Annotated in this window: 105 protein-coding genes and 1 tRNA gene (2 of these 106 only partly in view); 52 read left to right on the forward strand and 54 right to left on the reverse strand. The window is 66.4% G+C overall.

All coding sequences use genetic code 11. The features are described from left to right. From ABE454_RS11210 to ABE454_RS11220, 3 genes are all read right to left on the reverse strand, one after another. Window positions 1-121: the 5' portion of a helix-turn-helix transcriptional regulator gene (locus tag ABE454_RS11210; protein WP_046652219.1), read on the reverse strand. Its footprint begins 89 nt before the window's first position; 121 of the gene's 210 nt are visible here — the first part of the coding sequence; it begins with the start codon at window positions 119-121; its stop codon lies beyond the left edge, outside the window. Continuing rightward, window positions 114-806 carry a hypothetical protein gene (locus tag ABE454_RS11215; protein WP_346531697.1) on the reverse strand — a complete coding sequence of 231 codons (693 nt, stop codon included), beginning with the start codon at window positions 804-806 and terminating at the stop codon, window positions 114-116. Before ABE454_RS11215 ends, ABE454_RS11210 begins: the two co-directional genes overlap by 8 nt. Window positions 807-867: 61 nt before the next feature. Then, the gene (locus ABE454_RS11220; RefSeq protein WP_346531699.1) at window positions 868-1,203 is read right to left on the reverse strand and encodes a GIY-YIG nuclease family protein; all 336 of its coding nucleotides are present in this window, start codon (window positions 1,201-1,203) and stop codon (window positions 868-870) included. Window positions 1,204-1,376: 173 nt separating this feature from the next. Here ABE454_RS11220 and ilvA point away from each other — a divergent pair, with 173 nt between their 5' ends. Beyond that, window positions 1,377-2,894 carry a threonine ammonia-lyase, biosynthetic gene (ilvA, locus tag ABE454_RS11225; protein WP_430826189.1) on the forward strand — a complete coding sequence of 506 codons (1,518 nt, stop codon included), beginning with the start codon at window positions 1,377-1,379 and terminating at the stop codon, window positions 2,892-2,894. Here the strand turns inward: ilvA and ABE454_RS11230 are convergent. The 5 genes from ABE454_RS11230 to ABE454_RS11250 all read right to left on the reverse strand — a co-directional run bounded on the left by ABE454_RS11230 (window position 2,891) and on the right by ABE454_RS11250 (window position 5,919). Continuing rightward, a complete protein-coding gene (locus tag ABE454_RS11230) occupies window positions 2,891-3,196 on the reverse strand; it encodes a hypothetical protein (RefSeq protein WP_346531700.1) in 306 nt (101 codons plus the stop codon). The two genes, ilvA and ABE454_RS11230, sit on opposite strands and share 4 nt — an antisense overlap. 229 nt (window positions 3,197-3,425) lie before the next feature. Further along, entirely contained in the window at window positions 3,426-3,674 is a 249-nt protein-coding gene (locus ABE454_RS11235) for a hypothetical protein (protein ID WP_346531702.1), read from the reverse strand. A gap of 99 nt (window positions 3,675-3,773) precedes the next feature. Then, window positions 3,774-4,010 carry a helix-turn-helix domain-containing protein gene (locus tag ABE454_RS11240; protein WP_346531704.1) on the reverse strand — a complete coding sequence of 79 codons (237 nt, stop codon included), beginning with the start codon at window positions 4,008-4,010 and terminating at the stop codon, window positions 3,774-3,776. Between the two features lie 258 nt (window positions 4,011-4,268). Further along, on the reverse strand, window positions 4,269-4,832 hold the full coding sequence (locus ABE454_RS11245; protein WP_346531706.1) for a methylated-DNA--[protein]-cysteine S-methyltransferase: 564 nt from the start codon (window positions 4,830-4,832) through the stop codon (window positions 4,269-4,271). Then, entirely contained in the window at window positions 4,813-5,919 is a 1,107-nt protein-coding gene (locus ABE454_RS11250; protein ID WP_346531708.1) for a bifunctional transcriptional activator/DNA repair enzyme AdaA, read from the reverse strand. Before ABE454_RS11250 ends, ABE454_RS11245 begins: the two co-directional genes overlap by 20 nt. 159 nt (window positions 5,920-6,078) lie before the next feature. Between ABE454_RS11250 and ABE454_RS11255 the strand changes: the two genes are divergently transcribed. The 3 genes from ABE454_RS11255 to ABE454_RS11265 all read left to right on the forward strand — a co-directional run bounded on the left by ABE454_RS11255 (window position 6,079) and on the right by ABE454_RS11265 (window position 9,774). Continuing rightward, window positions 6,079-8,718 carry a M14 metallopeptidase family protein gene (locus ABE454_RS11255; RefSeq protein WP_346531709.1) on the forward strand — a complete coding sequence of 880 codons (2,640 nt, stop codon included), beginning with the start codon at window positions 6,079-6,081 and terminating at the stop codon, window positions 8,716-8,718. Between the two features lie 187 nt (window positions 8,719-8,905). After that, window positions 8,906-9,115, forward strand: a complete 210-nt coding sequence (locus ABE454_RS11260) for a hypothetical protein (RefSeq protein ID WP_346531710.1) — start codon at window positions 8,906-8,908, stop codon at window positions 9,113-9,115. Next, window positions 9,112-9,774, forward strand: coding sequence for a hypothetical protein (locus ABE454_RS11265; RefSeq protein WP_346531712.1), 663 nt, complete (start codon window positions 9,112-9,114; stop codon window positions 9,772-9,774). The genes ABE454_RS11260 and ABE454_RS11265 overlap by 4 nt, the downstream gene beginning before the upstream one ends. Here ABE454_RS11265 and ABE454_RS11270 read toward each other — a convergent pair. The 5 genes from ABE454_RS11270 to ABE454_RS11290 all read right to left on the reverse strand — a co-directional run bounded on the left by ABE454_RS11270 (window position 9,714) and on the right by ABE454_RS11290 (window position 17,138). Further along, complete coding sequence (locus tag ABE454_RS11270) at window positions 9,714-11,009, reverse strand: dicarboxylate/amino acid:cation symporter (RefSeq protein ID WP_346531936.1); 1,296 nt, start codon at window positions 11,007-11,009, stop codon at window positions 9,714-9,716. The two genes, ABE454_RS11265 and ABE454_RS11270, sit on opposite strands and share 61 nt — an antisense overlap. A gap of 209 nt (window positions 11,010-11,218) precedes the next feature. Then, window positions 11,219-12,148: a DUF6999 family protein gene (locus ABE454_RS11275; protein WP_346531714.1), complete on the reverse strand. Its 930-nt coding sequence runs from the start codon at window positions 12,146-12,148 to the stop codon at window positions 11,219-11,221. Beyond that, entirely contained in the window at window positions 12,145-12,885 is a 741-nt protein-coding gene (locus ABE454_RS11280; protein ID WP_346531716.1) for an iron-containing redox enzyme family protein, read from the reverse strand. The genes ABE454_RS11275 and ABE454_RS11280 overlap by 4 nt, the downstream gene beginning before the upstream one ends. Further along, entirely contained in the window at window positions 12,825-13,961 is a 1,137-nt protein-coding gene (locus ABE454_RS11285; protein ID WP_346531718.1) for a beta-ketoacyl-ACP synthase III, read from the reverse strand. Before ABE454_RS11285 ends, ABE454_RS11280 begins: the two co-directional genes overlap by 61 nt. Before the next feature lie 120 nt (window positions 13,962-14,081). Next, entirely contained in the window at window positions 14,082-17,138 is a 3,057-nt protein-coding gene (locus tag ABE454_RS11290) for a TonB-dependent receptor domain-containing protein (protein WP_346531719.1), read from the reverse strand. A gap of 391 nt (window positions 17,139-17,529) precedes the next feature. Here ABE454_RS11290 and uvrB point away from each other — a divergent pair, with 391 nt between their 5' ends. Both uvrB and ABE454_RS11300 read left to right on the forward strand, forming a co-directional pair. Then, complete coding sequence (gene uvrB / locus ABE454_RS11295) at window positions 17,530-19,845, forward strand: excinuclease ABC subunit UvrB (RefSeq protein ID WP_346531721.1); 2,316 nt, start codon at window positions 17,530-17,532, stop codon at window positions 19,843-19,845. Between the two features lie 195 nt (window positions 19,846-20,040). Then, window positions 20,041-20,367 (forward strand): hypothetical protein, encoded by a 327-nt coding sequence (locus ABE454_RS11300; protein ID WP_346531723.1) that lies wholly within the window; start codon window positions 20,041-20,043, stop codon window positions 20,365-20,367. A gap of 202 nt (window positions 20,368-20,569) precedes the next feature. On the opposite strand, the gene ABE454_RS11305 is transcribed toward ABE454_RS11300, so the two are convergent. The 6 genes from ABE454_RS11305 to ABE454_RS11330 form a co-directional block, all read right to left on the reverse strand. Next, a complete protein-coding gene (locus ABE454_RS11305; protein WP_346531725.1) occupies window positions 20,570-20,860 on the reverse strand; it encodes a GNAT family N-acetyltransferase in 291 nt (96 codons plus the stop codon). Window positions 20,861-20,872: 12 nt separating this feature from the next. Continuing rightward, window positions 20,873-21,247, reverse strand: a complete 375-nt coding sequence (locus ABE454_RS11310) for a serine/threonine protein kinase (RefSeq protein WP_346531727.1) — start codon at window positions 21,245-21,247, stop codon at window positions 20,873-20,875. A 58-nt stretch (window positions 21,248-21,305) separates the two neighbouring features. Next, window positions 21,306-21,695: a dihydroneopterin aldolase gene (gene folB / locus ABE454_RS11315; protein WP_346531728.1), complete on the reverse strand. Its 390-nt coding sequence runs from the start codon at window positions 21,693-21,695 to the stop codon at window positions 21,306-21,308. Continuing rightward, window positions 21,692-22,228 (reverse strand): 6-pyruvoyl trahydropterin synthase family protein, encoded by a 537-nt coding sequence (locus ABE454_RS11320; RefSeq protein WP_346531730.1) that lies wholly within the window; start codon window positions 22,226-22,228, stop codon window positions 21,692-21,694. The genes folB and ABE454_RS11320 overlap by 4 nt, the downstream gene beginning before the upstream one ends. Window positions 22,229-22,340: 112 nt before the next feature. Continuing rightward, window positions 22,341-23,120: an SDR family oxidoreductase gene (locus ABE454_RS11325; RefSeq protein ID WP_346531732.1), complete on the reverse strand. Its 780-nt coding sequence runs from the start codon at window positions 23,118-23,120 to the stop codon at window positions 22,341-22,343. Continuing rightward, window positions 23,121-23,522, reverse strand: coding sequence for a dihydroneopterin aldolase (locus tag ABE454_RS11330; protein ID WP_346531734.1), 402 nt, complete (start codon window positions 23,520-23,522; stop codon window positions 23,121-23,123). A 153-nt stretch (window positions 23,523-23,675) separates the two neighbouring features. Here ABE454_RS11330 and ABE454_RS11335 point away from each other — a divergent pair, with 153 nt between their 5' ends. The 5 genes from ABE454_RS11335 to pgsA all read left to right on the forward strand — a co-directional run bounded on the left by ABE454_RS11335 (window position 23,676) and on the right by pgsA (window position 27,894). After that, window positions 23,676-24,149: an NUDIX domain-containing protein gene (locus ABE454_RS11335; RefSeq protein WP_346531736.1), complete on the forward strand. Its 474-nt coding sequence runs from the start codon at window positions 23,676-23,678 to the stop codon at window positions 24,147-24,149. Window positions 24,150-24,157: 8 nt separating this feature from the next. Beyond that, window positions 24,158-24,604, forward strand: a complete 447-nt coding sequence (locus tag ABE454_RS11340; protein WP_346531738.1) for a DMT family transporter — start codon at window positions 24,158-24,160, stop codon at window positions 24,602-24,604. Window positions 24,605-24,620: 16 nt separating this feature from the next. Beyond that, window positions 24,621-26,519, forward strand: coding sequence for an excinuclease ABC subunit UvrC (gene uvrC / locus ABE454_RS11345; protein WP_346531739.1), 1,899 nt, complete (start codon window positions 24,621-24,623; stop codon window positions 26,517-26,519). Window positions 26,520-26,573: 54 nt separating this feature from the next. Continuing rightward, window positions 26,574-27,188: a carbonic anhydrase gene (locus ABE454_RS11350; RefSeq protein WP_003166117.1), complete on the forward strand. Its 615-nt coding sequence runs from the start codon at window positions 26,574-26,576 to the stop codon at window positions 27,186-27,188. 79 nt (window positions 27,189-27,267) lie between these two features. Further along, on the forward strand, window positions 27,268-27,894 hold the full coding sequence (gene pgsA, locus ABE454_RS11355; RefSeq protein ID WP_346531742.1) for a CDP-diacylglycerol--glycerol-3-phosphate 3-phosphatidyltransferase: 627 nt from the start codon (window positions 27,268-27,270) through the stop codon (window positions 27,892-27,894). A 174-nt stretch (window positions 27,895-28,068) separates the two neighbouring features. Here the strand turns inward: pgsA and ABE454_RS11360 are convergent, their stop codons facing one another. From ABE454_RS11360 to ABE454_RS11370, 3 genes are all read right to left on the reverse strand, one after another. Continuing rightward, window positions 28,069-28,596 carry a GNAT family N-acetyltransferase gene (locus ABE454_RS11360; RefSeq protein ID WP_346531743.1) on the reverse strand — a complete coding sequence of 176 codons (528 nt, stop codon included), beginning with the start codon at window positions 28,594-28,596 and terminating at the stop codon, window positions 28,069-28,071. Beyond that, complete coding sequence (locus ABE454_RS11365; protein WP_346531745.1) at window positions 28,593-30,689, reverse strand: S46 family peptidase; 2,097 nt, start codon at window positions 30,687-30,689, stop codon at window positions 28,593-28,595. The genes ABE454_RS11360 and ABE454_RS11365 overlap by 4 nt, the downstream gene beginning before the upstream one ends. A 319-nt stretch (window positions 30,690-31,008) precedes the next feature. Next, window positions 31,009-33,138, reverse strand: a complete 2,130-nt coding sequence (locus ABE454_RS11370; RefSeq protein WP_346531746.1) for a S46 family peptidase — start codon at window positions 33,136-33,138, stop codon at window positions 31,009-31,011. Window positions 33,139-33,364: 226 nt separating this feature from the next. Here ABE454_RS11370 and ABE454_RS11375 point away from each other — a divergent pair, with 226 nt between their 5' ends. Genes ABE454_RS11375 through ABE454_RS11385 form a run of 3 tightly spaced genes read left to right on the forward strand, consistent with a single transcriptional unit; the run spans window position 33,365 to window position 36,341 of the window. After that, window positions 33,365-34,537 carry an ABC transporter permease gene (locus ABE454_RS11375; protein ID WP_346531748.1) on the forward strand — a complete coding sequence of 391 codons (1,173 nt, stop codon included), beginning with the start codon at window positions 33,365-33,367 and terminating at the stop codon, window positions 34,535-34,537. Continuing rightward, a complete protein-coding gene (locus tag ABE454_RS11380; protein WP_346531750.1) occupies window positions 34,534-35,301 on the forward strand; it encodes an ABC transporter ATP-binding protein in 768 nt (255 codons plus the stop codon). The genes ABE454_RS11375 and ABE454_RS11380 overlap by 4 nt, the downstream gene beginning before the upstream one ends. Before the next feature lie 23 nt (window positions 35,302-35,324). Further along, window positions 35,325-36,341 carry an HlyD family secretion protein gene (locus ABE454_RS11385; RefSeq protein WP_346531752.1) on the forward strand — a complete coding sequence of 339 codons (1,017 nt, stop codon included), beginning with the start codon at window positions 35,325-35,327 and terminating at the stop codon, window positions 36,339-36,341. Between the two features lie 82 nt (window positions 36,342-36,423). Here the strand turns inward: ABE454_RS11385 and ABE454_RS11390 are convergent, their stop codons facing one another. The 3 genes from ABE454_RS11390 to ABE454_RS11400 all read right to left on the reverse strand — a co-directional run bounded on the left by ABE454_RS11390 (window position 36,424) and on the right by ABE454_RS11400 (window position 38,204). Next, window positions 36,424-36,849: a PaaI family thioesterase gene (locus ABE454_RS11390; protein ID WP_346531753.1), complete on the reverse strand. Its 426-nt coding sequence runs from the start codon at window positions 36,847-36,849 to the stop codon at window positions 36,424-36,426. A 269-nt stretch (window positions 36,850-37,118) separates the two neighbouring features. Further along, a complete protein-coding gene (locus ABE454_RS11395) occupies window positions 37,119-37,916 on the reverse strand; it encodes a crotonase/enoyl-CoA hydratase family protein (protein ID WP_346531755.1) in 798 nt (265 codons plus the stop codon). A 126-nt stretch (window positions 37,917-38,042) separates the two neighbouring features. Beyond that, window positions 38,043-38,204 (reverse strand): hypothetical protein, encoded by a 162-nt coding sequence (locus ABE454_RS11400; protein WP_003167825.1) that lies wholly within the window; start codon window positions 38,202-38,204, stop codon window positions 38,043-38,045. Window positions 38,205-38,369: 165 nt separating this feature from the next. Here ABE454_RS11400 and ABE454_RS11405 point away from each other — a divergent pair, with 165 nt between their 5' ends. Together ABE454_RS11405 and ABE454_RS11410 are read left to right on the forward strand one after the other, a co-directional pair. Beyond that, complete coding sequence (locus ABE454_RS11405) at window positions 38,370-38,594, forward strand: DUF1289 domain-containing protein (protein ID WP_346531757.1); 225 nt, start codon at window positions 38,370-38,372, stop codon at window positions 38,592-38,594. Between the two features lie 107 nt (window positions 38,595-38,701). After that, entirely contained in the window at window positions 38,702-39,193 is a 492-nt protein-coding gene (locus ABE454_RS11410; RefSeq protein ID WP_346531759.1) for a retropepsin-like aspartic protease family protein, read from the forward strand. A 127-nt stretch (window positions 39,194-39,320) separates the two neighbouring features. Here ABE454_RS11410 and ABE454_RS11415 read toward each other — a convergent pair whose 3' ends face one another. Further along, on the reverse strand, window positions 39,321-40,160 hold the full coding sequence (locus tag ABE454_RS11415; protein WP_346531761.1) for an LD-carboxypeptidase: 840 nt from the start codon (window positions 40,158-40,160) through the stop codon (window positions 39,321-39,323). Between the two features lie 76 nt (window positions 40,161-40,236). Between ABE454_RS11415 and ABE454_RS11420 the strand changes: the two genes are divergently transcribed. From ABE454_RS11420 to ABE454_RS11440, 5 genes are all read left to right on the forward strand, one after another. Further along, on the forward strand, window positions 40,237-41,625 hold the full coding sequence (locus tag ABE454_RS11420; protein ID WP_346531762.1) for a UDP-N-acetylmuramate--L-alanine ligase: 1,389 nt from the start codon (window positions 40,237-40,239) through the stop codon (window positions 41,623-41,625). Window positions 41,626-41,742: 117 nt separating this feature from the next. After that, window positions 41,743-43,344, forward strand: coding sequence for an ATP-binding protein (locus ABE454_RS11425; RefSeq protein WP_346531764.1), 1,602 nt, complete (start codon window positions 41,743-41,745; stop codon window positions 43,342-43,344). Window positions 43,345-43,406: 62 nt separating this feature from the next. Continuing rightward, window positions 43,407-44,078, forward strand: coding sequence for a PepSY-associated TM helix domain-containing protein (locus ABE454_RS11430; protein WP_346531766.1), 672 nt, complete (start codon window positions 43,407-43,409; stop codon window positions 44,076-44,078). Window positions 44,079-44,089: 11 nt separating this feature from the next. Then, a complete protein-coding gene (locus ABE454_RS11435; protein WP_346531768.1) occupies window positions 44,090-44,605 on the forward strand; it encodes a DUF2271 domain-containing protein in 516 nt (171 codons plus the stop codon). Window positions 44,606-44,660: 55 nt separating this feature from the next. Further along, window positions 44,661-45,746, forward strand: coding sequence for an FAD:protein FMN transferase (locus tag ABE454_RS11440; protein ID WP_346531771.1), 1,086 nt, complete (start codon window positions 44,661-44,663; stop codon window positions 45,744-45,746). A 5-nt stretch (window positions 45,747-45,751) separates the two neighbouring features. Here ABE454_RS11440 and ABE454_RS11445 read toward each other — a convergent pair whose 3' ends face one another. After that, window positions 45,752-46,960: an NAD(P)/FAD-dependent oxidoreductase gene (locus tag ABE454_RS11445; RefSeq protein ID WP_346531774.1), complete on the reverse strand. Its 1,209-nt coding sequence runs from the start codon at window positions 46,958-46,960 to the stop codon at window positions 45,752-45,754. Between the two features lie 116 nt (window positions 46,961-47,076). Between ABE454_RS11445 and ABE454_RS11450 the strand changes: the two genes are divergently transcribed. The 13 genes from ABE454_RS11450 to ABE454_RS11510 all read left to right on the forward strand — a co-directional run bounded on the left by ABE454_RS11450 (window position 47,077) and on the right by ABE454_RS11510 (window position 59,912). Further along, window positions 47,077-47,361 carry a YerC/YecD family TrpR-related protein gene (locus tag ABE454_RS11450; protein ID WP_112999704.1) on the forward strand — a complete coding sequence of 95 codons (285 nt, stop codon included), beginning with the start codon at window positions 47,077-47,079 and terminating at the stop codon, window positions 47,359-47,361. Between the two features lie 9 nt (window positions 47,362-47,370). Next, window positions 47,371-48,252 carry an ATP phosphoribosyltransferase gene (gene hisG, locus ABE454_RS11455; RefSeq protein WP_346531776.1) on the forward strand — a complete coding sequence of 294 codons (882 nt, stop codon included), beginning with the start codon at window positions 47,371-47,373 and terminating at the stop codon, window positions 48,250-48,252. Next, complete coding sequence (gene hisD / locus ABE454_RS11460) at window positions 48,252-49,559, forward strand: histidinol dehydrogenase (RefSeq protein ID WP_346531778.1); 1,308 nt, start codon at window positions 48,252-48,254, stop codon at window positions 49,557-49,559. The genes hisG and hisD overlap by 1 nt, the downstream gene beginning before the upstream one ends. Window positions 49,560-49,740: 181 nt before the next feature. Continuing rightward, window positions 49,741-51,174 carry an imidazoleglycerol-phosphate dehydratase HisB gene (gene hisB / locus ABE454_RS11465; RefSeq protein ID WP_346531780.1) on the forward strand — a complete coding sequence of 478 codons (1,434 nt, stop codon included), beginning with the start codon at window positions 49,741-49,743 and terminating at the stop codon, window positions 51,172-51,174. Between the two features lie 184 nt (window positions 51,175-51,358). Further along, window positions 51,359-51,958: an imidazole glycerol phosphate synthase subunit HisH gene (hisH, locus tag ABE454_RS11470; protein WP_346531781.1), complete on the forward strand. Its 600-nt coding sequence runs from the start codon at window positions 51,359-51,361 to the stop codon at window positions 51,956-51,958. Next, window positions 51,955-52,689, forward strand: a complete 735-nt coding sequence (gene hisA, locus ABE454_RS11475) for a 1-(5-phosphoribosyl)-5-[(5-phosphoribosylamino)methylideneamino]imidazole-4-carboxamide isomerase (protein WP_346531783.1) — start codon at window positions 51,955-51,957, stop codon at window positions 52,687-52,689. The genes hisH and hisA overlap by 4 nt, the downstream gene beginning before the upstream one ends. Continuing rightward, a complete protein-coding gene (gene hisF / locus ABE454_RS11480) occupies window positions 52,686-53,453 on the forward strand; it encodes an imidazole glycerol phosphate synthase subunit HisF (RefSeq protein ID WP_346531784.1) in 768 nt (255 codons plus the stop codon). Before hisA ends, hisF begins: the two co-directional genes overlap by 4 nt. A gap of 160 nt (window positions 53,454-53,613) precedes the next feature. After that, window positions 53,614-54,252 carry a bifunctional phosphoribosyl-AMP cyclohydrolase/phosphoribosyl-ATP diphosphatase HisIE gene (gene hisIE, locus ABE454_RS11485; protein WP_346531786.1) on the forward strand — a complete coding sequence of 213 codons (639 nt, stop codon included), beginning with the start codon at window positions 53,614-53,616 and terminating at the stop codon, window positions 54,250-54,252. A gap of 41 nt (window positions 54,253-54,293) precedes the next feature. Then, on the forward strand, window positions 54,294-55,748 hold the full coding sequence (gene zwf / locus ABE454_RS11490; protein WP_346531788.1) for a glucose-6-phosphate dehydrogenase: 1,455 nt from the start codon (window positions 54,294-54,296) through the stop codon (window positions 55,746-55,748). A gap of 178 nt (window positions 55,749-55,926) precedes the next feature. Next, the gene (gene pgl / locus ABE454_RS11495) at window positions 55,927-56,649 is read left to right on the forward strand and encodes a 6-phosphogluconolactonase (RefSeq protein ID WP_346531789.1); all 723 of its coding nucleotides are present in this window, start codon (window positions 55,927-55,929) and stop codon (window positions 56,647-56,649) included. After that, the gene (gene edd, locus ABE454_RS11500) at window positions 56,649-58,538 is read left to right on the forward strand and encodes a phosphogluconate dehydratase (protein ID WP_346531792.1); all 1,890 of its coding nucleotides are present in this window, start codon (window positions 56,649-56,651) and stop codon (window positions 58,536-58,538) included. Before pgl ends, edd begins: the two co-directional genes overlap by 1 nt. Window positions 58,539-58,549: 11 nt before the next feature. Further along, a complete protein-coding gene (gene glk, locus ABE454_RS11505) occupies window positions 58,550-59,518 on the forward strand; it encodes a glucokinase (protein ID WP_346531794.1) in 969 nt (322 codons plus the stop codon). 79 nt (window positions 59,519-59,597) lie between these two features. After that, window positions 59,598-59,912: a hypothetical protein gene (locus tag ABE454_RS11510; protein ID WP_346531796.1), complete on the forward strand. Its 315-nt coding sequence runs from the start codon at window positions 59,598-59,600 to the stop codon at window positions 59,910-59,912. Between the two features lie 121 nt (window positions 59,913-60,033). Here ABE454_RS11510 and ABE454_RS11515 read toward each other — a convergent pair whose 3' ends face one another. The 5 genes from ABE454_RS11515 to ABE454_RS11535 form a co-directional block, all read right to left on the reverse strand. Continuing rightward, window positions 60,034-60,393 (reverse strand): hypothetical protein, encoded by a 360-nt coding sequence (locus tag ABE454_RS11515; protein WP_346531798.1) that lies wholly within the window; start codon window positions 60,391-60,393, stop codon window positions 60,034-60,036. Then, window positions 60,390-61,685 carry a homogentisate 1,2-dioxygenase gene (hmgA, locus tag ABE454_RS11520; RefSeq protein ID WP_346531800.1) on the reverse strand — a complete coding sequence of 432 codons (1,296 nt, stop codon included), beginning with the start codon at window positions 61,683-61,685 and terminating at the stop codon, window positions 60,390-60,392. The genes ABE454_RS11515 and hmgA overlap by 4 nt, the downstream gene beginning before the upstream one ends. Window positions 61,686-61,775: 90 nt before the next feature. Continuing rightward, window positions 61,776-62,909, reverse strand: a complete 1,134-nt coding sequence (locus tag ABE454_RS11525; RefSeq protein ID WP_346531937.1) for an acyl-CoA dehydrogenase family protein — start codon at window positions 62,907-62,909, stop codon at window positions 61,776-61,778. Window positions 62,910-63,050: 141 nt separating this feature from the next. After that, the gene (locus ABE454_RS11530; protein ID WP_346531801.1) at window positions 63,051-64,235 is read right to left on the reverse strand and encodes an acyl-CoA dehydrogenase family protein; all 1,185 of its coding nucleotides are present in this window, start codon (window positions 64,233-64,235) and stop codon (window positions 63,051-63,053) included. 280 nt (window positions 64,236-64,515) lie between these two features. Beyond that, a complete protein-coding gene (locus ABE454_RS11535; protein ID WP_200168822.1) occupies window positions 64,516-64,773 on the reverse strand; it encodes an Lrp/AsnC ligand binding domain-containing protein in 258 nt (85 codons plus the stop codon). Between the two features lie 50 nt (window positions 64,774-64,823). On the opposite strand from ABE454_RS11535, the gene ABE454_RS11540 reads away from it, so the two are divergent. Together ABE454_RS11540 and ABE454_RS11545 are read left to right on the forward strand one after the other, a co-directional pair. Then, on the forward strand, window positions 64,824-65,663 hold the full coding sequence (locus tag ABE454_RS11540; RefSeq protein WP_346531802.1) for an alpha/beta hydrolase: 840 nt from the start codon (window positions 64,824-64,826) through the stop codon (window positions 65,661-65,663). 30 nt (window positions 65,664-65,693) lie between these two features. Beyond that, the gene (locus tag ABE454_RS11545; protein WP_346531804.1) at window positions 65,694-66,368 is read left to right on the forward strand and encodes a bifunctional 4-hydroxy-2-oxoglutarate aldolase/2-dehydro-3-deoxy-phosphogluconate aldolase; all 675 of its coding nucleotides are present in this window, start codon (window positions 65,694-65,696) and stop codon (window positions 66,366-66,368) included. A 422-nt stretch (window positions 66,369-66,790) separates the two neighbouring features. On the opposite strand, the gene ppa is transcribed toward ABE454_RS11545, so the two are convergent. Beyond that, window positions 66,791-67,348 carry an inorganic diphosphatase gene (gene ppa / locus ABE454_RS11550; protein ID WP_125902163.1) on the reverse strand — a complete coding sequence of 186 codons (558 nt, stop codon included), beginning with the start codon at window positions 67,346-67,348 and terminating at the stop codon, window positions 66,791-66,793. A 127-nt stretch (window positions 67,349-67,475) separates the two neighbouring features. Here ppa and ABE454_RS11555 point away from each other — a divergent pair, with 127 nt between their 5' ends. Beyond that, window positions 67,476-68,162 (forward strand): DUF599 domain-containing protein, encoded by a 687-nt coding sequence (locus ABE454_RS11555; protein ID WP_346531806.1) that lies wholly within the window; start codon window positions 67,476-67,478, stop codon window positions 68,160-68,162. A gap of 254 nt (window positions 68,163-68,416) precedes the next feature. Here the strand turns inward: ABE454_RS11555 and ABE454_RS11560 are convergent, their stop codons facing one another. Beyond that, on the reverse strand, window positions 68,417-69,280 hold the full coding sequence (locus tag ABE454_RS11560) for an N-formylglutamate amidohydrolase (protein ID WP_346531808.1): 864 nt from the start codon (window positions 69,278-69,280) through the stop codon (window positions 68,417-68,419). 80 nt (window positions 69,281-69,360) lie between these two features. Here ABE454_RS11560 and cpdR point away from each other — a divergent pair, with 80 nt between their 5' ends. From cpdR to ABE454_RS11575, 3 genes are all read left to right on the forward strand, one after another. Then, window positions 69,361-69,717, forward strand: coding sequence for a cell cycle two-component system response regulator CpdR (gene cpdR, locus ABE454_RS11565; protein ID WP_346531810.1), 357 nt, complete (start codon window positions 69,361-69,363; stop codon window positions 69,715-69,717). A gap of 115 nt (window positions 69,718-69,832) precedes the next feature. Next, window positions 69,833-69,907: transfer RNA gene (locus tag ABE454_RS11570), tRNA-Val, on the forward strand. Window positions 69,908-70,288: 381 nt separating this feature from the next. Beyond that, window positions 70,289-70,732 carry a lysozyme inhibitor LprI family protein gene (locus ABE454_RS11575; RefSeq protein WP_346531812.1) on the forward strand — a complete coding sequence of 148 codons (444 nt, stop codon included), beginning with the start codon at window positions 70,289-70,291 and terminating at the stop codon, window positions 70,730-70,732. Window positions 70,733-71,243: 511 nt separating this feature from the next. Here the strand turns inward: ABE454_RS11575 and ABE454_RS11580 are convergent. From ABE454_RS11580 to ABE454_RS11610, 7 genes are all read right to left on the reverse strand, one after another. Continuing rightward, window positions 71,244-72,887: an N-acyl-D-amino-acid deacylase family protein gene (locus tag ABE454_RS11580; protein WP_346531814.1), complete on the reverse strand. Its 1,644-nt coding sequence runs from the start codon at window positions 72,885-72,887 to the stop codon at window positions 71,244-71,246. Between the two features lie 84 nt (window positions 72,888-72,971). After that, on the reverse strand, window positions 72,972-74,018 hold the full coding sequence (locus ABE454_RS11585) for a DUF1611 domain-containing protein (protein ID WP_346531816.1): 1,047 nt from the start codon (window positions 74,016-74,018) through the stop codon (window positions 72,972-72,974). Between the two features lie 121 nt (window positions 74,019-74,139). Continuing rightward, entirely contained in the window at window positions 74,140-76,113 is a 1,974-nt protein-coding gene (locus ABE454_RS11590; protein ID WP_346531818.1) for a serine hydrolase domain-containing protein, read from the reverse strand. A 68-nt stretch (window positions 76,114-76,181) separates the two neighbouring features. After that, on the reverse strand, window positions 76,182-77,300 hold the full coding sequence (locus ABE454_RS11595) for a YkvI family membrane protein (protein ID WP_346531820.1): 1,119 nt from the start codon (window positions 77,298-77,300) through the stop codon (window positions 76,182-76,184). A gap of 100 nt (window positions 77,301-77,400) precedes the next feature. Continuing rightward, window positions 77,401-78,555: a dipeptidase gene (locus ABE454_RS11600; protein ID WP_346531822.1), complete on the reverse strand. Its 1,155-nt coding sequence runs from the start codon at window positions 78,553-78,555 to the stop codon at window positions 77,401-77,403. Further along, window positions 78,545-79,555 (reverse strand): dipeptide epimerase, encoded by a 1,011-nt coding sequence (locus ABE454_RS11605; protein ID WP_346531823.1) that lies wholly within the window; start codon window positions 79,553-79,555, stop codon window positions 78,545-78,547. Before ABE454_RS11605 ends, ABE454_RS11600 begins: the two co-directional genes overlap by 11 nt. A gap of 22 nt (window positions 79,556-79,577) precedes the next feature. Next, window positions 79,578-81,551 carry a serine hydrolase domain-containing protein gene (locus tag ABE454_RS11610; protein WP_346531825.1) on the reverse strand — a complete coding sequence of 658 codons (1,974 nt, stop codon included), beginning with the start codon at window positions 81,549-81,551 and terminating at the stop codon, window positions 79,578-79,580. Window positions 81,552-81,665: 114 nt separating this feature from the next. Here ABE454_RS11610 and ABE454_RS11615 point away from each other — a divergent pair, with 114 nt between their 5' ends. Both ABE454_RS11615 and ABE454_RS11620 read left to right on the forward strand, forming a co-directional pair. Continuing rightward, a complete protein-coding gene (locus ABE454_RS11615; protein WP_346531826.1) occupies window positions 81,666-82,385 on the forward strand; it encodes a helix-turn-helix domain-containing protein in 720 nt (239 codons plus the stop codon). Window positions 82,386-82,575: 190 nt separating this feature from the next. Then, complete coding sequence (locus ABE454_RS11620) at window positions 82,576-85,299, forward strand: TonB-dependent receptor domain-containing protein (protein WP_346531828.1); 2,724 nt, start codon at window positions 82,576-82,578, stop codon at window positions 85,297-85,299. A gap of 316 nt (window positions 85,300-85,615) precedes the next feature. Here ABE454_RS11620 and rfbB read toward each other — a convergent pair whose 3' ends face one another. From rfbB to ABE454_RS11635, 3 genes are read right to left on the reverse strand one after another with little or no spacing between them, the layout of a single operon-like run. Further along, window positions 85,616-86,665, reverse strand: a complete 1,050-nt coding sequence (rfbB, locus tag ABE454_RS11625) for a dTDP-glucose 4,6-dehydratase (protein ID WP_346531830.1) — start codon at window positions 86,663-86,665, stop codon at window positions 85,616-85,618. A 51-nt stretch (window positions 86,666-86,716) separates the two neighbouring features. Next, entirely contained in the window at window positions 86,717-87,304 is a 588-nt protein-coding gene (rfbC, locus tag ABE454_RS11630; RefSeq protein WP_346531832.1) for a dTDP-4-dehydrorhamnose 3,5-epimerase, read from the reverse strand. Next, entirely contained in the window at window positions 87,301-88,290 is a 990-nt protein-coding gene (locus ABE454_RS11635) for a cell wall hydrolase (protein ID WP_346531834.1), read from the reverse strand. Before ABE454_RS11635 ends, rfbC begins: the two co-directional genes overlap by 4 nt. Window positions 88,291-88,332: 42 nt before the next feature. Here ABE454_RS11635 and ABE454_RS11640 point away from each other — a divergent pair, with 42 nt between their 5' ends. The 3 genes from ABE454_RS11640 to ABE454_RS11650 are packed head-to-tail and all read left to right on the forward strand — an operon-like array spanning window position 88,333 to window position 91,100. Then, a complete protein-coding gene (locus tag ABE454_RS11640) occupies window positions 88,333-89,019 on the forward strand; it encodes a type II secretion system protein (RefSeq protein WP_346531836.1) in 687 nt (228 codons plus the stop codon). Then, window positions 89,006-90,049, forward strand: coding sequence for a general secretion pathway protein GspK (locus ABE454_RS11645; protein WP_346531838.1), 1,044 nt, complete (start codon window positions 89,006-89,008; stop codon window positions 90,047-90,049). The genes ABE454_RS11640 and ABE454_RS11645 overlap by 14 nt, the downstream gene beginning before the upstream one ends. Further along, on the forward strand, window positions 90,018-91,100 hold the full coding sequence (locus ABE454_RS11650) for a hypothetical protein (RefSeq protein ID WP_346531840.1): 1,083 nt from the start codon (window positions 90,018-90,020) through the stop codon (window positions 91,098-91,100). Before ABE454_RS11645 ends, ABE454_RS11650 begins: the two co-directional genes overlap by 32 nt. A gap of 27 nt (window positions 91,101-91,127) precedes the next feature. On the opposite strand, the gene ABE454_RS11655 is transcribed toward ABE454_RS11650, so the two are convergent. After that, on the reverse strand, window positions 91,128-91,640 hold the full coding sequence (locus tag ABE454_RS11655; RefSeq protein WP_346531842.1) for a pilus assembly FimT family protein: 513 nt from the start codon (window positions 91,638-91,640) through the stop codon (window positions 91,128-91,130). Beyond that, the gene (gspG, locus tag ABE454_RS11660; RefSeq protein ID WP_346531844.1) at window positions 91,573-92,097 is read right to left on the reverse strand and encodes a type II secretion system major pseudopilin GspG; all 525 of its coding nucleotides are present in this window, start codon (window positions 92,095-92,097) and stop codon (window positions 91,573-91,575) included. Before gspG ends, ABE454_RS11655 begins: the two co-directional genes overlap by 68 nt. 122 nt (window positions 92,098-92,219) lie before the next feature. Between gspG and ABE454_RS11665 the strand changes: the two genes are divergently transcribed. From ABE454_RS11665 to ABE454_RS11675, 3 genes are read left to right on the forward strand one after another with little or no spacing between them, the layout of a single operon-like run. After that, window positions 92,220-92,876: a hypothetical protein gene (locus ABE454_RS11665; RefSeq protein ID WP_346531846.1), complete on the forward strand. Its 657-nt coding sequence runs from the start codon at window positions 92,220-92,222 to the stop codon at window positions 92,874-92,876. Continuing rightward, entirely contained in the window at window positions 92,873-93,340 is a 468-nt protein-coding gene (locus ABE454_RS11670) for a hypothetical protein (protein ID WP_346531848.1), read from the forward strand. Before ABE454_RS11665 ends, ABE454_RS11670 begins: the two co-directional genes overlap by 4 nt. A gap of 17 nt (window positions 93,341-93,357) precedes the next feature. Then, window positions 93,358-95,709 (forward strand): secretin N-terminal domain-containing protein, encoded by a 2,352-nt coding sequence (locus tag ABE454_RS11675; RefSeq protein WP_346531849.1) that lies wholly within the window; start codon window positions 93,358-93,360, stop codon window positions 95,707-95,709. A 4-nt stretch (window positions 95,710-95,713) separates the two neighbouring features. Here the strand turns inward: ABE454_RS11675 and ABE454_RS11680 are convergent, their stop codons facing one another. The 4 genes from ABE454_RS11680 to ABE454_RS11695 form a co-directional block, all read right to left on the reverse strand. Further along, the gene (locus ABE454_RS11680; RefSeq protein WP_346531850.1) at window positions 95,714-96,139 is read right to left on the reverse strand and encodes a PulJ/GspJ family protein; all 426 of its coding nucleotides are present in this window, start codon (window positions 96,137-96,139) and stop codon (window positions 95,714-95,716) included. Beyond that, window positions 96,139-97,347: a type II secretion system F family protein gene (locus tag ABE454_RS11685; protein ID WP_346531852.1), complete on the reverse strand. Its 1,209-nt coding sequence runs from the start codon at window positions 97,345-97,347 to the stop codon at window positions 96,139-96,141. Before ABE454_RS11685 ends, ABE454_RS11680 begins: the two co-directional genes overlap by 1 nt. A 10-nt stretch (window positions 97,348-97,357) precedes the next feature. Continuing rightward, a complete protein-coding gene (locus ABE454_RS11690) occupies window positions 97,358-99,100 on the reverse strand; it encodes a GspE/PulE family protein (protein WP_346531854.1) in 1,743 nt (580 codons plus the stop codon). A 208-nt stretch (window positions 99,101-99,308) separates the two neighbouring features. Beyond that, window positions 99,309-100,745, reverse strand: a complete 1,437-nt coding sequence (locus ABE454_RS11695; protein WP_346531856.1) for a hypothetical protein — start codon at window positions 100,743-100,745, stop codon at window positions 99,309-99,311. Between the two features lie 447 nt (window positions 100,746-101,192). On the opposite strand from ABE454_RS11695, the gene ABE454_RS11700 reads away from it, so the two are divergent. Beyond that, complete coding sequence (locus tag ABE454_RS11700; RefSeq protein WP_346531858.1) at window positions 101,193-101,990, forward strand: hypothetical protein; 798 nt, start codon at window positions 101,193-101,195, stop codon at window positions 101,988-101,990. On the opposite strand, the gene rfbA is transcribed toward ABE454_RS11700, so the two are convergent. Genes rfbA through ABE454_RS11715 form a run of 3 tightly spaced genes read right to left on the reverse strand, consistent with a single transcriptional unit; the run spans window position 101,987 to window position 106,286 of the window. Continuing rightward, a complete protein-coding gene (gene rfbA / locus ABE454_RS11705; protein WP_346531860.1) occupies window positions 101,987-102,865 on the reverse strand; it encodes a glucose-1-phosphate thymidylyltransferase RfbA in 879 nt (292 codons plus the stop codon). The genes ABE454_RS11700 and rfbA overlap by 4 nt on opposite strands. Then, entirely contained in the window at window positions 102,865-103,749 is an 885-nt protein-coding gene (gene rfbD, locus ABE454_RS11710) for a dTDP-4-dehydrorhamnose reductase (protein ID WP_346531861.1), read from the reverse strand. The genes rfbA and rfbD overlap by 1 nt, the downstream gene beginning before the upstream one ends. Next, complete coding sequence (locus ABE454_RS11715; protein WP_346531863.1) at window positions 103,749-106,286, reverse strand: glycosyltransferase family 2 protein; 2,538 nt, start codon at window positions 106,284-106,286, stop codon at window positions 103,749-103,751. Before ABE454_RS11715 ends, rfbD begins: the two co-directional genes overlap by 1 nt. A 226-nt stretch (window positions 106,287-106,512) precedes the next feature. Between ABE454_RS11715 and ABE454_RS11720 the strand changes: the two genes are divergently transcribed. Genes ABE454_RS11720 through ABE454_RS11730 form a run of 3 tightly spaced genes read left to right on the forward strand, consistent with a single transcriptional unit; the run spans window position 106,513 to window position 110,098 of the window. Beyond that, on the forward strand, window positions 106,513-108,315 hold the full coding sequence (locus ABE454_RS11720) for a glycosyltransferase (protein WP_346531864.1): 1,803 nt from the start codon (window positions 106,513-106,515) through the stop codon (window positions 108,313-108,315). Then, complete coding sequence (locus ABE454_RS11725) at window positions 108,312-109,433, forward strand: glycosyltransferase family 4 protein (protein WP_346531866.1); 1,122 nt, start codon at window positions 108,312-108,314, stop codon at window positions 109,431-109,433. Before ABE454_RS11720 ends, ABE454_RS11725 begins: the two co-directional genes overlap by 4 nt. Next, window positions 109,433-110,098, forward strand: a complete 666-nt coding sequence (locus ABE454_RS11730) for a hypothetical protein (protein WP_346531868.1) — start codon at window positions 109,433-109,435, stop codon at window positions 110,096-110,098. The genes ABE454_RS11725 and ABE454_RS11730 overlap by 1 nt, the downstream gene beginning before the upstream one ends. Window positions 110,099-110,182: 84 nt before the next feature. Here ABE454_RS11730 and ABE454_RS11735 read toward each other — a convergent pair whose 3' ends face one another. Continuing rightward, on the reverse strand, window positions 110,183-111,966 hold the 3' portion of the coding sequence (locus tag ABE454_RS11735) for an AGE family epimerase/isomerase (RefSeq protein WP_346531870.1). It continues 424 nt past the right edge of the window; the window shows 1,784 of its 2,208 coding nt (coding positions 425-2,208); the start codon falls outside the window, past its right edge; the stop codon is at window positions 110,183-110,185.

Here is a 111,966-nt window from a genome sequence, read left to right on the forward strand (position 1 = left end):
CATTCTCCACCGTGTTCACGGTCTTGCGCGACAGCCCGGCCCGGTCGGCCAGTTCCTGCTGCGTCAGACCCGCCGCCGTGCGCACGGCCTTCAGCTTCACGACCAGACGCGGATCAGCCACCGGCGGCCCGCCGATCCAGCTGCCAGTAACGCAGCCCCGCCGCCGAGGCCGTGACGAACATCAGCCCCGGCATGGCCGCCACCGCCGCCTGCGGCTTCCAAAGGCCGAGGGCGAAGACGACCAAGAGGCCGATCATGGCGACGCCGAGGGCCGCGTTCAGAGCGCTGCGCCGGAACGACAGCGTCAGTTCGTCCTCCAGCAACCGCTTCATCTTCTTGTCGCCGGGATTATCCAGACCGGCGACCATCAACAGCAGCACCGCCGAAACTATCGGCGACAGTCTTGCCATGAGCCAGTGCTCGGCGTTCGCCTGACCGCCAGCAATCGCCCACGCCGAGATCGTGCCCTGATAGACAAGAAAGAGCGACGCAAACGGCATGAACGCCATCGACACGGCGCGCTTCTTCTGAACGCTGTCGCGATAGCCGCCTCTGGCGTTCTCGACACGGATGGTGTCGCCGTCCGGCATAAAGCGACCTGCCAGAGAAAAGGAGGCGATAACGACGCCCAGCCCTGCCAGCGCCAGCACGATGCCGACGACCGTCATCCAGCCCTCGCCGCTCTTCCCCACCCCAACGCCGAGAACCCCCGCCGTGACGCCGACGCCGCCCAGCGCCGCAACCATCTGCAGTCGCCTTACCCGACGCCGCTCATTCGCCTTCGCCCGTTTCAGGTCGTCGTCCATCGGCGCCTCCCGTGATACCTACAGGTTACATATCACCTACAGGTTACATCGCAAGCCCGATCTACAGCGCCTCGGCGCCCAGCCGCGCCGTCCACAGCGCCGCGCGTTTCTTCAGCTCGTCCTTGCGGGCCATGTCCGACAGTTCAGGCGACAGACGGTCCAACTGCTCAAAGCGGAAGCTGTCGGGGCCGTGCGCCTTCCATTCCGCCTGTAGGGAGGCGAACGGACTGCCGCCGGTCTTCAGCGAGAACCACAGGCTGTTCTGCTGGGTGTCGATGTGGCGGCTCTGGCCCACCCAGCTGCGGCCCGTGGCGGAACAGATGACGGCGAACACCCCGGCGATGACGGGGCGCTCCTTATAGGCGGCGACCAGCGCCTTGCGTTCGGTCAGGTGCATCAGAAGACTCCATATTTATCCGGGTGATATAGACGCTTATTTTACCCGGGTAAATACTTCAGACGCACGGGCGCATGATGCGCCGCAACAGGCAATCTGTTGCCCTTCATGCGCGATCTGACCTAGACGGGAGGTCATTCAATCCCGCACCTCCGTCGCTTATCGAGATAATCGTGCAAGACACCGTCCGCCGCATCCTGACCGCCCGCGTCTATGACGTGGCCGAGCAGACCCCGCTCGACCCGCTGAAGCGGCTGTCGGCGCGGATCGGGCGGCCCGCCCTGCTGAAGCGCGAGGATCTACAGCCGGTCTTCTCGTTCAAGATCCGCGGCGCCTACAACCGGATCGCGGCCATGACGCAGGCCGAACTGGCGCGCGGGGTCATCTGCGCCTCGGCCGGCAATCATGCGCAGGGAGTGGCGCTGGCGGCGGCCAGACGCGGGGCGGCGGCGACCATCGTCATGCCGACCACCACGCCGGGCATCAAGGTGGCGGCGGTTCAAGGGCTGGGCGGTCAGGTCGTGCTGCACGGCGAAAGCTTCGATGACGCCTACGCCCACGCCCGCACGCTGGAAAAACAAACCGGCGCCACCTTCGTCCACCCGTTCGACGACCCCGACGTCATCGCGGGACAGGGCACGGTCGGGCTGGAGATCCTGCGCCAGCACCCCGATCCCATCGACGCCGTCTTCATCCCCATCGGCGGCGGCGGGCTGGCCGCGGGGGTGGCGGCCATCGTCCGTTTCCTGCGGCCCGAGACGCGGCTGATCGGGGTCGAACCCGCCGAGGCCCCGACGATGAAAAGCGCCATCGAGGCCGGGCGCGTGGTCGATCTGGATCAGGTCGGCCTGTTCGCCGACGGCGTGGCGGTGCGCCGCGCCGGGTCCGAGACCTTCCGCCTGTGCCGCGACCTGCTGGACGAGATCGTTCTGGTCGACACCGACGCCATCTGCGCGGCGGTCAAGGACATCTTCGACGACGTGCGCGCGGTGGCCGAGCCGTCGGGCGCCGTGGCCCTGGCGGGCCTCAAGGCGTGGGCCGCGCGCAACCCCGGATCAGGCGCGCTGGTCGCGATCAACTCGGGCGCCAACGTCAACTTCGACCGCCTGCGCCACGTCGCCGAGCGGGCCGAGATCGGCGAGGGCGCCGAGGCCCTGTTCGCCGTCGCCATGCCCGACCGGCGCGACGACTATCATCGCTTCCTGCAAAGCCTCGACGGCCGCTCGATCACCGAATTCAACTACCGCTGGTCCGGCGACGGCACGGCCCAGATCTTCGTCGGCGTGGCCCTGCGCGACGGCGCCGCCGAGCGTGAAAGCCTGCTCAGGCATCTGACCGCCGACGGCTATTCCGTCGTGGACATGAGCGACAATGAGACGGCCAAACTGCACGTCCGCCACATGGTCGGCGGGCGCACCATCGGCCTGCCGCACGAGCGGCTGCTGCGTTTTGAGTTCCCCGAACGGCCGGGCGCCTTCCTGCGCTTCCTCAACAGCCTTCAGCCCGCCTGGGCCCTGACGCTGTTCCACTATCGCAACCACGGCGACGACGCGGGCCGGGTGCTGGCGGGCGTCAGCGTCCCCCCGGACCAACAGGCGGCCCTCAACGCGGCGCTAGACGAACTGGGCTACCCCTACGTCGACGAAACCGACAACCCGGCCTGCCGCCTGTTCCTGGACGGCGCCGCCTAGCCTCGCGGCCGAGCGAAACAACGCCAGACAAACAGGACTGCGATCACCCCCATCGTCGCAAAGGCCACCGCCCCGTGCGACATCTCCAGAAAGCCGGTCTGCCACGGATGGGCGGCGCGGGTGGCGGCGTCGAACGTCCACCATGTATCCGATCCCCGGACGCTGGCGCCCCGGCGGATCATCTCGCCGCCCAGACGCTCTGCCATGAACGGCCTCACGACAGCGTTCAGAACGACCGCGATCGCCAGCGGAATCACATACCAGAGGGAATCAATCAGGGCCTTGCGCCGCAGCGTCGTCATGGCCTGAACCCAAAAAGCCCGGCGAGCCGATGTCAACGCCGCCACGCCGGCCTCACGCCCGGTTGATCGCCTCCGGGACATCTTCATGCGCGCGACGGCCGGATCCGTGCCGGCCTTGCCCGCCAGCCCTTCCGCTACGGCTTATAAAGTCATCGCCACCTGCGGCGTCGACGACGGCCCCATTGAACCGTTTCATCATCCAGCCAAGGTCCTTCACCAGAAGGCATAGTCAGTTGGGTTCTGGCGACAGGTAAGAACGCACCGTCCGCACGGCCTCAACATCAAGGCCATCGCATCGCCCGCCGATCTCAATGTTCGCAAGCGCAAGGTCGAGCAGTAATGCCGCCTCACGATTCGTGGTGGGCGTATGCTGAAGAAGTTTTTCTTCTAATACATCCCGCGCATCTTCAAGCTGGTTCTCGACCAGCGGCCTGGAGAGTTCTTGAAAGCCACTCTCAAAGTCTGTTTCGGGCGTCATGTCTTCCCCCCTCTGAGACGACATTCGCAGACGATAGGCTGCGAAAGCTGTCGTCAAAAGGAGACTCTAACGAAAAACGAGTCCTGTCCAGTACCGATGTTACATTTTAGGTGTTTGGCCGAACTCTGTAAAAAATACAGAGGCCGATACCCCCATCGCCCGCGCCATCAACCACAGCAACTCGGCCGTGGCGCGATGCGTCCCTGCTTCTATGCGCTCAATCTGATCAGCGCTTATGTCGAGCAGCGCGGCAAGTTGAGCCACGTCAAGGCCAGCGCCCTTACGCGCCAGTTTTACATTTTGGCCGATTTGGACGTTAATCGCTAGCGAATCCAAAGTGATGCTCCCCTCTCTCTCGAATTTCGCCAGTTATCTTCCCTAAGTCGGAGGCGTTATTTTTAATAATTCGAGAATTGGGGGCGCTTTAGATCAGAAACAATGATCTTCATCAATTCAGATTTTGGGGCCGAATTAATAATTATCGACGTTGACGCGTTGCGATTAGTTAAAGGGCGTTTTTTAGGGGACGAGGCTTCCGAAACAGCATGATCGGGCGCCAGACTCCATAAATGAGCGCTCGAATGAATGTCGCTATCAATCCAGCGCGAAAGTCCCCTGCCAGGTTCCATCCTCAGCACCGTTCCGTGACGCTTCGTGCGCCAGCAGCCAGCGTTTGCGCTCCAACCCGCCCGCATAGCCGGTCAGGGTTCCATTGGCGCCGACGACCCGGTGGCAGGGCACGATGACGCCGATCGGATTAGCGCCGTTGGCCAGGCCTACGGCGCGCACGGCGGCGGGCTTGCCGATGGCCTGCGCCAGTTGACCGTAGCTCCAGGTCCGCCCCGCGGGAATGGTCCGCAGCGCCGCCCAGACCGCACGCTGGAATTCCGTGCCGCCGGTCTTCACCTCAAGCCCGTCCAGCGCTGTCAGATCACCATCGAAATAGGCGGCGATGGCGGTCCGCACCGCCTCCGGCGCCCGTCCCGGCGTCAGTTGAACCTCGCCGTAGTGGCGGGCCAGCAGCTTGATCATCCGCGCCTCATAGTCGGTGAAGTCGAAGGCGCGCACGGCGCCGTCCGCGTCCGTCACCAGCAGCACCTCGCCCACCGGCGTAGCGATGCGATCCAGCGTAAAGGCTTCAGGCTGCGTCTTTTTCATCGTCGTTCTCCATGATTTGCGCGCCGTCTACGCCTGCCTCGCGCAGGTGCAGCACGCCATAGGCCCGCCAGGGCCGCCATTGCTCGGCCCGCCCCGCAAGCCGTTCGTCTTCCAGCCGGTCGCTGGCCATGTCGGCCGCCTCATCGCGCCAGTCGCCCGGCAGACGCAGCCCCGGCCGCGCCTCGACCAGCGGCGCCAGCAGACGGTCCGCCGACAGATCGCGCCGAATCGCCTCGGGGTCGGCCGACAGATCGAACAGCCGCCGCACCCGCGCCAGCACCCCCGGCAAAGCCTTCAGATCATCCAGCGCCGCCGTGACCGCCAGCCGGTCGCCCGCCTCGAACCGGGCCGTGACCTCGCCCGTCGCTCCGTCCGTCGCCGGCGCCAGAACGCGGCGCCAGACGCCGCCATCGACCGTCTCGCCTTTCGCCTTCAGGGCGGTCAGCATGGCCTCGACCTCATAAGGCGGGCGATAGGGCAGGCTCAGTCTGACCCCGCCGTCCCAAGGGCGCTCGGCCCGCGCGCGCAGCGCCGACGGCGGCCGTCCATACAGGGCCTGAAATGTCTCGTTAAAGCGCCGCACGCTGCCGAAGCCGGACGCCATCGCTACTTCAGCCATCGGCAGGTCGGTCTGGTGGATCAGGGCCTTGGCCAGCAGGACGCGGCGCGTCTGGGCCACGCTGACCGGGGCGGCGCCCAGATGCTGGCGAAACAGGCGGCGCAGGTGCCGCTCGCCCACGCCCAGCCGCGCGGCCAGGGCGTCGACGTCGCCCTCATCGAGAGCCCCCGCCTCGATCAGGTTCAGCGCCCGGCTGACCGTATTGGACGTCCCACGCCACGCGCCCATGTCGGGCGCCGTCTCCGGGCGACAGCGCAGGCAGGCGCGAAAGCCCGCCTCCTCGGCCGCCGCCGCGCTGGCGACGAAGCGCATGTTCTCACGCCTCGGCGTCCGCGCCGGGCAGACCGGGCGGCAATAGATTCCGGTGGACTTGACGCAGGTGAAGAAGCGCCCGTCGAAGCGCGGGTCGCGCGTCAGGACCGCCCGATAACAGGCCTCCTGATCCAGACTGTCGCTGACGTTTTCCATGCCCGCACCCTGCGCCCTCGACGCCGCCCTGTCTCGCGGTTTTCGGACATGACGGCGCCGCGCGATGAGGTCGCGTGATGATCCTGCGGTTTTACGCTCGTCGCTTCCTTCGCGCCGCCTGCGCGGCTAATGTCTTCGGTCTGTAGGGGGAGTAATCTTATGTCTTATCGTCGCCGCGCCGCCTGTTCCCTGCTGGCGCTCAGCCTGTCCTTGGCCGCCGCTGCGCCCGCACTGGCGCAACAGAATCCGCCCGAGCTTCTGGCCGTCGTCGGCCACGAGAATGGCGAGCGCATCACCCGCTCGGCCGATGTGCGCCGCTATTTCGAGGCGCTGCGCACCGCCAATCCCGACCGCATGGTCATGGGCGACTACGCCCAGACGTGGGAAGGCCGCCCCCTGTTCTGGGCCGCCGTCGGATCGCCGCGCAACATCGCCCGGCTGGACGCCATCAAGGCCGCGACCAACGCCCTGGCCGATCCGCGCAGGACCAGCCCCGAGCAGGCCCGCGCCCTGATCAACGACACCCCGGCCATCGTCTGGATGGCCTATTCGGTCCACGGCAATGAGATCAGCCCCGCCGACGCCGCCATCATGGCCGCGCGCCGCCTGACCGACGGCCTCGACGCCGAGGCTCAAGGCTGGCTCGAAAACGTCGTGGTCGTCTTCGTCCCGACCCAGAACCCCGACGGGCGCGAACGCTTCATCAACAGCTTCGAGGCGGGCCTGGGCGCCCAGCCCAACGGCGACCCCCTGTCGGCCGAGCGGGCCGAGCCGTGGCCGTCGGGCCGCTACAACCACAATCTGTTCGACCTGAACCGCGACTGGTTCATCCAGTCCCAGCCGGAAACGCAGGGCCACTCGGCCCTGATCCGCGAATGGCGCCCGCAGGTGGTGGTCGATTCCCACGAGATGGGCACCGACTCCAGCTTCTTCTTCCCGCCCGAAGCCCAGCCGCTGAACCCGTGGATCTATCCGGCCATTCTTGAGGCGCGCGAGCGGTTCGGCCGCAACAACGCCGCCCGTTTCGATCAGGCCGGGCTGGACTATTTCACGCGTGAGACGTTCGACGCCTTCTATCCGGGCTATGGCGACGGCTGGCCCGCCTATTTCGGAGCCGTCTCCATGACCTATGAGCAGGGCTCGTCGCGCGGCCTTCTGGCGCGCCGGTCGTCGGGCGAGATGCTGACCTACGCCGACACGGTCAAGGGCCACCTCACCGCCACCCTGTCGACCATCGAGACCGCCGCTCGCGACCGCGAAAAGCTGCTCAGCGACTTCTACGCCTTCCACCGCGACGGGATTTCGGGCGGGCGCGGCGCCTATGTCCTGTCGCGCTCCGCCGCCGCCGACCCGGCCGCCGCCGACAAGCTGGCGGGCCTGCTGGTCCGTTCGGGGCTGGAGGTCGGACGCGCTGCCGCATCCTTCTCCGCCTGCGGTCAGAGCTATCAGGCGGGCGATTATATCGTGAACCTGTCCCAGCCCCAGCGCCGCATGGCCGAGACCCTGCTGGCCAAGGACGTGCCTCTGGACCCGAAATTCCTGGCCGAACAGGAAGCCCGCCGCGCGCGCGGTCTGGGCGATGAGATCTATGACCTGACCGGCTGGTCCCTGCCCCTGCTGTTCAATGTGCCCAGCCAGCGCTGCACCGGCGCCCCCTCGGTGCAGACGGCCGCCGTCGGGCCCGAGCTGATCCGCCCGGCCGCCGTGGCTCAGGGCGATGCGACCTATGGCTACGCCATCCATCCGGGCACGGCGGGGATGCGTTTCCTGACCGCCGCCCTGACGGACAAGCTGCCGGTCCGCTCGATCGAGGCGCCCTTCACCCTGGACGGCAACGCCTATCCGGCGGGCTCCTTCATCGTGCCGCGCGCCGGTTCGCCCGATGATCTGGACGAGCGCGTCCGCCGTCTGGCCGCCGGCAGCGGCGCGCGGGTGACGCCGCTGGCCACGTCGTGGGTCTCCAGCGGGCCCAGCATCGGCTCGGACCGCGCCTCCGTCATCACCGGCCCGCGCGTCGCCATGGCCTGGGACGACCCGACCGAGCCGGAATCGGCCGGTTCCATCCGTCATGTGCTGGAACGCGAATACGGCTGGCCGGTCACGGCCGTCCGCACCCGCCGTCTGGCCAGCGCCGACCTGTCCCGTTACCAGGTGCTGATCCTGCCGTCGGGCCGCGATTACGAACAGGCGCTGGGCGCCCGCGGCGTCGCCAATCTGCGCGCCTGGGTCCAGTCGGGCGGCGTCCTGATCGGCGTCGGCGGCGCCAGCCGTCTGCTGACCGACCCTGACGCGGGCCTGCTGGACAGCCGCCGCGAAGGCGCCGTCTCCGCCGATGGCGACAAGGAAAAGGACAAGAAGGGCGGCGGCAGCGAGATCGCCACCGACGCCGAATACCTGGCCATGACCGGCCACCACGGCGGCGCGCCCGATCCAGTCGCCGGCGTTCTGGCCAGCGCCGTGGTCGACAACGAACACTGGCTGGGCGCAGGCGTCGCCCCGACCCTCAGCGTCATGGTGCGCGGCTCGGACATCTACGCCCCGCTGGCCCGCGCTCAGGGGACCAATGTCGTGCGTCTGGCCGGGCCGGATCAGGTTCTGGCGTCCGGCCAGCTGTGGGCCGAGAACCGCCGCCAACTGGCCTATAAACCCGTCGCCATGGCGTCCGAAGTCGGCCGCGGCCAGGTTGTCGCCTTCACTCAGGACGTGACCATGCGCGCCTTCCTGGAAGGGCTGAAGCCCCTGTTCCTGAACGCCGTCTTCCGCGGCCCGGCCCACACCTCGGGCGCGAAGGGGAACTGAACGACCCCGTCCCGCCTTGCGAGACCACCAGATGAAGAAGGGGTTGCGGGCCGCCGGGTCCGCAACCCCTTTTCATTGGCGCCGCGTTCGCCTCTCCCGCTGCGGGCGAAAGAATTCAGGGCGAAATTTTGACAGCCGCCCCCGCACAGGCTTTGCTGGGCCCGAACCTCAGGGGAGCTGACCACGGATGACCGTCGAATCGCCGCGCCCGCCCGCCGATGACGGCGAGTGGACCCTGCTGCAGAGCCGCATCGACCGCAGCTTCTGGCAATGGGACCGTCAGGCGGAAAACGACACGCGGACACTGAGCCGTTTCGTCATCCTGCGCCCGCCCGAACGCCTCGACTACGACACTTTTGACGAGGCCGAAGCCATGTTCGAGGCGATGGAGGAATGAGCCGCATCCGCCCCTCATCCGCCCTGCCCGTCTCGCTTCTGTCCGGCGCCCTGCTTCTGGGCGCCTGCGTTTCGCACACGGGCGGCCTGCCGACACAGTGGCGCGGCTCGGGCCCGCCCGCCATCACGGCGCCGCCCGGCGACTGCCCCGCCCTTGCTGGCGTCTGGCGCTCCGACGGCCACGACGCCACGACCGAAGCCAGACCCGCCGTCCTGCAACAGGTGCTGGGCCAGCAACTGGGCCTGACCGAACTCATGGCCGCCGATGGGACGCATGACGCCTCTGTCGCCTTCACTCGCGACGGCGAAGGCTGGCAGGCGAAGGACGCCCACGGCGCGGCGCAGATCCCCGTGGACGGCCGCGCCATCGCCCTGGACCCCAACGGGTCGGCCAACGGCTCTCGCATCGCCGGCTGCGCCGACGGCCGCCTGTGGATCGGCTTCAGCAGCGTACGTCCTCAGTATGAAAGCCTGACGCAGACCCGCGCCCTTGGCGTCATCTCCACGGCGCCGGACGGCGCGCTGCAGATCGAAATCCGCACCGAGCGCCGCCACTACGGCCTGCTGCCCTCCCCCTCGGTCCAGCGCCTGACCGCCCGCTACAGCTTCGCCCCGGCGACGTCCGGCGCCTCGCCTGCATCCTCAGCCTCTCCGCCCTGAACGATGCGGACCACGGCCAGATTGGCGGTGACGTTGCCCAGGGTGCGGAAGATGTCGGGCACGACTTCCACCGCCAGCAACAGGGGCAGCAGCTCCAGCGGCACCCCCATCGCGATGCAGATCGGGGCGATGGAGGCGAAGAAGCTGGCCTGACCCGGCAACCCTACCGTGCCGATCGAGATCAGCACCGCCGTCAGCATGGCGGCGAACAACTGGCCCGCCGAAGGCTCCAGTCCGAACAGATGGGCGCAATAGATGGCCACGCCCAGATTGGCGACCGGACTGGTGATGCGGAACACCGCCACCGCCAGCGGCAGGACCAGCCCCGCCGTGGCCCGCCTGACGCCCAGTTCGTCGACCGCGCGCTCGACCATGACCGGCAGGCTGGCCAGCGAAGACTGGGTCGAGAAGGCCACGACCTGCGCCGGGGCCGCCGCCCGCGCGAACCGGCCCAGGCTCACCCGGCCGAAGATGACCGCCAACGGATAGAAGATCAGGCCAATGCCGATGCAGGCGATGGAGATCAGCGCCACATAGTGCAGCAGCACCCCCGCCGCGCTGGCCCCCGCCGTCAGCCCCACCCCGATCGACAGGGCGAAGACGCCCAGCGGCGCCGCCTTCAGCACCCAGCGGACGATGACGATCATCGTCTCGCCCACCGCCTCGAAGAAGGTGATCAGCGGAACCCGCAGCCGCTCCGGCAGTCCCGACGCCGCAAAGCCGAAGAAGACCGCGAACACCACCATGCCCAGAATGGCGTCCTCGGCCGCCGCGCGGATCGGGTTGGACGGGGCGATGGTCTTGACGAACTCGCTGAACGGCGCGCCCGCGCCGACGCCCTCGGCGCCCTCCGGCTTGATGGCCAGCAGCAGGCGCGCGCCTTCCGGGTCGATGGGCCACAGGGCGTGCAGCCCATAGGCCGCCGCCACCGCATAGATGGTCGCAAAGACGATCAGCCCCCCGAACCACGACACCGCCTTCAGCGCCAGCCGCCCGGTCCGCGCCGCGTCCGCGATGGAGGCGATGCCCGTCACCAGCAGGCTGAACACCAGCGGGATGATCGTCATCCTCAGCGCATTCAGCCACAGCTGGCCCAGCGCCTGAATGAAGTCCGCCGTGACATGGCCGCCCGGCAGGCCCCAGGCCTGCGCCGCCGCCCCGGCCAGCAGGCCCAGCACAAGCGACAGCAGCACCATCGTGCTGAGAGAGGTCAGAAAAGAGCGCGCCGATTTCATACCGGCCACGCTAGCAGCCGCCGCGCCGCGCGCCAGCGCAAAACAGGATGGCGCCTCCCTTCCCCTCAATGGGGGAAGGGCCGGGGATGGGGGTGAACACGCGGCCGCGCCGATCAGGCACAGGAGATGCGGCGCCTCACTGCGCTCTACAGGGCGCCACCTGCCTACACCCCCACCCAACCCTCCCCCATCGAGGAGGAGGAGGGCTTTTACTTCGGCGCGCCCGAGTTGGCCGGGTCCAGCGGCAGGCCCGCCGCCTGGCGCGCCTTCATCACCCGCAGCCAGCCGTGCATGGCCTCCGAATCCAGCCCGTGCATCATCAGCCGATAGCCCGCCTGCAGCGTCGACAGCGCCACCAGCGGATGGCCGTTCTTGACGAAGGCCATGTGGTAGCTCGTGCCCAGGATGCGGGCGATATAGATGGCCATCACCTCGTCCAGCTGCAACGAACTGGACGCCCGCACGAAGTCGTCGCGCGGCAGCATCAGCGCATAGATGGGGGTGTAGAACTCCACCGCCGTCTGCACGTCGACGAAGTTATGCCACTTGCGCGGAAACTCTTCGAAGGGCGGGAATTCGTCCGAGATCATGGAGAAGTCGATGCGCTCGGGCGGCATCAGCTCCCGCCCCTCGGCGCGCAAGGCGGCGTTCATCTCGATGACGAAGTTGAAGATGTTCAGGTCGTGCTGAAGGAACAGGTCCGGCTCGATGTCCTTCAGCCGCGTCGGCGTCAGCGGCCACTTCGTCACCTTGTCGCCCACGCCCGCATTCTCGCGCACGAAGGCGGTCAGTTCGGACCCGACGTGGAAGTGGCGCAGGATCACCCGGTTGCCCTCGGGCGTCACAAAGGTCCGCAGGCCCCAGTGGATGGTCTTGTGCAACAGGCCGTTCAGGTTCGGGTATTTCGGCGAGATGACCCGCAGCACCTTCACCAGGCAGAAGAACAGGAACACCAGCGGCCGCGCCACCGGGAACAGCCAGCGCCGCGACCGCGACCGCGCCCCCAGCAACAGATCGCGTTTGGCTCCGTCGTCGATCGGCAGGCTGTGGTCCAGATACAGCGCCATCCACGGATCGGGATCCTTGGGATCGAACCGCGCGGGGTCGAACGGATCCTCCCCCGGCTTGTAGTATCTCACGCCGCGATCTCCTCGATCTGCAGGGCGTAGAGGCGGGCGGTGACGCGGGCCGTCGTGACGATGCGTTCGGCGATGAAGGGATCGGGCAGCACCATGCCCAGCATCTCCTCGAACTCCTTCATGTGCTCGGCGTCGTTGTCGCCGTGATACAGCAGGAAGCGCACCGCCTCGTCGGGCAGCGCCAGCCGCTCCTGCACCTTCAGGCCCCACGGCCGCGCCTTGATCGAGCCCAGCCCCTCGATGATGAACATGGCGCCCAGCAGGCCGAACGGATCAGGCTTCGACGCCTCATGGAACATCCACGCCGACAGAGCCTCGGACCCCACATTCTTCGGCGCCGACTGGATGTCCTCCAGCGCCCCGCCCGCCGCAACGAAGTCGGCCTCCAGCAGACGGAAGTCGCGATGCTCCGTCACCGCATGGCGCATCAGTGTCGAGCGCAGTTCCAGATGGTTCTCGCCGACGTTTGACGCCGCCCGGCTCATCCACAGCGCCCCGTCCTTCACCTGCTGGCGCAGGTTGATCAGGAAGGCGTGGTAGTCGGCGATCTCGAACCGCCCCCGCGTCAGCTTGCGGATCAGCGGCGTCGCCTCCAGCCGCTGCTCGAAATCGGCGAAGACCACCGCCAGCTTCCGTAGGGTGTCGGCGACCGCCGCCTCGGCCAGTTGTTCCGCCATCACACAATCTCCAGCATCATGAAGCCGATCATCGCCCGCCCGCTCTCGGGCACGATGCACAGCACCTTATCTCCACGCTTGCCGCGTCCCGACTTCAGGAAGGCGTCCAGCATGACCCAGATCGAGGCCGAACCGACATTGCCGCTGTCGGCCAACGTCGTGAACCACTTCTCTTCCGGGATCATGGCGGCGGTGCTTTCCAGCAGACCGACGATCTCCTCGCGCAGCGACCGCGCGGAATAATGACACAGCAGATGATCGACCTGATCGGGCACGATGCGCCCGGCGTCCACCTTCTCCAGCCAGACGCCGATCCAGGCGCGGATGACGATCTTCAACAGTTCGAAGTCCTGCAACAGGGCCACCGCCCCCGCCGCATGTGCAGCCGCCGGGCCCGCGTGGCTCCAGGCGCTGGTCATGTCGGCGCGCGTTTCCGGCGTCGATCCGGCCCACATGCAGGGATCGAAGCGCCCGGCCAGCGAGGTCATGTCGATCCACTCGACCTTCAGGCTCAGGCCGTCGGGCTTCGGCTTCGGCTCCATCACCACGGCCCCCGCCCCGTCCGACAGGGTGAAGCGCAGGAAGTCCGCCTCGATCCGCGCCCGCCCCTTCTCGTCCACCAGCGCCGTGCCCTCATAGAAGGCAGGCCGGAACCAGCGCGATGAAAACTCTCCCGCACAGGCGGCGGCGACGTCCGCCTCGCCCGCGCGCACGCTCAGCCACGCCCCCTTGGCCGCCATCAGGGCGCTGGCGCAGACCGACTGATAGCTGAACGCCTCCAGCGGCCCGGCGCCCAGTTCGGCCTGAACCGCGCTGGCGTGGCCGGGCACCAGATAGTCGCCCTGCGTCGCCGCCGCGCCCAGATGCTGCAGATCGCCGAGGCTCAACCCCGCCTCATCCAGCGCCGCCCGCACGGCGTCCGCGCACATGGAAGCATTGGAATGCAACGGCGCCCCATCTGCGTTCAGGGCGTAATGCCGCCCCTCGATCCCGTTCCAGCGCAGGGCGCGCCGCCCCACGGCGGACGCCCGCCCGCCGATGCGCCCGATGAAGTCCTCCATCCGGTCATTGCCGATCCGCTCTCCGGGCAAGACAGCGCCGGTTCCGGTGATGAAGACGTCGCGAAGCATACTCATGTGGGCGGACCTTGGCGGCGGCGCAGCCCGCGCACAAGCCGGAAACGTCGGCCTCAGACGCAGAAAGGGCGGCGAACCGAAGCCCGCCGCCCTCTCCTCAACCTAAAATCAGGTCAGACCTTAGAAGGACTTCGTGAGGTTCACGAAGGCCGTCCGGCCGAGGTAGTCGTAACCCGAGTACAGCGGGGCGTTGCCGACCCGGTTGTGCACGCCGGAAGACACCACGGGGGGATCTTCGTTCAGCAGGTTGCGGATACCGGCCGTAACCGTCCAGCCATCAGCCGTGTATTGGACCGAGGCGTTGTGCTGGAAGTAGTCATCAACCGCCAGGTCGTACTGGCTGGTCACCGGATCTTCCTCATAATAGGCATAGCTATCCATGCCCTTGATCCACTCGACGCCATAACGGACGCGCCACTTGTCCCAAGCGTAGGACAGATCAGCGGTTCCGGTGAATTCCGGATTGTTGACCATGCCCTTATACTCTTCCAGCGGATCATCAGCGAACAGCTTGCTCGAGATTTCCGTGTACTGAGTGATCGCCAGGTTAAACAACGCCGTGCCGGGGCCCACGTCCTTACGATAACGGAGCGTGTAGTCCAGGCCCTTGACGATATCCGTCGCCAGGTTGACGTAACCGTTCTGGACGGTCAGCGTGAAGTTGTCCTTGTCGCGCTCCAGCAGCGAGCAGAAGCCAACGCCCGCATTGAAGTCCGCGGCGCTGGAGTCGTAGCAGCGCTCCATGATGTTGGTCGCACCGTATTGCGCCACGCCGTTCTTCACTTCGATCTCATAGTAATCGACGGCGAACGCCAGGTCGCCCCAGCTCAGCGGCAACGGCGGCTGCAGCACCAGACCGATCGTCATATTGGTCGAGGTTTCAGCCGCCAGATTGGCTTCAGCCCCGCCCTTGCTGACGACCGTAATGCTCTGCTTCGAATTGAAGCCCGACGGCAGGCCATCGGCCTTACAGTTGGCGGCGCGGTTCGCGGTGACGTCTTCGCCGGTGTAGTCGTTGCAGACATCTGCGCCGGCCGACAGATAGCCGGTGGTGGCGCCGACGAACTGCTCGAACAGCGCCGGAGCGCGGTAGGAGGTGCCATAGGTGCCGCGCAGCGTCATCCAGTCGATCGGACGATAGACCAGACCGACCTTGTAAGTCGTGTCGTCACCATAGGAATCATAGTCCGTGTAACGCACCGAGGCGTTCAGGGTCAGTTCCTTGGCGAAGGGCTGGTCACGCAGCAGCGGCGCTTCGATTTCGCCGAAGACTTCCCACACCGAGTCCGTTCCGCGCGTGATGGCGGCGGTGGAATAGTTGTAGGTGTTGCCGCGCTGCGAATCGAGAGCAGGCGTATCGTCGATCTCGGAATCACGCCATTCAGCGCCGAAGAAGGCCATCACCTTGCCAGCTGGCAAGTCGAACAGCGGACCATCCAGACCCAGGCTGACGATTTTTTCTTCAAACTCGGTGATGCCGCGGATCGGACGGAAGACGTAGTCGACCCACTCCTTGGGCAGTTGGCCGCCGATGACCTGAGTTGTCAGGGCCGGAGCCGCAACGCAGCCCGGGTTCGACGCCAGTTCACGGCACTGGAAGGTCCCGTCGCCGAGCTTAACGACATCCAGCGTTTCCGCCAGACGATCCGTCAGGAACTGCTGGCTGGTGTATTCCGAACGCGACTTGGAATAGCTGGCCGACAGGTCGTAGCGCCACTCAGGAACGAAGAAATCGCCCTTGATGCCGACAACATTGCGGTTGAAGCGCACTTCCTGGGTGGAGGTGTCATTACCGAAACCGATGAAGGCGCGAACGCCCACCGGCTTGCCCTTGCTCAGGCCCTGGTCACCAGAAAAAGTGCTCCAGCCGAGGTTATCCGGGATCAGCGGGCTGCCCTTGGCGTAGTCAAGCGCCAACTGACGATAGCCCGTCTGCGACGACTTACGGTTATTCAGCAGGAATTCGCCGTACAGCTCGGCATTGCCCAAAGCTTGCAGCTGATATCCAGCTTCACCATAGATCGTCGTGATCTCAACCGGAGAAATCAGCGACTGGTTCAGCATCCGATCGTCAAAGGTGTCGCGGATGTTGACGTTCTGCGCGACCAGACCCTGCGGATCATCACGGTTATCCAGGTAGGCGCCGCCGACGCCTTCAAAGCCGGCGAGCCCCGTCGTCACTGACGAATTCGGACGCCAGCGATCAATATAGGTGCCGTTGGCGATCGAACCCGCCGTCATGCCGGGCGCATAGATGATGCCAGGACGAAGATCGACGCCGACCAGGTCCGACATCAACTGATCCGACGTCAGCGCGCCGGTGCCGATGGTGTTGATCGACGACCCGTTCGAGCCCGTCGTCGTGATCGGATAGCACTTCGACTTGCCGGTCAGCGGATCGATAAAGTCACGACCGTTACGATAGCCGTCCGTCTGGCAACGCGTGAATTCACGATCGCGCAGGGTCAGTTCGTCGCGCTCATAACGCTCGATCGAGCCCGACGCCCGCCAGCGGTCGCCCCGGGCGCCCGCCGTCAGCGAGAAACGGGTCGAACCGCCGTTGCCGTTGGCTTCCAGCGACTCATTGCGCTGGGCTTCAAAGGTCAGACCTTCGAAGTTCTTGCGGGTCTCGATGTTGACGACACCTGCAATGGCGTCCGAGCCATAGACCGAAGAGGCGCCGTCACGCAGCACTTCAACCCGGTCGATCATGGCGGTCGGAAGAACGTTCAGGTCAGCAGCGCCGACCGAGCCCTGCGAGCCGGCCGGTGAAACGCGGCGGCCGTTCAGCAGGACCAAGGTGCGGCTCGGTCCCATGCCGCGCAGGCCGATGGTGTTGGCGCCGGGGCCGCCGTCGGTGACATAACCGCCGAAGGAGTTATTGATCTGCGATGAGCCGCCGGTAACGGCTGTGCTCTGCAGCGCCTCGGTGGTCGAGGCGAAGCCCTGCAGCGTCGCTTCCTCACGGGTTATAGCCTGAGTGGGCGACGGCGCGTTGTAATTATCACGACGAATGCGCGAACCAACGACAACGATCTCTTCAACCTGAGTGGCTTCCTGAGCCCTGCCTTCTTCAGTTTGAGCGCTTGCCGTCGCCGGGGCAAACAGGGCCATGGATACAGCGGCCATTCCTACGGCCATGGTTGTACAAAGCAAATAATGCTTGCGAGTACGCATATGCTTCTCCGCACCTAACAATTACAATTTAACATTACGTCGATCTGAAAGCTCAGAGACGCATACCAGCGCACGATTTCAGCGTTGCTTGGCCTGCGTTATGGCTAGGATTCGTACATCACATCATCAACTCAATTCTTACGGAAAATCAGCGTTACTGGTAATTGTGAGGCATTTTTGACGCAAAATCGCCACGTCAATTAAAAATATTATACGATTTCAATGTAAAGTTGTGCATTTCAGGGAGGGAGTGAGCAAAAATACTCCCCAATAACATCGCGCTCCCAGCCGCAACAGCCACACGCAACCGCTACGCGAGGCCCTACAGTCACTTCAGTAAAGGCGCTTCTCTTACTGGCGCGAGGCCCTGCGGCGCATTACCTTGATGTTCATGGCCCGTTCTCCCGCGAAACCGACCAAGCCCATCCACACGCCCAATCCCGGCATGGCCGAGGCGCCGGTCGCTTTCGATCACGGCCGCGCGCCCGCCTTCGCGCCCGTAAACGGCCCGCGCCTGACGCCTGAAGAAGCCCCCGCCGCCCCCGCCGACTGGGTCCCTCACCGCCCCGACCGGCCGACCAACAAGAAGCGCATCCCCTTCCGGCTGGAGACGAAATACCAGCCCGCCGGGGACCAGCCCTCGGCCATCGCCGAGCTTGTGGCCCAGGCGGACGAAGGCGATCGCGAACAGGTGCTGCTGGGCGTCACCGGCTCGGGCAAGACCTTCACCATGGCCAAGGTGATCGAACAGACCCAGCGCCCGGCCCTGATCCTGGCCCACAACAAGACGCTGGCGGCCCAGCTCTATTCCGAGTTCAAGGCCTTCTTCCCCGACAATGCGGTCGAGTATTTCGTCAGCTACTACGACTACTACCAGCCCGAGGCCTACGTCCCGCGCACCGACACCTACATCGAGAAGGACAGCTCGATTAACGAGCAGATCGACCGGATGCGCCACGCCGCCACCCGCGCGATCCTGGAGCGGGACGACGTCATCGTCGTGGCCTCGGTCAGCTGCATCTACGGCATCGGCTCGGTCGAGACCTACACCGCCATGACCTTCGGCCTAAAGGTCGGCGACCAGATCGACGAGGCCAAGCTGCGCGCTGACCTGATCGCCCTGCAATACAAGCGCAACGACGTCCATTTCGAGCGCGGCATGTTCCGCAAGCGCGGCGACACGCTGGAGATCTTCCCCGTCCACCTCGAGGACCGCGCCTGGCGCATCAGCCTGTTCGGCGACGAGATCGAGGCCATCGACGAGTTCGATCCCTTAACCGGCAAGAAGACCAATGCGCTGGACGAGGTCACCGTCTACGCCGCCAGCCACTACGTCACCCCGCGCCCGACGCTCAATCAGGCCGTCAACGGCATCAAGGCCGAGCTGAAGGAGACGCTCGACTGGATGGTCGAGAACGGCAAGCTGCTGGAGGCCCAGCGCCTCGAACAACGCACCCGCTTCGATCTGGAGATGATGGAGGCCACCGGCTCCTGCGCCGGCATCGAGAACTACAGCCGCTGGCTGACCGGCCGCGCGCCGGGCGAGCCGCCGCCCACCTTCTTCGAATACATCCCCGACAACGCCCTGCTGTTCGTTGACGAGAGCCACGTCACCGTCGGCCAGATCGGCGCCATGTTCCGCGGCGACTACCGCCGCAAGTCGACCCTGGCCGAGTACGGCTTCCGCCTCCCCTCCGCCATCGACAACCGCCCGCTGAAGTTCGAGGAATGGGACGCCATGCGGCCCCAGACCGTCTTCGTCTCGGCCACCCCCGGCGCCTGGGAGCTGGACAAGACCGGCGGCGTCTTCACCGAACAGGTCATCCGCCCCACCGGCCTGATCGACCCCCCGGTCGAGATCCGTCCCGTCTCCGGCGCCACCCGCAACCAGGTCGACGACGTCATCGACGAGGTGAAGGCCACCGCCCGCGCCGGCTACCGTTCCCTGGTCACCACCCTGACCAAGAAGATGGCCGAAGACCTGACCGAATACATGCACGAACAGGGGGTGCGCGTCCGCTACATGCACTCCGACGTCGACACCCTGGAGCGGATCGAGATCCTGCGCGACCTGCGCCTCGGTTCATTCGACGTGCTGATCGGCATCAACCTGCTGCGCGAGGGCCTCGACATCCCCGAGTGCGGCCTGGTCGCCATCCTCGACGCGGACAAGGAGGGCTTCCTGCGCTCGGAGACCTCCCTGATCCAGACCATCGGCCGCGCGGCGCGCAACGTCGACGGCCGCGTCATCCTCTATGCCGACCGCATGACCGGCTCGATGGAGCGCGCCATCGCCGAGACCGACCGCCGCCGCGAGAAGCAGCAGGCCTACAACCTCGAACACGGCATCACGCCCGCGACGGTCAAGCGCGACATCAAGGAGATCCTCGAGAGCCCCTACGAGTCCCGCGACCTGGACCGCCTGACCCGCCCCGGCGTCGCCGAGGAGGCCAGGCCCTTCGTCGGCTCCAACTTCCAGGCCGCCCTCAAGGATCTGGAAGGCAAGATGCGCGAGGCCGCCGCCAACCTCGAGTTCGAGGAGGCCGCCCGCCTGCGCGACGAGATCAAGAAGATGAAGCTCCTCGACCTCGAATTCGCCAACGAAGCCCTGACGGGCGCGGGCGAGGAGGTCGACAAGTCAGCCCCGAAGCGCTGGCGCAAGGAGGCGGCGGCCGAGAAGGCGGAGGCGTTCAGAAAGGGGCGCTGACCCTTTCCTTCTCCCCTTGTGGGAGAAGACGGCCGAACGGAGCGAGGTCGGATGAGGGGTCGCGGGGCTACCCCGCCCTTCATCTCCGATTCATGAGGCTTACGGGCAACATGGCCGCGCGGCTTCGAGCTTGGCCGCAAAATGGGATGCGACCTTGGGGCCAAAATGCGGCATGGTGCGCTCAGGAGAGACTCGATGACCAAGTCCAGCAATGACACCGACGCCCGCGCCGCCCTGCGCCTGGTCTCCTCGCCGGAAGCCGAGGTCTATGACCTGATGCGCGCGCCCGAAACCACCGCCGAGCGCGTCAAACGCCTTCAGGCCGAAGCCCGCGCCCTGGCCATCGAACAGGTCGAGGCGCTTGAGGTCGCCCTGTGCAAGGCCGCCGACATGGCCCGCGAAATCGCCGACGGCGGCGACGCCTATCCGGTCGGCGCCCGCGAACTGGCCGCCCGCCTCGTCGCCGACCTGCCCTCCAAGGCCGAAACGATGAAGGCCATCGTGGCCAAGAGTCATTCTTGATTTAAGGGCGCTATCGCTCGCCGCGCGGCGGCTTGCTGCTTCAGCGCATCCTTGATTTAAGGGCTCTATCCCTCGCCGCGCGGCGGCTCGCTGCCTGAGCGCATTTTGTGCGCCTTCTCGACGCGGCCTGGGCGCTTCGCGCCGCCTCTTCCTTCAACGCCGTCATCCTCGGGCTTGACCCGAGGATCCAGCAAACGCGCCGCTACGCTCCCACCACGTCCGCGTACTCGGGATGCCGCTTCAGCCACGCCACGGCATAGCTGCAGTGCGGGATCAGGGTCAGCCCCTCGGCCCGCGCATATTCGGCCAGCGCCTGCATGAAACGCCCCGCCGCGCCCGTGCCGCGCAGGGCCGGGTGCGCCTCGACATGCAGGATGACGCGGGACTGGCCGCGCACCGCATACTCGGCCCAGACGGGATGTTCCGCGCCGTCGTCGGTCGCGAACACCTGCTGGAAACGTCGGTCGGCGGCGAGGTCTTTAAAGCCCGTCATGCGTCTCTCCATTCAGTAAAACAGGCGGCGCGGATTGGCGATGGCTCGCCCTTCCAGCAGGGCCTTCAGCCCCAGCGCCCCGCGCACAATGGTCCAGATCACCATGATGAACAGCACGAAGATGCCCACATTCACCAGCACCAGCAGGGCGCCGATGATGATGGCCAGCAGCGCCGCGATCAGCGTCCGCTTCTGGAACTCGAAGTGGCTGCGCAACAGCGGGTCCGCCGGCGCCGGTCGCCCCCACACGCGCAGCAGGCCGATCAGCGCCGCCACGCCGAAGGTCGGCGCCGCCAGAAGGATCAGGGCGTAACCGGCGTAAAGACCGGTCAGGTCGGCCGACGCCGCCTCGGCGCCGGTTCTGCTGTAATCGCCGGACTGGACCATCGGAACCTCTTGTCAGAACGAAGATGATGGCGGCAGGCAGGCCTGCGCGCAACCGGCCTCAGCGGGAATAGGCGACTTCGCAGGCGGCGGCCGCCGCATCGGGAATGGCGCCGGGCTTTTCAACCCGCACCACCACGCTCAGCACGCGCGGATCGCTCAGGCAGGCGACGGCTGTGCGCTCGGCGAAGGTCTCGATCAGGGCGATGTGCGGCCCCGCCGCCAGCTCGCGCACGATGCGGGCGACGCCGTCATAGTCCAGCGTATCGGCCAGACGCTCGACCGGCGCGGCGCCCAGATCCAGATCGACGTCCACCACCAGCGGCTGCAGCCTGCCATGCTCATGATCGTAGAAGCCGATGGAGGCCTCCACCTTCAGGGCGCGCACCATGACCTTCAGGCCCAGACGGCGCGGTTCGACGGACGGCAGGGGGGTGACGACGGCGCTCAAGACCAGGTCTCCGGCGGCAGAAGATCATTGATGCTGAAATCGGCCCGGTCGCACCAGGCGCCCAGCTCCCACGCCCGCTCCGCCGCCGTCAGGCCGCGCGCCAGAACGGTGTTGGTCGGCGTCTCCTCGATGGCCAGTTCGGCCAGCCGGAAGGGCAGGTCTTCGGCCGCGACAATGGCCTCCAGCTTGCGCCACAGGGCGATGACCAGAGCCTCGGTCGTAGGATCGCCGTCCACCGTCAGCACCTGGTTCAGGCGGTGCGGCTCATGCTCGCGGAACCAGCCCAGCAGGGGATCGGCGCGGTTCAGCTGGAAGGCGTGGTCCAGACTGCGGTCGACAAAGCCGTGCCAGCGCGTCTTCAGCCGCTCGAACGAGGCGGCGTGGTTGGCGGCGCCGAAGGCGATCTCGGCCGTCGGCTCCAGCGTCACCGTCACGAACTCATTGTGGCCGTGCGGCACGGCGCACCTCGACCCCGCATCGGCGATCAGCCGGTGCGCCATCGAAAAGCGGCGAGTGAAACGGACAGCGGGCATGGGCTCTAAGGGGTCAACGGCGTCGGCCGCCGCATATAGGGGCCGCCAAGGGTCCGCGCATCAACACCCGCACGATGGCGAAGTAAAGACGACGGGCCCTGAAAGGCGGGCTTCACACCTTCAGTCCCGGATCAAAGGCCACGTCGCGGCCGCGCCGGATCAGGCTTTCGCCGCCGTCCAGGGTGATGACCTGCCCCGTCAGCGCCGGCGCCGACAGGATGAAGCGCACCGCCCCCAGCACATCGTCCACCCCGGCCCCGCGCCCCAGCGGCGTATCGCGCCATGCGGCCTCATACTCAGCGTCGGTCTGATCGCCGCTGCGCAGGATCAAGCCCGGCGCCACCCCGTTTAGCCGCACGCGCGGCGCCAGCGCCAGCGCCAGCGTCGGCGTCAGACCGGCCAGCCCCACCTTGCCCGCCGTATAGGCGAAGAAGTCCGGGTTCGGCGTGTCGATCTTGTGGTCCAGAATATTGACGACGCAGCCCTGCCCCTGCGCCTGTTCGACAGCGGCGGCGAAGTCGCGGATCAGAAAGACCGGCGCCGTCAGATTGGCGTCCACATGATCGCGCCACGACGCCTCGGTCAGGCTCTGCAGGGTGTCATAGCGGAACAGGGAGGCGTTGTTGATCAGGGCGTCGATCCGGCCAAACCGCTCGACCACCGTCGGAATCAGCCCCTCGCGCTGCGCCGGGATCGCCAGATCGGCGGCGAAGGTGTCGGCCTGCCCGCCTGCATCGCCGATGGCCTGCGCCAGCGCCTGCGCCTCATCGGCCCCGCCGCGATGATGGATGGCGACGCGCCAGCCGTCGGCCGCCAGCCCGCGCGCCAGCGCCGCGCCCACACGCCGCGCGGCGCCGGTAATCAGGACCACACGCTCAGCGGCCGCGCTCATTCAGCCCGGCCTTCTGCGGAAGATTTCGACGCCCGCCCCCGCCGCCTCGGCGAAGATCAGGGGCTTTTCGACCCGCACGCGACAGGCCTCGACCGCAGGCAGGGCGAAGCAGGCGGCGATGACCTCTTCAACCAGCGTCTCCAGCAGGTCGACATGCGGCCGCCCGGCCCAGTTGCGGATATGGTCGCGCACGCTGTCATAATCGATGAAGTCGCCATGGCGCAGCGGCCATCCGGCGAACATCTCGACATTGACCAGCAGGCGCGTGGGGCGCTCGGGATGGCGCTCCCACGGATGCAGGCCGACGCTGACGTCGACCGTCACATCCTTCAGGACGACGCGGACGTGGTCCCCGGCTGCGCGCCAGTCGAACCCGCCCGCATCGGGCGCCCGATCAGTCAACCCGGCCGAACTCGAAATAGTTGAAGGCGGCGACAACGGCGATGAAGGCGAAGATGGTGGCGATGGCCAGCATGATGGGTCTCCTGTTCCGCCTCCGAATAGGGGCAAGCGCGCCCCTGTTCAAGCCGCCCGGCCGCGGCCTATCGTTCGCGCATGGCAAACTGGCGCATCCGTATCGAACCCCTCACCCGGCCGCTGTTCTTCATCGTGTCGCGGATGAGCCGGGGCATGACGCTGGGCGTGCGCGGCGCGGCGGTCGATGGCGAGGGCAGGGTGCTGCTGGTCAAGCACACCTATCTGGAGGGCTGGTGGCTGCCCGGCGGCGGGGTGGACCGGGGCGAGACGACCCATGCCGCCGTCATCCGCGAACTGCGCGAAGAGGCCGGGCTGATCGTCAGGGGCGAGCCGCGCCTGCTGTCGGTCCATTCCAATGAGCGATTCTTTCCGGGGGATCATGTGCTGGTCTTCCGCATCGACGCCTTCGACATGACCGAACGGACCAGTCATGGCGAGATCGCCGAGATCGGCTGGTTTCACCCCGACGCCCTGCCCGAAGACACGACCCGCGCCACCCGCGATCGTCTGGCCGAGATCTTCGGCGGCGCCGCGCCTGATCCGAACTGGTGAGACCACCGATGCAGCTTCCCATCCTCGCCCTGCTGGCCATGATCCTGGGCGGCGCCGCCACCGCCCTGCAGGGGCCGACCAATGCGCGGCTGGCCAGCGCGGTCGGGTCGCCGGTCAATGCAGCCTTCGTCTCCTTCTTCGTTGGGGCGGTGGCGCTGGGCGTGACGGCGCTGGTCCTGCAGGCGCGGCCGGACGTGCAGGCGATGAAGGCCCTGCCCGCCTGGGCGTGGCTGGGCGGGCTTTACGGTTGCGTCTTCGTGGTGGCGGCCGCCTGGGGCGTGCCCAAGATCGGCGTGGCGCTGACCATCACTCTGATGGTGGCGGGCCAGCTGGCGCTGAGCCTGATCCTCGACCACTTCGGCGTCATGGGCGTGCCGCAGCAGCCGATCAGCCTGACCCGTATCGCCGGGGTGCTGCTGGTGATCGGCGGAGTGCTTCTGGTCCGGCGCGGCTGAGCCTATATCCCGGCTGATGACCGACCCGACGCCCGACATTCCGGAGACGCCCGATTCTCAGGCGAACGCCCTTCCGCTTCAGGCCGCTGAACTGATCGCGGACGAGGCCCGGCGCGCGCCCGACAAGCCCGGCGTCTATCGCATGTACGGCGAGGACGGCGCCTGCCTCTATGTCGGCAAGGCCAAGTCGCTGAAGAAGCGCGTAGTGCAATATGCGCAAGGCCGCTTCCACACCCAGCGCATCGGGCTGATGGTGTCGCTGACCCGCGCGATGGAGCTGGTGGTCACGGCGTCCGAGACCGAGGCCCTGCTGCTCGAATCCAACTTCATCAAGAAGCTGAAGCCGCGCTTCAACGTCCTGCTGCGCGATGACAAGTCCTTCGCCGAACTGATGATCCGTCGCGACCACCGCGCGCCCCAGGTCAGGAAGCATCGCGGCGCCCATACGATTCCGGGCGACTATTTCGGCCCCTTCGCCTCGACCTGGGCGGTGAACAACACCCTGAACACCCTGCAGAAGGCCTTCCTGCTGCGGTCCTGCTCGGACAGCGTTTACGAGACGCGCACCCGCCCCTGCATGCTGCACCAGATCAAGCGCTGCTCGGCGCCGTGCACCGGCCTGATCTCGCTGGAGGACTACGGCGGTCTGGTCAATGAGGCCGAGGCCTTCCTGCGCGGCAAGTCGCGCGCCGTCATCGGCCGCCTGTCGCAGGAGATGCAGGCCGCCTCCGACGACCTCGACTTCGAGACCGCCGCCCGGGTGCGCGACCGCATCCGCGCCCTGTCGGCCATCGCCATGGAGAACAGCGTCAACGCCGAGGGCGTGGCCGAGGCCGACGTCTTCGCCCTGCACGCCGAGGGCGGTCAGGCCTGCGTTCAGGTCTTCTTCTATCGCGCGGGCCAGAACTGGGGCGGCCGCGCCTATTTCCCGCGCGTGGACAAGAGCGACAGCGATCCGGAAATCCTCGCCGCCTTTCTGGGTCAGTTCTATGAGGACAAGCCTGTCCCGCGCCTGATCCTGTCCAACGTCCGCCCGCATGAGCTGGAGCTGCTGGAGGAAGCCTTCAGCATGAAGGCCGAGCACAGGGTCGAGATCGCCCGGCCCCAGCGCGGCGGCAAGGCCAGTCTGGTCGACCACGCCCTGACCAACGCCCGCGAGGCGCTGGGCCGCAAGCTGGCCGAGAACTCGGCCCAGTCGAAGATTCTGGACGAGGTGTGCGAGGCCTTCGGTCTGGACGCCCGGCCCGAGCGGATCGAGGTCTATGACAACGCCCACATTCAGGGAACCAACGCTGTCGGTGGCATGATCGTCGCGGGGCCTGAGGGCTTCCGCAAGAACCAGTACCGCAAGTTCAACATCCGGGGCGACGACCTGACGCCCGGCGATGACTACGGCATGATGCGCGAGGTCATGCGCCGCCGCTTTGGCAAGATGGTCAAGGACGAGGAGGCCGGAGAGGCGGTCGAGCGCCCCGACCTGCTGCTGGTCGACGGCGGGGCGGGCCAGCTGGCCGAGGTGCTGGCCGTCATGGCCGATCTGGGCGTCGACGACATCGCCGTGGTCGGCGTGGCCAAGGGACCGGACCGCGACGCGGGCAAGGAGCATTTCTTCATGCCCGGCAAGCCGCCCTTCATGCTGCCGCTGAAGAGCCCGGCCCTCTACTACATCCAGCGCCTGCGGGACGAGGCGCACCGCTTCGCCAACGGCGCCCACGCCAAGCGCCGATCCATGGACATCAAGAAGAATCCGCTGGACGAGATCGAGGGCGTCGGGCCGGGGCGCAAGAAGGCGCTGCTTCACGCCTTCGGCTCGGCCAAGGGGGTCAGCCGCGCCTCGGTCGCCGATCTGGTCAAGGTGGACGGCGTCAGCCAGGCGCTGGCCGAGCGCATCCACGGCTTCTTTCACAAGTCGTGAGGGACGCCGATTTCGGGTTGAGCGACCAACCGTCGCGGGTCTAGGAAGCGCTTCATGACCAACGAATTGACCAAGGGCTATCACCGCTTCCGCCAGAACCGGTGGCCGTCCGAACGCGCCGAATACGAAGCCCTGGCCGCCAATGGTCAGAAGCCGCACACCCTGGTCGTGGCCTGTTCCGACAGCCGCGCCGACCCTGCCCTGATCTTCGACACGGCGCCGGGCGAGCTGTTCGTGGTGCGCAACGTCGCCAATCTGGTCCCGCCCTATGAGCCGGACGGCAAGCTGCACGGCGTCTCGGCGGCGCTGGAATTCGGCGTCAATGTGCTGAAGGTCAAACACGTCGTCGTCATGGGTCACGCCTCCTGCGGCGGCGTGAACGCCATGCTGAACGGCGCCCCGGCCAACTGTCAGGACTTCGTCGCCCCCTGGGTCGAGCAGGCCGCCCCCAGCGTGCGCCGCGCGGTCGAGGCCCTGCCCGCCGAACAGGTCGAGTGCGCGGCCGAAGAAGCCGTGGTGCGCCTGTCGCTGGACAATCTGCGCACCTTCCCCTGGATCGCGGAGAAGGAGGCGGCGGGTGAACTGAAGCTCAGCGGCCTGCATTTCGGCATTGCGCTGGGCATCCTGTCCAAGCTGACAGGGCCGGGGCGGTTCGAGCGGCTGGACTGAGGGCGCCCTCGCCGCTCAGCCCGCCCTCGCCTCTGGCCGCGAACCGTGGCACACCCGGCGTGTTGCAACGGAAGACGTCATGGCCCCTGCCTACAAAGCCATCCCCAACATCCTGACCAGCCTGCGGCTGGCGGCCGGGATCGTCATGTTCCTGCTGCTGGCGGGCGCGACCAGCGGCTTCCCCTTCGTCTCTGCCTGGCTGAGCCCTGACGACCAGTTCGCCATGTATCGGACGGGGTTCTGGATCTTCGTCCTCGCCGCCTCGACGGACTGGATCGACGGCTATCTGGCTCGCCGCTGGAAGGCCGAGACGCGCTGGGGCGCCATCCTGGACCCGATCGCCGACAAGATCTTGGTCACCGGCGCCGTGCTGGGCGTGCTGACGAGCGGCTCGGTGCAGCAGATCATCATTCCGTGCGGCCTGATCCTGTTCCGCGAGTTCGCCGTTTCGGCCCTGCGCGAGACGATGGCGGGCCGCATCACCCTGCCCGTCACCCTGGCCGCCAAGTGGAAGACGACGCTGCAGATGGTCGCGCTGGGCTGCCAGCTGTTCGCCCGCAACTGGGACGGCTGGGGCCTGCCGTTCGACTACCTGCCCCATTTCCAGCTGTTCTCTGACGCCCTGATCTGGCTGGCCGCCATCGTCACCCTGTGGACCGGCTGGCAGTATTTCAGCGCCGCCCGCAAGCAGATGCAGGACCTGTAATTCCCCTTCTCTCCTTGTGGGAGAAGGTGGCAGGCGAAGCCTGACGGATGAGGGGTGTCGGCGGCGCGGGTTGAAGTTCAGCCCCTGCAGCCTGCGCCCCTTTTTCATGCCGTCGCGCGAACACCCCTCATCCGGTCCTGACGGACCACCTTCTCCCACAAGGGGAGAAGGGGATCAGAGCATCTTCTCAAGCACCACGAACTCCAGTTCGCGCGTGCGGGGCAGGCCGAAGCGTTCGTCGTCGAGCGGGAAGGGGCGGGTTTCGCCGGTCAGGCGATAGCCGCGGCGTTCGTACCAGGCGATCAGCTCGGCGCGTTGGCGGATGACGGTCATCTCCATGCGCGTGGCGGCGAAGCGGGCGGCGGCTTCGGCCTCGGCGGCGTCGATCAGCAGGCGTCCCAGACCGCCCGCCTGACGCGCCGGATCGACAGTCAGCAGGCCCAGATAGGACAGGCCCTGCCCCTGATCGGCGACCTGAACGCAGCCGGTCAGGGCGCCGTCGACCTCGGCCAGCAACAGCGCCCGCGCTCCGTCGGTCAGGATGTCCCGCAGTTCGGCTTCATCCGTGCGCTGGCCGCCCAGAAGATCGGCTTCATGGGTCCAGCCCGACTTGGCGCTGTCGCCGCGATAGGCGCTTTCGATCAGGCGATGCAGCGCCGGAATGTCATCCGGCGCGGCAGGCCGGAAGGTCGTTTCGCTCATTTGACGCCCAGTTCGCGGATCAGGTGGTCCATGCCGTAGACGTCGCGCAGGGCCGTGGTCACGGCCTGGGTGGTGACGATGACGCTGCGGTTGACGTTGCGGTCATAGCCATAGGCGTTGCGCTGGGTCAGGACGGTGGAGTCGAAGTTGGCGCCGATGATCTCGCCCTTCGCATTGACGGCGGGGGAGCCGGACGAGCCGCCGATGGTGTCGGACGAGACGGCCATGTTCATCACGGCGTTCGGGTCGATGCGGTCCTTGGCGGCCAGCACTTTGGGCGCGACGTTGAACGGTTCAGCCCCCGTCGCACGGTCCCACAGGCCCGCGAAGGTGGTGAAGGCGGGGATGCGCTGGCCCGGCACGTCGGTCCCTTCAACCCGGCCGTAGGTCAGGCGCAGGGTGCCGGTGGCGTCCGGATAGACGGCGTCGCCGAAGACGGCGAAGCGGGCGGCGGCCAGTTGTTCGGAGGCGCGGTCGGTCGGCGCCTGCACCCGGTTCTCCCAGTCGGCGCGCACGGCGCGGGCGTCGGCGTCGATGGCCAGAACATACTGGATCAGCGGGTCGGTCGAGGCCTGAACGGCGGGCAGGCCGCCTTCCCACAGGGCGCGGCGCACGGCGGGATCGGCCAGTTTCGTGCCTTCGATCAGGCGGGCGGACAGGGCCTCGGGGCTTTCCTTGCCCAGCAGGGTGCGGACATAGGGGCTGTCGACCGTCAGCCATTCGCGGGTCCGCGACAACCACCATTCCAGACGGATCTGCTCCAGTTCCGGATAGGTCGGACGCGCCGCGAACAGGGCGGACTGCACGCCCGGCAGGCGGCTGTCGGCGAGCTCGGCCAGACGCTGGTCGGACGGCTTGGCGCGCTCCTGCGCCCCGCGCACGATGGCCCGCGCCCATTGGAACAGGGGCGAACCGCCCGCGACCGCTGTGGTGCCCATGCCGGTGCCGCCTTCCAGCAGGGCCATGGCCGGGTAAAGCTCGCGCGCGATCGGCTGGACGTCGGCCAGAACGGCCCACGGGTCGCCGACCTCGCCCGACAGTTGCTCGCTCTCGGCCACGCGGCGGCGGAAGACGGTTTCCTGACCGGCCAGCTGGTCCATGAAGGCCGGGTCGATCAGGGCGGCCATGCGCCCGCGGCCGCGCTTATAGGTGTTCTCGACGCCCGACAGCGGGTCCATGGCGATGAAAGCCTGATCGGCGCCCTCTTCGGAATAGCGGATCAGACGGCCGCGCAGTTCGGAGGCGATCAGCTGATCCAGCGGCAGGACCACGTCGCGGATGGTCATCAGCTGGGCCTGCGTCAGCAGGCGCTGGGTCGAGCCGGGGTTGCCGGTGACGAAGACAGGCTCGCCCTCGGTCGGCTTGTTCGGATTCCAGGTGAAATGGGTCGGGGTCGCGGCGGGCTTTCCGTCTTCGTACAGGCGGATGAAGGCGGCATCGATGGCGAAGCGCGGGAAGGAGAAGTTGTCCAGATCGCCGCCGAAGGTCGCGGCGCGGTCTTCCGGCGCCCAGGCCAGACGCACGTCGGAGTATTTGCGGAACTTGTAGAGCTTGAACTGACCGCCGCGATACAGGCTGACGACCTGACAGCGGATCCTGGCGTCGTCGCCGCAGGTTTCGGTTTCGATGCGGCCCGCCTCGGCCTCGCGCGCCTGGGTGTAGGCCTGACCGTCGAGGCCAGCGCCCGCCTTCTGGACCCGCTGGGTGACGTCGGTGATGTCGGTCAGGATTTCCGCCGAGGCGCCCGGGCACTGCAGCTCTTCCTCGCGGCTGCGGGGGGTGAAACCGGTCTCATTATACTGAAGCTGCGGCGTCGACAGATTGGCGACGCAGGAGGCGACGCAGTGGTTGTTGGTCATCACCAGCCCCTCGGCCGAGATGACGCCCGCCGAACAGCCGCCGAACTTCACCGACGACAGGCGCACACGGTCCAGCCAGCCCTGATCGATGGACGTGCCCAGCGTCTGATTGGCGCGGGCGATGGGGAAGTTGTCATAGGTCCACATGCCCTCCTCCGCCTTGGTCGAGGACGCGACGGATGAGGCGGCGGCGAAGGCCAGAACGACGGCCGAGGCGAACAGCATGTGACGCATGGAAGGCTCCTGAGTTCAGACTCCGGCGAGGAAAAACAGAGTCCAATTCGTCTGAATAGTCTGAAATCGACACGATGGAAGCTAGCAGGCCGATGCGTCAGACGGGGGCGTATTGTTTTCTCCCTCCCCTTCATGGGGAGGGTGGTTGAGCCCGACAGGGCGAAACCGGGTGGGGCGGCGGGGCCGTTCGGGCGCAGGGCCAAAGCCGGAAGTGGAGTTCAGGATCGCCTGCCCCTCCCCACCCGGTCGCTGCGCGACCACCCTCCCCATGAAGGGGAGGGAGAGGCGCGGCGTCTGGCGTGGACGCCGCGCGCAAGCCTTAGCGGCGCACGCCCAGTTCGCGCAGCAGGCGCGGCTGGTTGTAGACGTTGCGCAGGGCCTCGGTGACGGCGGCGGTCGAAACCGACACCGTGCGGTTCAGCTCGCCGTCATAGCCGAACGAGCCGCCCAGCGAGTGGATGTTGCCGTCGAAGGCGGCGCCGATCACTTCGCCCCTGGCGTTGATCACCGGCGAGCCGGAGTTGCCGCCGATGATGTCGTTGGTCGAGACGAAGTCATAGACGACATCCTTGTTGATCCGGTCCTTGGCCGCGACGAAGCGGTCGGCGGCGTTGAACGGCTCGGCGCCGGTGGCGCGGTCCCACAGGCCGCCCATGTGGGTGAAGGACGGCACGGTGACGCCGCGATAGCTCCAGCCCTTCACCTGACCGTAGGACAGGCGCAGGCTGAAAGTGGCGTCCGGATACTGGTTCTCGCCATAGACGGCGAAGCGGGCCTGGGCGACCTTTTCGGCGGCGCGGGCGGTCGGGGCGTTGACGCCCGCGTCCCATTGGGTGCGGACGGCTTGCGCCGCGTCATCATTGGCCAGGACGAAGGCGATCATCGGATCGCCCGAGGCAGCCAGCTGTTCCGGCGTCATGGCCAGGGCCTGGGCGCGGAAAGCCGGGTCGATGAGGCGGCTCTGCGACAGGCGGGCGGCGATGACTTCGGGGCTTTCGGCGCCCAGCATGGCCTTCACATCGGCGCTGTCGACCGTCAGATATTCGCGCGTCTTCAGCATCCAGTGCGACAGCTGGATCTCTTCGACGCCGACCGGGATCGGCGCCTCGGAGGCCAGACGGCGGCCCAGGGCGGCGATGTCGCTGTCGGCGTATCCGGCGCGGCGCTCGGCGACCGGCTTGGCGCGTTCCTTGGACGCGCGGACGATGGCGCGGGCGTAGGAATAAAGGGTCGAGCCGCCGCCCGCGTTCGCCTCAAGCTGGCGATAGGGCAGATAGAGGTCGCGGGCGGTCGCCTGCACCTTTTCCAGATCGGCCCACGGGTCGCCGATGCGTTCGGCCACGGCCGGATCGGCGGCGACGCGCTGGCGCAGTTCAGCCTCTTCCTGACGCTTCTTGCCCATGAAGGCCGGGTCGGTCAGGGCGCCCTGCTGGCCGTAGTAGACCTTGAAGCTGTTCTCCAGACCGAAGATCGGGTCGAGGGCGACGCGCTTTTCTTCCTCGCCCGTGGTCGAATATTCGATCAGGCGGCCGCGCAGCTCGGCGCCCTGGATCAGGGTGAGGGGAATCTGCTGGTCGCGCAGACGCTCCAGCTGGCTCATGGTCAGCAGGCGCGAGGTCGAGCCGGGGTTGCCCGCCACGAAGGTGACTTCGCCGTCGACAGGGGCGTTGGGATTCCACTTCAGATGGTTCGGCGTGGCGACCGGCTTGCCGTCCTCATAGGCGCGCAGGAAGGCGGCATCGAGGGCGTAGCGCGGGAAGTTGAAGTTGTCCGGGTCGCCGCCGAAGAAGGCCGCCTGAAACTCGGGCGCGAAGACCAGACGCACGTCTTCGTATTTGCGGAACTTGTACAGGGCGTATTTGCCGCCGCGATAGAAGCTGATGACCTGACAGGTCAGCTTGCGGTCGTCGCCGCAGGCTTCCTTCTGGATGGCGTCGATCTCGGCCGAGCGGGCGGCGACGAAGGCGGCGCCTTCCAGACCCGAACCGGCGCCCAGAACGCGCTCGGTCACGTCGGTGATGTCGGTCAGGACCTCGGCCGTCTGACCGGGGCAGGTCTTCTCTTCCTCGCGCGTGGCGGGCATCCAGCCGTTCTTGACGTAGTCGTTCTGAGCCGTCGACAGATCCTGCACGCAGGAGATGACGCAGTGGTGGTTGGTCAGGATCAGGCCTTCGCCCGACACGAACGAGGCCGAGCAGCCCTGCAGGCGCACGGCGGCGTTGCGGACGCGATCCAGCCACGGCTGGTCGATGCGCGTGCCGTATTTCTGGTTCACCGTCTGGATGGGGAAGCTGTCGAAGGTCCACATGCCTTCATCGGCGCGGGCGCTGGTGGCGGGGGCGCTGGCGAGCGCTGCAACCATGCCGATCGCCGCCAGAGAGGCGGCCAGAGAAGCGCGGTCAGAAACGGCGCGGGAAAATTTCTTGGACGAAAAATGGCGAGGCAGCATGTTTTTCTCCGGCGACGAAGCCTCCTGCTTCGTCTTTCTTTGGCCAGGTCACTAACGCCGGAAGCACAGGGGCCACAACCCCCGGAGGTGCGCGACGCCTTATCGCCTGCGCTGACCATTGCGTGAGCGAAGCGCGATCGCCCCGCCAAGCCTTACCCCGATTTAACTTGGCCACGGGCCGGTGCGCGGTCAGATAACCGTGCAAGTCAGGGGAATATGAACGCGTATGTCGCTCGCGCTGTCCACGCTGCTCTTCGAGTGGCGCCGCTATATGGCCGCCGTCATGGCGCTGGCCCTTTCGGGGTTGCTGGTGCTGGCCATGACCGGGGTCTTCATCGGCATCGGCAAGGGCTTCACCGCCCAGATCGAGCGGTCGAGCGCCGACATCATGATCCTGCAACCGGGGGCCAAGAGCCTGATCAGCGGGCCGTCCGGCGTGCCGCGTCGCTTCATCCCCCTGGCCTACAACCATCCCGAGGTGGTCGAGGTGCAACCGCTGGACGGCGCCGGGGGCAGCTTCCAGTCGATCAAGGAAGTCGACCCCACCCGCAGCCAGGCCGACAACGCCAAACAGGGCGCCCCGCGCCTGAAATATGTGCAGTCCAGCATCATCGACACCACGCCCGGCTCGGTCACCATTCCCACCGACTATTCGCGCGAACTGGTCGACGCCCTGCGCCAGCCCTTCACCGTTGCGGTCGATGAGACGGCGCTGACGCCGCTGGGCGTCAAGCTGGGCGACAAGGCTCTTTACAACGGCCAGACCGTCACAGTCGTCGGCGTCACCCGCGGCTATCCCAACATGATGCAGCCCGGCGTCGTCATGTCGCGCGACACCCTGCGGATGCTGGGTCAGGCCGACACCGGGCCGCGCGTCGGCCCGCTGATGATCAAGATCAAGGACCCGGCCCGCGTTGAAATCGTCACCGCCCAGCTGAACGCCATGGGCAACGGCCAGTGGAAGGCCTGGACCCGTCAGGATCTGGCCGACGCCAATGCGGGCGCCATGTTCGAGGAAGGCATTCTGGTCATCATCATCGGCGGCTGCGTGGTGCTGGGCGTCATCATCGGCGTGGCCATCACCTGGCAGACCCTGCGCGGCGCCATCATGGCCAACATCAAGGAGTTCGCCTCGCTGCGAGCGCTGGGCGTCGGGATGGGATCCCTGCGCCGCATCGTCATGGAGCTGAGCTTCTGGGTCGGGGTGGTCGGCGTGGCCGCCGCCATCGGCCTGACGTGGCTGCTGTCGCTGTTCGCCCTGTCGAAGGCGGTCATCATCGCCCTGCCCCCGCTGTTGCTGCTGGTGGTCGGCGGGGGCCTGATCGCCATCGCCATGGTGTCCGGCTTCCTGTCGATGGGCATCCTGAAGAAGAGCCAGCCTGCGGATCTGCTGCGATGAACACCATGGCTTTTGGACACACCAAGGTTCACGGCAAGCATGGCGAGTTCGCCATCGAGGCCAAGGGGCTGATCAAGCGCTTCAAGTCCGGCAAGAACTTCGTCGAGGTTCTGAAGGGCGTGGATTTCGACGCGCGCCACGGCGACCTGACCATGGTCATGGGGCCGTCCGGTTCGGGCAAGTCGACGCTGATCGCCGCCCTGTCGGGCCTGCTGAAGCCCGAAGAGGGCCGGGTCGACGCGCTGGACGTCGATGACCTGTGGAAGCTGTCGCCCGGCCGGATCGACAAATTCCGGCTGGATCACTGCGGCTTCATCTTTCAGGGCTTCAACCTGTTCCCGGCCCTCAGCGCCCTGCAACAGGTGACGACGGTGCTGAAGTTTCAGGGCCTGACGCCCGAACAGGCCCGTAAACGCGCCACCCTGGCGCTGGAAGAGGTCGGCCTGGGCCATCGCCTGCACCAGCGCCCGGCGGCCCTGTCCGGCGGCGAGAAGCAGCGCGTCGCCATCGCCCGCGCCCTGGCCAAGGACCCGCAGATCCTGTTCGCGGACGAGCCGACCTCGGCGCTGGACGGCGAGAACGGCCAGGTGGTCATCCGCCTGCTGCGCCGGGCCGCCACCGAATACGGGGCCGCCGTCATCTGCGTGACCCACGACCCGCGCCTGGAAGCCTGGGCCGACCGGGTCATCCACATCGAAGACGGCGTCATCATCGACGACCAGCGCCGCATCCCCGACCCCGACGCCATCCTGGCCTCGCACTGACACCGATCCTTTTGAGGACTCCCATGCCTGCATTCCTGAAAAACAAATGGCTCTGGATCGGCCTAGTGCTGCTGATCGTGCTGATCGTCGGCTTCTCCATGTTCCAGAGCGCCAGCGCGGCCAAGAAGGCGGAACTGGCGCAGGCCGCCTCGAAGAAGGTGGAGAGCCCCTACGCCGCCATCGCCAACGGCAAGGTCGACATCGAAGGCGGCATCATCCAGATCGCCGCCCGACGCGGAGGCGTGGTGCGCGAGGTTCTGGTGCAGGAGGGCGACCGCGTCGCCGCCGGCCAGATTCTGGCCCGTCAGGAAGACGATGAACCCCGTCTGGCCCTGCAGACGGCCGCCGCCAATCTGGCCGAGGCCGAGAGCCAGCTGCGCCTGATCAACGTCGACATCACCGCCGCCCAGCGCGAGCATGACCGTCTGGCCAAGCTGGTCGCCACCAACTTCGTCGCCGCCCAGCGCATGGATCAGGCCCGCGACGCCATCGCCCAGGCGCAGGCCCGGCTGGGCTCGCAGCAGTCGGCCGTCCAGAGCGCCCGCGCCCGTCGCGACGAGGCCGCCTATAATGTCGAACTGACGGTCATCCGCGCGCCGTCCGACGGCCGCATCGTGCGCCGTTACGCCAATCCGGGCGCGGGCGCTTCGACCCTGAACGTGTCGAACATGTTCGATCTGGAGCCGGACGCCCCGCGCATCGCCCGCGCCGAGATCGTCGAGGCCGACATTCCCAACATCACCGTCGATCAGGCCGTGGAGATCACCCCCGAGGGCGATCCGACCAAGGTCTATGTCGGCAAGGTGCTGCGCCGCGCCGCCGTCTTCGGCGCCCGCAAACTGGCCTCGGACGACCCCTCGCAGCGCACCGACGAGCGCGTGGTCGAGGTGGTGGTCGCCGTCGACGACGCCCCGCTGCTGATCGGCCAGCGGGTGCTGGTCAAGTTCATGAAGCCAGGCGAAACGGCCGGCGCCAAACGCGAGACCAACACCACCGGCGTGCCCGCCTCGCGCGCCATGAAGACGCCTGCGCGCCAATAGGCCCTTGCGGAATGGAAACGGAAAAGGGGCCTCGCACGGGGCCCCTTTTTTGATGGGCGCATTCGTTTCGCGCCGCGCAGCCTTAGGCTTTGGGTTGCTTTATGAAGCAGGTCGCAGACGCGGTGGCGATGAGATTTCCGTCTGCGTCTTTCAGGGTCCCGTCCGCAACGCCGAGCGATCGGGAAAAATGCACCACACGGGCTTCTGCGATCAGCTCTTCGTCGCGCGGTATGGGTCGCAGCATCTTCACGTTCAGATCCACGGTCGCGTAAAATCCTCCGGCCGGCAGCAGGGTGTGCACGGCGCATCCGGTCACGGAATCCAGCACGGTCGCGGCGAAACCGCCGTGCACGCCGCCCAGCGGATTCAGATGCCTTTCGTCAGCGCGGGCGTGGAGCGTCACATGGCCTTCCGCGACCTTCATGGTCGACAGGCCCATGGTTTTGCCGATCGGCGCAGGCGGTATTTTTCCCTCCGACGCAGCAGTCAGCAGTTCCAGTCCGGTCATGGTCGCAGGATTCATAATGATGGCCCTTAGTTAGTTGCGTTTGAAAACTGACATGGGAAATGCGCGGCTGTCAACGCAGGGGTTGGAGGCAGGTGCGGCGGACTGGGAATGCAAAAAAGGGACCGCGACGAGGTCCCTTTGTCTCTTCCAGCTTCATGGTGATGGGGCTGTGCGGGCGGTTGAGGCGGCGTCTCGCGCGTTCGCTTCGGAAACGGCCTGCCGCCCCCCCCACCCAACCCTCCCCTATCGAGGGGGAGGGCTTTGAGAGGCTACTGTCCCGAGAACGCTCCGGGCCGTTTTTCCAGCACCGCCGTAACGCCTTCGATGTGGTCGTCGGTCAGGTGGGCCAGAGCCTGCATGGCGGCGGACAGTTCAAGCATCTGGTCGAAGTTCATGTCGCGCCCCTGACGCAGCAGGGTCTTGGCCATGCGCAGGGCCTGGGGCGGTTGGGCGGCGATCTGGCCCGCCGTCTGCATCGCCTCGTCCATCAGCGTCTCATGCGGAACGACGCGGTTGACCAGCCCCCATTGGTCGGCCGTGGCGGCGTCGATGCTGCGGGCCGTGAACAGCAGTTCAGCGGCGCGGTTGTAACCGATGTTGCGCGGCAGCAGCCACGAGCCGCCGTCGCCGGGAATGATGCCCAGCTTCATGAAGGGCACGCCGAAGCTGGCGCGGTCCGAGGCGATGCGGATGTCGCCCAGCCCGGCGATGTCGCAGCCCAGCCCCATGGCCGGACCGTTGACCGCCGTCACCAGCGGAACCTCCAGCCCGTAGAGAGCGCGCACGATGCGATGGACGACGCGGCGATAGCGTTCGCGGATGGCGGCGCCGGAACCCTCGAACAGGTCGCGACGGCCCTTCATCGCCTTCAGGTCGCCGCCCGCCGAGAAGGCGCGCCCGGCGCCGGTCAGCACCACGCAGCGGATCGAGGGGTCGGCGTTGACGGCGGCGCAGGCGGCGGCGAAGGCGTCGCCGTCCTCAAGGTCCGGCAGGGCGTTCAGGCGGTCGGGCCGGTCCAGCGTCCAGACCATGACCGCGCCCTTGCGCTCTTCAACGATCAGACCCATGCCGCGCTTCCTCTTCTGAAATAGAGGCCAGGATGTCGGCCACAGGGCGGCGTGATGGCAAGGGCGGAATTGAAAAACCCCGGTCGTTCTGACCGGGGCTTCTGGCTGGATCATCCAGTCTCGCGACTACGCGCGCGGCCGTTTGATCGTTATGGGCACGAAGTTGGACGGGTGGCTGACCACGCGGTCGGCGGCGCCGTTCATCTGTTTCGTGTTCACCAGCATCCCGCCGAAAAGGGCGAAGGACATCATGGCGTGCTGGAGATTGCGCTCTTTGTTTTCGTTCATTTTTGGCGTCTCCTTTCGTTGAACGATGAAAGAAGACACGTCGTGCTTTTTGGGACTCTCACCCTGTCAGTCGTTTCGCGTCGAGGATGAAGATAGCCGCCCTGTGGAAAAAGTCAAGAATTATAGTCCGTTCCCGGACTCAATGTTGCGATAGCGTCACGAACCATGAGCGAAGCCCCTCCCCCGCCGCGCACGCCGCCCCGACCGGTCGCCAGTCCGTGCGTCATGGTCTGCACCGTCGACGGCGCCTCGGGCCTGTGTCTGGGCTGTTTCCGCACCCTGCAGGAAATCGCGACCTGGAGCCGGATGACCGACGAAGCCCGCGCCGCCGTCATGACCGACCTGCCGGGGCGCAAGGGACGGATCGATCCACGCCTGCTGGGGGAATGAGCGACGGGGGCGAATGAAGGCCGTCTTGCGAAGGGCGGGCGTCGTCAACCTTTCGTTCGCCACGTCGCTTCACCGCATGGGAAGATCAAGGCGCCATAGTCCGCTGCATGATCCGCTTTGACCCGCGCTCTCTTGTTGTTTTCGCCGCCGCCCTGGCGTCGGCGTCGGCCTGCATCGGCGCCCTGATGTGGTGGGAAGGCCCGGCGCAGGCCTATGCCGCCGTGGCCATGAAAGAGGCGCCGTCGGTGACGCGCGCGGCCGACGGCCATTACTGGGCCGAGGCGACCGTCGAGGGACGGCCGATGCGGATGCTGGTCGACACCGGCGCCAGCGTGGTGACGCTGAGCCGCGCCGACGCCGAACGGCTGGGCGTGCGGCTGAAACCGCATGACTTCAACCAGACGCTGAACACCGCCTCGGGTCAGGTTCCGGCCGCGCGGGTGCTGCTGACATCCCTGTCGGTGGCGGGGGTGGAGATGACCTCGGTCGAAGCGCTGGTCATCGACCGCGACATGCCCGCCGCCCTGCTGGGGATGAGCTATCTGGGGCGGCTGTCGGCCTTTGAGGCGCGGCCGGACGGGCTGATCCTGAAAGGCTGAGGCCCTCTCCCCCTTTTGTCATCCCGGAAGCCATGCAGCCGCTATCCGGCCCCCCCGCACACATCGACGGCGGCGCTCATGGCGGTCCCGGCTCTGCGCTTCGCTACGGCCGGGATGACGAGAATGGTCAGCGACGAGGGCCGAACGGGACGATCTTGTTGGCCGGGTCGTGGCCGATATCGGCCGCGCCCAGATAGGGAATGCCCGCCCGCACGCACCAGTGGCGCGCGATCTCCTCGGCCGTCATGCCGAAGTCGGGATCGTTGACGGTGACGTCCGACACCCGGCCCAGACGGATGCCCGCCACCCGGCGGATCGAGGCCTGCCCCGTCAGGTGGAACATCATCCGGTCGACGCGATAAAGGGCCTCTGACACCTCTTCCAGCATCAGGACGTGGCCTGACAGGTCCGGCTCAATCGCCGTACCGACCAGTTCATTGAGGATGGTCAGGTTGAAGGCCGCCGCCGGGCGCGGGTCGCTCAACAGGGACGGCTCCAGCGAGGCCGGGTCGCCGGTGCGCAGCCAGTTCACGGCGCGGCGCCCCGTGGCGTCGTTGCGCGATCCGTCCGAGGCCATCGGCCCGTGCGCCACATGAGGAAAGCCTGCGCGATACAGCGCCGCCAGAAGGCTGCCCGCATCCGAATAGCCGAGGTAACGCTTGGCGTAGGCATGGGCGGTCAGTTCAGGGATCACCGCCTCGGCGATGCGGCAGGCGCCGTAGCCGCCGCGCGCGAACCAGACGGCGTCGATGTCGGGATCGTTGGCCGTCTCGACGAAGGCGCGGGCGCGGGTGGCGTCGTCGCCGCCGAAATGGCCATGGACCTCATGCAGGGCCGGATGCAGCACCAGTTCGATCTCGCCGTCCGGCCAGTTCGCCGCCGCCCAGGCCCGGATCGCCTCGCCCCGCGCGGGATCGAGGCGGGAGCTGGCGTTGACGACGCCGATTCGGAAGGGTCTGGTCTGCATGGACGGGGTGGCCTTGAGCGTCTCGCGTGCTAGTCAGGCCGGACATTCCCCGCTTTCCCGCATTGAAATCAAGCCGATGAACAAAGACTATTTCTTCTGCGGCGTCGGCGGCTCCGGCATGATGCCGCTGGCCATGATCGTTCAGGCGCAGGGGAACCGCATCGCGGGGTCGGACCGGGCGCTGGATCAGGGCCGCACGCCCGACAAGTTCGACTGGCTGCGCGCCCACGGCGTCGCCCTGCACCCGCAGAACGGATCAGGCGTGGTCAGCAAGGATCAGGTGGTCGTCGCCACCGGCGCGGTCGAGGATACGGTGCCCGACATCGGGGCTGCCAAGCGCATCGGCGCCGTCATCAAGACCCGGCCCCAGTTGCTGAGCGAACTGTTCAATGCGGCCCCGAACTCGATCGGCGTGGCGGGCACCAGCGGCAAGTCGACCATCACCGGCATGGTCGCCTGGATTCTGGATCAGGCCGGGCGCGCGCCGACCGTGGTCAACGGGGCGGTGATGAAGAACTTCGCCACGCCCGATCAGCCTTTCGCCAGCGCCCTGGTCGGCGGACCAGACCTGTTCGTTGCTGAAGTGGACGAGAGCGACGGCTCCATCGCCCGCTATGATCCGACGGTGGCGGTCGTCTCCAACATCTCGCTGGACCACAAGTCGATGGAGGAGTTGCGCGACCTGTTCGGCGGCTTCGTCGGGCGATCAACGACGGCGGTGCTGAACCTCGACAACCCCGAGACGGCGGCGTTGGCCCAGACATTGGCGCCCGGCAAGGCGATCACCTTCGCGCTGGGCGAGGAAGAGGCGGACCTGTCGGCGCATGAGCTTGAGCCCCTGCCGACCGGCATGACCTTCGAACTGCGCGTGCGCGGCGAGGCGGCGCGGGCGGCGAGGCTGAACGTGCCGGGCGCGCACAATGTCGCCAATGCCCTGGCGGCGCTGGGCGCAGTCAGGGCGCTGGGCGTCGGCATGGATCAGGCGGTCGCGGCGCTGGAGACCTTCAGCGGCATCCGGCGGCGGCTGGAGGTTGTGGGGACGAAAGACGGCGTCACCATAATCGACGACTTCGCCCACAACCCGGACAAGATCGCCGCCACGCTGAAGACCCTGCACGCCTTTGACGGGCGGTTGCTGATCCTGTTCCAGCCGCACGGCTTCGGCCCGCTGAAGCTGATGAAGCAGGAGTTCATCGAGGGCTTCGCCGGACTGATGCGGCCGGACGACGTGCTGCTGATGCCCGAGCCGGTCTATTACGGCGGCACCACCGACCGCAGCGTCGGCAGTGAGGACATTGCGTCAGGCGTGCGCGCGGCGGGCCGTCAGGCGCAGGCGCTGGAGACCCGCGCCGACTGCGGCGACCGCATCGTCGAGATCGCCCGTCCCGGCGACCGAGTGGTGGTGATGGGCGCCCGCGACGACAGCCTGTCAACCTTCGCGGCCGAGCTGCTGGCGCGGGTTTGACGATCCGTTGCCGGATCATTCGTCAAATTAACCTTTCAAAACGTTCACTTCCGGCAAATCGCCTGTTAAGCGCCCTGGCCTAACCCTGTTGCGGCAAAGCGCAGGGGGCGGCTGGATATGGCCAGGATCGGAGACTTCGTGGACGCCTCGGCGCCCATGGCGCCGGACGCGCCGGGGGCGGACGCCCTGGCCCGTTTCGAGGCCGAGCCCGAAACCCTGGTCATCGCCGTGGCCGACGCCGACGGACGGCCCGTCGGCCTGATCGAGCGCAACGCCTTCACCCTGAAAATGGCCGCCGAGTTCGGCCGCGCCCTCTATGTGCGCCGCCCCGTCTCGGCCCTGATGGACCCCCATCCGATGGTGGTCGAGGCCGGCGCCTCGGCCGATGTGTTGTTCGCCTCGATGGACGCGGCGGGGCTGGGCGCCCTGCTGAAAGGCTTCATCGTCGTGTCGCGCGGCCGCTATGTCGGGGTCGGCGCGGGTCTGCATGTGCTTCAGGCCGGGGTGGAGATTCACAGGCGCCGCGCCGAGGCCATGGCCGAACTGGCCCAGAACCTGGTCCGCGCCGAGGCCGAGGCCCGAGCCTCCAGCCGGGCCAAGTCCGAGTTTCTGGCCGTCATGAGCCATGAAATCCGCACGCCGCTGAACGGGGTGCTGGGGGTGGCCGCCCTGATGGAGCGCCAGTTGACGCAGGAGGATCTGCGCCCCCACGTCCGCACCATTCTGGATTCCGGCGGCAGCCTGCTGCGTCTGCTGACAGACGCGCTGGACATGTCGCGGGCCGAGGCCGGGATGCTGACTCTGGAGCCCGCTCCGCTGGACCTTCAGGCGGTGATGGCGGACCTGTCGGCCCTGTGGAGCCCCCGCGCCGAGGAAAAGGCGCTGGACCTGCGCGTCCATGGCGACCTGAACGCCGCCCGGTGGATCATCGGCGACGAGATGCGGCTGAAGCAGTTGCTGAACAACCTGATCGGCAACGCCCTGAAATTCACGCAGGAGGGCGCTGTCGACGTGCGCCTGACCACCGCGCTGGAAGACGGACAGGTGCGCCTGTCGGCCACGGTCGACGACAGCGGCCCGGGCGTCAGCGAAGACGCCGCCCGCGCCATCTTCGAACCCTTCAACACGGGCGAGGCGGAACGACACGGCGCCGGGGCCGGACTGGGTCTGGCCATTTGCCGTCAGATCGTCGACCGCATGGAGGGGCGTCTGAGCATCGAACGCTCGCCCCGGGGCGGAGCGCGCTTCCGCTTCGACCTGCAACTGCCGCTGGCCCAGGCGGACGGCCTTCGCCGCCCTGCCGCCATGGCCGATGCGACCAGCCATGCGACGCTGCATGTGCTGGTCGTGGACGACAACGCCGCCAACCGCTTTGTCGCGGGCCAGGTGCTGGAGCTGTTCGGCTGCACGCACGAAACCGCCGAGAACGGCCGTCAGGCGATCGAGCGCGCGGCGGCGGCGCGGTTCGACCTGATCCTGATGGATGTGAAGATGCCGGTGCTGGACGGCGTCGCCGCCACCCGCGCCATCCGCGCCCTGCCCGGTCCCGCCGCCGCCCTGCCGATCCTGGCGCTGACGGCCAACGCCGATCCGCGCGACGAGGCGGACTATCTGGCGGCGGGCATGAACGGGGTGGCGCAGAAGCCGATCCAGCCCGAAGCCCTGCTGAACGCCATCCGTCTGGTCCTGGCGCACGATCCGCCCGCCCGCGCCGCCTGAACGACGCAAGGCGCGACAGCCGCGGTTGCAAGTCATTTGCATTCTATGGCAAGGCCGTCGGCGTGACCGACGCCGCCGCTCCCCCTTCAAAGCCTGCCGCCCGGCCGAAACCCAAGGCCACACGGCCGCCCGCGCGCGCCTTCTGGCTGAGGCAGTTGCAGAGCTGGCACTGGATATCGGCGGCGGTCAGCATGGTCGGCCTGCTGCTGTTCGCCGCGACCGGCGTCACCCTGAACCATGCCGCGCAGATTCCGGCCGAGCCCGTGGTGCGCGAACAGACCGCCGTCCTGCCCGCCCCGCTGCTGGCGCGTCTGGCGCAGTTTCCACAGGAGACGACCGACCCCGCCCCCGACGCCGTGGCGCGCTGGGCGGACGAGGCCCTGAGCATCCGCATCAACGGAAAGCCGACCGAGACGACGGCGCAGGAAATCTATGTCGCCCTGCCCATGCCCGGCGGCGACGCCTGGCTGACCATCGACCGGACGACGGGCGAGGCCCTGTATGAAAAGACCACGCGCGGGGGGATCGCCTGGCTGAACGACCTGCACAAGGGGCGCAACGCCGGCCCGGTCTGGTTCTGGTTCATCGACGTCTTCGCCGTGGCCTGCATCGTCTTCACTTTGACCGGGCTGGGCCTGTTGTGGCTGCACGGCTGGCGACGGCCCCTGACCTGGCCGCTGGTCGGTCTGGGGGTGCTGATCCCGGTCGTGCTGGCCCTGTTCTTCGTCCATTGAGGAGCCGCCTCATGCGTCCGCTTCCCCTGATTCTGACCGCAGCAGGTCTGACGGCGGCCGCCGCCCCCGCCATGGCCGCCGACCTGTCGGTGTCGATCGAACTGCCGCGCATCAACACCTCGGCCTATCACCGCCCCTATGTCGCCGTCTGGATCGAGAAGCCGGACCAGAGCGCCGTGCAGACGCTGGCCGTCTGGTATCATCCCGGCAGCCGCAACAGCCAGGGCGACGGCACAGACTGGCTTAAGGACCTGCGCGCCTGGTGGCGCAAGGGCGGCCGGGCGATGAGCCTGCCCGCCGACGGCGTCTCCGGCCCAACCAAGGCGCCCGGGCGCCATGCCGTGAGCGTGCCGGGCGCGCGTCTGCGCACCCTGCCTGCGGGACAGTATACGCTGGTGGTCGAGGCGGCGCGCGAGATGGGCGGTCGCGAGTCCGTGCGCGTGCCCTTCCGCTGGGGCGCGGCCAATACGGCCGAAGGAACCGGCGCGTCCGAACTGGGCGCCGTGCGCGTCGCCGTGACGCGCTGAGCGATCCCGGTCATAAGGGGCCTTCGCCTCTTTCAGCCAGACCGTTGCGCCGCCCATGAAACGATCCGCCTCCGCCCCCTCGCCGATCCTGATCGGAGGGCCGGACGACAGCCGACGGGACGACCGCGTCCTGATCCCGCCCATGACCGGCGCGCCCGAACGGCCGCCCAGCGATCTGATCTGGTCGCTGTCGGGCAAGACAATGGGCACGGGCTGGTCGGTGCGTCTGGTCCCGCCGCCGGTCGCGGCGTCGGGCTTTGCTCAGGACGATTTCCAGAGCGCCGTCGAAGAGGAACTGGCCCGCGTCATCGCCGCCTTCAGCCCGTGGCGGGCTGACAGCGAGATCAGCCGCTTCAACGCCGCCCCCGCCGGGCCGGTGGGTTTGTCTGAGGATTTCTGGAGCCTGTTGACCGCCGCGCTGGATATGGCCGATGAGGTCAACGGCGCGGTCGATCCGACGCTGGGCGCCCTGGTTGATCTATGGGGCTTCGGGCCGCCGGGGCCGCGCCCGGTGCTGCTGCCCCTGCCCTCGGACGCAGAGGTCGAGGCGGCGCTGGCCGTGTCGGGATGGAACAGGCTGCGTCTGAACCGCGAGGCGCGCGCCGCGATCCAGATCGGAGGCATGAAGCTGGACTTTTCCGGCATCGCCAAGGGCCATGCGGTCGACCGGGTTTCGGCCCGGCTGGACGCCATGGGCGCGACCTCGCATCTGGTCGAGATCGGCGGCGAACTGAAGGGGCGCGGCGTCAAGCCGGACGCCCAGCCCTGGTGGGTCGAGATCGAGGCCGTCCCCGCATCGCCTGCGTCGCGCACCATCGCCGCCCTGTTCGATCTGGCCGTGGCGACGTCGGGCGACTGGCGCCGTTCCTTCAGCCATGAGGGGCGGCTTTATCCGCATACGCTGGACGGCGCGACCGGACGGCCGGTCGGCAACGGTCTGGCGCAGGTCACGGTGTTCGACGCCTCGGCCATGCGCGCCGACGCCCTGGCCACCGCCCTGACGGTGCTGGGTCCGCTTGAAGGGCCGGAGTTCGCCGAGGCCATGGGTCTGGCCGCCTGCTTCGTCGAGCGCACGCCGCGCGGCCTGATCGAGCAGCCGACGCCCGCCTTCGTCGCCATGCTGGACGACGCAGGCGACTGAGGGCCTCAGGCCTTCGCCACCGCCTTGATCGACACGGCCGGGTCGGCCAGCAGGGCGTCGTCCACCGGCGTCGCCTTGCCGATCAGCAGGCGCCCGCCCATGAAGTCAGCCGGGGCGTTGACCGCCTCGACGCAGACGATGCGCTCGCCGCTGAGGTGGAAGACCGAGAAGGCGCCCCCGGCCGGATCGCCGCGCACCAGCTGGCGGTCGGCGTCGAAGGGCACGCCCGCGATCTGCAGCTTGACGTCGTACTGGTCGGACCAGAACCACGGAACCTCCGGCGCCGGGGCCGCGCGGCCGACGATGGCCGAGGCCGCCTGCTTGGCCTGTTCAAGGGCGTTGGGCACGCTCTCCAGCCGGTGCATGACGCCGCCGTGGACCGGGATCGGCCGCCGCGTCACATCGCCGATGGCGTAGATGTCCGGGTCATGGGTGCGGGCCGTCGCATCGACCACCACGCCGTTTTCGCACGCCAGTCCGGCCGTGCGCGCCAGAGCCTCGCACGCGAAGGCGCCGACGCCGACCAGCACCGCATCCGCCGCGATCAGATCGCCGTCCGCCAGACGCACGCCCCCATCCTCGAACCCCGCCACTTCGGCGTCGGTCAGGATCTCGACGCCATGCTTCTTGTGCAGGTCGGTGAAGAAGGCCGACAGGGGCTGCGACGCCACGCGGGCCAGCACCCGGTCCATGCGCTCGATCACCACCGCCTCGGCGCCGAGAGCGCGGGCCGAGGCCGCCGCCTCCAGCCCCACATAGCCGCCGCCGACCACCGCCAGCCGCTTGCCGGGGGCGAGAACCGCCTTCAGCCGTTCGGCGTCGGTCAGGGTGCGCAACTCCAGCAGATCGAACCGGTCCGCGCCGGGAATGGCCAGTTTGCGCGCCGTCGAGCCGGTGGCCAGGATCAGCGTGTCGTAAGCCTCGACCGCCCCATCGGCGAAGGTCACGGTCTTAGCGCCTGCGTCGATGGCGGTCGCCGTGACGCCGGTGCGCAGCGCGATGTTCTGCTCGGCGTAGAAACTCTCGGGACGCAGCAGCAGGTCTTCCAGACCCGCCTCGCCCTTCAGCCATGCTTTCGACAGGGGCGGCCGCTGATAGGGCGGCGCCGCCTCCTGCCCCGCCAGGACGATCTCGCCCTCATACCCATACTGCCTCAGCAGCGCCGCCGCCGAGCCCCCCGCGTGTCCCGCGCCAATGATCAGAACCTTGCTCATGCCTGCGCAGATAGAGACGCCGGATGCGAAGCGCCACCGTCTTTGCATCCATTCTGAGCACGACAGACCGGAAAGCGGGTTGACCGTTCCATCGTTACAGCATAATGGAACGCACCATGAGCACCGACGCCGCCAGGACCGCACTGCTGGACGCCCTGCTCTCGCTGAAAACGCGGGAGGAGGCGGACGCCTTTCTGGCCGACCTGTGCACCCCGGCCGAGCTGCGCGCCATGGCCGAGCGGTGGCAGGTGGCGCGGATGCTGGACGCCGGGGACAAGACCTATCGCGAGATCGCCGCCGAGGCGCCGGCCAGCCCGACCACTGTCGTGCGCGTCGCGCGCTCCCTGAAGGACATGCCGCACCAGGGCTATCGTCTGGTGCTGGACAGACTGAAAGCCTGAGTTGACATCATGAGCACGGTTCAGGGGCGGCTGCGCATCGCCGTCCAGAAATCCGGCCGTCTGGCCGAACGCAGCCTCGATCTGGTCCGCGACGCGGGCCTGCGCGTGGTCAAGGGCAACAACGACCTGCTGTATCGGATCGAGAACTATCCGATCGACCTGCTGCGGGTGCGTGACGACGACATCCCGACCTTCGTGGCGGACGGAGTCTGCGATCTGGGCATCGTCGGCGAGAATGTGCTGGAAGAGGTGAAGAACGGCGGGCCGAACGCAGAGGTCGTCATGCCGCTGGGCTTCGGTCGCTGCACGCTGAAGATCGCGACGCCGCCGGGGCTGGACTACGCCGGGCCGTCGTCGTTGCAGGGCTTAAGGATCGCGACCTCCTACCCCAGGATCCTGCGCCGTTTTCTGGATGAGGCGGGAGTCGACGCCGACATCGTCACCATGCGCGGCGCGGTCGAGGTGGCCCCGCGGCTGAAGCTGGCCGCCGCCATCTGCGATCTGGTCTCGACCGGGGCGACGCTGGAGGCCAACGGCCTGAGCGCGCGCGAGACGGTGCTGGACAGTCAGGCCGTGCTGATCAAGGCGCCGACGCCGCCGGAGGCCGGGCTTCAGCACCTGCTGGACTCCATCGTCGAGCGGATGGCGGGCGTGGTGTCCTCGCAGGGCGCCAAATACGTGATGCTGAACGCGCCGCGCGCGGCGCTGGACCGGATCACCGCCCTGTTGCCCGGGGCAGGGTCGCCGACCGTCATGCCGCTGTCGGGACGTGACGACGCCGTGGCCGTCCACGCCGTGTGTCAGGAGGCGGTCTTCTGGGAGACGCTGGAGAAGCTGAAGGCCGAAGGGGCCTCGGCCATACTGGTCCTGCCCATCGAGAAGATGATGTGATGAAGCGTATCGACTGGAACCAACTGGACGCCGCCGGACGCAAGGCGGCGCTGGCCCGCCCGCAGCGCCGCACCGAGGGCTTCGTCACCAGCGTGGTGCGCGAGATTTTCGACGACGTGCAGGCGCGCGGCGGCGAGGCCGTGAGCGACTGGGCGACCCGTCTGGACGGCGCCCCGCCGCGCCGTATCGCGATCACCGAGGCCGCCGCCGCGAAGGCCCGCAACGACCTGCCGCCCGCCGCCGCCCGCGCCCTGCGCGTCGCCGCCGACAATGTGCGGGTCTTCCATCAGGCGACCCGGCCCGAAGATACGCCCTTCATCGAGACGACGCCCGGCGTGAAGTCCAAGCTGGTCTGGCGGCCCATCGGCTCGGCCGGGCTTTATGCGCCGGGCGGGACGGCGCCGCTGTTTTCATCGCTGCTGATGCTGGCCATACCGGCGGGCGTGGCCGGGGTCGGGCGGCGCGTCGCCGTGACGCCGCCGTCGAAGGACGGCTCGGTCCACCCCGCCATGATCGCCGCCGCCGCCGAGGCTGGGCTGGACGACCTGTGGCTGCTGGGCGGGGCGCAGGCCATCGCCGCCCTGACCTTCGGCGCCGAACTGGAAGACGGCGTCATCGCGCCGGTCGACAAGCTGTTCGGCCCCGGAAACGCCTATGTGGCCGAGGCCAAGCGTTACGCCTCGTCCCTGCCCGGCGGTCCGGCCTGCGACCTGCCTGCGGGACCGTCGGAACTGCTGGTCATCGCCGACCGCGACGCCGATTTCGAGATCGTCGCCGCCGACCTGCTCAGTCAGGCCGAGCATGACGCCGACGCCCAGGTCATCCTTGTCTCCGACAGCGGCACGGCCCTGAGCGAGATCATCGCCGAGGTCGAACGCCAGGTCGACAGCCTGCCGCGCGCCGCCATCGCCCGCGCCTCGCTGGCCGAGGCCCGCGCCATCCGCGTGCGCGACAGGACCGAGGCGTGCGACGTCGCGAACCTCTATGGTCCCGAACACCTGTCGATCCAGACGCAGGAAGCCGAGAAGTTGGTCGAGCGGATCAACGCGGCGGGCGCTGTCTTCGTCGGGCGCTGGGCGGCGGAAACGCTAGGCGACTATGCGGCGGGACCGAGCCACGTCCTGCCGACCGACGGCGCGGCGCGGACGCTGGGCGGCGTCACCACCGCCAGCTTCATGACGACCATGTCGGTCCAGACCGTCACCCAACAGGGCGCCGCCGCCCTGGCCCCGGTCGCCGCCGCACTGGCTCGGCTGGAAGGCCTTGAGGCCCACGCCAGAGCCGCCGATCTGAGGAGCGCAGGATGACACAGAATCTCTTCCTTCTCCCTTTGTGGGAGAAGGTGGGCGCCGGAGGCGCTCGGATGAGGGGTGTGCTGGCTTCGCCCTCTTCCGTCGCGTGCGCGGACACCGCCCCCTCATCCGTCTCGCTACGCGAGCCACCTTCTCCCCCGAGGGGAGAAGGACAATGTGGCGCAGGAGAAGGGTCATGACGCTGCCCGCCCCCTATCCGCCGCTCGTCTCCGGCGGCGACGGTCTGGAGCGCTATCCGGCCAAGCCGACCGCCCTAACTGTCCGCATGGCCGCCCTCTATGGCGTGGGCGCCGATCAGGTGCTGCCGACGCGCGGGCTGACGCACGGGCTGGAACTGGTCTGGCGCCTGGCCGCGCGGGACGGGCTGAAGGTGCAGGCGCCCGACGCGGCGCCCTATACGCAACTGGCCGCCCTCTACGCCCGCCCGGCCGACGGCGCTGACACCGCCGCCGTGGTGATCCGAGCCCTCGGCTCGCCCGAGGCCGTGGCCGAGATGGCCGAGCGCGTCGCCCCTGCCCTACTGGTCGTGGACGAGGGGCTGGTCGAGTTCGCTGACGCCCCGTCGGCCGCCGCCTTGGTGAAGGACCACGCCAATCTGGTCGTGTTGCGCAGCCTGTCGCTGGCCTATGGGCTGGCCGGGGCGCGGGTCGGGGCGGCGGTCGCGCAAGGGCAGACGCTGGCGCGGCTGGCCGCAGTGTTGGAGCCCTACGCCCTGCCCGAGGTCTCGGTACGGCTGGCGATGCAGGCGCTGGACCCGTCGCGGATGATGGAGACGGCCGAACGCATCAGCGCCGTACGCCGCGAGCGCGCCCGCGTCGCCAAGGCCCTGTCGCGCATCATGGCGCTGGAGGCCGGGGTCGGGCCGGTCATCATCGCCAGACCCTCCGACCCGGCGGACGCGGCGGATGCCCTGCGCCGTTATGGTCTGGTCGCCGATCCGGCGGGCGAGCGGCTGCGCCTGCCCGTTTCGCTGAAGCCTGAGGTCAACGACCGCCTGCTGACCGCGCTGGGCGCCGCCAGCCCCGGCGCACGGCGCAATCGCACGGGTCAGGCCATCCGCGACACCAAGGAGACGCGCATCGTCTGCGCCGTCGATCTGGACAGCGCCGGGCCGGTGAAGATCGAGACCGGCGTCGGTTTCTTCGACCACATGATCGAACAGGTGGCGGCACACGGCGGATTCTCCATCCGGCTGGCGTGCGAGGGCGACCTGCATATCGACCCGCACCACACGATCGAGGACTGCGCCATTGCGCTGGGTCAGGCGCTGAAACAGGCGCTGGGCGAGCGGCGCGGCATCGGCCGCTACGGCTTCGTCCTGCCGATGGACGAGGCGGAGGCGGCGGTGTCGATCGACCTGTCGGGGCGGCCCTATCCGGTATTCGAGGGGACGTTCGCCACGCCGATGCTGGGCGATTACCGCACCGATCTGACAGCGCACGTCGTGCGGTCGCTGGCCGAGAATCTGGGCGCGGCGGTCCATGTCCGCGTCACCGGCGACGACGACCACCACAAGACCGAGGCCGTGTTCAAGGCGCTGGGCCGCGCCCTGCGACAGGCGATCCGGGTCGAGGGCGATGTGGTGCCCAGCACCAAGGGGGTGTTGTGATGGCGCCCGCTGCTTTCCTTCTCCCCTCGTGGGAGAAGGTGGCTCGCGAATCGAGACGGATGAGGGGGCGGCCTGCCTCATCCTCCATCGTCGCGCGGGCGGACCCAGCCCCCTCATCCGAGCGCCTCCGGCGCCCACCTTCTCCCACGAGGGGAGAAGGAAGATACGGCTGAGGAGAAGGGCGATGAACGTCACCCTGATCGGTTACGGCTCGGGCAATGTCGCCTCGGTGCGGTTCGCGCTGGAGCGGCTGGGCGCGCGGGTGCGGATCACCGACGATCCCGCCGATGTGGCCGAGGCCGAGCGGATCATCCTGCCCGGCGTCGGCGCGGCCGGTTACGCCATGCAGCGGCTGAAGGCGCTGGGCCTGATCGAACCGCTGCATCGTTTTCAGCGCCCCTTGCTGGGCGTCTGTCTGGGCCAGCAGCTGCTGTTCGAGACCAGCGCGGAGGACGGCGACGTCGGCCTGCTGGGGCTGATCCCCGGCCGGGTCGAGGCCATCCTTCCCGCCCCGTCGCGCCCGTCGCCCCACATGGGGTGGAGCCGTCTGACGACCCGTCGCGACGACCCGCTGCTGGACGGGGTGCGCGACGGCGACTGGGCCTATTTCGTCCACGGCTATGTCTGTCCCGATGGTCCGGCGACGCTGGCCGCCGCCGACTACGGCGCGCCTGTGCCCGCCATGGTCAACAGCGCCAACCGCTGGGGCTGCCAGTTCCACCCGGAACGCTCGGCCGCGCTCGGCGCGCGTATTCTGAAGAACTTTCTGGAGCTGCCCGCGTGATCGTCTATCCCGCCATCGACCTGAAGGACGGCGTCTGCGTGCGGCTGATGCACGGGCGGTTCGATCAGGTGACCCGCTATGACGAGTCTCCGCCCGCGCGTCTGGCGGCCTTTGCGGCTGAGGGCGCGCAATGGGTCCACGTTGTCGATCTGGACGGCGCCGAGGCCGGGCGCGCCATGCAGCACGGCCTGATCGGCGAGATGGCGGCCAGCGTCGCCGTGAAGATCCAGTCGGGCGGCGGCGTGCGTTCTGAAGCCGATGTCGAGCGTCTGCTGGCGGCGGGCGTCAGCCGCGTCGTGGTCGGATCGCTGGCGGTAACCAAGCCGGACGAGGTGCTGGCCTGGCTGGATCGTTTCGGGTCCGAGCGCATCACCCTGGCGCTGGATGTGAAATATGAGGACGGGGTTCCGGTCCCGGCGCTGAAGGGCTGGACCCAGTCGGCGGGCGTCGATCTGTGGAGCGTGCTGAACCGCTATCCGTCCGATCTGCTGACCCATGTGCTGATGACAGACGTGGGCCGCGACGGCGCCCTGACCGGGCCGAACCTCGACCTGCTGGGCGAGGCGCGGGCGCGGCGGCCGGAGCTGAAGATTCAGGCCTCGGGCGGGGTGGCGGCGCTGGACGACCTGACCGCCGCGCGCGCCATCGGCTGCGACGGCGCCATCGTCGGGCGGGCCATCTATGAAGGCCGCTTCACTGTGGCCGAGGCGCTGAAGGCGGTCGCGGCATGACCGCCCGGCGCATCATCCCCTGCCTCGACGTGAAGGACGGCCGCGTGGTCAAGGGCGTGCGGTTCGAGGGGCACGTCGACATGGGCGACGCCGCCGAACTGGCCGCGCGCTATCGCGATCAGGGCGCCGACGAACTGGTCTTCTACGACATCACAGCCAGCCCCGAGGGGCGGACGCTGGACTATGGCTGGGTGCAGGATATCGCCCGGCTGCTGGACATTCCCTTCTGCGTCGCGGGCGGCATCCGCACGGTGGAACAGGCGGCGCGGTGCCTCGACCACGGAGCGGACAAGGTGTCGATCAACTCGCCCGCGCTGGAGCGGCCCGAACTGATCGGCGAGATGGCCGCGCGGCTGGGGCGCCAGTGCGTCGTCGTGGGCGTCGACAGCGCCTTTCAGGACGGCGAATGGCGGGTGCATCAATACACCGGCGATCCGAACGCGCGGCGCGGCGCCGGGCGGCTGACGATGGAGTGGATTGTCGAGGCGCAAGGGCTGGGCGCCGGCGAGATCGTGCTGAACTGCATCGATCAGGACGGGGTGCGGAAAGGATATGACGTGGCTCAGTTGGCCGAGGCGAGGCGGCGGTTGACCATTCCGCTGGTGGCGTCCGGCGGAGCGGGCGCGGTGGAGCATTTCCGCGACGTGTTCGTGGAGGCGGATGTGTCGGGCGCGTTGGCGGCCAGCGTGTTTCACTCGGGCGCGATCACAGTGCCGGAGCTGAAGCGGTATCTGGATGCGCAGGGCGTGGAGGTGAGGATATGACGACCATCGGTTTCCTTCTCCCCTCGTGGGAGAAGGTGGCTCGCGCAGCGAGACGGATGAGGGGGGCGTCGGCTTCGCCCTCCCCCGTCTCGCGTGTGGACACAGCCCCCTCATCCGAGCGCCTCCGGCGCCCACCTTCTCCCACGAGGGGAGAAGGAAGATGAGCTTCGACCTCTCCCAGATCGACTTCGCCAAAGGCGGCGGACTGATCCCGGCCGTGGTGCAGGACGCCGACACGCTTCAGGTGCTGACGCTGGCCTATATGGACGAGGCGGCGCTGCGCGAGACGCTGGACAGCGGGCAAGCGACCTTCTTCTCGCGCTCGCGCGGCGGGCGGTGGCGCAAGGGCGAGACGTCAGGGGATTTCCTCAACGTCGTCTCGGTGACGGCCGACTGCGACGGCGACGCCGTGGTGGTGAAGGTGCGCCCGGTCGGAAACGCCTGCCATCTGAACCGCGTCAGCTGTTTCGGAAACGAGGACGCGCCGGGGCTGGGCCGCGTCGGCCGGCTGGAGCGCACCATCCATGTCCGCGCCCAGGCTGATCCCAACGACAGCTGGACCGCCCGCCTGATCGCGCAAGGCTCCAAACGCGCCGCGCAAAAGGTCGGCGAAGAGGGCGTCGAGACGGCTCTGGCCGGGGCGGCGGGAGATAATGCGGAACTCGCCAGCGAGGCGGCGGATTTGATCTATCACCTGCTGGTGCTTCTGCACGCGCGTGACATGGTGTTTCAGGACGTGCTGGACGTCTTGGCCCGGCGGGCGGAACCGGCCACGATAAAGGCCGACGGCAAAGGCTGACGGCCCGCTGTGCGGGTCGGCCTCAAGCGAAGGAGACCTGAATGGCGGCGCTGATACTGTTCGGAGGCGGGGGCGACCTCGCCATGCGGATGTTGCTGCCGTCGCTGTATTTCCTGGATCACGACGGCCTGCTGCCGGACGGGCTGAAGATCATCGCCGCCGCCCGCACCGAGGAGACGACCGAGGCCTATCTGGATCGCGTGCGCATGGCGGTTCAGCCCCGCGCCGAGGCCGACAGCGCCTGGAGCGAAGACAGCTGGCGCCGACTGTCTGAACGGCTGGCCTACATGGCCGTCGACGCCACCGACGCCGAGAGTCTGAAGCCGCTGAAGGCGCGCTGTGGCGAGGGCGCGATCACGGCCTTTCTGGCGGTGTCGCCGTCGCTGTACGGCCGCATCGTCACGGCGATGAAGACGGCCGGTCTGGCAGGACCTGACGACCGCATCGTGCTGGAGAAGCCGGTCGGGCGCGATCTGGAGAGCTTCCGCGAAATCGACGACGCCGTGGCCGACGCCTTTGAAGAGCGGCAGGTGTTCCGCATCGACCACTACCTCGGCAAGGAGACGGTGCAGAACCTGATCGCCCTGCGCTTCGGCAACGCCATCTTCGAGCCTTTGTGGAACAGCCTGACCATCGACCATGTGCAGATCACGGTCGGAGAAACGGTCGGCGTCGGCGACCGCTGGCCCTATTATGACGAATACGGCGCCCTGCGCGACATGGTGCAGAACCATATGCTGCAGCTGCTGTGTCTGGTGGCGATGGAGCCGCCCAGCCACCTGGACCCGGACTCGGTGCGCAATGAGAAGGTGAAGGTGCTACGCTCGCTTCGCCCGATCATGGCCGAGGACGCCGAGCGCGTGACCGTGCGCGGCCAGTATACGGCCGGAGAGGTCGATGGCCGCCCGGCCGACAGCTATCAGACCGAACGCGGCCAGGCATCGGACACCGAAACCTTCGTCGCCATCCGCGCCGATATCGACAACTGGCGCTGGGCGGGCGTGCCCTTCTTCCTGCGAACCGGCAAGCGGCTGGCCGCCAAGCGCACCGAGATCGTCATCCAGTTCAAGCCGGTGCCCCACTCCATCTTCGGCCACGGAGAGCGGGGCGACATCTATGACAACCGGCTGGTGATCGAGCTTCAGCCGGACGAGGACATCGCCCTGTCGGTGATGACCAAGAAGCCGGGTCTGGAACAGCGGATGCAGCTTCAGCCGATCCGGATGAGCCTGTCGTGGGGGCAAGACGGCAGGGACGGCGCCTCGCCGCGCCGTCGCATCGCCTATGAGCGGCTGCTGCTGGACGCCCTGCACGGAGACTCCACCCTGTTCGTGCGGCGGGACGAGGCGGAGCAGGCGTGGAAATGGGTGGATGAGGTGGCGGACGCCTGGGCCTGCCGCGAGTGTCGGCCGCTGGATTATCCGGCCGGCAGCTGGGGGCCGGAGGCGGCGGACGTGCTGCTGTCGCGCACGGGGCGGAAGTGGAACGTGCGATGAGAAACACAAGCATTCTTCCTTCTCCCCTTGTGGGAGAAGGTGGCTCGCGGAGCGAGACGGATGAGGGGGCTGTGTCTACCCGCTCGACCTTTGATGTGGCGTCCCCATCCGGCGCCCCCCTCATCCGGGCAGCGCTGCGGCCCACCTTCTCCCCCGAGGGGAGAAGGAGCGTGTCGGCATGATCGAGACCTTTCCCACCATCGACGTATGGGCGGACGCCGCCGCGTACCGACTGGCGTCGGCGCTTGAAGAAGGCCTGCGCGACCCCGCGCAGAACGGCTGGGCGGTATTCGCAGGCGCCGGAGGCTCTACGCCGGAGCCGATCTATCAGCGCCTGTCCAGACTGCGTTCCTATCCCCACTGGCAGCACACCTTCGTCATCCCGGTGGACGAACGCTATGTGCCGGAGACGTCACCCGACTCGAACGCGGCCCTGCTCAAGCGCACCCTGCTGAGACATGAAGCCAAGGGCGCAGAGTTCCTGCCCCTGTTCCGCTCCGCCGTGACCGTGGATCGTGCGGCGGCGCTCGCGACCCACAACCTGAGCGCCGAATTGGAGAATAATCGCCTCGACGCCGTCCTGCTCGGCATGGGCGAGGACGGGCATATCGCGTCGATGTTCCCCGGCAGTCCGACGCTGACCACCCTTCTGACGCCGAGCCTGAAGCCCGCCGTCTACGGCGTGCCCGCCGGGCGCGACGGCGCGGCGCCGCCGCAGGAACGGCTGACGCTCAACCTGCCGTGGCTGGTCTCGGCGCGGTGCGTGGTGCTGGCCCTGACCGGGGCCAGGAAGCGCGCCGTGTTCGAGCGTGAGGCGGCGGGCGATCCGGCCGTCAGCCCCATCGCCGCCCTGATCGCGGCGAACGCACCCCTTGAAGTGTTCTGGGCGGAGGTCGGGTGATGGCGCTCAATCCCGTGGTGGCGGAAGTCACCGCCCGCATTATCGAACGCAGCCGCAAGACCCGCGCCGACTATCTACGCCGGATGGACGCGGCGACGGGATCAGGGTCCGGGCGGGCCAAGCTGTCCTGCGCCAACTGGGCCCATGCCTTCGCCGGGCAGACGGTGACGGACAAGCTGACGGCCATGACCGGCGCCCAGCCCAACCTCGGCGTCGTCACCGCCTATAACGACATGCTGTCGGCGCATCAGCCGTTCGAGCGTTTCCCCGAGATCATCCGACAGGCCGCGCGCGAGATCGGCGCCACGGCCCAGGTGGCGGGCGGAACCCCGGCCATGTGCGACGGCGTCACCCAAGGCCGCCCCGGCATGGAGCTGAGCCTGTTCAGCCGCGACGTCATCGCCATGTCGACCGGGGTGGCCCTGACACACGACGCCTTCGACGCCGCCCTGATGCTGGGGGTGTGCGACAAGATCGTGCCGGGTCTGTTCATGGGGGCGCTGGCGTTCGGCCATCTGCCCGTCGTCTTCGCCCCGGCCGGGCCGATGCCCAGCGGCCTTCCCAACGCCGAGAAGGCTCGCGTCCGCGCCGAATACGCCCAAGGGCTGATCGACCGCGCCGAACTGCTGAAGAGCGAGATCGCCAGCTACCACTCGCCCGGCACCTGCACCTTCTACGGCACGGCCAACTCCAACCAGATGATGATGGAGGTCGCCGGGCTGCACATGCCCTCGACGGCCTTCGTCCACCCGGACACCGGCCTGCGCGACGCCCTGACGGCGGCGGCGGCCAAGCGGGCGATCGAACTGGCGCGCGAGGGGCGCGGCCGGATGGCCGACATCGTGTCGGAGAAGACCATCGTCAACATGATCGTCGCCCTGCTGGCCACCGGGGGATCAACCAACCACGCCATCCATCTGGTGGCTATGGCGCGGGCGGCGGGGGTGCTGATCGACTGGACCGACATGGATCAGCTGTCCTCGGTCACGCCTCTGCTGGCGCGAGTCTATCCGAACGGGTCGGCCGATGTGAACGCCTTTCAGGCGGCGGGCGGGGTGGCCTTCGTCATCCGCGAACTGGTCAAGGCCGGAAACCTGCATCCCGATGTGACGACCATCATGGGCCGGGGGCTCGAGGCTTATTTCAAGGAGCCTCGGCTGGAGGACGGCGCACTGGTCTGGCGCGACACGGATAACGAGAGCCTCGACCTGTCCATCCTGCGCCCCGCCTCGGACCCGTTCGACCGCGAGGGGGGGCTGCGGCTGGTGCAGGGCGACCTCGGCCGGGCGGTGATCAAGATTTCGGCGGTGAAGCCTGAGAACCGCATCGTCGAGGCGCCCGCCGCCGTGTTCGAGACGCAGGAAGACGCGCTGCAGGCCTTCAAGGACGGCAAGCTGAACCGCGATGTCGTGGTGGTGCTGCGCTTTCAGGGGCCGCGCGCCAACGGGATGCCGGAACTGCACAGCCTGTCGCCCGCGCTCGGCGTGCTGCAGGACAAGGGCTTCAAGGTCGCCTTCGTCACCGACGGCCGCATGTCGGGCGCCAGCGGCAAGACGCCCGCCGCCATCCACGTCAGCCCCGAGGCGCTGGCGGGCGGCCCTCTGGCCCATGTGCGCGACGGCGACCTGATCCGGCTGGACCCCGAGGCCGGGGTGCTGACCACGGTCGGCGTCGGCGATCTGGGCGCGCGTCCGGCGGCGGTGCGATCGCGCGCCCATGCCGAGGGATCGTCATGGGGTTATGGCCGCGAACTGTTCGGCGCCTTCCGCCACATGGTCGGGGCGGCCGAGGACGGCGCCAGCGTCTGTTTCGCCCTGCCCGTCGGATCAGGCGGCGAGGACGACGGCCCGCCCGATCCGAACCTTGTCGACCGCGCCGTGGACGCCTGAGGGAGCAGCCGATGACCCAGCCCCTGTTTCTGGTCGGCGACGTGGGCGGCACCAACGCCCGCTTCGCCCTGGCGCGCAAGGTCGACGGCCGCCCGGTGCTGGAGCATTTCCAGCGCTTTCCGGCCGAAGCGCATCCGACCTTTCTGGACGGGGTGCGGGCCTATCTGGACGGCTGTCCGGTCAGGCCGACCGGCGGCGTCATCGCCGTGGCCGGGCCGGTGACGGACGGCGCCATCGACCTGACCAACTCGCCCTGGCGGGTGTCGGAGGGCGAGCTTCAGACGCTGGGGCTGAACCCGGTGCGGCTGTTCAACGATTTCGAGGCGCTGGCCTGGGGCGCGCCGGGGCTGACGGGGGAGGATCTGGCCTCGCTGGGCGGGCCGGACGCAGGCGATCCGCACGCCGCCATCGCCCTGGTCGGGCCGGGGACGGGGTTCGGCGTGTCCATTCTGGCGCGCGATGCTCAGGGGCGTGAAATGGCCCTGCCCGGCGAGGGCGGCCACGCCTGTTTCGCCCCCGGCGACGAGGTCGAGGACGAGGTGCTGCGCATCCTGCGCCGCCGCTTTGGCCGCGTCTCGATCGAGCGGCTGGTCTGCGGGCCGGGGCTGGTGAACCTGCATCAGGCGCTGGCGCAGATCGACGGCCGCGCGACCGAGATCGACGATCCGGCGCAGATCACGGCGGAGGCGATGGCCGATGCGAACAGCGCCTGCGCCGTCACCCTGAACCGCTTCTGCGCCATGCTGGGGGCCGTGGCGGGGGATATCGCCCTGATCGCCGGGGCGCGCGGCGGGGTCTATGTGGCGGGGGGCATCATTCCGCGCATCCTGCCCTTCGTTCAGGCCAGCCCGTTCCGACAGCGGTTCGAGAACAAGGGGCGGTTCCGCGACTATATGGCCGCCATTCCGACGCGCGTGATCCTGCATAAACAGGCCGCCCTGCTGGGCGCAGCACGAGCGGCGTTCACGGCAAAAGTATGAAAAAAGTTCACGGCGACGTGAACCCTAAGTGAAGCGCGGCGTTATTCGAGCCTCAGATGCACTTGGAGAAGGACTTCCCATGAAGAAGATCGCCCTTACCGCCGCCGCCCTGTTCGCCGTCGCCGGCCTCGCCGCCTGCCAGAGCCCGACCGAAAAGGCTGCGGACAGCCGCGCCGATGCGGTCGAAGCCCAGGGCGACGCCGCGGCCGACCAACTGAACGCCCAGGCCGACGCCACCGTCGCCCAGGCCCAGGCTCAGGCTGACGCCGTCAAGGCCGACGCCGAACATCAGGCCGACGCCCTGAAGACCGAAGCCGACAACGCCCAGAAGGCTGCGGGCGAGCGCGCGGACGCCATCAAGGACGCCGCCAAGGATGCGCCCAAGCCCCACTAAGGGCCGCGCCTTCCGAACAGAAAAGGCCCCCGCCGCGCACGCGACGGGGGCTTTTTTCATGATTGGCGTTCAGGCTTAACCCTTGTTTTCCGCTCATCCCGGCGGACGAAGTATGGGGACCTCAATCGACACAGATCGTCGGTCGCGCCTTGCCGTCGCGGATGACGGTGCGGCAGCCGAAACGGTTGCTGTCGGTCGAGCAGACGCCGTGCACGACGCCCGCGGGATCAGGTTCTGCGCCGGGGGCGGCCAGACACTCGCCCTGACAGTGGGCCGCATCAGTGCAGGCCCGGCCCGCATCGGCATGGCGGACGATGCACCGCACCGACTGCGCCCGACCGACCGGACGCATCACCCCGCCGCGCGCGGCGCAGGCCGCCGCCTCGCTCGATGCGGCGGGCGCCTCGGTCGCCGAGGGCGCGCAGGCGCCCAGCGCCAGCAGGGCGAACAGGCCCGCCGCGCCGGACGGCCCGAACCTCACCCGACCTTGCCCTTTTCAAAACCGGTCCAGCAGTCGTCGTAGTCGAGTTGCATCAACGGCGTCTGCTCGGCCCATTGCGTCGTGCGGATCGGCATCCGCGTCTCGAACATGAAGGCCAGGGTGTTTTCGATCCTGTGCGGCTTGAGATCCGCCTTGGTCGCGCCGTCCCAGCTGGCCTGATCGGGGCCGTGGCCGCTCATGCGGTTGTGCAGGCTGGCGCCGCCCGGGGCGAAACCGCCCGCCTTGGCGTCGTATTCGCCAAAGATCAGTCCCATGAACTCGCTCATGACGTTGCGGTGGAACCACGGCGGACGGAAGGTGTCCTCGGCCACCATCCAGCGCGGCGGGAAGATGACGAAGTCGCAGTTTGCTGTGCCGGGGGTATCGCTGGGCGAGGTCAGAACAGTGAAGATCGACGGGTCCGGGTGGTCGAAGCTGACCGTGCCGATGGTGTTGAACCGCGCCGTGTCATAGCGGCAGGGGGCGTAGTTGCCGTGCCAGGCCACGACGTCCAGCGGACTGTGGTCGAAGGTCGTGGCCCACAGCTTGCCGCCGTACTTCTGAACGCACTCAGTCGGGCGATCCACGTCCTCGAACCATGCGACCGGCGTCTCGAAATCGCGCGGATTGGCCAGACCGTTGGAGCCGATGGGGCCGAGGTCCGGCAGGCGGAAGGGCGCGCCGTAGTTCTCGCAGACATAGCCGCGCGCCTCACCGTCGATCTCGACGCGGAAACGCACGCCGCGCGGGATGACGAGGATGTGGCCGGGCGCCGCCTCGATCACCCCCATCTCGGTGACAAAACGCTGCGTCCCCTGCTGCGGCACGATCAGCAGTTCGCCGTCGGCCGAATAGAAGACGCGGTCGACCATCGAACGGTTGGCGACATAGAGGTGGACGCCCACCCCCGTCCCGGAATCGGCGCAACCGTTGCCGCCATAGGTGGTCAGCCCCTCGACCCAGTCGGTCGGCTGGTCCGGCATGGGCAGCGGATCCCAGCGCATCCGATTGGGATTGGGCGGCGTCTCGGTGAAGGGACCGGAGCGCACCCGGCCCTGCTCGAACGGCTGATACGGCCCGTGCTGGGCCGAGGGCCGCAGGCGATACAGCCAGCTGCGCAGATTGTGGTCGCGCGGGGCGGTGAAGGCCGTGCCCGACAGCTGTTCGGCATAGAGGCCCAGCGCGGGGCGCTGCGGCGAGTTGCGGCCGACGGGTAGGGCGCCGTCCACCGCCTCGGTGGCGAAGTGGTTGGCGAAGCCTGTCTGATAGGCGGGCGCGTTGGATCGCGTCATGTCGTTTCTCCCTTACCGGGAGGTGTAAGCGATCCTCGCCCAACCGTCACCCCGAGCCTCACGGCTTTGCCCTGGATCAAACGGGAAGCGTCAGAATCCTTGCGCGCGAGCCAGGCGTTCGGCGTGGAAATGGGCGTCGCCGAGCAGTTCGTTCAGGACGCGGACGCGCTTCATGAACAGGCCGACGTCGAACTCGTCCGTCATGCCGACGCCGCCGTGCATCTGGACCGCCTCCTGCACCGCCAGTTCGGCGACGCGGCCGGCCTTGGCCTTGGCGATTCCGGCGGCCTGTTCGGCGTCAGGGCGGCCCGCGTCGATGGCCTGAAGCGCGGCCAGCGTGGCCGCCTTGGCCAGTTCCAGCTCGGTGAACAGATGGGCGGCGCGGTGCTGAAGAGCCTGAAACTCGCCGATCAGCTTGCCGAATTGCTTGCGGGTTTTCAGATAGTCCAGCGTCACCCTGAACGCCTGATCCCCCGCCCCGACCAGCGACGACGCGGCGCAGGCGCGGCCCAGCGTCAGGGCGGCGTCCAGCGGGCCCTGGCCCTCGCCTACAGCGCCGATGACGGCGTCGGCGTCGACCTGAACCTCGCTCAGGGTCACGCGAGCGGCGTTGTGGGCGTCGACCATGACGGTGCGCTCGACTGAGACGCCCGGCGTCGCCGGATCGATCAGGAACAGGGTCAGGCCGTCATCCGCCCCCTCTTGCTGAATTCGCGCCGCGACGATCAGGGCGTCGGCGATGTGGCCGTCCAGCACGAAGCCCTTGGCGCCGTTCAGTTTGAAACCGTTGCCCGAGCGTTCGGCGCGCGTGGCGATCTTGGCCGGCGCGTGCTTGGGCCCTTCGTCAACGGCGAGGCTGAGGATGGCCTCGCCCGCCGCGATGCGGCCCAGCCATTGCTTCTGCGTCTGCGATCCCGCCGCCTTCAGCACCGTCGCCGCCAGCACGGACGAGCCCATGAAGGGCGAGGGCGTCAGGGTGCGGCCCAGACTTTCGGCGATGACGCCCGCCTCGACGGAGCCGAGGCCCGAGCCGCCGTCTTCCTCAGGGATGACGACGCCGGAAAAGCCCATCTCGCCGAACGCCCGCCACAGGTCGCGTGAGACGCCGTCAGGGTCGCGGCTGTCGCGCAGTTTCCGCAGGTGAGCGATGGGGGCGTTTTCGTTCAGGAAGCCGTCGGCGGCGTCCTGAAGCAGGGTCTGCTCTTCGGTCAGGATCAGGGGCATCAATCCTACTTTCTCTTCGTCATGCCCGGACTTGATCCGGGTATCGGGCGTGGTGGCGAGCGGGCGTCGTCCAGTCCGGCCTATCCCTCGATCCTCGGGTCAAGCCCGAGGATGACGGCGGCCGTGAAGGCGGGCTGGGCGTTACGCCCCCGGCAAGTGCAGCAGATGTTTGGCGATGATGTTCAGCTGGACTTCGCTGGTGCCGCCTTCGATGGAGTTGGCCTTGGTGCGCAGCCAGTCGCGGGCGGCCTGACCGTCGTTCGAGCGGTCGCCCTCCCATTCCAGCGCCTCCGATCCGCCTGCCGCCATGGCCAGTTCATGACGGCGTTTGTTCAGTTCCGAGCCGTAGTACTTCAGCATGGAGGCGATCGCCGGGTGGGCCTGTTTCGCCTTCATCTGATCGCCCGCCCGCTCCATCGCCAGACGGAAGGCGGCGGCGTCGATGTCATAGTCGGCGATGCGGGCGCGCAGGAGCGGTTCGTCCAGCCGTCCGGCCTCGTCCAGCCCGAGGGTATCGGCCGCGACCTGTCCCAGCGGGCGGCCGACGCCGGTGTCGCCCATGGCGCCGATCATGGTCCGCTCATGCGCCAGCAGGGCCTTGGCCACGTCCCAGCCGCGGTTCAGCGTGCCGATCAGATTCTCTTTCTCGACCCGCACGTCGTCGAAGAAGGTCTCGCAGAAGGGGGACTTGCCGCTGATCAGGGTGATGGGCCGCGTCGTCACGCCCGGCGTCGCCATGTCGAACAGGACGAAGCTGATGCCCAGATGCTTGGGCGCCTCGGGGTCGGTGCGGACCAGACAGAAGATCCAGTCGGCCTTGTCGGCGTAGGAAGTCCAGATCTTCTGGCCGTTGACGATCCAGTGGTCGCCCTGATCCACGGCGCGGGTCTGGACGGAGGCGAGGTCGGATCCCGCGCCCGGCTCGGAATAGCCCTGACACCAGCGGATTTCGCCGCGCACGATGGGCGGCAGGAAGCGCTGCTTCTGTTCTTCCGTGCCGAAAGCCAGAAGCGCCGGGCCCAGCATCCAGACGCCGAAGCTGAACAGGGGCGGCCGCGCCTTGATGCGGCGCATTTCGGCGGCCAGCACCTTGGCCTCTTCGCGGTTCAGCCCGCCGCCGCCGTATTCGCGCGGCCATTCCGGCGCGGTCCAGCCGCGTTCGGCCATGCGGTCCAGCCAGAGCTTGTGCGCAGGGGTCGGGAAGACGGCGTTGCGCCCGCCCCAGACCATGTCGGCCTCGCCCGCACCGGCGCCTCGGCACTCGGGCGGACAGTTCGCCTCCAGCCAGTCGCGCGTCTCAGCGCGGAACGTCTCCAGATCGGCCATGGGCGCCCTCCCTCGCGTTCTTGCCTGAGAGAGACGCTAGCCGGTCCTTTTTAAAAACGGAACAGGCTTTCTCCCTCCCCGTCCCGGGGAGGGTGGCTGAGCCCAAAGGGCGAGGCCGGGTGGGGGCAGCGCGGCGAGACAGGCGCGGGCGGCGGACGGCGCGCAGGACAGCAGCCAGGCGCGTCCGGAAATATGATGCGCTCAGGATCGCCCTGCCCTCCCCACCCGGTCGCTGCGCGACCACCCTCCGCGGGACGGGGAGGGAGAAGGGGCGTGCGTCTTACTTCTTCGACGGCATGAAGGGTGAGAAGGTGATGACGGTGAAGGTGTCGCGGATGTGCGGGCGCGTCTGCACCTGCTTGGTCACGAAGGTGCCGATGTCGGCGTCCTTGGGCAGCTGGAACTTGGCCAGCAGGTCGTGCTGGCCCGATGTCGAATAGACCTCGCTCACATTCTCGACATTATCGACCAGATCGGCCGCAACATCGTTGGCGTAGCCCAACTCGCATTTGATGAAGACGAAAATGGCGGTCATCATGGCCTTCAAGCCTCCCGTTCAAGCGGAGGTCTCTAGCGGATGGAGACGACATGGGTAAGGCTTTGTCGCCCGAGGCGACGCATAACGAACGGGCTGCGGCCTATGAAGCGGCCTATAACAATCGCGCCCGGGTGCCGGGACACCCCGCCATTCTGGACCGCTGGCGCAAGGATTCGCTGCGGGTGATCGACGCCCGGCGGCCTGAGACGATCGAATACGGCCCGTCCGAACGACAGAAGATGGAGTGGTTCGACGCCGGTCCCGGCGCCCCGGTCGCCGTCTTCATGCACGGCGGCTATTGGCAGGCGCTGGACCGGGGCTGGTTCGCCTGGGTCGCGCCCGCCCTGCTGGAACACGGGATCAGCGTCGCCGTGCCGGGCTATGATCTGGCGCCCGGCGTGTCGGTCGGAAAGATCATCGGCCAGATGCGCGCGGCGACCGAGGCCGTGCGCGCGCGAACCGGCAAGCGCCCGCTGGTGTTCGGCCATTCGGTCGGCGGCCATATGGCGACGGGGATGCTGTCGGAAGGCCGCGCGCGGGCGGCGCTGGCGATCTCGGGCGTGTTCGATCTGGAGCCGCTGATCCATACCTCGCTGAATGAGGCGTTGGGGCTGGACGTTCCGGTCGCGCGCGCCCTGTCGCCGATCCACTGGCCCGCGCCGAACGGAGCGACGCCGGGCGGCACGGCGCTGGACTGCTGGGTCGGCGGGGACGAAAGCAATGAGTTCGTGCGTCAGAGCCGCGAAATGGCCGCTGTCTGGGGCGGCAAAGGCGCCGACACCCGGGTCGAAATCGTCGACGGCGCCGACCACTTCACCGTGCTGGACCCTCTGGCCGATGCGGACAGCGCCATGGTGAAGCGGCTGGTGGAACTGGCGACCGCCGAATAGGCTTCGATTGTCAGGCCGTAAGGAGTTTTCATGCGTCACGACCGCCTCGCCGTGCTGACCGCCATCGAGACGCAGGGGGTGGTGCCTGTCTTCTACCACCCCGATGTCGAGGTCTGCGCCGAAGTCATCCGCGCCTGCGCGCGCGGCGGGGCCCGGGCGGTGGAGTTCACCAACCGCGGCGACTTTGCGTGGGAGACGTTCACGGCCCTGTCGAAGGAATTCGCGCGGACGGACCCGGATATCCTGCTGGGCGTCGGCTCGATTCTGGATGCGGCGACGGCGGCGCTTTATCTGGCGTCGGGTGCGCGGTTCGTGGTCAGCCCGTGTCTGGTTCCCGAGGTGGCGCAGGTCTGCAACCGCCGGATGGTCGCCTATGCGCCGGGCTGTGGTTCGGTGCGCGATATTTCCGAGGCTCAAGGGTTGGGCTGCGAGATCGTCAAACTGTTCCCCGGCGCCTCGGTCGGCGGGGCGGATTTCGTCCGGGCGGTGCTGGGGCCGATGCCGTGGACCAAGATCATGCCGACCGGCGGGGTCGAGCCCGACGAAGCCTCCATCCGCGACTGGTTCGGCGCAGGCATCGTCGCGGCGGGCATGGGGTCGAAGCTGATGACCAAGGCCGCCATCGAGGCCAAGGACTGGGCGGGGATAGAAGCGCAGGTGCGCCGGACGGTCGAGACGATCGCGGCGTTTCGGAAGAAGGGCTGACCCTCTCCCTCCCCGTCCCGGGGAGGGTGGCTGAGGCCGTCAGGCCGAGGCCGGGTGGGGGCGGCGAGGCGATAGGGAACGCGCCTGCCTGCACGCTCACCCCGCTCCTCACACGCGTCATTCTCGGGCTTGACCCGAGAATCCAGCAGACACGACGGCGACTTCATGTCCCCTCACGCAGGTTCAAGCGTTGCGGGCTGGATTCTCGGGTCAAGCCCGAGAATGAGGGCGGCGAGAAAGGCGACAGACAAAGCCCCGCGCCTGCATCGCCCTGACGCCCCCACCCGGTCGCTTCGCGACCACCCTCCCCGGGACGGGGAGGGAGAGGCGTCGCGCCTATATTGCGCTCAAGCAAAGCCCCACGCACAAAAAAACCCCGCCGTTTCCAGCGGGGCCTCTTCATATTCAGACACGCGCGCCGATCAGGCGGCGGCTTCGCCCTTGGCGGCCAGCTTGGCCTGGTGGGCGGCCATGCCGGCGGCGATCAGCTCGGCGGCTTCGCCCGCGTCGCCCCAGCCGTTGACCGTGACCGACTTGCCCTTCTCCAGATCCTTGTAGCGGGTGAAGAAGTGCTCGATCTGCTCGATCAGGATGGCGGGCAGCTGACGGTAGCTGGAGACCTCGGTGTAATAAGGGTTCAGCTTGTCGACCGGCACGGCCAGGATCTTTTCGTCGCCGCCGGCCTCATCGACCATCTTCAGCACGCCGATCGGGCGCGAGCGGATGACGCAGCCCGGAACCACCGGCGTCGGGTTCAGCACGATCACGTCGCAGGGGTCGCCGTCGTCCGACAGGGTGTGCGGCACAAAGCCGTAGTTGCCCGGATAGTACATGGCGGTGTGCAGGAAGCGGTCGACGAACAGGGCGCCCGATTCCTTGTCCATCTCATATTTCACCGGCAGGCCGCCCTGCGGAATCTCGATGATGACGTTGATGTCCCACGGCGCGTTGGGGCCGACCGGGATGGCGTCGATGTTCATGGTACGCTCTTGTTGCAGGTGCGAACGGGGAGAGAATTGACGCGCGTGATAAGCTTTGCGCGGCTTTACGGCAAGCGTCGCGGCGATCACGCTTGCCTTGCGCGGGCCGACGTGGCGTCAATCAGGCATGAGTCTGTTCGATTGGATCGCCCTGTTCGTCTTTGTCATAGCCTGGCTGGGCTATGGCCCGCTGATCCGCGTGACCGCGCGGCGCAGCGGTTCGCTCAACATGGACATGCTGTCGGTGCGCGACGCCTGGATGCGCGCCATGACCCATCGCGAGATGCGGCTCATCGACAGCCAGCTGCTGGGCCATTCGATCAACTCCGGCTCCTTTTTCGCCTCGACCAATCTGCTGTTGATCGCCGCCGTGGCGGGGGTGCTGTTCGGGGGCGAGGCGGCCATGCGCGGTTTCGCCGCCGTCGGCGCCGAGGCCGTGGCCCCGCGCCTGATGGAGGCCAAGCTGGCCCTGGTGCTGGTGTGTCTGGCGCGCGGCTTCCTCGACTTCATCTGGGCGCTGCGCCAGTTGAACTACACCGTCGCCCTGATCGGCGCAGCGCCTGAAATCCACGAGGAAGCCGATCGCGTCGCCTATGGCCGGGCCGTGGCGCGGGTGCTGAACCCTGCCCTGACCAACTTCAATCAGGGCGTTCGCGGCTATTATTTCGCCCTGGCCGCCGCGGCATGGCTGTTCGGGCCGCTGTGGCTGCTGCTGGGCGCTGTTTCGGTGTTCGCGTTGCTCGCCTGGCGCCAGCTGGCCTCGCCCGCCGCCAGCGCTATCCGGCAGGCTCGCCGTCTGCTTGAACGGGGCTAATCATCTCGCAACTGCGAAATCCGGCCGCAACACCCGCATTCCAGCGTTTTGGCAAGATGAGACGAACTTCGTAACACCCCGTGATTGTATAAGATTGAATCGGGGCTTGTGTTTTTGTGCGCTGCAAACTAGCTTGGTTTTCGACGCTTTCGAGCGTCTTGCCCTTCCTGGGCGTTTCCTCCCTATAGACTTTCCAAAGCCGCGCCGTTTGGCGCGGCTCTTTTTTTGCCCTGAGATCAGCCCGGCGGCGGCGATCAGGCGCGCCAGTCGGCGCACAACTCCGCAATGACCCGATGCAGGGCCGAGCGGCACCGCTTCCAGCCCGCCGAGGGCGCGCGCGCCGCCTCATCCCAGTACAGGCCCCGGCTCAGCTCGATCTGCACCGCCTGAAAGCCTTCGTCCGGCCGTCCCCAAGTCTGGGTCGCATAGCCGCCCGCATAGGGCCGGTTCAGCCCGACCGTCAGCCCCTGCGCCTCGAACAGTCGCCGCAGCCGCCGCGTCAGCAGGGCCTCGCAGCTTGTCCCGTGCCGGTCGCCCAGCACCACATCCACCGCCCCGTTCGTGGCCCGCACCGGCATGGAGTGCCAGTCGATCAGCACCGCCCGCCCGAACCGCGCCCGCGCGGCCTGCATCATCTGCGCCAGCGCCGCATGATAGGGGGCGTGAACCTGCGCCACCCGCGCCTGCGCCTCAGCCAGCGTCAGCCTGCGCCCATAAAGCGGCGTCCCGTCCCCCGCCAGCCGCGCCACCACGCCATAACCCGCCAGCGCCTTGGCGGTCGAACGCGGCGAGGGCGCATCCAGGATCAGGGCCGCATCCCACTCGTCCGGCGCCCGGTTCAGGTCGACATAGGCCCGGCCGATGCGCGCCGCGATCAGGTCCGCCCCCTGCCCCGGCCCGCAATCGATCAACTGATCCACGGCCGCGTCCTCGGCGCTGCGCACCGCCCGCAGGGAGGCCGTCGTCTGCATGTCCGCCGGATAGACGTCGCCCGAATGCGGCGAGGCGAACACCAGCGGCGTCGCTCGTCCGGCGTCGGCCGGAATGATCCAGAAGGGCGGCTGAGGCGCGTCCATGCCCCGGCCATAGCCTGCTTCGTCCCGAAAGGCGCGCTCCAAGCCGCCGAACGGCCTCTTCATCGCCGGTTTACCCCGCGCGACCTATGGTCCGGGCTGTTTCCAACGGTTTCGATTTCATCATGGCGCGCATCCTTCTGGCCGAAGACGACGGCTCTCTTCGCGGCTTCCTGACCCGCGCCCTGGAGCGGGCCGATCATGAGGTCGTGGCCTGCGAGAACGGCGACGACGCCATCGACGCCCTGGACCAGGGCCCCTACGACCTGCTGCTGACCGACATCGTCATGCCGGGCGCTGACGGCATCGAGGTCGCCCGCGTCGCCGCCGCCCGCCAGCCGGGCCTGCGCATCATGTTCATCACCGGCTTCGCCGCCGTCGCCCTCAGCGCCGCCCAGGCCTCGCCCCAGGCCAAAGTCCTGTCCAAACCCGTCCACCTGCGCGACCTGGTGAACGAGGTCGAACGCATGATCGCGGCCTAAGCGAAAGAAAAGTCGAGGAAAGGCGTCAAAGCCCCTTGCAGCCCCCGCAAACTGCGGGTTATAGACGCCGCCTTCCCGCCCACCGGCTCAACCGCCGAGGGGCCGCAGAACAGGCGGACGCGTAGCTCAGCGGGAGAGCACTACGTTGACATCGTAGGGGTCACAGGTTCAATCCCTGTCGCGTCCACCATCTCTTTCAAAGACTTAAGAGATACCGCCCAGCTAATGTTGGCTAGAAACTGACCAGATTTCCTGGTTAGCCGCTCGCCCGCGCGACTCCCCCCATTGCGTCATGAGCGATCACCCAATTTGCGACTGGTCTTCATTTAGCTCGTTTCTGATGTCCGGAACGTCTGATTTCGGACGAGAGCTGGAGTTCTGCATAGGCTCTCCTTTGGGCTGCGATCGTTCTCTATCGTCTCCTCTATCAGTTGAGGCGACTCACCATAGATTCCGCTTCCGTACAGGGAGGCTCCGTTACTGTAAGGGCTGCGGGGCCGCCACTTTCTCGAATGGTCAGCATCCACCGGGGATGCCACTATCGGCGCCTAGTTAATTCAAGGAGATCGCGATGGCGGTGCTGTTGGCTTTATTCGCTGCGCTGTCGCTCAGTTCAGCGACGGTTCAGGATGATGAGTCAGATGTCGACTGCGCCAACGCGGGCTCGACGATGGAGCAGAACGTCTGCGCTGGGCGCGATGTCAGGGCCCTCGAGGAGAACCTGCGCCTGTACACGGACACCGCCTATGCGGTCCTGCGGGAGAACGGCGAAAGAGATTCAGAGGCCCTAATAGCGGAAATCCGTGAGGGTGAGCGACTGTGGCGGGCCTATGTCGACGCAGCGTGCGGTGCAGTGGACACCTATTGGAGGCCAGGCACGATCCGTACAGTCATGGCCGCCAGTTGCGAGATGGAGCTTATCCGGGAACGCACGCACTACGTCTGGCGCGAATACCTAACGCCGATGGAAGGGATTCCTCGCCTGGCCGAGCCGCCGCGTAGCGGTTTCAACTGAAGGCGCGGCCGAGCTTGCCCTTGACGCTCCTTGCTTTCGCTATAGCCCGCTCAATCGTGACGTTCGGCTACAATGTGTTCTTTCTGAATCTGTCCTGAACCGCGTCATCGCCTCCATCGGCTAGGAAGGGCGACCCGTAAGGATCGCCCTTCCTTTTAATGCAGGATTCCCTACCCGCTTCCGACTGATCCTGGCGTCGTCAGGCCCCCCTGTCCCGACGCCGGTGAACATCCCAGCGAGTATCCTGGTTGTTCCCGCCCACGTCACGCAGGCGTTGATCCGTACCCGCGTAGGTTCATATTCGAAAATTCACGATATTCAGCGCGAACAGAAATCGCCTCATTGGTTGCGAACACCGGAAAATTTCTAGCGGCTCTTTACAGACCTTCACACTCAATACTGTCTAACCGTAGCGTCTTAATGCACAGGCGTATCTGATCTGCATATATTTATCGCCCGACGGTTGATCAACCGCCGGGCGATATTGCAGACAATCAGAACTTGCTTCTGATCAGGCGCCGGGGATCACGCACTGATGGCGCAGGACGTTTCCGGCGCGGGCGCCGCTGTGGGCGCCGTCGGCCAGGGTGACGACGCCGTTGACGATGACCGTCTCGATGCCGGTCGGCACGTCGGTCGGATTATCCCAGCCCGCCACGTCGTCCAGCGTGTCCAGGTCGAAGACGACGATGTCGGCGCGCATCCCTTCACGGATCAGGCCGCGATCGCTCAGGCCCATCCGCTGGGCGGGCCAGCCCGTCATCTTGCGCACCGCGTCTTCCAGCGACAGCACCGGGCGGCGCTTCACATATTCAGCAATGATGCGCGGGAAGGTGCCGTAGGCGCGCGGGTGCGGCAGACCCAGAGCGTCCATCGCCCCCAGGCTTTCAGACGCCGCGGCGTCGCTGCCGATGCTGACCCAGGGCTGTTGCAGGGCCGTCTCGATGTCCGGCTCGCTCATCATGAAATAGAGGGCGACCGAACGGTTCGGCAGTCCTTCCAACAGGATGTCCCACGCCGCGTCCGCCGGGTGGCGGTTCAGCGCCGCGCCGATCTCGGCCAGACTCTTGCCGTGGTAGGGGGCGTATTTCTCGCTGAAGCCGTTGGCCAGCCGGACGTTGCCGAACCCGCCCGAGGCGTGGACCAGATTGGACCAGCCCGGCATCGAGCCCGCCTCGACCTCGGCCTTCATCCGCTCGCGCAGGGCCGGATCGCGCAGGCGCTCCAGTCCCTTTTCGATGCCGTCGGCCCAGACCCAGCTGGGGGCGATGATCTCAAGACCCGTGCCGCCCGCCGTATAGGGATAGAGGTCCGCCGCCACGTCGACGCCGCGCGCGCGCGCCGCATTGATGGTCGCAACGGCCTGCGGCATCAGCTGGCCCCAGCCCGGCGCATAGGCGGCCTTCAGGTGGAAGATCTCGACCTTGGCGCCGCTTTTCTCGCCGATCTCGATGGCTTCTTCGACGGCCTGGACCAGATCGCCGCTCTCATCGCGCATATGGGTGGCGTAGAAGCCGCCGCACTGGGCCGAAACACCGGCCAGCGTCACCAGATCGGAAGTGCTCTGGAAGCTGCTGGGCGGATAGATCAGGGCGCTGGTCAGGCCGAAGGCGCCAGCCTGCATCGCCGTGCGGACCTCGTTCTTCATCTCGTTCAGCTGGGCCTCGGTGGGCGAACCCGCGCCGTCGCCCATCACCTTCACCCGCGCCTGCGTCGACGAATAATAGGTGCCGAAGTTGATCGAGATGCCCTGCTGCTCCAGCTGCTGGAAATAGCCGGGGATGTCGGCGGCGGGGACGGGAGTGCCGCCCTCGCCCGCGATCACGGTCGTGACGCCCTGACGCAGCTTGTTCTCGGCCTCGCCGCTCTTGAGCAGGACACGGCCCGACTGGTCCATCATGTCGATGAAGCCCGGCGAGACATAGCGGCCCGTGGCGTCCACTTCGCGCGCGCCGCTGCCCGTCACCTGACCGACGCTGACCACGCGGCCGTCCTTGACCGCCACATCGGCGTGGACCCACGGATTGCCCGCTCCGTCCAGCACGCGGCCGTTGCGGATGACGATGTCATACTCGGGCGCAGAGGCGTAGGCCGACGATGCGCCTGCGCACAGGAGCACGGCGACCGCACCATACAGAACCGCCAGTTTCTTCATCTTCATCCTCCCTTGGCGCGGCGGGTCGCCGACGCAGCACTCTTGTTTACTGATCTTCGCGGGCCGGGCGCGGCCCGCCTGTCCTCATGACAGGCAGGCGTCCACAAGGCGATCGAACAGTTCGCCTCCACGCACCGGGTCGGCGACCGGCAGGCCCAGACGCTCAGATTCGCTCTTCATCAGGGCGACGGCTGAGGCTTCGTCCATATGCGCCGTGTTGAAGGAGACGCCCGCGCAACGGATGTTCGGATTGGTGCGACGGCCCATCAGCAGGTTCAGCTCGATCGTCTCTTCAATGGTCGGCAGGGCGTAGTCGGGGTTGCCCAGAACGTGCGAGCGGCCCGGTTCATGGCACACCACGATGACGTCCGGCTGGCTGCCGTGCAGCAGGCCCAGCGACACCGCCGCATAGGAGGGATGCGACAGGGAGCCCTGCCCCTCGATCACGTCCCAGTGGCCGGGCGCGGCCTCGGGGCTGATCATTTCGGCGGCGCCCGCTTCGAAGTCCGAGATGACGGCGTCCATCGGCACGCCGCCGCCTGCGATCATGATGCCGGTCTGGCCGGTGGCGCGGAAGTCCGCATCCACGCCGCGCGCGGCGAACGCCCTGGCGATGGCCAGCGCCGTATATTTCTTGCCCAGGGCGCAGTCCGTTCCGACCGTCAGCAGACGATGGCCCGAGCGCTTCTTGCCGGTGGCGATCTTCAGGCCGCGCGGCGGGTCGCGCACGTCGATCAGACGACGGCCCAGACGGCGGGCGGCTTCCGCCAGCTCGGGGATTTCGTGCAGGCGCATATGCATGCCGCTGACGATATCCAGCCCGGCTTCCAGCGCCTCGATCAGCGCCGGGATCCAGGTCGAGGAGATGATGCCGCCGCCGTTGGCCACGCCGATCAGCAGGGCCCCTGCGCCCTGAGCCTTGGCTTCGGCCGGGGTCATGACGGTCAGGCCCGCGCTGACCGTTCCGGCGCTGAGGGCGTATTCGCCGACGCACTTTTCAGGCGCCCAGTCGCGCAGGCCGAAGGCCGTCTTGGCGAAGCCCGGCTCGGTCGTGTCCGCCAGAAACAGCAGATAGGGCTGCGGCAGGCTCAGCGAACCGGCGCTGACGTCGAGGGGGGTCTGAATGTTCACGGAGCTACACCTGAAAGAACCAAATCTCGCCCGATCATGAGCGCCGCAAAGCGCCCTTGCAATCCCAATTGGGATATAATTTTCTGATTGGAGAATTGCATTCTTCCAGACCGCCCCATGCTCAGAAGGCCGTGCCGAAGCCGATCAGATGGAAGACGACGGCGATCCACAGCAGCACGACCGCAGCGGCCGCCACCACCACGCTCCACAGCCGCCCCAGCACCGCGCGCGGCCCGGTCCACGTCAGCCAGACATTCCACAGCGCCGTGGCGACCAGCGCGAGCAGGATCAGCGGCGTGACGATCTGCAGGGCGATCAGGACGCCGTCGAGTTCGCCGTTCAGGCGCGCAAAACTGGACACCAGGGCGCTGACGAACACCATCCAGCCCACCATCAGCCCCGCGCCCAGCAGCGACAGCAGCCGCGTCAGACGATAGGCCGTCCGGCGCGCGCCGGTGCGCTCCAGCCGCGCGCCGTAGCGGCGCCGCACCACAGCCATGAAGGGCCAGGACGCCGCCGTCAGAACCAGCACGCCCATGCTCGCCAGGAAGGCGGGCGCCAGCCAGGCGGTCGAGCTGTACCAGGGCGCCCGGTCGAACAGCATATAGGGCGAGGAGGAATCGATGCCGATGCGCACGACCTTGCCGTCCTTGACCTCGGCCGCCAGACGCATCTTGCCGCCGACCTCGCGCCAGACGAAAGGCTCGATCTCGACCCATTCGCGGTTTCCGCCGCCCAGAGTCTGCGCCGCCTTGAAGACGAGGCCGCCCTGGGCGTTCAGGCTGACCTTGTACTGGCCCGCCAGCTCCATCGCCTTGAGGAAGCTGTTCTCCAGCCTGCGCGTCTTGTTGTAGGTGCCGACCATCATCCGGGCGTGCTCGCGCGCAGTCGCCTCATCGACGCGGCCGTCCTGCGGGGCGCCGGGGAAGTAGCGGTCGGCGAAGGCCTCGAACAGATGGGTCCGGATCGCGGCGGACAGCTTGTCGGAGCCGGCCGCGTTCATCGACATATAGATGCCGGTCTTCTCATCCGGCAGAATCCACAGCTGGCTGTGGAACTGGACGCTGTCGCCCGCGTGCGACAGCACCCGCCGACCGTTCGTATTCTGCTCATAGAAGCCCAGCGCCATGCCGTTCAGCGGCGGCATCAGGCGCGTGATGCTGGTCTGCATCAGCTGCGACGTGGCCGCATCCATCAGCGGCCCGCCATGATCCAGATGGGCCAGCATGAAGCGGCCCATGTCCGCGCCGGACGCCGTCATGCCGCCCGCGGGCGCAAAGGCGCTCAGTTCCGGAAGCCCGGCAGCGCCGGACCCGCGCTGATAGCCGCTGGCCAGCAGAGGCTCCAGCCGCGCGGGCAGCTTCTGGTCCATCGTCGAATGCGTCATGCCTGTCGGGGCGTAGATGTGGCGCGCGACATAGGTGTTGTACGGCTCGCCCGAGACGCGCTCGACCACATAGCCCGCCAGCGCCGTGCCATAGTTCGAATAGGCGGGCGTGGTCCCCGGCGCATAGATGCGGTCGGGAATCTGGCGCTTCATCGCCTCGCCCAGGGGCGGCATGTCCTTCTGATCATAGCTGTTCAGGCCGCGCTGAACCTCATCAAAGCCCGCCGTGTGGGTCATCAGGTTGCGCATGGTGATCGGCTGGCCGTCGCGCGGCGGAATGCGGAAATCCAGATAGGTGTTTATGTCCGCGTCCAGGTCGATCTTACCCTGCTGGACCATCTGCATGACGGCGGTCCAGGTCATCAGCTTGGAGACGGACGCCTGTTTGAACAGGGTCGTTTCAGGGTCGACAGGACGCCGCCCGGCCACGTCGGAATAGCCGAAACCGCGCTGGGTCAGCACCTGCCCGTCGCGCACGACGACCACCACCGCACCCGCCGCATCGCCGCGTCGCAGGGCGTAGGGCATGAAGCCGTCCAGCCATGCGTCGACGTCCGCCTTGGTCATGGCACGCTCGGCCGGGGGCGCCGCAACGCCGACAGCAGGCGCCGACGGAGCCGGCGCCTGCGCCGAAACGGGAGCGGCCGACAGCGCCAGCGCGCTGAACGCCAGCACGCCCGCCGCCTTCATCATCCTGACCACCTGCATCGTCGTTCCCCGTCCTGCATCCCGCCGGGACGCGCTTGATTTCTTCTGAACAAAAACATCCGCCCGGCTCATTTGCGGATCACCCGCCACAGGCCCAGCGTCATCAACGGCAGGACGAAGATCGCCAGCATGATGTAGCCGAAGGCGCCATAGCCCGAGGCGATCAGGTCGATCAGCCCGACCTTGGCCGCCAGGAAGATGGCGCCGATCAGGAAGACGCCCGAAATGCCGCCGCGCAGCACGGCGGGGAACGGCGTATCGCGCCGCGCCGCCCATGCGCCCGACACCCGCTCATTGATCGCGTGCAGGAAGCCCACGCCGCTTTCCAGCAGGGCCGCAAAGATCATCAGCTGAAACAGCGCCCGGAAGATCGGCAGGTTCAGCTGGGCCAGCATGAAGTCCGACGGCAGCTTCTCGGCGCCGATGCCCGGATAGAAGGCCATCATGCAGACGAAGAACAACAGCGCCGGCGCCATGGCCAGCGGCCCGGCGATCAGGCCCGCCACCACCGCATCGCGGCGGCTGGTCATGTGCCGCACGACCGGCAGGATCACCACCGCGCCGATGACATTATAGCTGGCGTAGCTGAGGCCGCTCATCGCCCAGTGGGCGCCCGCCTTGGCAGGCGCTACCGCCGGGCCGGTGAAGGTCGCGGCGATCTGATCGCCGAACCCCGCCAGACACAGGACCAGAAAGATCGCATAGACGGCGTAGAGCAGGAAGGAGACGTATTTGAACAGCGCCTCCACCACCGCATTGCCGAAGGCGGCGAACCCCACCACCCCGACGATCAGCAGAAGCGTGCCCGCCAGCGGCGGCCATCCGAACATGGACACGCCGATCTCGCCCGCCGCCGCGCCGAACACGGCCAGCACCAGAACGATGAAGACGAAATAGGCGACCTCGAACACCACCCAGCCGCGTCCCAGCAGGGCGCGGAAGAAGCTGCGATAATCGCCCGCCCCTGTCATGCGGGCGAAGACAAAGGTCATGGCGCAGACGACGCTCCAGACCAGCATGGCGACCATTATGCCGCCCAGCCCGCCCCACGGGCCGCCCGGCATGAAGAACTCGACCAGTTCGCGGCCGGTGGCGTAGCCGCCGCCGATCACCGCCGCCTTGAAGGCGAGGCCCGGCAGGATGAGACGCTGGAACCAGCCGGCCGTCGCCGACGCGGCGCCGCTCATAGCGCCTCTCCGCGGGCCGTCAGAAACGGCGTCGCCGCAGCGCCTCTCAGGCGCGCCCAGATCGACTGTGTCATGTGGTTCTTATCCGTCACTGGGGGCTTCAGCCGATGATGTCGGCCAGCAGGCGCCGGAAGTTGCCGCCCAGAACCGCCCTGATGTTGTCGTCGGAATAGCGGCGACGGATCAGTTCCTCGGTCAGGTCATAGACCTTGCGCGGATGGTCGAAGCCGTCGGTGTCGATCTTGTCGCGGAAGGCGTAGCTGGATTTATAGCCCGCCTTCAGCGCCTCATACTGATCGGCGGGCATGTCGTCATAGCCGTTCAGATCGGCGTCCGAGCCGATGCCGACGTGCTCGATGCCCGTCAGCCGCACCACATGGTCGATATGGTCCGCCACATGGGCCACGCCGACCGGCTCACGGTCGCGGACGAACATCCGCACCCCGGTTATGCCCATGACGCCGCCCCGGGCCGCCATGGCGCGGATGGCCTCGTCGGTCTTGACGCGCGGGTGATCGACCAGGGCCCGGCAGTTGCTGTGGGTGATGGCGACGGGCCGGGTCGAGTGGGCGATAGCGTCCAGCGTCGTACGATCGCCGCAGTGCGAGACGTCGATCATCATGCCGACCGCATTCATGGCCTCCATGATCTGCAGCCCATAATCGGTCAGGCCGCCGTCCACCCGCTCGGTGCTGCCCGAACCGAGTCGGTTCTGGCTGTTATAGGTCAGCTGCGAACAGCGCTGGCCCAGCTGATGGAACAGCTTCACATCCGCCACGGTGCGGAAGTGGTCCGAGTTCTGAACGCCCATGATGACGGCGCATTTGCCGTCCGCCTTGGCCCGATCCAGATCCGCGGCCCGATCGACCAGCGAGAAGACATGGGCGTTGCGCCCGGCGAACCCCTGCCACGCCGCGAAATAGGCCAGCGCCGTCTCATAGGCGTTCGGATCGCCGAAACCGAGGGCGTTGTGAAAGCCGGTGATGCCCGAGGCGCGGAAGTCCGCCTCGTCCTGCGCGCTCAGCGGACTGGCGAAATATTCCGGCCTGAAGTCCAGCTTCAGCGGCGCCAGCATGTCGATGACCATGGCGCCCTGCACCAGATCCACAGCCCGTCGCGAATAGGTCGTCGTCCCGCCGTCCAGAGCATAGGCGCCCGTGCTGATCATCGGCGCGCCGGTGAAGACGGCGGCGGCCGCCGCCCCCTTCAGCAGTCCGCGTCGATCAGGGGCGGGCCCCTGCGGCCTATCCGCCATGGTTGGAGCCGCCCCAGCCGGTGTCGCAGTGGATGTAGCCGTCGATGTACTGGACCGACGGCGTCTCGTCCTGAGCCAGGAAGACCGGCCCGTCCAGATCGACGATGTCGCACAGTTGGCCGACCAGGAAGGCCGGGGCGGTCGCCAGGCTGGAGCCCATCATATTGCCGACCATGACGCCCAGGCCGCGCGACTTGGCCTCGCGGGCGATGGCCAGCGCCTCGGTCAGGCCGCCGCACTTGTCCAGCTTGATGTTGACCGTGTCGAACCGCCCGACCAGTCCCTGCACGTCGGCCAGACACAGGGCGCTTTCATCCGCCGCCAACGGAATGGGCGAACGGAAACCATCCAGATCCGCCTCGCGCCCGCGCTTCAGCGGCTGCTCCAGCAGTTGCACGTCCGCCGCCAGCAGGCCTTCGATCAGCGGCGGCAGCTCGTCGATGCCGAAGCCCTGATTGGCGTCGACGCCGATCCAGACGTCGGGCCGGGCGGCGCGCACGGCGTCGACCCGCGCCAGATCCAGCGCCAGTTCGCCGGTCAGCTTGATCTTGATAGCGCGGGCCTGACGGTATTCGCCGGACGCCTGCTCGGCCATGGCGGCGGGGTCGCCTGCGCCCAGCGTCAGCGTGGTCAGCAGAGGTTTGGGCGCGCCCACGCCCGCCGTCTTCCACGCCGGAAGACCGGTGCGCGCGGCCTCCAGATCCCACAGCGCCGCATCAAGCGCATTGCGCGCGCCGCAGTGCGGCAACAGCGTCTGCAGCGCCTGACGGTCGGCGCCCGCCTCGATCGCCTCCTTCACGCTGGCCACGGCGGCCAGCATGGCGGGCACATCGTCGCCCAGATAATAGGCGCCGTTGCCCTCGCCCCGGCCCTGATGCACGCCGTCGTCCAGCGTCACCACGATCCGCGAGGTATGGGTGAACTCATAGCCCGAGATGCGGAAGGGGCGCTTCAGCGGCAGGTTGTCCTCTTTGACGGACAGGCGAAGGCTTCCAGCCATTACGATAAACTCCAGATACTCTTCAGTAATTCAGGCTGAAGGCGAACAGGTGGTAGTTGAAGGCGATCATCAGGATGATGGCTCCGGCGGCCAGCATGAGCAGGCTCCAGACCCGGCTTCCCCAGCCCCGTCCGCCGCGCCAGACCAGCACCGCATTCCACACGGCCGCGGCCGCAAAGCCGATGAAGCCGATGACGCTGCCGACCTGAAGCAGGCGCACCACGCCGTCCGCGCCGCCGTTGATCATGTCCATCTTGGACAGCATGGACGGCAGGATCACGCACCAGCCCAGCAAGGTCGCCAGCGACACCCACGACAGGCCCCGGACGACGCGGTAGGCCACGCGGTCGCGGCCCTCCAGCTTCATCGGGACGCCATAGCGTTTGCGGGCGATGGCGGCGACGGGCCATGACAGGGCGGCCAGGGCCAGAACGCCCATGGCGCCCATCAGCAGCGGGAACATCAGGCCGCGCGTCAGATACCAGGGCGCGGGCACGAAGACGGCGAAGGGGCTGTTGTTGAAGCCGAGCTGTTTGACCTTGCCGTTCTCGACCACGGCGCTCATGCGCGCCTTGCTCAGCTGGTCCTGCCAGAGATAGGGCTCGATCTCGACCAGCTGCATCGGCGCGCCGCCAATGCTTTTGGCGGCGGCGATCACCGGCCGGCCGTCGGCGCCCGCCTTCACCTGAAACTGCTGCAGCAGATAGGCGAAGCGCAGGAAGCTGGAATCGGCCCGGCGCGACGGCAGATAATAGCCCGAAATCTCCTGCGCATGGGCGCGTGCGGTCGCCGCATCCAGCGGCTTGGGCGACGGCGCGTCGGAGGGGAAATAGCGGTCGGCGAAGCCTTCAAACAGGCCCGTCTGCACGGCGCCCGCGCTGTTGTTGACGCCCCCGGCATTCAGCGAGACGAAGATGCCGACGCCGTCGTCGATGAACAGCCACAGGTTCGACCGGAACACCCGCGTCGCGCCGCCGTGCGCCACGACCTTATGGCCGTTGACGTCTTCCTGATAGAAGCCCAGCGCCATGCCGTTCAGCCCCGGAAAGGCGCGCGTGATGGTCCGATGCATCGCCCGCTTGGTGTCCGGACGCAGCAGGGCGCCGCCCTCTTCGTCCAGATGGGCGATCATGAAGCGGGCCATGTCGTCGGCCGTCGTGGCCATGCTGCCCGCCGAGGCCAGTCCGACATATTCATAGTTGGCCGCCGGCGCCGAGGCGCGCGGATAGCCCTTCGACATGTGCGGCGCCAAGGCAGGCGGCAGCGGCTGCCGGAAGGTGCTCTTCGTCATGCCGATCGGCGCATAGACGTTGCGCTCGATATAGTCCTCGAACGGCATGCCCGAGACGCGCTGGACGATGTAGCCCGCCAGCGAGGTCGCATAATTGGAATAGGCCGGGGTCGTGCCGGGCGCGAAGATTCGCTCGGGAATCCACGCCTTCAGCGCTTCTTCCGTGGTCGGAAGACCATCGCCATGCGTGCGGATCAGACCCCGGATGCTCTCCTCCAGGCCCGACCGGTGCGTCATGATGTTACGCAGGGTCAGCGGCTTGCCGTCCGGCGCCGGAATCTCGAAATCGAGGTATTCGTTGACGTCGCGGTCCAGATCCAGCCTGCCCTGTTCGACCAGTTGCATCACCGCCGTCCAGACGAACAGCTTGGAGATGGAGCCCGGTCGGAACAACGTCGTGTTCGGATCCACCGGGGCGCCGGTTTTCACATCAGAAACGCCATAGCCGCGCAGCAGCAGCACCTGACCGTCCTTGACCACCGCCACGGTGGCGCCCGGGATATCGCCGCGCCGCAGGGCGTAGGGCATGTAGCCGTCCAGCCACGACTCCAGATCCGCCCGGTCCAGAACCGGTCGCGCAGGCGTTGCAGCGACCGGCGCCGACGGCCCCGCCGCAGCAGCAGGCGGGTTCTGACCCTGGGCGCCCGCCATTGAGGCGGAGGCCAGCAACAAGGCCGCCGACAGGAAAATCCTGCGTAATTTCATCGTTTCCTCCCCGTGACGTCTTTCGCATCGCTCCCCGCGCGCGTTTCGCGTCATTCTTGCAAAGCCGCCTTCAACCGATAAAATCAGCCAACAGCACACTCTGGGCAGGATTACGTGATCCTGATCAGAAAATTGTCAACCCATGTTTTCATGGGCGGCGGAAAGACAGACACGGCGATGTCCTCGAATACGACGCACCCCACCCTCGGCGGAATCATGCGGGCCATTCGTGCAAAAAACGACTGGACGCTCAAGGAGATGAGCCAGCATTCCGGCATTCCGGTATCGACCCTGTCCAAGGTCGAACATGACCGGCTGACCCTGACCTACGACAAGCTTCTGCAACTCAGCCAAAGGCTGGGGATGCCGATGTCCGAACTGTTTTCAGAGGGAAAGGCCGCCGACCCCGTCGCCGTCACCGCCCGCCGCAGCCTGGGCAGTTTCGACAATGCGATCCGGGTCGAAACGGACAACTACGTCTACCACTATCTGTGCCCGGAACTGCGTAAGAAACGCATGATCCCGATCGTCACCCACATTCGCGCCAAGTCCGTGAAAGATTTCGGCAAGCTTATTCGTCACGCAGGCGAAGAATACATCTATGTTCTGGAAGGCGCGATTGAAGTCCATACCGAATTCTACGACCCGGTCGTACTTGAAAAAAATCAGTCCATCTATCTCGACTCACAGATGGGTCACGCCTTTGTTGTTGCGGACGGGCATGAGAAGGCCAGCGTTCTGGCCCTGTGCTCCAGTGCGGACGAAGAACTTTTCAATGAGATGATGGCCCTGCGCGGCAACGATCTTCCGGCCAGCTCCGGAAAAGCGCCATGATTCAAATCGCTCGACCGATCTGAACGGATGCAATTTGGTCAAGGTTCAGGCCAAAATTAGGCCCGATTTGAAATATCAGTCCTGATTGGGACATTTTTTGCTGGACTTTTTCCGTCCAGCCTCCAAGCCTCTCCTCCAAGCGGCCCGCCCCCATGCGGCGCTGCACAAAAAACACACCGGGGGAGTGAAGATGAAAACGACAGGACCCATTCGGGCGAAATCAACATGGCTGGCGACCACCGCCCTGCTGGCGGGGCTTTGCGCGCCCGGTCTGGTCATGGCGCAGGACGTCGTCTCCAGAAACAGCAACGCGGACACGTCCGAACCGACCACCGTCAATGAAATCGTCGTCACCGGCTCGCGCATCGATCGCGCGGGCTTCAGCGCCCCGACCCCGACCACGGTCATCGGCGAGACGGAACTGCGCATCGGCGCGCGCGGCAACGTCGCCGAGGTTCTGAACGACCTGCCGTCGATACGTCCGACGACGACGCCCTCGACGACCATGGGCAACACCACGTCCGGCACCTTTACGGTCGACCTGCGCGGCCTGGGCGCCAACCGCACCCTGACCCTGCTGAACGGCCGTCGCTTCTCCGGCAGCAGCGACCTGAACAGCGTGCCGATGAACCTGGTCAAACGCGCCGAAGTCGTCACCGGCGGCGCCTCGGCCGCCTGGGGATCGGGCGCCGTGGCGGGCGTGGTCAACATCATCCTGGACGATGAGTTCAGCGGCGGCGAACTGAGCGCCACCACCGGCATCTCGTCGCGCGGCGACGGCGAACGCCACCGCATCAACGGCGCCTATGGAGCCGATTTCAACAACGGTCGCGGCCACTACATGGTCTCCGCCGAATATGTGAAGGATCATGGCGCCTTCGGCCGCGAGACGCGCAAGCGCCCCAGCCTGGACACCAGCGCCGTCGCCAATCCGGACGGCTCTCTGACCCTGGTCAACGGCCTGAAGGCCAAGAACTATATGCCGGGCGGCATGATCACCAGCGGCGCCCTGGCCGGCCAGGTGTTCAACCCTGACGGCAGCCTGCGCCCCTATGACGGCATCGGCGCGCGCAACCAGTTGGACCACCTGGCGGTCAGCGCCCCCTTTGAGCGCTACAATCTGTTCGGCCGCGCCACCTACGCCCTGACCGAGCGGGCGACGGTCTGGTTCGACGCCAGCTATTCGATGACCCAGGGGGACTATCCCATGTTCCCCGAAGCCATTCCCGGCAGCGCGGGCGCGGGCCTGTTGATCAAGGCCGACAACGCCTTCCTGTCGCAGGACATCCGCAACCAGCTACTGGCGGCGGGCGAGACCGGCTTCCGCATGGGCCGTCTTCTGGCCGATGTAGGCGAGCGCGGCTATCTGGGCATCGACTATGAGCGCGAGGTTTATGAAGGCTCGATCGGCATCGACGGCAGCTTCGACGCCATGGGCAAGCCGTGGCGCTACAGCGCCTATTACACCCACGGCGAGGTGAGGAACCCGAACGCAATCCACAATGAGCGTATCGCCGCCAACTTCAACCGCGCCATCGACGCCGTCGACAACGGCTCGGGACAGATTGTCTGCCGCGACGCCCTGACCAATCCGAACAGCGCCTGTCGTCCGCTGAACCTGTTCGGCGTCGGCAACATGTCCGACGAGGCCATCGCCTATGCCTTCGCCTCCGGTTCGGGTCAGACGGGCGGCAAGCTGGATGCAGCGGGTTTCAGCCTGCGCGGCGATCCCTTCTCGACCTGGGCCGGTCCCGTGTCCGTGGCCCTGGGCGCCGAGATGCACCGCCAGAGCCTGTATACGCGCAACACCGACCCCTACTCGCAGGCGGGCGCCCTCAGCCCGCTCAACTACGCCACCCTGGACGGCCGCTATGACGTGAAGGAGGGCTTCGTCGAGGTCGCCGTGCCCCTGCTGAACGCGCAGAATGCGACGCTGGATATCAACGGCGCCGCCCGCTACAGCGACTACAGCACCGCCGGCGGCATCTGGTCGTGGAAGATGGGCGCCACCAGCCGCCTGTTCGAAGATCTGTTGCTGCGCGTCGTCTCGTCACGCGATATCCGCGCGCCCAGCATCAGCGAATTGTTCTCGACGCGGACCACCTATCTGTCGACCATTTCCGACCCGTTCCAGAACGGCCAGACCTATCAGGTCAACCTGTACGCCGGGGGCAACCCGGATCTGGGACCGGAAATCGCCGACACCTTCTCGGTCGGCCTGACCTATACGCCGCGCTTCCTGCCGGGCTTCAGCTCATCGCTGGACTTCTACAAGATCGAGATCGACGACGTCATCGGCACCATCGGCGCCCAGGAAATCCTGAATCAGTGCCGCGCCGGCAACGCCTCCCTGTGCGCCGCCATCCACCGCGATCCGCCCGCACCGGGCCAGACCACCGGCTCGGTCAACACCATCTATTCGACCGCCCTGAACTTCCAGACCTTCGACATCCAGGGCGTCGACATGGAGTTCGCCTATCGGGTGCAGCCGCAGGCCATCAACGGAACGCTGCAGTTCCGCGCCCTGGCCAGCTATGTCGAAAAGCTGACCTTCGACGCAGGCACCGGCCCGGCCGACCGCGTCGGCAACGTGGGCGACAACCTGTCCTTCGCCACGCCGCAATGGCGCGGAACGGGCAGCGTCTCCTATCTGAGCGATGAACTGAACGTCGACCTGCGCATGCGCTACGTCGACGGCGGCGACTTCAACCGCTTCATGAACATCACCAACAACAAGGTCAGCAGCCGCACCTATGTCGACCTGGGCGTGGAGCTGAAGCTGGACGAACGCATCAGCGTCACCGCCAACGTCAACAACCTGTTCGACCGCCAGCCGCCCTTCGTCCTGCAGGGCACCGCCCTGTACGATTCCATGGGCCGCTACTTCCAGGTGGGGGCCAAGGCCCGCTTCTAGACCCCTCTCCCTGTAAACGGCTCTCTCCTCAGGGCGCGCCTGCTGTGACCGGCAGGCGCGCCTCTTTTTTGCGTCAAGACAAACACCTGAACATACCGCCGTCGTCGTTTGCCAATTTTCACAGCCGACCTTGCCGCACCGTCCTTCCCCTGGCCGTGACGCGGTGCGGTGCGTGCTGTCAGATCGCTATGCCGGCATGCTCATCGCCCCTCTGGAGGCGGCTGCGCGAACTTGGGCTGCGGTCAATCCAAAGGGCATAGCCGCAATGTCAGCGTCCGACGCCGAGCCCTTGCGTAGTCACGTGCGCCGAATAGCCTTAGGCTTCCGTCAAACCTCGTCTTTTCAGGTTGCCTGCGATCAGCGGCGCCCACCATGCTTCGTTTTCAAGATACCAGGCCACAGTCAAAGCGATGGCGTTATCGATATCGCTATGCGGACGCCAGCCCAGTTCGCGCTTGATCAGCTCTGCGTTGACAGCGTAGCGGCGATCATGACCGGGCCGATCCTCGACCCTACAGATGGCCGAGACATGGGAGCGTCCGTCAGCGCGCGGGCGCAACTTATCAAGCGCAGCGCAGACCATCCCGGCGATCTGCAAGTTTGTGCGCTCGGCGTCGCCCCCCACGCAATAAGTCCGCCCAGGCGACGCTCCCTCAAGCATCATGGCCAGAGCGCGTGCATGATCTTCAACGAACAGCCAATCCCGCACATTGAGACCATCCCCGTAAATCGGCAGCTCCTGCCCCGACAGAGCCCGCAGGATTAACGTCGGGATCAGTTTTTCGGGAAACTGACGTGGGCCATAGTTATTTGAGCAGTTGCTGATAACCACCGGCAGACCGAATGTATGCCCCCAAGCCCGCACCAGATGATCAGAGGCCGCCTTGGACGCAGAGTATGGCGAACGCGGATCATAGGGCGTCGTCTCATCAAAGCGCCCTTGCGCCCCCAGAGAACCGAACACCTCATCGGTAGAAACATGCAGAAAGCGGAAGCGTTGGCGTCGCATCTCATCCAGACCGCGCCAATAGCTCAGCGCCTGATCGAGCAGGACCTGCGTTCCGACGATATTGGTGCGGATGAAAACAGAGGGTCCATCGATCGAACGGTCAACGTGCGTCTCAGCCGCCAGATGAGCGACCCTGTCCGGCCGGAAATCGCTGAAGGCCTCCGCCATGGCCTTTGCATCGCAGATGTCGGCCTTCAGGAAACGGAAACCGGGACAATCCGCAACCTCATCCAGCGAGGCAGCGACGCCAGCATAGGTCAGGCTGTCGACGACCAGAACCTGAAACCCACGCCCCAACAGTTCACGCACCAGGGCTGAGCCGATAAAACCGGCTCCGCCGGTCAGCAATATCCGCACAGGCGTCTCCCCGAGTCCTGCAAAACTGAAGAAGCGGCCGGCTTCGCGCCGTCAGGCCCTGAGCGCAGCCAGGTCGGCGACCGAAATTGTCGAGCGTCCTTCGCCGAGGAATGGCGAAGCCAAGTCTCGTAGCCGCGGCCAGGCCCGGTCGCGGTCCGTCAGAATCGCTTCCTCAGACGTAATCGGCCAAGGGATGGCCAGATCCGGGTCGTCCCAGGCCAGGCCGCCTTCATGGTCAGGCGAATAGGGCGCGGAAACCTTATAGGCGACCTCGGTTCCCGGCCGAAGCGTGACGAAGCCGTGGGCGAAGGTCGGCGGCACGAACAACTGGTCGCCGCTGTCCGCCGTCAGTTCAACCGCATGGTAGCGACCGAAGTCGGGCGAGCCGATGCGAAGGTCGACGACCACGTCCAGGATGGCGCCGCGAAGACAACGCACCAGTTTGGCCTGGGCATAGGGCGGACGTTGAAAATGCAGACCGCGCACGACGCCTTTGGCTTCCGAACGGGAATGATTGTCCTGAACGAAGTCGCAGTTGATTCCGGCCGCAGCGAAACGCGAGCGCGACCACGTTTCCGAAAACCAGCCGCGGGCGTCCCCATAGCGCGGGGTCCGCAAAAGAACGACCTGGGCGCTCACGACCCGACAGCGCCAGAAGAGGCGACCGCCGCCGCCGGCTCGTCAGCCTTCGCTGACAACAGGGCATAGGCGCGATCCAGCGCCTCATTGCGAACGAAGAGCAGGCGCGGCGTGGGCTCACGCTCCCAAGCCCCCGGCTCAGCGCCCCCATTCAGGGGCGCGCCATAGAAGATATGAGCACCGATCTGGCGAACACGCTCCAAACGCTGCCCCCACGACGGGCGAACGTAGTTGGCGTGATAGTTTACCGAATTCCTTGGCAACTGACTGGCGTTACGCCCTTCATAGACCTCACGCGCTATGCGTTCGGCCCGCGCCCAAGCAACGGCGTTCACCGGCCGACGCCCGATCGAGCCGTCACAGGTGAAGGTGAACTGACAAGTACGACTGTTGCGCTGGTAGACGACTTCGCAGACATCTTTCGGATAGGCTCTGTGGCGCGACCGGTTCAGCACCACCTCGGCCACAGCCGCCTGACCGGACTCGCTCTCATTGCGCGCCTCATAATAGACGGCCTGCGTCAGGCATTCGACGTCGTTATCTGGAACACGCGCCGGCGTCTTCAGGTCGAGGGTCGGTCGCGTATAGCCGCCCGCGCCACGGCGCGCTGGCGCCGTAACGGACGGATTCAGCGGAGGCGGTGCAAAAGAGGCCGCAGGTTCGATTTTGCTCGCCGAAGAGAGCGCCTCTGATGCAATCGGAGCACGCCGCACAGCAGGCCGCACCGGCGAAGGCGGCGCTGCGTCCGTCAGCCTCATGCCCTTGCCTTCCTTGACCATGGCCTGCAGGCGGATATTGAGGCGAGCACGCCGCTCAGCGTCTGTCTCGGTCTCGTGCGACGCCGCTGTAGCAGGGACATAGGCTGGAATCGGCCGAACAGCGCCGGGTTGGGCCTGCGCCTGGCCAAAGGGGACGTGACCGGTCAGGCCCGCCCATCCGGCGACCCCCAATCCTCCCGCGATCAGCACTGGAGCAAGTCCGCGCATTCTTCCCCCACAAACAGCAACAAACATACCAGTCGTCACCCTTTGCGCCAAGCCGAAGCAATGTTTTGTGAGATTGGCAGGGGCGTCCCCAGGCCTTATCAAGAGACGGTCATGATGACCGCACGCCGTTCCGGCTTTTCCCTGATTGAGGCCCTGGTCGTTCTGGCGATCGGCGGAATGGCGCTGGCTGTGATCTTTTCAATCGGCATCAAGGCCGGCGATACGGGCTTCTCATTAGGTCGTCGCGCCATGTCGGTCGCCGACGCCGATGTGGCCATCAGCGACCTGCGCAGCATCATCCGCAGCATCTCGGTGCGCCCTCCCGCCTCGATAATCGACGGCGTCGATCACCCCATATTCGCCGCTCCAGATCGCCTGGAAGCCGATGTGGTTATGGAACGGGCGACGGGATGCGCGCCTCAAGGCTGGGCCGGGCGGCTGACTCTGAGTTTCAGAACCCAGGGGGAACCGACGCTGATGTGTCAGGCTGGCGATCGCACGGTCACACTGCTGACCCTGCCCAAGGGCGTCGAGGCCTTCTTCGCCTATTCTGAAAACGGTGAAGTATGGGGGCCGACGTATGAAGCGCCCAAGGCTCTGGCCACCCGCATGGAAGGCATGCGCAGCCGCCAATTTTTCATGCGCCTGAAAGCCGGCCCGGTCGACATCGTCGAGTCGGCGTCAAGCGGCCTGCCGGGTCGCTGGGCGAGGCCTGATGTCGACTTCTAAGCCTGAAGCGCGGCGCGGCTTCGCCTTGCCCGCCGTCCTGGCTGTGACGGGCGTAGTTACGCTGATCTTCCTGGTCGCCATCACCGCCCTGGCGAGTCTGACAGCAGAGGCGGCGTCCGCACGCGCACGCGTCCGCTTCTTGCAACGCGCCATGACGGCCGAAGCCGCCCTGGCCTTCATGGCCGCTACAGAACCAACGCGCGCCTATGGCTTCGGCGTCAATGACGTGCGCGGTGTTCTGGACATGGACAGGGATGAGCAACCGTCCAATGCCTCCGGCCTGCCTGTCGAGAAGGTCCTCGCCGATAACCGCCGCTATATCATGGATATAGATGGCCCCTTGGTTCTGCAGATTCAGGATCAGGCAGGCACGCTCAACACCGCCATGCTGTTCGGACAGGTTCATGAGCGGTTTCTTGAGGCTGTGGGCGTACAGTCCAGCGAACGTCAGCCGCTGATCGCGCGCTACCTGGACTATATCGATCACGACGACCTGAGACAGACCAATGGCGCTGAGCGAAGCGACTACAATACAGGCGGCCCGGCGAACCGACGCCTGATCCGTCCCACGGAATGGTTGTCCGTCCTGGGCGCACGCCAAGCCGTCGACGCCAACGCGTGGCGGCGTCTGCGCCCATACCTGTCAGCTGACCCCACTGCTCCATCCCTGAATGTGAACACCGCCAGCGCCGCCGTACTTACCCTCTGGTTCGGCCTGAACGAAAATCAGGCCCAGGCCCTGATCCGAGCACGCGAACAACGGCCCCTGACATCACTGACAGACATCAGCAACGTGACAGGGCTCGCTTTCGACGGCGATTATGAGCAGGTCTACACCTACTCCTCCGGGGTCACGATCCTGACCCTACACGACACCCGTTCCGCCTGGACCTATCAGGCGCGCCTGACCCTGACCCCCAACGACCTTGAGCAACCGCTCTGGATCGATCAAACCGAACTTAAAGAGGCCCCTCGCCGGGCCGTGGCCGACACGTCAGATGCAATTCGACTTCCTTACGCCCCGCGTTGAGCGGCTCAGCGCCGATGGCGCGGTCGATATCGTCCACCCCGGCGGACGACTGGGACGGTGGCTGCGACGCCCTGTTCTGTTGCTGGCGCGCGACCTATGCGCGTTTGGGCTGTTCGCCACGGCGGCCCTGCCGCGCCGTCGCCGCCGTCAGGCTGCTGCATTACACGCGCGGCTGGGTGCGCCTTATGTCCGATCAAGCTCTGCGCTGACGAAGGCAGGCGACGACTTCGGTGTCTGGTGGTGGGACACAGAGCGTGTTGAAACCCTGCTGACCGCCATCGATGGCCCGACCCGCCCGCTGATCCGTCCCGAGACACTGGCCCAGCCACGCGGCGACGGTTGGCGCATCGTGCGCTTAAAGAACGGGTATGAGGCCCAGTTGTGGACAGCCAAAGCTCTGGTCGCATCGGCCTGGCGGCGCGAACGATATGATGTCGCCTCCTGGTCTGCGTTCGTGCGCCTGCAACGCGTCTCGACGCCTGCTTCGTACGCACCGCCCGCGCCGGCCGATCTGCCCATATCCTTCGACGGTCACGACGCCTTCGCCTTGGCGCCGATTGAACTAACCCGCGAACAGGCAGCCTGGGCGGCAGGCGGCGCAACCGCCTTCGTCAGCCTGTGCTTCGCCGCCTTTCTGGCTGGACAGGGGCAAGAACTGAGCAAGGACACGGCTCGCGTAGAGGCTGAAACGGCGCAGATCCGCGCCGCCACGCCGCGCGCTGCCGCCGTACAGAACCTGGACGCCAGTCAAAAGAAGCTGATCGCCTATCGCCAGATAGAAGAACAGACAGGACCGTTAAGCGCCGCCGGCGCCGCCATCGGCATTCTGGCCCTGCATGAACTGACGCCGACAGCACTGGACGCTGGGGCAGAAACCCTCAGCTTCACTCTAAGCTATGACGCCTTGGGCAAGGCTGCGGCGCTGATCGCTGATCTGGATAGCTCTGGCTATTTCCATGACGTTCAACCGCGCACAGACGCCTCGGCCAAGACCCTGATTGTAGAGATGAAGGTCCGCGACGCGGCCCCGCCGCTCAGCGCTGAACTATAGAACACTTCAGTTTCATGCGCCCCTAGCTCAACGCGCAGTCGTAATCTGATAGCGAATGAAGCGGCAGGCGCCGTCGTCGGTCTTCAGGGTCATGACAACCCGATCCTGATGAATCAAATTAGCGCTGACGCTGGAACAGCCCCCGCCTTCTGCAATTTCAAGGGCCGGCGCCAGAGTATAACGCCACGACGTCCGCAGCTCGATCACCCGATCGCCCTCGGTCACAGGCATAGCCGGATCAATGATGCGTACCGGCTCGCCGGTGCGGTTCGCCTCGCGCCGGAGATCGGACACCTGGCGCTGGAATTCAAAGAAGACCGCATGGGCGGTCGTCTGGTCCAGCATTCGCGAAGTCGATGGCATGATAACTGCGGCGCTGAGAGCGAAGATCGCCAGCACCACAAGTATCTCCATCAAGCTATATCCCGCTCGCCGCAACGGATGCTGAGCGGGTCCGCCTGACAGCGCGTGATCAGCGCGGTTGATCGGACGAGACATCAGCGTTGACGCCCTCGCCGCCCTCCTGGCCATCAGCGCCATAGCTGATGACCCGCGCGCGCGCGTCAGCAGGCGCCCCCGGCGTGGCGGCCGCTGGCGCGACATAGATGTAAGGCCGGCCCCACGGATCCGGCGGCAGGTCCTTATCCAGATAGGGCCCTGACCAGCCCGGCGCCTGCTCCGGATTGGCCTGCATCAACAGCGCCAGACCTTCCTGCTCGGTCGGCAGGCGACCGATATCAATGCGCATGGTCTCGAGCGCCGCCTCCAGCGAGCGAATCTGCAAGCGGGCGGTCTGCGTCTTGGACTTGTCCAACTGTGTGAACAGACGCGGTCCGACCACAGCAGCAATCAGGGCGATGATGGCCAGAACCACCAGAATCTCGAGCATGGAATATCCCGCGCGCGCCTTGCGCCGCTCGAAACGCCGTTCCCACTGATGTGAAGCAGCAACGTCGGTCGAAAAACGGCGATGGATTCGTTTCAAAACAGGAAGCATCGATCGACCACTCTGGATTTCTTAGCTGTTATGGACGCTTAGCGATTGCTATAGCTCAGCGGGCATGGGGGGTCGATGCGAATTGCGGCCTGATCGCGCCGCAACACGATACGGGACGAATCTTGCCGGGCTTCATCGCTGACATAGTCGCTTCGACGCGCGCGTCGGTCGAAACGCTGAAAGCGCGCCTGCGCCGCACGACCCCGCGCGAGCGTATTCTTCTGGCCGCGCTGGCCCTTGGCGCCGCCCTTTACGCCCCGGTCGCCGCACTGGAATCGCGCACCGCTCAAGCCGAAGCCTATGTCGATGCGCTAGGTGAACAATCCTCAGCCCGGCTGACCGCCAACGCTGCGCGGCGCATCGCCGAAGGCGCTGCCGACCGTATCGCGCTGGATGACATGAACGCCTGGGGCTTTGAGGCCGCCAACGCCGCCGTGGCTCAGGTCCTGATCGAGCATCGCCTGCTTCAGTCCGCTGAAGCTGTCGAACTGCCCAACCCCCGTATCACGACCAACGCAAAGATCGAGACTATCGGTCCGACCCAGTGGCTGGAGGCTGAAGTACAGGCCGATCTACGCTGGAGCACGACCTTCGCCTTTCTGGATCAACTCGGCGAATGGCCTGAAGGATTCCGCGTCGTCAGCTTCCGCTATGAGTTGACCCCGCCTCGGCCGATGGAGCCTGACGCTGATCCTCCGTGGACCAGTGGCAAACTGTGGTTGCGACTGGCCTTTCCCGTACGTCTGGATGCACCGCCCGTGGCGGAGAAAGCACCATGAGGCCTTTATTCTGGCTGGCGCCGCCGCTGATCCTGGCCCTGTGCTTCCTCAGCGGAACCACCTGGCCCGGTCGCCCTGAAGAACCGCCCTCAGTCGTGCGTGGACAAACGTCACGCAATAGCGCCGTGACGCGCCCTGGCGAGGGCGTTGTGGCCGCCGTGACCTTTCTGAAGACCCTGCGTTCCGACCCGCCGCCGCCTGCGCCGCCGCCGCCCCCTCCTCCACCGCCGCCGCCTCCGCCGCCTCCTGACATCTCGGCGACCTTCCGGGCAGCCCTGCGCGGCGTCGAACGCGACCCAGCGACCGGGCAACGCCGCGCCCTGGTCACAACCGACAGTGGCGGCGTCGCCGCCCTGAGCGAAGGCGCGCGCTTTAATGAAGGCTGGCGCATCAGAACCATCACGGCGGATGCCGTCACCCTGGCCAAGGGCCGCGAAACACGCGTTGTACGGGTGTTCGGTTGAGTATCGAGGAGAACGGCATGTCGAACCTGTTCGCGGATCGTCCCGCCTTTCGGCGACCTTTATCGTGCACACTGTCGCGCGCCAGCCTGCGCGCCGCGGTCGCTGCTGCTCCATTCCTGCTGCTGGCGGGTTGCGCCGCCTTTCCAGAATTCGAAACCGTCACCGACCGACCGATCGCGCGCTCATCGTCCGGCGACCTCGACGGCCAGATCAGCGGCCCGACAGCCCGTGAAGGCCGGCATCGCGTTCAGACCAGCACTCTGGCCATTCCCGGACCTGCGTCCTCTCCGACAGCCTCTAGAAAACCCGCCACCCCCGAGCAGATCGCCGACCTGCTGCCGGACGATCTGATTGACGCCAACCTGTCGCCGCAGCCCATCCCGCAGTTCGCCGCCACTGTATTCGGCGGCGTATTGAAGGTCCCCTTCACTCTGTCTCCTGATGTCGCCACTCGCCCTGAAGTGGTGGCCGGCGGCAGCGGCGGCGCCATCAGCAAGCGCGCACTGTTCAGCCTGACCCAGCAGGCGCTGAAACAGTATGGCGTTGAAGTCTATATCGACGGCGGCTTCGTCACGGTCGGCGCAACACCTGAGACTTCAACGGGATCAGATATCAACCGTACGCGGATCGCCCCGACTTCCGGCGGTCGCGTGGTGCAGTTCTTCAGCGTCCAGACCATCGAGGTCAACGCCCTGCAAAGCCTGCTGCAGGACGTCTACCCCAACCTGCGTGGCGCACGCATCACGCCGGACCCCCTGACCAACAGCCTGATCATCTCTGGTTCCGGCCGCGAAGTCGCCCAGGTCGTGCGGGCCCTGCGCGAACTGGATCAACCGCGCTTTGCCGGAACTGAGGTCCTGCGTGTCGAGCCGTCCTTCTGGGCCACGGACCAGTTGGCGACCTCGCTAGAGCAGACGCTGACCACCGAAGGCTATGTCGTCTCCCGTCAGGCCCTGGCCGGCCGCGCCATCGTCATTCTGTCCTTCCCGGCGGCGAACCAACTGCTGATCTTCGCCCGAGATCCCGAGGCCCTGGCCCGCGCCCGCTACTGGGTCGAAACACTGGATCAGCCCGCCTCCCTCGGAGACAAGGCCTCGACCTTCGTCTATCAGGTCAAGAATACGGATGCGGCCTCACTGGGTCAGCTGGCCATGGGTCAAAGTCCGACGATGTCCCAGGCTCAGGCCCCTGTCGGCGTTCCCGGCGCGCCGCCTGCGACGGAAAACAATCGCCCTCAAAACAATACCTCGCAGAGCGGCGGACAGGGCCCCGGCGCACAGGGGCAGTTCATGAGCGGCCGGGTTCTGACCGACCCCATCGGCAACCGCATCATCTTCACCGGCACCGCCAATGAATTCGCCCAGCTGCGTAACCTTCTGAACACGCTGGACACCCCGGCGCCTCAGGTGGTGATCGAGGTGATGATCGCTGAGGTGACGCTGACGGACAAAACCGCACTCGGCGTCAATCTTTTCGGAACAGAAAGTCACGGCGACGGCATCCTGACCGGCTCAACCGAAAGCATGACGCTGGGCGGAGGACTCGTCGTCTCCTTCAAGGGGCCGGACTTCCGGGCCAGTCTGGCGGCTGAAGCGTCAAACAACCGCGTCAATATTCTGCAAAGGCCCCAGTTGGTGGCGCGCAGCGGTGGAACGGCGCGCTTCCAGGTCGGCCAGGATGTGCCGATCATCACCTCCCAGCGCGCAGTCAACACGCAAACAGGCAATAACAACGGCACGGACGTGCTGCAAAGCGTGCAGTATCGCCAGACCGGGGTGATCCTCGACCTACAGCCCGTCGTCTATGGCGACCGGGTCGACATCACCATCAGCCAGGAAATCTCTGAAGTCGGAGAATCCGCCAGCTCCGCTATCGCCAGCCCCCCGATCCTGAACCGCAGCCTCACGACACAGATTTCGATCACTGACGGCTGGACCGGCATTCTGGGCGGGCTGATCAGCAACAACTACTCTAAAACCAATACAGGCGTGCCTTTCGTAAAGGACATCCCCCTGATCGGCTCAGCTTTCCAGACCAACAAGGTCAGCGGCGTGCGAACCGAACTCGTCATGCTCATCACGCCCCACGTCATCCGCGGCGATGAAGACATGGCGGACATGGCCGACGCCTTCTCCAGCGACATCAACGCCGCCTTCCGAACGGGCCGTGGCTGGTCCTATACGCTTACGCCCTTCTCCATCGGCCACGGGGTGCGCGGCGTCGGTTTTGATCTGCCTGCGCCCAACCGCGCTTCTGAACGACGCCGAGCTTCGAGCGCAGCGCAGCGTTCCGCGCCGGGCGATCAGCCAACCGCAGCCAACGAGGCGGCGCCTAAAGAAGCGGATGACGCTCCCTCCGACGAGGACTGAAGCCTCAGTCCGGCAAGTCCAACCGCCGCCACCCCATGCGGTCGAACACCAAGGGAGCGGGTGAGCGCCCCTGGCGCCGCTCTACGCCTACGGTGACGCGATATAGCTGGACCTCATAGCTGCCATCACCCGCAGGGAACCCTGCGTTGATGCGCGGCGCGGTTTTAGGCTCCGCCTCCCAGACGATGACATCGCCATCGGGCAGTTCGATCCGGCCATGGGGCTGGGCCATGGGGTTCAACTGGCGCGTCAGAGCCAGGGCGTTTTCCTGTGAAGCGACCTGCTCGATCGCCTCGGCCGCCCTCTGCTGACTGCGCGCCATCTGGATCTGCAGTTCGAAGATGGCCATCAGCGTCATGGAGGCGATGGCCAGCGCCACCAGAGCCTCGATCAGGCTGAATCCTCCACGAGCCGCCGTCGGCGCACGCATCAGACGACGCCTTCGTAAACACTCGAAAGGGCCAGAACCAGCGACAGGGCCACAAAGCCGACCACGATGGAAATGACGGCGATGGCCATCGGCTCCAGAAGCGAGGTCATGCGCTTCATCCGATCGCGCAGGCGCGCTTCATAGTTGTCGGCCATGAAGCCGAACATGGCGCCGATGGCCCCCGACTTCTGGCCCGCCCGCAACAGGCTGAGGTCCATCGCCTCAAGTCCGGTGTGTGCGCCAAGGGAAGCGTCCAGCGTCAGGCCAGCGCGTAGATCGCTGTCCAGCAGATCCAGCCCCTGACGGAACGGGCCGATCGGCACCGCAGCCCTCGCCAGACCAGCGGCTGACAGCAGCGGCACGCCGTTGTTCAGGGCGAAGGCCGTCAGGCGCGCCCAGGAAGCGATCTCGCGCGATCGGATCACCGGACCGACAACGGGCAGGCCATGGGCGACCGTATAGGCGCGCTCACGGATCGCCCGGTTTGAAACGATGAAGAAGATCGCCGCAACTAGGGCTGCAGCCGCAATCCCAACAAGGCCAAGGTTGGCGTTTGCGAACTCGCCCGTCTCCAACACCCAGCGCGACATGGCGGGGATATTCTCGCGGTCTTCTCCGATCATGACGCCGAAACGCGGCACTACCTGCGTGAAGATGAATCCGATAGCCGCCACGCCAGCGAAACACAAAAAGGCCGGATAGGTCATGGCGTTGGTGAAATCGCGTTGCAGACGGTCCTCATAGGCCATCTGTTCGGCGGCCTCCTTCAGCACCTCGGCGATACGACCCGACGCCTCACCGACGCGGGCCATGGCGTAGACATAGTCGGGAAAGCCGGGCGCATGCTCCTCCAGCGCATCGCCAAAGGATTCCCCGCGCCTCAAGGCCGCGATCGCGGCCTGAAACTGGCGGCGACCCTTGCGCGCCTGCATGCCTTGGGCGACCGTATCCAGCGCTTCCAGCAAGGAGACGCCCGCCTCCAGCATCAGCGCCATCTGCCGCAGCACCAGCACCCGCTCGCCTGCCTTCAGGCCGCGCTCGCGCCCTTCAGCCTTGGGCGCGGCGGCGGGGCGTATCCGCACGACCGTCAGACCGTCGGCGCTCAGACGGCGCATGGCCAGCGCCTCGTCAGCGGCGCCGATCATTCCCTTGACTATCCGCCCGTCCCGCCCGGCGGCCTCATACTGAAAAGTCAGTTGATCGGTCATGCCGCACGCCTCACTGACCGCTGCCAGCGATGCGATAGACTTCAGACAGGGCCGTCTGACCTCGCCGCGCCTTGAGGAAGGCGTCGTCGGCGAAGCTGAGGAATCCTTCGCTGCGCGCAGCAGCCGTCAACTGGTCCTCGTCTGCCGAAGCGCGCATGCCCGCGATGATGGCCGCAGACATCGGCGCCAGTTCATAGACGCCCAGGCGACCTCGGAATCCGCTCAGGCCGCACCTGGCGCAACCGACCGGCTCCATCCAATGCTGTTCCTCTTTGGCCGTCAGAGCATGCAGATGTGGAGGCGTCGCCTGTTCGTGGACGCCAGCCTCAGCCATCGTCGAGGGACGGGCGCAGTCTTCACACAGGCGGCGGATCAGGCGCTGCCCCGCCACGCCGCGCATGACATCGGCCAGAAGATAGTCCTCAATCCCTAGATCCAGCAGACGCGGTATGGCGGCCAGGGCGGTGTTGGTGTGGACCGTCGAGATGACCATGTGGCCGGTCAGGGCGGCCTGGACGGCGATACGCGCTGTTTCTGGATCGCGGATTTCACCGATCATGATGACGTCCGGGTCCTGACGCAGGATGGAGCGAAGACCTGCCGCGAAGGTCAGGCCGATCTCTGAACGGACGCGGACCTGGATCACGCCAGGCAGGTCCAGTTCGACCGGATCCTCGACCGTGATGATCTTGCGCTCGCCATCGTTCAGGTGGGTCAGCAGGCGATAGATGGTGGTGGTCTTTCCCGAACCCGTCGGGCCGGTGATCAGAAAGACGCCGTTGGGGTGCTCCGCCAGACGCAGGAAGCCGGCTTCCTGTTCGGCGCTGACGCCCAGTTCGGACAGCAGCGGCAAGCGGCTGGTCTTGCCCAGCAGACGCAGGACGATGGACTCGCCCCAGGAACATGGCAGGGTCGACACGCGCAGATCGACCTCCTGGCCTGAGACGCGGATCGATTGGCGCCCATCCTGGGGCAGGCGACGCTCGCCGATGTCCATGCCGCTGAGCAGCTTGATGCGCGAACAGACGGCGTCGAAGTTCGAGCGCGGCGCGCTGCGCGCCGTGGTCAGGACGCCATCGATCCGCATACGGACCAGAAAGCGGTCTTCATAAGGTTCGACGTGCACGTCGGAAGCGCGGCGGGTCAGGGCCTCCGCGAAGACCGCGTTGACGAAGTCGATGACCGGCGCTTCCTGCGCCAGTTCGCGCAGGCGAGCGGCGTCGGCGCCCGCACCGCCCAAACCTGCGTCCAGCGATGGTGCGTGGTCGCGGGTCAGATCCTCCGTCAGAGCCTCGATCAGAGAGCGCTGCGCCAGGAAGAAGGCGATGGGTCCAGTCGTCTGGTGCAGGCTTTGCGCCTGGCTGATCCGTTCGGCCAGCGCGGGATCCAGCGGCTGAACAGCGGCGCAGACAATACGCGATGCGCCGTCTTCGCCGTCGGGAGGCGCATCGCGCCAGGCGACCGCCTCATGTTCGGCCCACCAGGCCAGAGGGGAGCCGATTTCTTCAAGGAAAGCCGAGATGCGCTCGGGCGCGGGCGCGCCCTCGGGCGCAAGAATCGGCAGATTCAACTGCTCAGAGAGAATGTCCAGAAGCTGCGCTTCGGATAGTGCGCCCAGACGCACCAGATTCAGACCGATCAGGCCGCCGTTCTGAGCCTGCAATGACAAGGCGTTGGCGACATCCGCAGGGCGGACGAGGCCGCGCTGAACGAGAAGCTCGCCAAGACGCATGCGATCGGATGGAGAGGTCAAGGCAACTCCAGAACAATCAAGATTCACAGGGGCGGAAATCACAGTCACCCCCATGGCTGTAACGACGAGGGCGAACGCCGTCTACCAAACACGAGTCCGAAACGACACCGTCACATAAACTGCCCGGTGCAAGACCCCTACTCGTTCTCTCCAAAAGAAAAGGGAGGGCTTACGCCCTCCCTTCCCCAGTTCAGGAATGAACCTGGACTTAGTTCGCAGGCGGGGTGGCGCCCAGCGAGTTTTCGTAGATTTGGCCCGTCGACTGAGTCGTGCGGACCTTGGCGGACACGCCGTTGGCCTGGCTTTGGATGGTGACCAGCAGGTCACCATTGGCGGCCGTCGTGCCGAAGGCCGACTTCAGTTGGTCGCCGCGCACCGAGACGAAGGCGCCCGGAGCGACCGACGGGATGGTGTAGGTGCCGGTCGGAGCAGCCGCGCCGTTGTTGGCCTTCAGCGAGACGACGATCGGGCCCACCGGAGCCGTACCGTTGTTGGCGATACGCAGGCTGGAGTTGGCCGAACCGTTGTCCAGAGCGAACCACGGAGCGTAGAAGTTGGTGCCGTCCAGACCGATGGTGAGCAGGTTACGCTCAACCGTGGCAGGCCCAGCCCAACCCGTGGCATAGGTCGGCTTGATCACAGCCGAGTAGGCGCCCGAAGAGATCACGGTACCCGCGGCCGGCGTCAGGACCAGGTTGGCGTCCAGGCTATTACCCGGCAACGTGTACTTGGCGCTGGTTGCGGTAGCCGTGCCCGGCAGGGCGACGCCGCCGATCGCAGCCGCCAGATCCTTGACCTGCGGACCCGACAGGGTCACTTCAGCCGAAGTGATGATGGTGCTTACGCCGCCGGCGGCCGAAGCTTTCAGGTCCGTAAAGACATTATTCGTCGTGGTTTCCCAGTCTTGGGTCGTCGCGGAGGCGCCGCCGACCGGCACGATCACATTGCCCGTCATGCCGGTTTCTTTGAACTTCTTGAAGTCCGTCAGAGCGGCGAGAACCGAGCTGCTCGGAACCTTGAAGAACTCATCGAAAGCCGAACCGAAGGACACGACCGTCGCAGCCGTCGACGAGTCCAACTCGACGTTCTGACCAGCGATAACCTGCTTGAAGCTGTAGCTTACCTTAACGGCTTCCTTGCCGGTCACGGCCAGGTCGAAATTTTCCAGCAAGACGCTGTTGATGATCTCAGCGCTGGTGCCCGAGTTCGAAACCGTGACGTAAGCCGTCAGGGTCTTGCCGCCGTTGCTCAGAACCGGGGTGACCGTGCCGACCAGATTGCCCAGGGTGATTTCAGCAGCCGTGACGTTCTGGAACTTGGCCGGACCGGACAGATCGTAGGTCGCAACGAAGGTCAGGCCCGAAGCGCCGCCAGCGACGTTGATCTCGTTCGTCAGTTTGTTGAACGCGAAGGTATTCGGCAGGGCCGCGACATCGGTCGCCAAGCCGGCAGCCGGGAAGGTGTATTCCGAAGCGATCGTGTACACCGAAGCGGGAACGGCAGGATTGCCGCCGCTAGCCGGAACGGCGGCGTTGACCGGCACGCCGGCGATCTCAGAACGGGTCGACAGAACGCCTGCGTTAGCGGCGCCGGCGAAAGCCATCGCACCCAGGGCGGCGGCGGTGAGAAGAAGCTTCTTAGTCATTTCGGTTGGTTCCCCAAAGAAACTTGTCAGTGGACGGCGCCATTTTGTGAACGCCTCTCGGCCACAGTTCACACCCCCCGAGAGGAATGGCTGCGTCCATGGCTTTGCGCTTGTATCTCGGCATTCTCTGAACGGTCAAGAGAGATATCACGGCTCTCTTCTGCGAATTTTCCCAATTTGATTAATCGTTTATATGGAAATTACAAATTGACTTTTGTTCGATGATCAAATTTCATCGAATCAAATGATTCAGTATCGACGTTCATTAATCTTCGGTTGCTTACAAAACAATGCCAATAATCGCCTTGTTTGTGCTTTATTGGGGCCCCCACCGATCGTGGGCGTAAGGCGCAAGGCCGGACGGAGTCTTGCGCCGGGTCACGGCGTAGTCCAAAGCCGCGATATCTGAAGATTATTCCAGCACCCGTCGTTTCCTCCGAACTCTCAATGAACCCTGACAGCGTCCTGTTTCTTTCTCTGGATTCATGCCGTCATGACGCCTTCGCGACAGCTGACGCCCCGGCGTTGAACGGCATTGCGCCGGTACGCAGGGCGCGGGCGCCGTCTCATTTCACCTATGGCTCTCACGCGGCGATGTTCGTGGGTTTCACGCCAGGCGTGGCCGAGGAGCAGACCCCTTTTTTCAACCCGAAGTTCGCGCGGCTCTTCCGGTTGAACTACGCCGGGCATCCGGGCGCCGCGCCACCTGGCTTCCTGTTGAGCGGCGACAATATCGTAGACGGCTTCCGCAATGCCGGTCATCGCACCATAGGCACCGCAGCCATGGGCTGGTTTGATCCAGCAACGGCGGTTTCGGCTGCGCTAAGGCGCGGCTTCGACGCGTTCCACTTTGTCGGCCATCAAGGCGTCGCCGCTCAGGTCAACTGGATCGATGAACAGTTGGAACACGCCGGCGAGCGCCCCGTGTTCGTCTTCGCCAATATCGGGGAGACGCATGTGCCCTACCACTATGAAGGCGCGCCATGGTCGCGGGACGACAATCCCTGCGTCCCGTTCCAGACCGAAGATCGTTCCGCAGAGTGCCGCCGTCGCCAGATCGCCTGCGTGGAATATGTCGACCGCCAGATCGCCGGGCTGATCGAACGCTTTCACGGAGCGACGATTCTGATGTGCGCCGATCACGGGGATTGCTGGGGCGAAGACGGCCTGTGGGAACACGGTGTTTCGCATGAGATGACGCTGACTGTGCCGCTGGCGATACGGTATCGCGGCCAGCCGCTCTAGACCCCGGCTATGATCCTGCGCAGATAGGCGCCGTAGTCGGCAGCCCCATAGGCGTCGGCCAGTCGCTCCAGGGCCGCGTCGTTGATCCATCCCATGCGCCAGGCGACCTCTTCGGGACAGGCGATCTTGAAGCCCTGGCGCTGCTCCAGGGTGCGGACGAAGGCGGCCGCGTCGTGCAGGCTGTCGGGCGTGCCCGTGTCCAGCCAGGCGAAGCCCCGGCCCAGCCGCTCGACGCCCAGGAGCCCCTGCTCCAGATAGACGCGATTCAGGTCGGTGATCTCAAGCTCTCCGCGCGATGAGGGCTGCAAGGCCGCGGCGATCTCCGGCGCTCGGCCGTCATACAGATAAAGACCCGTCACCGCCCACGAAGAACGAGGCTGACAGGGCTTCTCCTCGATCGAAAGCGGGCGCCCCTGCGCGTCCATCTCCACCACGCCATAACGGGTCGGGTCGGCCACATGATAGGCGAACACGCGAGCGCCCGCTCCGAACTTCAACGGCGCCGCAGCCTGGGCGAAGACCCGCCCAGCCCCTTCGCCGTAAAAAATGTTGTCGCCAAGGATCAGGGCGGAAGGCCCGCCATTCACGAAATCCGCGCCCAGCCGATAGGCGTCGGCCAAACCGCGCGGATGGTCCTGAACGGCGAAGGACAGGTTGAGGCCCCACTGCCCCCCATCGCCGAGTTGAGCCTGAAAGGCGGACCGGTCGCGCGGCGTCGTGATGACTAGAATCTCGCGGATGCCCGCCAACATCAGGGTCGTCAGCGGATAGTAAATCAGCGGCTTGTCATAGACAGGCATCAGTTGCTTGGAGACAGCAGTGGTCATGGGATGCAGGCGCGAGCCGGTCCCTCCGGCCAGGATGATGCCCTTCATCAGCGCAGATTCCCTTGCAGCCAGGCCTCGACCAGATCCGGGACGGCGGCGCGCCAGTCATGGAGGGTCAGGCCGAAATCAGACACGATGCGGCTGCTGTCGAGCCGTGAGTTCAGAGGCCGGCGCGCCGGGGCCGGCCAGTCGGTCGAGGCGATGCCCGTCAGAACCGGACGAGCGACGCCGACACGCGCGCTCCAGGTCTCGGTCAGGGCCTCAGCCACCTCCAGCCAGGTCGCATCCGTCGCCCCCGCGTAGTGATACAGCCGGGCAGGCTGCGCCAGACGCGCGGACAGGCTGAGCGCGCACAGGGCCTCGGCTAGGTCATCCACAAGCGTCGGACGCCCTGACTGATCCTGGACGACGCGCAACGCCTCGCCCGCACGGGCGCGTGACAGGATCGCACCGACAAAACCGCCCGAAGACAGAAGCCAGGACGTCCGCACCACCAGCCCATCCACGCCCGACGCTATGACAGCAGCCTCTCCGGTCTGTTTGCTGCGGCCATAGGCGGACAGGGGTGCGGGCGGATCGCACTCGACATAGGGAGCGCCCTTGCGGCCATCAAACACATAGTCGGTCGACAGATGAATCAGGGCGCCGCCGCTGTGGCGCACGGCAGCGGCGATCAGGCCCGGCGCATGACCGTTGACGGCCAGGGCCTGTTCCGGCGCCGCCTCGGCCGCGTCTACCGCCGTCCACGCCGCCGCATTGATCACTACAGACGGGCGGATGCCGGCGAAGGCCGCCTCAATGGCGGCGCCGTCCGTGATGTCCAGATCCCGTCGAGCCAGACCCACGACGGGACGATCGTCGCGTTGCAACGCAGCCAGGGTCGCACGACCGACCTGTCCTTCGGCGCCGAGAATGAGGACGGGTCCAGACATCAGCCCGCCCAGTTCGGGGGCGGACGAAGCCGGGAAAAGGGCCGCGACAAACGATCGAAATGCGCATTGAACCCTGGGTCACGGCCGAAACGCGCGCCCCAGCGGTTCCACAGCAGACGTGAGGCGGTTTCAGCGCGCGCCCGCCGCGTCGCATCCGTGTTGAAGCCGCGCGATTTGGACTCCAGATGATAGAGGGTCGCGTATGGGTCATAGAGGACTTTAAGACCCTCTGCCTGAGCGCGCAGGCACAGATCGACATCATTGCCCTCGACCGGGAAGCTGGCGGAATCGAAGCCGCCCAGGCTGCGGAAGACGTCCGCACGGATCGCGATACAGGCGCCCGTCACCGCCACACAGGCGTGCTGCAGGGCGTGACGACCCAGATAACCGCCGTCGTCGCCGCTATCCCCGACTCCGTCGTGAATCAGGAAGGAAGAGACTTCTTCGCGCGCGACGAAACCCGCATGCTGGATCGTGCCATCCTCATACAGCAGGCGGCATCCGACGACGCCGACCTCTGGACGCTGGGCCTGGCTGACCAGTTCATCCAGCCAGTCAGGCGTGCGCACCACGGTGTCGTTATTGAGGAAGACAAGAACATCCGCATCCGTCTGGGCCGCCGCAAGATTGTTCATCAGGGCCCAGTTGAACTCGCCCTCGTACGGCATGATGCGCGCGTAACCCGACGCTTCCAGCTCCGTCAGATAGGCGCGGGTTTCCGGCGCCTCGCTCTGGTGGTCGATGATCAGCAGCTCAAACGGCGTGATATTGGTCTTGCGCGCCGCCAGAAGACTGTCGACGCAGGGACGCAGCAAATTGAGCGCATCCTTGGTCGCGATGATGATGCACGCTTTCGACGCCTCTGGTCGGCGTCGGATACGCACAGCGCCCGGCAGCCTGACACCCAGCTCATCCTCATAGGCCACGACCTGAGCGCCATCGGCGCGCGCATGCGCTTGGACAGCCTGACGCCATAGCTCTGACGAAGGCTCATGGGACCACCGCGTCAACAGAACCCGGGCCACATGATCAATCACGCCGTCAGCCGCGCTGAGCCGCAGCATCAACTCACCGACGGCCTCTTCTCCTGCAGCGTCGTTCAGCCCATGCGCGCGCAGAACCTCGGTTCGGACTGCGGCGCACTGCCCTACATAAGGCGTCTGCAGCAGCAGGTCGCGATCGAAGCCAGGCTTGAAGCAAGGGTCCACGCGACGACGCAGAGCAGGATCCTTGTCCTGTTCGCCGTCCAGGAACCGGTCCTCATCGAAATAGACGGCCTGAATTCGCGGGTTGCGATCCATGCGCGCGCAGATACGGCGCAGCGCGCCCGGCGCCAGTTCATCCCCTGCGCGCAACAGCAAACACAGATCGCCCCGTTCACCGACCTGTTCGATCGCCGCCATCAAACGTCTGGCCAGCGCTGGTTCCGTGACGAGATGCACGGATACGCCGTTCAATCCCTGCCAATTGCAACGATTGCGCATATCCTCAGCCAAGGCCGCCTGCCCTTCGGCAACGACGAGAGCAACCGACAGGCGTTCGAGCGACGACGTCTGCGCCAACAGACTGCAGAGCGTATCATCGAGTTCGCGTCCCGATGCGCCCACAGCGTCGATTACGACCAGACTGCGTAGAGACGAGGGAGGGGCGTCCATGCCCGTGTCGCGCCAGCTCGGCGCATAGGCTTCATAATTGGAAAGCGGCTGCGCCACACCAGCCTCGACCCAGGGCATCCGGGCCTCAAGACGCTCAAGCAGGGCGCGCACCTCGGACAACTCACGCGCGGCGGCCGCCATGTCATCCAGCAAAGGCTCGTTCCGCTGCAAGTGAACACGCCCGAGCACCACGCCCATGACTCGGATGTCAATGAGGCCGCCCCGCCCGCGCGTGACATCGTCGGGCAGATGGAATTGGAAACCCGCCCTTCCACCACCGGCGCCGAACCGATCCTGAATATCACGGCGGAACAAGTCCGCAGTTACAGACTGATAAAACGCCCCGTCCGCCCACACCTCGACTTGAGTGGGTTCATCAAGATGGTCCAGGCGCACGGCCCAGCCTCGGATCAGATGACCGTCCACCTGCTCCACGCAGCCATCGATCACCGCATCCGCTTCCAGACGCGTCAACTGAGCCGGCCCACCGATCAGATCAACGCTGACTAATTTCGTGAAATGGGCGTCGCTAAAGAGGAGCCAGTAGATCCGGGCCCAGGAAGGCGGCGCATTGCAAACCGCTCGCCGCCCTTCTTCCGTCAATGGAAGCCGAGCCGCCGCCCACCTGCGCAGCTCAACATCCGGTATGCTCCCTGCGCCCCCCCACGGTCGCTCGCCGCTCTGCTGGGCGGTACGCAACGGATCCAGAAATTCAGGCGAAGAAAAGAAGGTCTGCACCAGACGGTCTGGCGACCATGTCTGCATCTCGAGAACGGTCTCTTCAGACTCGGCCTCACGGCGCAAAGCGAACCGATAGAGATTTCGGACGTCTTCAACATCCCATGCCAGTGCGTCCGTATCGGCCGCCGTACCTGCCGTCATAAAACTCTATTCCCCCACGAGAAACGACCAGCCTGCCGGCAGACCAGCGTTTCATTCATACGCCGTACCATGACGATCGACCTTTCAGCCAGATCGACGATCCGCACAAATCATCATATAAACCTTGGATATATTACATACAGAAGGGGTTGACGATGCAGACAGGACTTGGTCTGCCGCGTTTAGGGTCGTTTGGCCGCCTTTCCAGACCTCTCGGGAGCCTTTGATGAGTGACAAGATACCGATGCCCCAGGGCATCGCCCGCAGCCTGGCGGGGCTGAGCGCGCCCCTGACCGGCCGTCGTCGCTCAACCCAGGAACTGAAGCGCCAGGCGGAAAAGGCCCGCACCCAGAATGACTGGTCGCTGGACGTGCTCTATCGCCGCCAGATCTGCGAAATGGAACCGGCCAAGCCCGGCGTGTGGATCCAGTACGGCCATGCGCTGAAAGAAGCCGGTTTCCACGCCCGCGCCGCCGAGGCTTACAGCAAGGCGCGCGAGCTGGACGCGAACAGCGCAGAGGCCGCGCTGCAACTGGGTCACCTGGCAAAGATACGCGGCGATTTCGATACCGCTGCGCGTGAGTTCGAGACCGCCCTGTCTCTGGGCCACGCCGCCGCCGACGACATCACCCTGCAACTGAAGCTGTTCCGCCGGATCGACAACAGCGCCATTTTCCGCGGCGCCAATCCCAAGGCGCCCAAGGCGCCGCTGCGCGTCTTCCTCTCGGTGCCCGGCGGCCAGGTGCACGAAGGCGACAAGGAAGCAGCCTCGGCCGGTCTGGGCGCCGCCGACTACTCCTACTCCTTCGCCATGCGCGGCTTCATTCAGGCCTTCGAGGAGATGGAGGTCGATTACACGGTCATCGACAAGCCGGAATACATCTCGGACATCCGCGAGCGTTCCGGTGCAGAGATCAACATCCACCTGGGCTTCTATCCGCCAGAGCGGATGCGGGTGCTGAAAGGCGCCTACAACATCAACTGTTTCGCCTGGGAGTTCGACCGGCTGCGACTGCCGACCGAAGCCTTCAGCCACCACGCCTTCGCCGACCAGGCCCAGATGCTGGATGTCGCGGACGAACTATGGGTCACATCCCAGCACGCCACAGACGCCGTCGCCGCCCAGATCACCAAGCCAGCCACGCGCGTGCCCTCTCCGGTTCTGTCGAACCTGACACGCCGTCCGCGTTCGCATCGCCCGGATCTGCGGGAACTGGAACGCATCGGCCGAGACCTGGCAGGGATCAACTGGGAGCCGCTGAGCATCCTGCCGCGCCTTCAGCCCATGCTGGACAATGCGGCCCGCAACAAGGCCGTCTCACTACCCGCCATCCTCTCCTCGCTGGACGGAGAAGAGCGGCCTGAAATCTTCCTCAGCGTCTTCAACGTCCATGATTATCGCAAGCAGATCGAGCCTCTTCTGACCGGGTTCATGCGCTTCCTGGAAAAGCGCCCGAATGCCCTGTTGCTGCTGAAGATGACGACGCCGCACCGCGCCAAACGTCTGGCCAACCGCATCCTGATGGAAGAGCAGATCGCCGACGCCGGCCGCTTGATCGCGCCCATGGTCAGCGATCGCGTCTGGCTGACTGACTCCGTGTTGACCCGCAATGAGTTGAATCGCCTGTATGATGCAGCCACCTATTATGTCTGCACCTCCTATGCTGAAGGGCAGAACCTGCCGCTGATCGAGGCCATGGGCCGGGGCGTGGTTCCGGTGACGGTCAATCACACCGCCATGAGCGACTACATCTCAGAGAACGACGCCGTCGTCATCCCGTCCGAGCCGCGCCCGCTGGATATCCGCCTGGCCGCCCGCTACCGGATGTTCGGCACGGACACCAACTATGTCGAGGCTGGAGACGTCTGCACCTCGATGGAGCGGGCCGTGACGCTGGATGAGGCAGACTACGCCCACAGGTCGTCGGCCGCATTCGAAGAGGTGCGTAACCAGTTCGGTCTCGCCCCCTTCGCAGAACGCTTCTGGAATACGGTTGAACAGATCAAGGCCCGAGGAGGCCAAGCATGACGCGCAAGGCTGTGCTCGATGTCGGCGCCCTGTTCGAGGAGCACTGGACCGGCATTCCCAACGTCGTGGCTGCCGTGGTCCGCCATGCCCTTGAAGACCAAAGCATCGACTGGATTTTCGCCCATGAGACGGTGCCGCTGCCGCGTGATCTGATGATCAAGTTTCTGCGTCAACGCTCTGGCGCTGGCGGATTGGACGCGCTGTCGCAATTGGTCTGGGACGTCCCGCCGATCCCGCAGGCCGAAGCGGCCGAAATGGTCGCTATCTTCCCGAACATCAAACCGGTGCGCCGCTATTTCGGCAAGGAAGCCGCCATCATCCACGACCTCAGCCCGGTCGTGACGCCGCAGTTCCACAACGCCGATAACATCTTCCACTTCGCCAACCGGATCCGGTCGGATGTGGAGACGTCCGATCACCTTTTCTGCGTGTCGCAAGCCACCCTGACGGACGTCGAGGCCTATTTTGGCAAGCCCCGCTCCGAAATGTCCGTTATCCGCCTGGGTTGCGAGTTCGAGCCGAACGAGCTCAGCGCCGGCGCCCTGCAACTGCGCCCCGAGTTGTCCGTCGAACCGTATGTCGTGGTCATCGGCACCCTGGAGCCGCGTAAGAACGGCAGCCTGATTTTCGACTATCTGATGACCGATCCGGGCTTCGCTTCGCGCTACAAAGTCGTCTTCGTCGGTCGCGATGGCTGGCTGGATGAAAAGAAGCGCCTGATGAAGCGTCTGGACGGCGCAGGCGTCGCAACTGATCGCATCATGTTCACCGGCTTCATCTCCAATGAAGAACGCACGGCCCTGATGCTGAACAGCGCCTTCTGCATCTATCCGTCCTTCTTCGAAGGCTTCGGCCTGCCGGTGCTGGAAGCCGGCGCCATGGGCAAGGTCACCGTCTGCTCCAACAGTTCAAGCATGCCGGAAGTCTTCCCCGAACAGTGCGTCTTCTTCGATCCGACCGAACCATTCGAGTTCGCTCAGGCCCTGCGCACCGCTGAACTACGCGCCGTCCAGACGCGATCAGCCGGACAGTCGGTGTCGGACCTCCTGCAGCGCACGGCCCCACATGGGTGGGAGCGCTGCTATGCAGAAATCGCGCGCTGGGTGAAGGAACAGTGATGAGCCGCTCGCAATACGCCCACGCCCCTGTGGCGGTATCTGAGGTCCTGGTCGAGGGAGGACGCGTCTTCGGCTATGCCGCACCCCAATCCGGCGCATCCTGCCTGCTGCGCCTGTCGGCCAATGACACGCCTATCAGCTTTGCTGTCGCGAGCAGCTTCTCAGACGCAGCCGCCAAGGAAGGACTACGCAGCGGCTGGTGCGGTTTTGAACTGCATGGACTGCGTTCAGCCATCGCGCTGGGCGAGCGAGTCGAGGTAGCCTGCGCGGTGTCGGGGCGCATCCTGAAGTCGATGACGCTCGGCCCGGATGACATGCCCGCCCCCTCTGGCGGAAGCCGCTCGCTAAGCGTCGAAGAGTTGCTGGCTGAAATCCGCGAGCCGCGCTGCTGCCCGAATGTAGAAAAGCTTCTACCCTTTGCGATGAACCACTTCCGTCGCCACGGCGAACAGTCATTCCGCGACATGACCTATCTAACCATGCTGGGGCGCTGGCCGGACAATGCCGCACCTCGCCCGGACAACAAGATCGCCGAAGAAGAAAAGCGCATTTTAGTCTACCTTAAGGACATTACCTCAAGTGGGGAATTCGATATGAAATGGGCCGGTCAATTGCCAGGACCTTACCATCCCGACTTCCGCTTCGACACAACAGGCCTGCTGTAACCTTAAAAATACGGTTGCGTCATGGTGCGCGTCTTGAAGCCCGGTCAAAAGGCCGGGCTTCAATTTTGAGGGAGCGCCAAGGGCTCAGCCTAACGGCTTACCCAAATCTGCAAGCTTGAGATCCAGATGTCGGGCGCTCGCCTGCAACTGCCTGAAGCCGCCAACAATGTGGTAAAGAGAACTGGCTGGCGCCGCCTCATTGATGAAGCCCTTGCGCCCAAGGCGCTTGTCGCGCCACGCCCCATTCGGAGTCAGGTACAGCCACAATGCACGCTGTGCATCCGCCGCATCCGCCACATACCTGCGGCGATCGCCCTCTTTGGCGCTCTCAGCCAGGATCAACGCAGCTTTCATCCACTCCGTCTGCGGCCACAGGCGAGCGCGTTCGCCGCGAGGGCGACCATCTGTATTAATGGCGTCCAAGGCCACCCGGCTGTCACTGACGCCCTTTAGCCCGAAATCATACAGACGACGCGCATGGGCAAGAAGGCCCGCATCACCGCGCAGCCTGGCATGCCGGGCCAGAAGCCAGGCCCATTCAAACTGATGCCCCGGCTCGATCAACCGCCCGTCCTCGCCGGAAGCCGGTCGCCATTCTTCATCGAAGAACTCGCGCAGGAAGCCATCGACCGGATCAATGAAGTGCGTGTGCGCCAGACGCACCACCTCATCGGCCATTGCCCCCCATTCCGCATCGCCCCCGCTCTCTTCCCAGGCGAGACAGGCTTCCAGCAGATGCATGTGGGCGTTCGCCTGATAGGGCCGCTCGCCCTTTTCGCGCCAGCCGCCTTGCGGCAGGCGCTCTGCCTGCAGTTGCTCACGAATCCGCAGAGCCGCTTCTTCAACCTCAGTCGAAACGGCCCGCGCGGACTGCAGAGCCAGCAGTACGAACGCCTGATCGTACAACATAGCGGTCTCGTCCAGCGGCGCGCCGTCGGCAGTCAGCAGCGTGCGGCATAAACCATCCGGGCGAAGATAGTCGGCCTTCAGTCGCTCAACGCCAAGACGGACCGTGCGCCGCCACGGCCCGCTCCACCCCAGACGCCCCGCCTCGGCGTAGGACCATATCTGGCGAGCCTGGACTCGAGCGCGGCGAGCGACCTTCATGACATGGCCGTCCAGACTGATCGCCTCCGCAAAGCGGCCGTCCTCATCCTGGCCCAGAGTAGCCCACAGCGGCAGCGCCGACTGTCGCAACCAGTCCGCAAAGCGGCGCCCGCCAGCCTCAATCCCTTCCGGCTCAGCCTTGCGGAAATCCAAATGCTGGGGGAAGGCGGTTTTCACACGCTCAACCACGCTCTTCACATCCTGGGCGCGGTCCAGGTCGCAGACCAGGATGGCGTCGTCCTCGGCCACAATCGCCAGGTTGCTGACCCCCAGGACGCCGACCAGCACGCCCTCGGGCGCGCGCACCAGGCAGCCTTCAGAGTCTTCGAAGATATGAGATCCGAATTCGCCCTCGCCGGTTTCGGCGATAGCGTCCCATGCGCCAAGGTCCGACCAGGCGAAGTCAACAGCCAGAACCGAAGCGCGTTGCGTCTTCTCCATCACTGCATAGTCGATGGATATTTTCGGCGCATCCCTGAAGGCGTCGCCCAAAACCTGAACATGGCCGGGCGTCAGATCATCCAGCGCCCGCTTGGCCGCATCGGCCACGCCTGGCGCGCGCGCCTCAAGCTCTTCGACCAGGGTGGCGGCCGAAACGATGAAGTTGCCGCTGTTCCATACATAGCCGTCGCGGATGAACTCGGCGGCGCTGTCGCGATCGGGCTTCTCGCGGAAAGCCTTCACCGGCGCCAGACCCGGCCCCTCGGGATTAATATAACCATAGGCGGTCGAGGGCGACGTCGGCTTCACTCCGAGGGTGA

It is taken from the genome of Brevundimonas diminuta (assembly GCF_039673845.1).
Taxonomy (GTDB): Bacteria; Pseudomonadota; Alphaproteobacteria; order Caulobacterales; family Caulobacteraceae; genus Brevundimonas; species Brevundimonas diminuta_E.

Bases quoted from the DNA above. Each gene is read 5' to 3' on its own strand.
- ABE454_RS11215 (WP_346531697.1), bottom strand. From the start codon at position 806: ATGGACGACGACCTGAAACGGGCGAAGGCGAATGAGCGGCGTCGGGTA.
- ABE454_RS11220 (WP_346531699.1), bottom strand. From the start codon at position 1,203: ATGCACCTGACCGAACGCAAGGCGCTGGTCGCCGCCTATAAGGAGCGC.
- ABE454_RS11230 (WP_346531700.1), bottom strand. From the start codon at position 3,196: ATGACGACGCTGCGGCGCAAGGCCCTGATTGATTCCCTCTGGTATGTG.
- ABE454_RS11235 (WP_346531702.1), bottom strand. From the start codon at position 3,674: ATGACGCCCGAAACAGACTTTGAGAGTGGCTTTCAAGAACTCTCCAGG.
- ABE454_RS11245 (WP_346531706.1), bottom strand. From the start codon at position 4,832: ATGAAAAAGACGCAGCCTGAAGCCTTTACGCTGGATCGCATCGCTACG.
- ABE454_RS11250 (WP_346531708.1), bottom strand. From the start codon at position 5,919: ATGGAAAACGTCAGCGACAGTCTGGATCAGGAGGCCTGTTATCGGGCG.
- ABE454_RS11255 (WP_346531709.1), top strand. From the start codon at position 6,079: ATGTCTTATCGTCGCCGCGCCGCCTGTTCCCTGCTGGCGCTCAGCCTG.
- ABE454_RS11260 (WP_346531710.1), top strand. From the start codon at position 8,906: ATGACCGTCGAATCGCCGCGCCCGCCCGCCGATGACGGCGAGTGGACC.
- ABE454_RS11265 (WP_346531712.1), top strand. From the start codon at position 9,112: ATGAGCCGCATCCGCCCCTCATCCGCCCTGCCCGTCTCGCTTCTGTCC.
- ABE454_RS11270 (WP_346531936.1), bottom strand. From the start codon at position 11,009: ATGAAATCGGCGCGCTCTTTTCTGACCTCTCTCAGCACGATGGTGCTG.
- ABE454_RS11285 (WP_346531718.1), bottom strand. From the start codon at position 13,961: ATGAGTATGCTTCGCGACGTCTTCATCACCGGAACCGGCGCTGTCTTG.
- ABE454_RS11290 (WP_346531719.1), bottom strand. From the start codon at position 17,138: ATGCGTACTCGCAAGCATTATTTGCTTTGTACAACCATGGCCGTAGGA.
- uvrB (WP_346531721.1), top strand. From the start codon at position 17,530: ATGGCCCGTTCTCCCGCGAAACCGACCAAGCCCATCCACACGCCCAAT.
- ABE454_RS11300 (WP_346531723.1), top strand. From the start codon at position 20,041: ATGACCAAGTCCAGCAATGACACCGACGCCCGCGCCGCCCTGCGCCTG.
- ABE454_RS11305 (WP_346531725.1), bottom strand. From the start codon at position 20,860: ATGACGGGCTTTAAAGACCTCGCCGCCGACCGACGTTTCCAGCAGGTG.
- ABE454_RS11310 (WP_346531727.1), bottom strand. From the start codon at position 21,247: ATGGTCCAGTCCGGCGATTACAGCAGAACCGGCGCCGAGGCGGCGTCG.
- ABE454_RS11320 (WP_346531730.1), bottom strand. From the start codon at position 22,228: ATGCCCGCTGTCCGTTTCACTCGCCGCTTTTCGATGGCGCACCGGCTG.
- ABE454_RS11325 (WP_346531732.1), bottom strand. From the start codon at position 23,120: ATGAGCGCGGCCGCTGAGCGTGTGGTCCTGATTACCGGCGCCGCGCGG.
- ABE454_RS11335 (WP_346531736.1), top strand. From the start codon at position 23,676: ATGGCAAACTGGCGCATCCGTATCGAACCCCTCACCCGGCCGCTGTTC.
- ABE454_RS11340 (WP_346531738.1), top strand. From the start codon at position 24,158: ATGCAGCTTCCCATCCTCGCCCTGCTGGCCATGATCCTGGGCGGCGCC.
- uvrC (WP_346531739.1), top strand. From the start codon at position 24,621: ATGACCGACCCGACGCCCGACATTCCGGAGACGCCCGATTCTCAGGCG.
- ABE454_RS11350 (WP_003166117.1), top strand. From the start codon at position 26,574: ATGACCAACGAATTGACCAAGGGCTATCACCGCTTCCGCCAGAACCGG.
- pgsA (WP_346531742.1), top strand. From the start codon at position 27,268: ATGGCCCCTGCCTACAAAGCCATCCCCAACATCCTGACCAGCCTGCGG.
- ABE454_RS11360 (WP_346531743.1), bottom strand. From the start codon at position 28,596: ATGAGCGAAACGACCTTCCGGCCTGCCGCGCCGGATGACATTCCGGCG.
- ABE454_RS11365 (WP_346531745.1), bottom strand. From the start codon at position 30,689: ATGCGTCACATGCTGTTCGCCTCGGCCGTCGTTCTGGCCTTCGCCGCC.
- ABE454_RS11370 (WP_346531746.1), bottom strand. From the start codon at position 33,138: ATGCTGCCTCGCCATTTTTCGTCCAAGAAATTTTCCCGCGCCGTTTCT.
- ABE454_RS11375 (WP_346531748.1), top strand. From the start codon at position 33,365: ATGTCGCTCGCGCTGTCCACGCTGCTCTTCGAGTGGCGCCGCTATATG.
- ABE454_RS11380 (WP_346531750.1), top strand. From the start codon at position 34,534: ATGAACACCATGGCTTTTGGACACACCAAGGTTCACGGCAAGCATGGC.
- ABE454_RS11385 (WP_346531752.1), top strand. From the start codon at position 35,325: ATGCCTGCATTCCTGAAAAACAAATGGCTCTGGATCGGCCTAGTGCTG.
- ABE454_RS11390 (WP_346531753.1), bottom strand. From the start codon at position 36,849: ATGACCGGACTGGAACTGCTGACTGCTGCGTCGGAGGGAAAAATACCG.
- ABE454_RS11395 (WP_346531755.1), bottom strand. From the start codon at position 37,916: ATGGGTCTGATCGTTGAAGAGCGCAAGGGCGCGGTCATGGTCTGGACG.
- ABE454_RS11400 (WP_003167825.1), bottom strand. From the start codon at position 38,204: ATGAACGAAAACAAAGAGCGCAATCTCCAGCACGCCATGATGTCCTTC.
- ABE454_RS11405 (WP_346531757.1), top strand. From the start codon at position 38,370: ATGAGCGAAGCCCCTCCCCCGCCGCGCACGCCGCCCCGACCGGTCGCC.
- ABE454_RS11410 (WP_346531759.1), top strand. From the start codon at position 38,702: ATGATCCGCTTTGACCCGCGCTCTCTTGTTGTTTTCGCCGCCGCCCTG.
- ABE454_RS11415 (WP_346531761.1), bottom strand. From the start codon at position 40,160: ATGCAGACCAGACCCTTCCGAATCGGCGTCGTCAACGCCAGCTCCCGC.
- ABE454_RS11420 (WP_346531762.1), top strand. From the start codon at position 40,237: ATGAACAAAGACTATTTCTTCTGCGGCGTCGGCGGCTCCGGCATGATG.
- ABE454_RS11425 (WP_346531764.1), top strand. From the start codon at position 41,743: ATGGCCAGGATCGGAGACTTCGTGGACGCCTCGGCGCCCATGGCGCCG.
- ABE454_RS11435 (WP_346531768.1), top strand. From the start codon at position 44,090: ATGCGTCCGCTTCCCCTGATTCTGACCGCAGCAGGTCTGACGGCGGCC.
- ABE454_RS11440 (WP_346531771.1), top strand. From the start codon at position 44,661: ATGAAACGATCCGCCTCCGCCCCCTCGCCGATCCTGATCGGAGGGCCG.
- ABE454_RS11445 (WP_346531774.1), bottom strand. From the start codon at position 46,960: ATGAGCAAGGTTCTGATCATTGGCGCGGGACACGCGGGGGGCTCGGCG.
- ABE454_RS11450 (WP_112999704.1), top strand. From the start codon at position 47,077: ATGAGCACCGACGCCGCCAGGACCGCACTGCTGGACGCCCTGCTCTCG.
- hisG (WP_346531776.1), top strand. From the start codon at position 47,371: ATGAGCACGGTTCAGGGGCGGCTGCGCATCGCCGTCCAGAAATCCGGC.
- hisD (WP_346531778.1), top strand. From the start codon at position 48,252: ATGAAGCGTATCGACTGGAACCAACTGGACGCCGCCGGACGCAAGGCG.
- hisB (WP_346531780.1), top strand. From the start codon at position 49,741: ATGACGCTGCCCGCCCCCTATCCGCCGCTCGTCTCCGGCGGCGACGGT.
- hisH (WP_346531781.1), top strand. From the start codon at position 51,359: ATGAACGTCACCCTGATCGGTTACGGCTCGGGCAATGTCGCCTCGGTG.
- hisF (WP_346531784.1), top strand. From the start codon at position 52,686: ATGACCGCCCGGCGCATCATCCCCTGCCTCGACGTGAAGGACGGCCGC.
- hisIE (WP_346531786.1), top strand. From the start codon at position 53,614: ATGAGCTTCGACCTCTCCCAGATCGACTTCGCCAAAGGCGGCGGACTG.
- zwf (WP_346531788.1), top strand. From the start codon at position 54,294: ATGGCGGCGCTGATACTGTTCGGAGGCGGGGGCGACCTCGCCATGCGG.
- pgl (WP_346531789.1), top strand. From the start codon at position 55,927: ATGATCGAGACCTTTCCCACCATCGACGTATGGGCGGACGCCGCCGCG.
- edd (WP_346531792.1), top strand. From the start codon at position 56,649: ATGGCGCTCAATCCCGTGGTGGCGGAAGTCACCGCCCGCATTATCGAA.
- glk (WP_346531794.1), top strand. From the start codon at position 58,550: ATGACCCAGCCCCTGTTTCTGGTCGGCGACGTGGGCGGCACCAACGCC.
- ABE454_RS11510 (WP_346531796.1), top strand. From the start codon at position 59,598: ATGAAGAAGATCGCCCTTACCGCCGCCGCCCTGTTCGCCGTCGCCGGC.
- hmgA (WP_346531800.1), bottom strand. From the start codon at position 61,685: ATGACGCGATCCAACGCGCCCGCCTATCAGACAGGCTTCGCCAACCAC.
- ABE454_RS11525 (WP_346531937.1), bottom strand. From the start codon at position 62,909: ATGCCCCTGATCCTGACCGAAGAGCAGACCCTGCTTCAGGACGCCGCC.
- ABE454_RS11530 (WP_346531801.1), bottom strand. From the start codon at position 64,235: ATGGCCGATCTGGAGACGTTCCGCGCTGAGACGCGCGACTGGCTGGAG.
- ABE454_RS11535 (WP_200168822.1), bottom strand. From the start codon at position 64,773: ATGATGACCGCCATTTTCGTCTTCATCAAATGCGAGTTGGGCTACGCC.
- ABE454_RS11540 (WP_346531802.1), top strand. From the start codon at position 64,824: ATGGGTAAGGCTTTGTCGCCCGAGGCGACGCATAACGAACGGGCTGCG.
- ABE454_RS11545 (WP_346531804.1), top strand. From the start codon at position 65,694: ATGCGTCACGACCGCCTCGCCGTGCTGACCGCCATCGAGACGCAGGGG.
- ppa (WP_125902163.1), bottom strand. From the start codon at position 67,348: ATGAACATCGACGCCATCCCGGTCGGCCCCAACGCGCCGTGGGACATC.
- ABE454_RS11555 (WP_346531806.1), top strand. From the start codon at position 67,476: ATGAGTCTGTTCGATTGGATCGCCCTGTTCGTCTTTGTCATAGCCTGG.
- cpdR (WP_346531810.1), top strand. From the start codon at position 69,361: ATGGCGCGCATCCTTCTGGCCGAAGACGACGGCTCTCTTCGCGGCTTC.
- ABE454_RS11575 (WP_346531812.1), top strand. From the start codon at position 70,289: ATGGCGGTGCTGTTGGCTTTATTCGCTGCGCTGTCGCTCAGTTCAGCG.
- ABE454_RS11580 (WP_346531814.1), bottom strand. From the start codon at position 72,887: ATGAAGAAACTGGCGGTTCTGTATGGTGCGGTCGCCGTGCTCCTGTGC.
- ABE454_RS11590 (WP_346531818.1), bottom strand. From the start codon at position 76,113: ATGCAGGTGGTCAGGATGATGAAGGCGGCGGGCGTGCTGGCGTTCAGC.
- ABE454_RS11595 (WP_346531820.1), bottom strand. From the start codon at position 77,300: ATGAGCGGCGCCGCGTCGGCGACGGCCGGCTGGTTCCAGCGTCTCATC.
- ABE454_RS11600 (WP_346531822.1), bottom strand. From the start codon at position 78,555: ATGGCGGATAGGCCGCAGGGGCCCGCCCCTGATCGACGCGGACTGCTG.
- ABE454_RS11605 (WP_346531823.1), bottom strand. From the start codon at position 79,555: ATGGCTGGAAGCCTTCGCCTGTCCGTCAAAGAGGACAACCTGCCGCTG.
- ABE454_RS11610 (WP_346531825.1), bottom strand. From the start codon at position 81,551: ATGAAATTACGCAGGATTTTCCTGTCGGCGGCCTTGTTGCTGGCCTCC.
- ABE454_RS11620 (WP_346531828.1), top strand. From the start codon at position 82,576: ATGAAAACGACAGGACCCATTCGGGCGAAATCAACATGGCTGGCGACC.
- ABE454_RS11635 (WP_346531834.1), bottom strand. From the start codon at position 88,290: ATGCGCGGACTTGCTCCAGTGCTGATCGCGGGAGGATTGGGGGTCGCC.
- ABE454_RS11645 (WP_346531838.1), top strand. From the start codon at position 89,006: ATGTCGACTTCTAAGCCTGAAGCGCGGCGCGGCTTCGCCTTGCCCGCC.
- ABE454_RS11650 (WP_346531840.1), top strand. From the start codon at position 90,018: ATGCAATTCGACTTCCTTACGCCCCGCGTTGAGCGGCTCAGCGCCGAT.
- ABE454_RS11655 (WP_346531842.1), bottom strand. From the start codon at position 91,640: ATGGCGCTGATGGCCAGGAGGGCGGCGAGGGCGTCAACGCTGATGTCT.
- gspG (WP_346531844.1), bottom strand. From the start codon at position 92,097: ATGCTTCCTGTTTTGAAACGAATCCATCGCCGTTTTTCGACCGACGTT.
- ABE454_RS11670 (WP_346531848.1), top strand. From the start codon at position 92,873: ATGAGGCCTTTATTCTGGCTGGCGCCGCCGCTGATCCTGGCCCTGTGC.
- ABE454_RS11675 (WP_346531849.1), top strand. From the start codon at position 93,358: ATGTCGAACCTGTTCGCGGATCGTCCCGCCTTTCGGCGACCTTTATCG.
- ABE454_RS11680 (WP_346531850.1), bottom strand. From the start codon at position 96,139: ATGCGTGCGCCGACGGCGGCTCGTGGAGGATTCAGCCTGATCGAGGCT.
- ABE454_RS11685 (WP_346531852.1), bottom strand. From the start codon at position 97,347: ATGACCGATCAACTGACTTTTCAGTATGAGGCCGCCGGGCGGGACGGG.
- ABE454_RS11695 (WP_346531856.1), bottom strand. From the start codon at position 100,745: ATGACTAAGAAGCTTCTTCTCACCGCCGCCGCCCTGGGTGCGATGGCT.
- ABE454_RS11700 (WP_346531858.1), top strand. From the start codon at position 101,193: ATGAACCCTGACAGCGTCCTGTTTCTTTCTCTGGATTCATGCCGTCAT.
- rfbA (WP_346531860.1), bottom strand. From the start codon at position 102,865: ATGAAGGGCATCATCCTGGCCGGAGGGACCGGCTCGCGCCTGCATCCC.
- rfbD (WP_346531861.1), bottom strand. From the start codon at position 103,749: ATGTCTGGACCCGTCCTCATTCTCGGCGCCGAAGGACAGGTCGGTCGT.
- ABE454_RS11715 (WP_346531863.1), bottom strand. From the start codon at position 106,286: ATGACGGCAGGTACGGCGGCCGATACGGACGCACTGGCATGGGATGTT.
- ABE454_RS11720 (WP_346531864.1), top strand. From the start codon at position 106,513: ATGAGTGACAAGATACCGATGCCCCAGGGCATCGCCCGCAGCCTGGCG.
- ABE454_RS11725 (WP_346531866.1), top strand. From the start codon at position 108,312: ATGACGCGCAAGGCTGTGCTCGATGTCGGCGCCCTGTTCGAGGAGCAC.
- ABE454_RS11730 (WP_346531868.1), top strand. From the start codon at position 109,433: ATGAGCCGCTCGCAATACGCCCACGCCCCTGTGGCGGTATCTGAGGTC.